Source organism: Aquimarina discodermiae, from assembly GCF_040786235.1.
Taxonomy (GTDB): Bacteria; Bacteroidota; Bacteroidia; order Flavobacteriales; family Flavobacteriaceae; genus Aquimarina.
Genome location: NZ_JBFMKP010000009.1, coordinates 1 through 115,343, shown reverse-complemented (window position 1 = coordinate 115,343; position 115,343 = coordinate 1). Strand labels below are relative to the sequence as shown.

102 protein-coding genes and 1 pseudogene (1 of these 103 running past the window's edge) are annotated in these 115,343 nt (G+C 31.5%); 44 read left to right on the top strand and 59 right to left on the bottom strand.

The window, feature by feature from the left end; all coding sequences use genetic code 11:
- The 5 genes from ABW636_RS07520 to ABW636_RS07500 form a co-directional block, all read right to left on the bottom strand.
- Window positions 1-966: the 5' portion of a PepSY-associated TM helix domain-containing protein gene (locus ABW636_RS07520; RefSeq protein WP_367589349.1), read on the bottom strand. Its footprint begins 276 nt before the window's first position; the window shows 966 of its 1,242 coding nt (coding positions 1-966); its start codon is at window positions 964-966; its stop codon lies off the left edge, out of view.
- Between the two features lie 53 nt (window positions 967-1,019).
- Window positions 1,020-3,356, bottom strand: coding sequence for a TonB-dependent receptor domain-containing protein (locus tag ABW636_RS07515; RefSeq protein ID WP_367589348.1), 2,337 nt, complete (start codon window positions 3,354-3,356; stop codon window positions 1,020-1,022).
- Between the two features lie 311 nt (window positions 3,357-3,667).
- Complete coding sequence (locus ABW636_RS07510; RefSeq protein WP_367589347.1) at window positions 3,668-4,054, bottom strand: hypothetical protein; 387 nt, start codon at window positions 4,052-4,054, stop codon at window positions 3,668-3,670.
- 148 nt (window positions 4,055-4,202) lie between these two features.
- On the bottom strand, window positions 4,203-4,610 hold the full coding sequence (locus tag ABW636_RS07505; RefSeq protein WP_367589346.1) for a hypothetical protein: 408 nt from the start codon (window positions 4,608-4,610) through the stop codon (window positions 4,203-4,205).
- Window positions 4,611-4,700: 90 nt separating this feature from the next.
- Window positions 4,701-5,327, bottom strand: coding sequence for a trimeric intracellular cation channel family protein (locus ABW636_RS07500; protein WP_367589345.1), 627 nt, complete (start codon window positions 5,325-5,327; stop codon window positions 4,701-4,703).
- Between the two features lie 217 nt (window positions 5,328-5,544).
- On the opposite strand from ABW636_RS07500, the gene ABW636_RS07495 reads away from it, so the two are divergent.
- Window positions 5,545-6,531 (top strand): cadherin repeat domain-containing protein, encoded by a 987-nt coding sequence (locus ABW636_RS07495; RefSeq protein WP_367589344.1) that lies wholly within the window; start codon window positions 5,545-5,547, stop codon window positions 6,529-6,531.
- 265 nt (window positions 6,532-6,796) lie between these two features.
- Here the strand turns inward: ABW636_RS07495 and ABW636_RS07490 are convergent, their stop codons facing one another.
- The 6 genes from ABW636_RS07490 to ABW636_RS07465 form a co-directional block, all read right to left on the bottom strand.
- Entirely contained in the window at window positions 6,797-8,020 is a 1,224-nt protein-coding gene (locus ABW636_RS07490; protein WP_367589343.1) for an RNA polymerase sigma factor, read from the bottom strand.
- Window positions 8,021-8,201: 181 nt separating this feature from the next.
- Window positions 8,202-8,552, bottom strand: coding sequence for a YciI family protein (locus ABW636_RS07485; RefSeq protein WP_367589342.1), 351 nt, complete (start codon window positions 8,550-8,552; stop codon window positions 8,202-8,204).
- A gap of 156 nt (window positions 8,553-8,708) precedes the next feature.
- Window positions 8,709-9,227 (bottom strand): hypothetical protein, encoded by a 519-nt coding sequence (locus tag ABW636_RS07480; RefSeq protein ID WP_367589341.1) that lies wholly within the window; start codon window positions 9,225-9,227, stop codon window positions 8,709-8,711.
- Window position 9,228: 1 nt separating this feature from the next.
- Window positions 9,229-9,567, bottom strand: a complete 339-nt coding sequence (locus ABW636_RS07475) for a hypothetical protein (RefSeq protein WP_367589340.1) — start codon at window positions 9,565-9,567, stop codon at window positions 9,229-9,231.
- A gap of 72 nt (window positions 9,568-9,639) precedes the next feature.
- The gene (locus ABW636_RS07470) at window positions 9,640-10,821 is read right to left on the bottom strand and encodes a leucine-rich repeat domain-containing protein (protein ID WP_367589339.1); all 1,182 of its coding nucleotides are present in this window, start codon (window positions 10,819-10,821) and stop codon (window positions 9,640-9,642) included.
- Window positions 10,822-10,925: 104 nt separating this feature from the next.
- A complete protein-coding gene (locus tag ABW636_RS07465; protein WP_367589338.1) occupies window positions 10,926-11,465 on the bottom strand; it encodes a hypothetical protein in 540 nt (179 codons plus the stop codon).
- Window positions 11,466-12,154: 689 nt separating this feature from the next.
- Here ABW636_RS07465 and ABW636_RS07460 point away from each other — a divergent pair.
- Window positions 12,155-12,889 carry a DUF6261 family protein gene (locus ABW636_RS07460; RefSeq protein WP_367589337.1) on the top strand — a complete coding sequence of 245 codons (735 nt, stop codon included), beginning with the start codon at window positions 12,155-12,157 and terminating at the stop codon, window positions 12,887-12,889.
- A 270-nt stretch (window positions 12,890-13,159) separates the two neighbouring features.
- Here ABW636_RS07460 and ABW636_RS07455 read toward each other — a convergent pair whose 3' ends face one another.
- The 8 genes from ABW636_RS07455 to ABW636_RS07420 form a co-directional block, all read right to left on the bottom strand.
- Window positions 13,160-13,516 (bottom strand): hypothetical protein, encoded by a 357-nt coding sequence (locus ABW636_RS07455; RefSeq protein WP_367589336.1) that lies wholly within the window; start codon window positions 13,514-13,516, stop codon window positions 13,160-13,162.
- Between the two features lie 172 nt (window positions 13,517-13,688).
- The gene (locus ABW636_RS07450) at window positions 13,689-13,943 is read right to left on the bottom strand and encodes a hypothetical protein (RefSeq protein ID WP_367589335.1); all 255 of its coding nucleotides are present in this window, start codon (window positions 13,941-13,943) and stop codon (window positions 13,689-13,691) included.
- 13 nt (window positions 13,944-13,956) lie between these two features.
- Window positions 13,957-14,373 (bottom strand): NUDIX hydrolase, encoded by a 417-nt coding sequence (locus ABW636_RS07445; RefSeq protein WP_367589334.1) that lies wholly within the window; start codon window positions 14,371-14,373, stop codon window positions 13,957-13,959.
- A 201-nt stretch (window positions 14,374-14,574) separates the two neighbouring features.
- On the bottom strand, window positions 14,575-14,994 hold the full coding sequence (locus ABW636_RS07440) for a VOC family protein (protein WP_367589333.1): 420 nt from the start codon (window positions 14,992-14,994) through the stop codon (window positions 14,575-14,577).
- A gap of 12 nt (window positions 14,995-15,006) precedes the next feature.
- On the bottom strand, window positions 15,007-15,312 hold the full coding sequence (locus ABW636_RS07435) for a hypothetical protein (protein WP_367589332.1): 306 nt from the start codon (window positions 15,310-15,312) through the stop codon (window positions 15,007-15,009).
- 2 nt (window positions 15,313-15,314) lie between these two features.
- Window positions 15,315-16,289 (bottom strand): deoxyhypusine synthase family protein, encoded by a 975-nt coding sequence (locus ABW636_RS07430; RefSeq protein WP_367589331.1) that lies wholly within the window; start codon window positions 16,287-16,289, stop codon window positions 15,315-15,317.
- Window positions 16,279-17,220 carry an agmatinase gene (gene speB, locus ABW636_RS07425; protein WP_367589330.1) on the bottom strand — a complete coding sequence of 314 codons (942 nt, stop codon included), beginning with the start codon at window positions 17,218-17,220 and terminating at the stop codon, window positions 16,279-16,281. The genes ABW636_RS07430 and speB overlap by 11 nt, the downstream gene beginning before the upstream one ends.
- Window positions 17,221-17,246: 26 nt before the next feature.
- Entirely contained in the window at window positions 17,247-18,704 is a 1,458-nt protein-coding gene (locus ABW636_RS07420) for an arginine decarboxylase (protein WP_367589329.1), read from the bottom strand.
- Window positions 18,705-19,337: 633 nt separating this feature from the next.
- Between ABW636_RS07420 and trxB the strand changes: the two genes are divergently transcribed.
- Window positions 19,338-20,306, top strand: a complete 969-nt coding sequence (gene trxB, locus ABW636_RS07415; protein WP_367589328.1) for a thioredoxin-disulfide reductase — start codon at window positions 19,338-19,340, stop codon at window positions 20,304-20,306.
- Between the two features lie 54 nt (window positions 20,307-20,360).
- Here the strand turns inward: trxB and ABW636_RS07410 are convergent, their stop codons facing one another.
- Complete coding sequence (locus tag ABW636_RS07410) at window positions 20,361-21,215, bottom strand: GIN domain-containing protein (protein ID WP_367589327.1); 855 nt, start codon at window positions 21,213-21,215, stop codon at window positions 20,361-20,363.
- Window positions 21,216-21,447: 232 nt separating this feature from the next.
- Here ABW636_RS07410 and ABW636_RS07405 point away from each other — a divergent pair, with 232 nt between their 5' ends.
- The 5 genes from ABW636_RS07405 to ABW636_RS07385 all read left to right on the top strand — a co-directional run bounded on the left by ABW636_RS07405 (window position 21,448) and on the right by ABW636_RS07385 (window position 25,247).
- Window positions 21,448-22,200, top strand: coding sequence for a DUF5995 family protein (locus tag ABW636_RS07405; protein ID WP_367589326.1), 753 nt, complete (start codon window positions 21,448-21,450; stop codon window positions 22,198-22,200).
- A gap of 586 nt (window positions 22,201-22,786) precedes the next feature.
- On the top strand, window positions 22,787-23,029 hold the full coding sequence (locus ABW636_RS07400) for a hypothetical protein (RefSeq protein WP_367589325.1): 243 nt from the start codon (window positions 22,787-22,789) through the stop codon (window positions 23,027-23,029).
- A 101-nt stretch (window positions 23,030-23,130) separates the two neighbouring features.
- The gene (locus ABW636_RS07395; RefSeq protein ID WP_367589324.1) at window positions 23,131-24,135 is read left to right on the top strand and encodes an ATP-grasp domain-containing protein; all 1,005 of its coding nucleotides are present in this window, start codon (window positions 23,131-23,133) and stop codon (window positions 24,133-24,135) included.
- The gene (locus ABW636_RS07390) at window positions 24,119-24,295 is read left to right on the top strand and encodes a hypothetical protein (protein WP_367589323.1); all 177 of its coding nucleotides are present in this window, start codon (window positions 24,119-24,121) and stop codon (window positions 24,293-24,295) included. Before ABW636_RS07395 ends, ABW636_RS07390 begins: the two co-directional genes overlap by 17 nt.
- Window positions 24,296-24,494: 199 nt before the next feature.
- A complete protein-coding gene (locus ABW636_RS07385) occupies window positions 24,495-25,247 on the top strand; it encodes a hypothetical protein (protein ID WP_367589322.1) in 753 nt (250 codons plus the stop codon).
- A gap of 82 nt (window positions 25,248-25,329) precedes the next feature.
- Here ABW636_RS07385 and ABW636_RS07380 read toward each other — a convergent pair whose 3' ends face one another.
- The 4 genes from ABW636_RS07380 to ABW636_RS07365 form a co-directional block, all read right to left on the bottom strand.
- Window positions 25,330-26,049, bottom strand: a complete 720-nt coding sequence (locus tag ABW636_RS07380; protein ID WP_367589321.1) for a head GIN domain-containing protein — start codon at window positions 26,047-26,049, stop codon at window positions 25,330-25,332.
- A gap of 92 nt (window positions 26,050-26,141) precedes the next feature.
- On the bottom strand, window positions 26,142-27,884 hold the full coding sequence (locus ABW636_RS07375) for a PspC domain-containing protein (RefSeq protein WP_367589320.1): 1,743 nt from the start codon (window positions 27,882-27,884) through the stop codon (window positions 26,142-26,144).
- Window position 27,885: 1 nt separating this feature from the next.
- Window positions 27,886-28,221, bottom strand: a complete 336-nt coding sequence (locus tag ABW636_RS07370) for a PadR family transcriptional regulator (protein WP_367589319.1) — start codon at window positions 28,219-28,221, stop codon at window positions 27,886-27,888.
- 167 nt (window positions 28,222-28,388) lie between these two features.
- Window positions 28,389-28,841, bottom strand: coding sequence for a DUF4870 domain-containing protein (locus ABW636_RS07365; RefSeq protein WP_367589318.1), 453 nt, complete (start codon window positions 28,839-28,841; stop codon window positions 28,389-28,391).
- Between the two features lie 153 nt (window positions 28,842-28,994).
- On the opposite strand from ABW636_RS07365, the gene ABW636_RS07360 reads away from it, so the two are divergent.
- From ABW636_RS07360 to ABW636_RS07350, 3 genes are all read left to right on the top strand, one after another.
- Window positions 28,995-29,450: a DUF4442 domain-containing protein gene (locus ABW636_RS07360; protein ID WP_367589317.1), complete on the top strand. Its 456-nt coding sequence runs from the start codon at window positions 28,995-28,997 to the stop codon at window positions 29,448-29,450.
- A gap of 93 nt (window positions 29,451-29,543) precedes the next feature.
- On the top strand, window positions 29,544-30,344 hold the full coding sequence (locus ABW636_RS07355) for a TIGR00266 family protein (RefSeq protein WP_367589316.1): 801 nt from the start codon (window positions 29,544-29,546) through the stop codon (window positions 30,342-30,344).
- 133 nt (window positions 30,345-30,477) lie between these two features.
- The gene (locus ABW636_RS07350; protein WP_367589315.1) at window positions 30,478-30,675 is read left to right on the top strand and encodes a hypothetical protein; all 198 of its coding nucleotides are present in this window, start codon (window positions 30,478-30,480) and stop codon (window positions 30,673-30,675) included.
- Window positions 30,676-30,690: 15 nt separating this feature from the next.
- Here ABW636_RS07350 and ABW636_RS07345 read toward each other — a convergent pair whose 3' ends face one another.
- The gene (locus ABW636_RS07345; RefSeq protein WP_367589314.1) at window positions 30,691-31,641 is read right to left on the bottom strand and encodes a LysR family transcriptional regulator; all 951 of its coding nucleotides are present in this window, start codon (window positions 31,639-31,641) and stop codon (window positions 30,691-30,693) included.
- 527 nt (window positions 31,642-32,168) lie between these two features.
- On the opposite strand from ABW636_RS07345, the gene ABW636_RS07340 reads away from it, so the two are divergent.
- The 4 genes from ABW636_RS07340 to ABW636_RS07325 all read left to right on the top strand — a co-directional run bounded on the left by ABW636_RS07340 (window position 32,169) and on the right by ABW636_RS07325 (window position 37,678).
- Entirely contained in the window at window positions 32,169-33,788 is a 1,620-nt protein-coding gene (locus ABW636_RS07340; RefSeq protein ID WP_367589313.1) for an NAD(P)-binding domain-containing protein, read from the top strand.
- A complete protein-coding gene (locus ABW636_RS07335; RefSeq protein WP_367589312.1) occupies window positions 33,781-34,884 on the top strand; it encodes an alpha-hydroxy acid oxidase in 1,104 nt (367 codons plus the stop codon). Before ABW636_RS07340 ends, ABW636_RS07335 begins: the two co-directional genes overlap by 8 nt.
- 73 nt (window positions 34,885-34,957) lie before the next feature.
- Entirely contained in the window at window positions 34,958-36,358 is a 1,401-nt protein-coding gene (locus tag ABW636_RS07330) for a cytochrome P450 (RefSeq protein ID WP_367589311.1), read from the top strand.
- A gap of 33 nt (window positions 36,359-36,391) precedes the next feature.
- Window positions 36,392-37,678: a hypothetical protein gene (locus ABW636_RS07325; protein ID WP_367589310.1), complete on the top strand. Its 1,287-nt coding sequence runs from the start codon at window positions 36,392-36,394 to the stop codon at window positions 37,676-37,678.
- A 20-nt stretch (window positions 37,679-37,698) separates the two neighbouring features.
- On the opposite strand, the gene ABW636_RS07320 is transcribed toward ABW636_RS07325, so the two are convergent.
- The 6 genes from ABW636_RS07320 to ABW636_RS07295 are packed head-to-tail and all read right to left on the bottom strand — an operon-like array spanning window position 37,699 to window position 43,898.
- The gene (locus ABW636_RS07320) at window positions 37,699-39,030 is read right to left on the bottom strand and encodes a DUF58 domain-containing protein (protein WP_367589378.1); all 1,332 of its coding nucleotides are present in this window, start codon (window positions 39,028-39,030) and stop codon (window positions 37,699-37,701) included.
- Between the two features lie 5 nt (window positions 39,031-39,035).
- A complete protein-coding gene (locus ABW636_RS07315) occupies window positions 39,036-40,076 on the bottom strand; it encodes an AAA family ATPase (RefSeq protein ID WP_367589309.1) in 1,041 nt (346 codons plus the stop codon).
- A 28-nt stretch (window positions 40,077-40,104) separates the two neighbouring features.
- On the bottom strand, window positions 40,105-41,316 hold the full coding sequence (locus tag ABW636_RS07310) for a DUF4350 domain-containing protein (RefSeq protein WP_367589308.1): 1,212 nt from the start codon (window positions 41,314-41,316) through the stop codon (window positions 40,105-40,107).
- A 3-nt stretch (window positions 41,317-41,319) separates the two neighbouring features.
- Window positions 41,320-42,069 (bottom strand): DUF4129 domain-containing protein, encoded by a 750-nt coding sequence (locus ABW636_RS07305; protein WP_367589307.1) that lies wholly within the window; start codon window positions 42,067-42,069, stop codon window positions 41,320-41,322.
- Window position 42,070: 1 nt separating this feature from the next.
- Complete coding sequence (locus tag ABW636_RS07300) at window positions 42,071-42,943, bottom strand: G protein-coupled receptor family protein (RefSeq protein ID WP_367589306.1); 873 nt, start codon at window positions 42,941-42,943, stop codon at window positions 42,071-42,073.
- Complete coding sequence (locus ABW636_RS07295) at window positions 42,933-43,898, bottom strand: stage II sporulation protein M (protein ID WP_367589305.1); 966 nt, start codon at window positions 43,896-43,898, stop codon at window positions 42,933-42,935. The genes ABW636_RS07300 and ABW636_RS07295 overlap by 11 nt, the downstream gene beginning before the upstream one ends.
- A 36-nt stretch (window positions 43,899-43,934) precedes the next feature.
- Here ABW636_RS07295 and ABW636_RS07290 point away from each other — a divergent pair, with 36 nt between their 5' ends.
- Window positions 43,935-44,651 carry an RDD family protein gene (locus ABW636_RS07290; protein ID WP_367589304.1) on the top strand — a complete coding sequence of 239 codons (717 nt, stop codon included), beginning with the start codon at window positions 43,935-43,937 and terminating at the stop codon, window positions 44,649-44,651.
- A 51-nt stretch (window positions 44,652-44,702) separates the two neighbouring features.
- Here ABW636_RS07290 and ABW636_RS07285 read toward each other — a convergent pair whose 3' ends face one another.
- On the bottom strand, window positions 44,703-45,449 hold the full coding sequence (locus ABW636_RS07285) for a peptidylprolyl isomerase (RefSeq protein WP_367589303.1): 747 nt from the start codon (window positions 45,447-45,449) through the stop codon (window positions 44,703-44,705).
- A 38-nt stretch (window positions 45,450-45,487) separates the two neighbouring features.
- Here ABW636_RS07285 and ABW636_RS07280 point away from each other — a divergent pair, with 38 nt between their 5' ends.
- Both ABW636_RS07280 and ABW636_RS07275 read left to right on the top strand, forming a co-directional pair.
- Window positions 45,488-46,087 (top strand): NUDIX hydrolase, encoded by a 600-nt coding sequence (locus tag ABW636_RS07280; protein ID WP_367589302.1) that lies wholly within the window; start codon window positions 45,488-45,490, stop codon window positions 46,085-46,087.
- A 43-nt stretch (window positions 46,088-46,130) separates the two neighbouring features.
- Window positions 46,131-46,934, top strand: coding sequence for a lysophospholipid acyltransferase family protein (locus ABW636_RS07275; RefSeq protein WP_367589301.1), 804 nt, complete (start codon window positions 46,131-46,133; stop codon window positions 46,932-46,934).
- Between the two features lie 249 nt (window positions 46,935-47,183).
- Here ABW636_RS07275 and ABW636_RS07270 read toward each other — a convergent pair whose 3' ends face one another.
- The 8 genes and pseudogenes from ABW636_RS07270 to ABW636_RS07235 all read right to left on the bottom strand — a co-directional run.
- Window positions 47,184-48,833, bottom strand: coding sequence for an FAD-dependent oxidoreductase (locus ABW636_RS07270; RefSeq protein ID WP_367589300.1), 1,650 nt, complete (start codon window positions 48,831-48,833; stop codon window positions 47,184-47,186).
- A gap of 642 nt (window positions 48,834-49,475) precedes the next feature.
- Window positions 49,476-50,231 (bottom strand): LytR/AlgR family response regulator transcription factor, encoded by a 756-nt coding sequence (locus ABW636_RS07265; RefSeq protein WP_367589299.1) that lies wholly within the window; start codon window positions 50,229-50,231, stop codon window positions 49,476-49,478.
- A 122-nt stretch (window positions 50,232-50,353) separates the two neighbouring features.
- Window positions 50,354-50,659, bottom strand: a complete 306-nt coding sequence (locus ABW636_RS07260) for a 2TM domain-containing protein (RefSeq protein ID WP_367589298.1) — start codon at window positions 50,657-50,659, stop codon at window positions 50,354-50,356.
- Between the two features lie 30 nt (window positions 50,660-50,689).
- Window positions 50,690-51,043 carry a 2TM domain-containing protein gene (locus tag ABW636_RS07255; RefSeq protein WP_367589297.1) on the bottom strand — a complete coding sequence of 118 codons (354 nt, stop codon included), beginning with the start codon at window positions 51,041-51,043 and terminating at the stop codon, window positions 50,690-50,692.
- Window positions 51,036-52,394 (bottom strand): 2TM domain-containing protein, encoded by a 1,359-nt coding sequence (locus ABW636_RS07250; RefSeq protein WP_367589296.1) that lies wholly within the window; start codon window positions 52,392-52,394, stop codon window positions 51,036-51,038. The genes ABW636_RS07255 and ABW636_RS07250 overlap by 8 nt, the downstream gene beginning before the upstream one ends.
- A 73-nt stretch (window positions 52,395-52,467) precedes the next feature.
- On the bottom strand, window positions 52,468-53,100 hold the full coding sequence (locus ABW636_RS07245) for a hypothetical protein (protein WP_367589295.1): 633 nt from the start codon (window positions 53,098-53,100) through the stop codon (window positions 52,468-52,470).
- Between the two features lie 159 nt (window positions 53,101-53,259).
- Window positions 53,260-55,413, bottom strand: a complete 2,154-nt coding sequence (locus ABW636_RS07240) for a TonB-dependent receptor (protein WP_367589294.1) — start codon at window positions 55,411-55,413, stop codon at window positions 53,260-53,262.
- 547 nt (window positions 55,414-55,960) lie between these two features.
- Window positions 55,961-56,528 (bottom strand): annotated as a pseudogene (locus ABW636_RS07235) (NAD(P)/FAD-dependent oxidoreductase); the annotation flags it as partial.
- Window positions 56,529-56,930: 402 nt separating this feature from the next.
- On the opposite strand from ABW636_RS07235, the gene ABW636_RS07230 reads away from it, so the two are divergent.
- The 4 genes from ABW636_RS07230 to ABW636_RS07215 all read left to right on the top strand — a co-directional run bounded on the left by ABW636_RS07230 (window position 56,931) and on the right by ABW636_RS07215 (window position 61,464).
- The gene (locus ABW636_RS07230) at window positions 56,931-58,130 is read left to right on the top strand and encodes a hypothetical protein (RefSeq protein ID WP_367589293.1); all 1,200 of its coding nucleotides are present in this window, start codon (window positions 56,931-56,933) and stop codon (window positions 58,128-58,130) included.
- Between the two features lie 2 nt (window positions 58,131-58,132).
- The gene (locus ABW636_RS07225; RefSeq protein WP_367589292.1) at window positions 58,133-59,071 is read left to right on the top strand and encodes a hypothetical protein; all 939 of its coding nucleotides are present in this window, start codon (window positions 58,133-58,135) and stop codon (window positions 59,069-59,071) included.
- A 50-nt stretch (window positions 59,072-59,121) separates the two neighbouring features.
- Window positions 59,122-61,146: a prenyltransferase/squalene oxidase repeat-containing protein gene (locus ABW636_RS07220; protein ID WP_367589291.1), complete on the top strand. Its 2,025-nt coding sequence runs from the start codon at window positions 59,122-59,124 to the stop codon at window positions 61,144-61,146.
- Between the two features lie 147 nt (window positions 61,147-61,293).
- Window positions 61,294-61,464 (top strand): hypothetical protein, encoded by a 171-nt coding sequence (locus tag ABW636_RS07215; protein ID WP_367589290.1) that lies wholly within the window; start codon window positions 61,294-61,296, stop codon window positions 61,462-61,464.
- Between the two features lie 881 nt (window positions 61,465-62,345).
- Here ABW636_RS07215 and ABW636_RS07210 read toward each other — a convergent pair.
- Entirely contained in the window at window positions 62,346-63,644 is a 1,299-nt protein-coding gene (locus tag ABW636_RS07210) for an NAD(P)/FAD-dependent oxidoreductase (protein ID WP_367589289.1), read from the bottom strand.
- Between the two features lie 480 nt (window positions 63,645-64,124).
- On the opposite strand from ABW636_RS07210, the gene ABW636_RS07205 reads away from it, so the two are divergent.
- Window positions 64,125-64,277 carry a hypothetical protein gene (locus tag ABW636_RS07205; protein WP_367589288.1) on the top strand — a complete coding sequence of 51 codons (153 nt, stop codon included), beginning with the start codon at window positions 64,125-64,127 and terminating at the stop codon, window positions 64,275-64,277.
- Window positions 64,278-65,044: 767 nt separating this feature from the next.
- Here the strand turns inward: ABW636_RS07205 and ABW636_RS07200 are convergent.
- A complete protein-coding gene (locus ABW636_RS07200) occupies window positions 65,045-65,779 on the bottom strand; it encodes a LytR/AlgR family response regulator transcription factor (RefSeq protein WP_367589287.1) in 735 nt (244 codons plus the stop codon).
- A 342-nt stretch (window positions 65,780-66,121) separates the two neighbouring features.
- Here ABW636_RS07200 and ABW636_RS07195 point away from each other — a divergent pair, with 342 nt between their 5' ends.
- Window positions 66,122-66,616, top strand: coding sequence for an RNA polymerase sigma factor (locus ABW636_RS07195; RefSeq protein WP_367589286.1), 495 nt, complete (start codon window positions 66,122-66,124; stop codon window positions 66,614-66,616).
- A 7-nt stretch (window positions 66,617-66,623) separates the two neighbouring features.
- On the top strand, window positions 66,624-67,247 hold the full coding sequence (locus ABW636_RS07190; protein ID WP_367589285.1) for a DUF8845 family protein: 624 nt from the start codon (window positions 66,624-66,626) through the stop codon (window positions 67,245-67,247).
- Between the two features lie 40 nt (window positions 67,248-67,287).
- Here the strand turns inward: ABW636_RS07190 and ABW636_RS07185 are convergent, their stop codons facing one another.
- From ABW636_RS07185 to ABW636_RS07175, 3 genes are all read right to left on the bottom strand, one after another.
- Entirely contained in the window at window positions 67,288-68,472 is a 1,185-nt protein-coding gene (locus ABW636_RS07185) for an LETM1-related biofilm-associated protein (protein WP_367589284.1), read from the bottom strand.
- Between the two features lie 177 nt (window positions 68,473-68,649).
- On the bottom strand, window positions 68,650-69,246 hold the full coding sequence (locus ABW636_RS07180) for a superoxide dismutase family protein (RefSeq protein WP_367589283.1): 597 nt from the start codon (window positions 69,244-69,246) through the stop codon (window positions 68,650-68,652).
- 106 nt (window positions 69,247-69,352) lie between these two features.
- Entirely contained in the window at window positions 69,353-70,564 is a 1,212-nt protein-coding gene (locus tag ABW636_RS07175) for a bifunctional alpha/beta hydrolase/OsmC family protein (RefSeq protein WP_367589282.1), read from the bottom strand.
- Between the two features lie 167 nt (window positions 70,565-70,731).
- On the opposite strand from ABW636_RS07175, the gene ABW636_RS07170 reads away from it, so the two are divergent.
- A complete protein-coding gene (locus tag ABW636_RS07170; protein ID WP_367589281.1) occupies window positions 70,732-70,965 on the top strand; it encodes a hypothetical protein in 234 nt (77 codons plus the stop codon).
- A 210-nt stretch (window positions 70,966-71,175) separates the two neighbouring features.
- Here ABW636_RS07170 and ABW636_RS07165 read toward each other — a convergent pair whose 3' ends face one another.
- The 3 genes from ABW636_RS07165 to ABW636_RS07155 all read right to left on the bottom strand — a co-directional run bounded on the left by ABW636_RS07165 (window position 71,176) and on the right by ABW636_RS07155 (window position 74,020).
- Window positions 71,176-71,772 (bottom strand): hypothetical protein, encoded by a 597-nt coding sequence (locus tag ABW636_RS07165; protein WP_367589280.1) that lies wholly within the window; start codon window positions 71,770-71,772, stop codon window positions 71,176-71,178.
- 153 nt (window positions 71,773-71,925) lie between these two features.
- A complete protein-coding gene (locus ABW636_RS07160) occupies window positions 71,926-73,404 on the bottom strand; it encodes an SLC13 family permease (RefSeq protein WP_367589279.1) in 1,479 nt (492 codons plus the stop codon).
- Window positions 73,405-73,654: 250 nt separating this feature from the next.
- The gene (locus tag ABW636_RS07155; RefSeq protein WP_367589278.1) at window positions 73,655-74,020 is read right to left on the bottom strand and encodes a hypothetical protein; all 366 of its coding nucleotides are present in this window, start codon (window positions 74,018-74,020) and stop codon (window positions 73,655-73,657) included.
- Window positions 74,021-74,325: 305 nt separating this feature from the next.
- Here ABW636_RS07155 and ABW636_RS07150 point away from each other — a divergent pair, with 305 nt between their 5' ends.
- The 9 genes from ABW636_RS07150 to ABW636_RS07110 all read left to right on the top strand — a co-directional run bounded on the left by ABW636_RS07150 (window position 74,326) and on the right by ABW636_RS07110 (window position 83,067).
- Complete coding sequence (locus ABW636_RS07150; protein ID WP_367589377.1) at window positions 74,326-75,450, top strand: vWA domain-containing protein; 1,125 nt, start codon at window positions 74,326-74,328, stop codon at window positions 75,448-75,450.
- Window positions 75,451-75,480: 30 nt separating this feature from the next.
- Window positions 75,481-76,944, top strand: coding sequence for a magnesium chelatase (locus ABW636_RS07145; RefSeq protein WP_367589277.1), 1,464 nt, complete (start codon window positions 75,481-75,483; stop codon window positions 76,942-76,944).
- Window positions 76,945-77,226: 282 nt separating this feature from the next.
- Window positions 77,227-77,817 (top strand): class I SAM-dependent methyltransferase, encoded by a 591-nt coding sequence (locus ABW636_RS07140; RefSeq protein WP_367589276.1) that lies wholly within the window; start codon window positions 77,227-77,229, stop codon window positions 77,815-77,817.
- Between the two features lie 175 nt (window positions 77,818-77,992).
- Complete coding sequence (locus tag ABW636_RS07135; RefSeq protein ID WP_367589275.1) at window positions 77,993-78,703, top strand: class I SAM-dependent methyltransferase; 711 nt, start codon at window positions 77,993-77,995, stop codon at window positions 78,701-78,703.
- 483 nt (window positions 78,704-79,186) lie between these two features.
- A complete protein-coding gene (locus ABW636_RS07130; protein WP_367589274.1) occupies window positions 79,187-79,870 on the top strand; it encodes a hypothetical protein in 684 nt (227 codons plus the stop codon).
- Window positions 79,871-80,114: 244 nt separating this feature from the next.
- Window positions 80,115-80,906 carry an AraC family transcriptional regulator gene (locus tag ABW636_RS07125; RefSeq protein WP_367589273.1) on the top strand — a complete coding sequence of 264 codons (792 nt, stop codon included), beginning with the start codon at window positions 80,115-80,117 and terminating at the stop codon, window positions 80,904-80,906.
- Window positions 80,907-80,950: 44 nt separating this feature from the next.
- Window positions 80,951-81,562 carry a hypothetical protein gene (locus ABW636_RS07120; RefSeq protein ID WP_367589272.1) on the top strand — a complete coding sequence of 204 codons (612 nt, stop codon included), beginning with the start codon at window positions 80,951-80,953 and terminating at the stop codon, window positions 81,560-81,562.
- A gap of 199 nt (window positions 81,563-81,761) precedes the next feature.
- A complete protein-coding gene (locus ABW636_RS07115; protein WP_367589271.1) occupies window positions 81,762-82,439 on the top strand; it encodes a hypothetical protein in 678 nt (225 codons plus the stop codon).
- Window positions 82,440-82,524: 85 nt separating this feature from the next.
- Complete coding sequence (locus ABW636_RS07110; protein WP_367589270.1) at window positions 82,525-83,067, top strand: hypothetical protein; 543 nt, start codon at window positions 82,525-82,527, stop codon at window positions 83,065-83,067.
- A gap of 232 nt (window positions 83,068-83,299) precedes the next feature.
- Here the strand turns inward: ABW636_RS07110 and ABW636_RS07105 are convergent, their stop codons facing one another.
- The gene (locus ABW636_RS07105) at window positions 83,300-85,900 is read right to left on the bottom strand and encodes a T9SS type A sorting domain-containing protein (protein WP_367589269.1); all 2,601 of its coding nucleotides are present in this window, start codon (window positions 85,898-85,900) and stop codon (window positions 83,300-83,302) included.
- A gap of 404 nt (window positions 85,901-86,304) precedes the next feature.
- Here ABW636_RS07105 and ABW636_RS07100 point away from each other — a divergent pair, with 404 nt between their 5' ends.
- The 4 genes from ABW636_RS07100 to ABW636_RS07085 all read left to right on the top strand — a co-directional run bounded on the left by ABW636_RS07100 (window position 86,305) and on the right by ABW636_RS07085 (window position 92,568).
- Window positions 86,305-87,306: a pirin family protein gene (locus ABW636_RS07100; protein WP_367589268.1), complete on the top strand. Its 1,002-nt coding sequence runs from the start codon at window positions 86,305-86,307 to the stop codon at window positions 87,304-87,306.
- A 195-nt stretch (window positions 87,307-87,501) separates the two neighbouring features.
- On the top strand, window positions 87,502-89,481 hold the full coding sequence (locus ABW636_RS07095) for a response regulator (RefSeq protein WP_367589267.1): 1,980 nt from the start codon (window positions 87,502-87,504) through the stop codon (window positions 89,479-89,481).
- Between the two features lie 181 nt (window positions 89,482-89,662).
- A complete protein-coding gene (locus ABW636_RS07090) occupies window positions 89,663-91,732 on the top strand; it encodes a response regulator (RefSeq protein ID WP_367589266.1) in 2,070 nt (689 codons plus the stop codon).
- 11 nt (window positions 91,733-91,743) lie between these two features.
- Complete coding sequence (locus ABW636_RS07085; protein ID WP_367589265.1) at window positions 91,744-92,568, top strand: DUF1853 family protein; 825 nt, start codon at window positions 91,744-91,746, stop codon at window positions 92,566-92,568.
- 4 nt (window positions 92,569-92,572) lie between these two features.
- Here ABW636_RS07085 and ABW636_RS07080 read toward each other — a convergent pair whose 3' ends face one another.
- From ABW636_RS07080 to ABW636_RS07045, 8 genes are all read right to left on the bottom strand, one after another.
- Window positions 92,573-93,115, bottom strand: coding sequence for a DUF2867 domain-containing protein (locus ABW636_RS07080; protein ID WP_367589264.1), 543 nt, complete (start codon window positions 93,113-93,115; stop codon window positions 92,573-92,575).
- 116 nt (window positions 93,116-93,231) lie between these two features.
- Entirely contained in the window at window positions 93,232-94,854 is a 1,623-nt protein-coding gene (locus ABW636_RS07075; RefSeq protein WP_367589263.1) for a M1 family metallopeptidase, read from the bottom strand.
- Window positions 94,855-94,994: 140 nt separating this feature from the next.
- A complete protein-coding gene (locus tag ABW636_RS07070; protein WP_367589262.1) occupies window positions 94,995-96,335 on the bottom strand; it encodes a M28 family peptidase in 1,341 nt (446 codons plus the stop codon).
- Between the two features lie 229 nt (window positions 96,336-96,564).
- Complete coding sequence (locus ABW636_RS07065) at window positions 96,565-97,953, bottom strand: DUF4302 domain-containing protein (RefSeq protein WP_367589261.1); 1,389 nt, start codon at window positions 97,951-97,953, stop codon at window positions 96,565-96,567.
- A 13-nt stretch (window positions 97,954-97,966) separates the two neighbouring features.
- Window positions 97,967-98,872, bottom strand: a complete 906-nt coding sequence (locus ABW636_RS07060; RefSeq protein ID WP_367589260.1) for a substrate import-associated zinc metallohydrolase lipoprotein — start codon at window positions 98,870-98,872, stop codon at window positions 97,967-97,969.
- A 10-nt stretch (window positions 98,873-98,882) separates the two neighbouring features.
- The gene (locus ABW636_RS07055) at window positions 98,883-100,364 is read right to left on the bottom strand and encodes a RagB/SusD family nutrient uptake outer membrane protein (RefSeq protein WP_367589259.1); all 1,482 of its coding nucleotides are present in this window, start codon (window positions 100,362-100,364) and stop codon (window positions 98,883-98,885) included.
- An 11-nt stretch (window positions 100,365-100,375) separates the two neighbouring features.
- Window positions 100,376-104,047: a SusC/RagA family TonB-linked outer membrane protein gene (locus tag ABW636_RS07050; protein WP_367589258.1), complete on the bottom strand. Its 3,672-nt coding sequence runs from the start codon at window positions 104,045-104,047 to the stop codon at window positions 100,376-100,378.
- A gap of 123 nt (window positions 104,048-104,170) precedes the next feature.
- A complete protein-coding gene (locus ABW636_RS07045; RefSeq protein WP_367589257.1) occupies window positions 104,171-105,337 on the bottom strand; it encodes a FecR family protein in 1,167 nt (388 codons plus the stop codon).
- A 106-nt stretch (window positions 105,338-105,443) separates the two neighbouring features.
- On the opposite strand from ABW636_RS07045, the gene ABW636_RS07040 reads away from it, so the two are divergent.
- Complete coding sequence (locus tag ABW636_RS07040; RefSeq protein ID WP_367589256.1) at window positions 105,444-106,004, top strand: RNA polymerase sigma factor; 561 nt, start codon at window positions 105,444-105,446, stop codon at window positions 106,002-106,004.
- A gap of 22 nt (window positions 106,005-106,026) precedes the next feature.
- Here the strand turns inward: ABW636_RS07040 and ABW636_RS07035 are convergent, their stop codons facing one another.
- Together ABW636_RS07035 and ABW636_RS07030 are read right to left on the bottom strand one after the other, a co-directional pair.
- Window positions 106,027-107,181 (bottom strand): MFS transporter, encoded by a 1,155-nt coding sequence (locus tag ABW636_RS07035; RefSeq protein WP_367589255.1) that lies wholly within the window; start codon window positions 107,179-107,181, stop codon window positions 106,027-106,029.
- Window positions 107,182-107,185: 4 nt separating this feature from the next.
- A complete protein-coding gene (locus ABW636_RS07030; protein ID WP_367589254.1) occupies window positions 107,186-107,953 on the bottom strand; it encodes a sugar-binding protein in 768 nt (255 codons plus the stop codon).
- 544 nt (window positions 107,954-108,497) lie between these two features.
- Here ABW636_RS07030 and ABW636_RS07025 point away from each other — a divergent pair.
- The 4 genes from ABW636_RS07025 to ABW636_RS07010 all read left to right on the top strand — a co-directional run bounded on the left by ABW636_RS07025 (window position 108,498) and on the right by ABW636_RS07010 (window position 115,073).
- Window positions 108,498-109,238: a hypothetical protein gene (locus ABW636_RS07025; protein ID WP_367589253.1), complete on the top strand. Its 741-nt coding sequence runs from the start codon at window positions 108,498-108,500 to the stop codon at window positions 109,236-109,238.
- A 94-nt stretch (window positions 109,239-109,332) separates the two neighbouring features.
- The gene (locus tag ABW636_RS07020) at window positions 109,333-111,996 is read left to right on the top strand and encodes a TonB-dependent receptor (RefSeq protein WP_367589252.1); all 2,664 of its coding nucleotides are present in this window, start codon (window positions 109,333-109,335) and stop codon (window positions 111,994-111,996) included.
- A 2-nt stretch (window positions 111,997-111,998) separates the two neighbouring features.
- Window positions 111,999-113,246: a DUF4249 domain-containing protein gene (locus ABW636_RS07015; RefSeq protein WP_367589251.1), complete on the top strand. Its 1,248-nt coding sequence runs from the start codon at window positions 111,999-112,001 to the stop codon at window positions 113,244-113,246.
- Window positions 113,247-113,276: 30 nt separating this feature from the next.
- A complete protein-coding gene (locus ABW636_RS07010; protein WP_367589250.1) occupies window positions 113,277-115,073 on the top strand; it encodes a hypothetical protein in 1,797 nt (598 codons plus the stop codon).
- Window positions 115,074-115,343 lie beyond the last annotated feature (270 nt).

Here is a 115,343-nt window from a genome sequence, read left to right as displayed (position 1 = left end):
CATTACCCACATTCTAGCTCTCATCAATACCCCGACATCTTTCCAGTCATTCGATAAAATTTCTTTACCCGAATATGCATCGATATGAATCTTTTTTTGAGAACTCAAATCAGAAGGGTTTTGATTAGAAATACTATAGATACCTTTTGGTCCTTTGGGAAAATTAATAGAAACAGTACCCGATAAATTATATGTTTTTGCTTTGGTAACAATTTCATCTAAAGTTAACATTTTACCTTTTGATTCTGATTTAAGATGATGTCCACCCCATGAAGCAGGAAACCCTGTATTGGTTATCGTTTGTAATTGTTTAAAATTTGAACCAAAAACATCGGTCCAGGGCAATCCACCTGCAAGAATAAGTAGGAATAAAGCAGAAAACCAAAACCCACTAATAGTGTGCAAATCTCTATAAAATGTTCTTTTTCCTTCTTTTGTTCTGGGTATAAAATATCCTCTTAGATTCCAACCTTTATTGGGCCACCAAACATAGAGTCCTGTTAGAATTAAAATGATCATCCAACTTGCTATTAGTTCCACGATTTTGGTACCAAATTTACCCAATAGCAATTCACCATGTAATTTACGTACCAAATACATATCTGTATGTTTTGGAATAATTTTTCCTGTAACTGCGCCCGAGTATGGATTAATATAAATACTCTTTTTATGGCTAAAACGACCCGAAGTAAATTCTGTTGCCTGATTAAGAGCATTCGGTATAACCATTGCATTAGGCTTTTTTGTAGCATTAGCGGTAGCAATTTGTCGTTGTGCTTCAAAAGATATTGTATTTTCTTTTATGGCAACTTCTTTAATATGTTTTTGTCTAGGTGCTTCATAATCGGCTTTAAACAAATAGATACCACCTGTTATAGCCAGTATTATTATAAAAGGAAGTGAAATAAGGCCCGCTATAAAATGCCATTTCCATAGCCATTGATTAAGAGATTTATTTTTTTTCATGGTTTAGAATTTTTATACCAGCAAGATTGAGTTCATCTTGCTGGTAATATTCTTTAAAAATTATAACGAATCCCAAGATGAAAAGCTCTGGGGTTACCTATAGTATAACTATTCTCTCCTCTAAATCGGTTAAACGAGGCTCTTGCAGCATACAACTCGTCAAAAATATTAAGAGCATGTCCCCATATCTCAACATTTTTGTAATGTAAAGTTGTTCTAAAATTGAAAACAGAATGTCCGTTATAGGTCTCTGTAGCAGTAGTACCATCTTCATTTTCTACTTGTCCTTCAAAACTGGTATTGTATTTACCTACAAGTTCATGTTCTGCAGTTACGCTAAAACCAAAATTATCGTTGAGATCTTTTCTGTAAGTAATCAAAGATGTTCCTAATAACTTTGGAGCAGTTTCTCTATCTGTATCAGAATAATCTACACCACCGTCAAAAAATTCTATATAACGATGTTTGGCGTAACTTCCGTTATGGGTTATCGATAGTCCTTCTAAAGGAATCCAGCTAATACCGTATTCAAGTCCATAAGATCTGGTAATTCCTGCATTGGTATTAAAGAAATTATCATTTTCGTCTCGTAACGTGATCAACGTATTTTTTCCTTCCAGAAGGTATATCGCAGCATCTAGTTTTAATTTAGAAGGAATGGTGTAATATCCTCCTATTTCATAATTATGATAACGACTGGGTTTAATACCTTTTAATTCATTACGATTACGATATAAAGTAGAAACCTGTGGAGGTGTAAAACCTTGAGAATAATTTGCATATACTCCTTTGGTAGCATCAAAATTATAGTTGATTCCCAATTTTGGAGTTAGGTTATTAAAATTATCGACAGCATCATCTACACCCGTTACTCCGTCTGATAAATTGTCATAATCATATTCAAAACCATCATAACGTATGGCAGCTGTAACTTTTAAAGCTTCTAATGGTGATATTTCATATTGAAGATACCCCGCATAATTAAATATATCAGCTTCATAATTAAGTATGAAATCTCCAGAATTAAGTGTGTAATCGATATTTCTACCGGTTTCTGGATCTACAATAACACTGGTTGTTTCTGCTACATAACGCTGTGGGGAATAATCGGTAGTTACCCCAGCTATTAACGAAGAGTTTGCATAGGCAAAGTTTATTTTATGTTGAATAAGACCAACATAACTTTGAAACTTGTTAGAATTTAATTCTCCAGAACCAAAACCAGTCAATTGTCCTTGATCTCTAAATTGTCTTACTCTGTACGAAGGGTTTTGATCCATTCTATTGTTTCTAACTACAAAGTTAAACGAGGTTTTGTTGTTTGAGTTCCAAGATTTATCAAGGGTAGTTCTAGCTCTAAATGCAATTGCCTTTCTTTCAGTAAAAGTTTGGTCGCTTTCGTAATTACCTTCAGTATAATCACTTTCACTTAAAGAACCACTCATATCCGATCTGTAGTCTACCACGTCTAAAACAGAAATCCATTTGGTAGTATCATTAATGTCATATACTGTTTTAAAAGTAATTGCTGTTTTTTCATAATCACTATGTTCTATAGGGCCATCTTCACGTTTAGCATGTTTACCGGCAATATAGAATCCAAAGTTTTCTGAAGTTTTATCTGATACTTCTGCTTCGTATTGAGTAAGTCCTATATCATTGATCTGAAAACCAAGACTACCACTCAATTTTTCTGATGGGTTTTTGGTAATGAAATTAAAACTACCTCCAATAGCTTCGCTTCCATAAATACTGGATGCAGGCCCTTTTAATACTTCGACACGACCAAAAGCAAGATCGTTCATTTCTAATAATGCATTATGATTAAATACAGAAGTAGGGCGTATCTGTAGTCCGTCTTCTAAGTATAGAAATAATGCCTTTGTAGAAATAGGGGAACGAACTGCCATAAAGTGTTGTTCGTTACTAGCGGCTCTCGAAGTAGACATGTATACTCCTGGTACCTGGTTGACTAATTGATCGATACCAAAAGCTTTAGTTTCTGCAATTGCCTGTGCATTTATAGTAACAATAGAACCTGGTACTTCTGATCTTTTTTGAATTTCTCTACTCGCAGAAGTAACTAAAACCTCTTCTAATAGTTCATTTTCCTGAGCTAATACGATAGTATTAAAACCTTTATTTAGAGTTACTACTTTACTAATAAAACCTAAGAAGCGAATTTCTACTTTATTGGTGTCGGTAAGAGTGATAGAGAATTCTCCATCGGTATTACTTACAGTGCTTGTATTTGTTGCATTAACCTCTATAATAGAAGCTCCTGATAAGGGGGTGTTGTAATTATCGGTTATTTTGCCCTGATAAGATTGTTGCGAATAACTAAATATTCCAAGACATAGGAATATAGTCAATACGAATGTGTTTTTCATTTTGTATATACGTTGAGTTAGTTTGTGTTGATATGGATAACGTCCCATTTGTTAAAAACGTAAGTGGATTAAAAAATAATTTTAAGGATATCACAGTTAAATATTAAAATCATGCACACATATAGATAATAAGTAATGATATGAACATATGTTTTATGAATATATCAAGTACCTCTTTACCTAAATAGGTGAGATTTTTTTAAGCTAGCTTCTTATACATCAACTTCTCGATCCTATTACATAGATAGTAGGATTGTATAAAAATTATAAGCTTTAATTAACGGTAGATTATATAATGTATATAAATGTGTTTACGATAATCTATGCCGTGGAGGTGGGTCAATGTCTAAAAGAATAATTTTAGACTTCAGGTGTTTTAATTTCCAATTTTTGGAAGGTTCTTCTATAATCAAATGATTGCTTTTTATAAGAACCGCAGGATCTTGATAAAAAAGAGGAATAAAAGATTCTGAAATTACAATGTTTTGTTTTTCTTCTGATGAAGACTGCGTTTTGGCCTTCATTTGATTCATTAAATAACATTTACCATTACATTGTAATCTTGGTCTTTCTTTGTTTATACAGTATTTTTTGATAATAGTATCCATATTAAGCTGATAATACAGCACGGTGCTAACCTCTATAGCAGGGCGTATGGCAAAAGAAGCAAATAATAATATCGAGAATACTATTCTCATCGAGGGATATAAAAATTTCGTGCAAAAGTATGAATTTGAAACATTTTTTTATTTATAAAATGAAATTAAAATTTGAATATCCGGAATGTATACTAATTCATTATTGTCAACCTGAACTTGTTTCAGATTCTTGTCATAAAATTAGTACTCATGAGAGGAATAAGATTCTGAAATAAATTCGGAATGACATTAAAATATCATAATCTTTTTGGGCTGTTTGGGTAGGACTCAATGGTCTGTTAGAAACAAAAAATAATTTTAATCCATCTGGAGAAAACATAGCTTCTAAATCTTTAAACTTACCCGAGAAAGGAGCAACTTCTGGAGACGACCATGTATCTTTCTTTTTTGTAATCTTTATAATAGTAGAAAGCTCTCCAGAATACCCTTGGGCTGTAAAGTATATTTCGTTCAAAGTAGGGGATATGGTAAAGTCTCTTACCGTAGGAAATTGGGTAATAATTTCGGATAGTACCGATTGGACTTTTTCTTTTTCCTGACTATTAACAAAACCTAAATTAACAAATAACAATACGCCTATAAGATATATTTTCATGTCCGATTTTTATATGATCAGATTGAAATATAAATATTATCAATAAGACTTACTACTAAGGTTTTTATAAAATATATTACATATACTCTGTTAATCACTTGAGTCGTGATTTTTTATTGTAAAAAGAGGAAGAGAAACCTTGTATTTTACAACCAATAATCTGATAATGATAATAAACAGGGCGGTAGAAATATTGGTAATAGTTTGATCAACCTTAAAAGCATATAATATCATAAAGCAGACTCCGCCAGCAATAGAGATGGTGGCATAGATTTCTTTTCTAAAAAGTACCGGAATTTCATTACAAAGGATATCTCTAATAACACCTCCAAAACATCCGGTGGTAGCTCCCAAGCCAACACATATAATTGGTTCTAATCCAGCATTGATACCTGATTCGACGCCAATAATAGTAAAAACACCTAAACCAATTGTATCGAATAAAAAAAGAGAACCCTTAAGATAATCCAGTTTATTTCTAAAGATAATAGAGAAAACGGTAACTCCACTAATTAAATACATGGTGGTCGTATTTTGCATCCAGGATACCGGTGTATTACCAATCAAAATATCTCGAATAGTTCCTCCTCCTATAGATGTAACAAAGGCAATAATAAAAATACCAAACAGATCTAGTTTTCTGTTCATAGCACTTAATGACCCCGATATTACGAAGGCAACAGTTCCCAGAATATCCAAAGTGGTAAAGACGGTCATGTTACTTTTTTTTGGGTGTAAAAATAAGCTATTATTTTTTCTTTGAAAAGTACTTGACTTTTATGATTAGAGGTAGAAAAGAAGAGAACTCTGTTTCTATTGTAAAATCACCAGTTAAAGCGTTTTTTGAAAAAAAAGTAATTTTCTTGGGTAACCTTTTTTATGTTTTAGACTCGTCTCTGTAAATATGTTTAATTAAAAAATAATACCCCTTTACATGATGAAAAATTATAATTTAAAAATTACCGTATTGTTACTCCTTGTATTTTCTATGTTTTCTTGTAAAAGTGATGATAATGATGTTGTTAATACAGCCCCTCAAATTAGCGCACAGACTTTTAGTGTTTTAGAAGATATAAATGAAGCAGGTAATATAGGAGAAGTTAAGGCCACCGATATCGATGGAGATAAAATAACGTATGCTATACAAACAAATAGTGATGGCTTGTTTGAAATTACAGAGGATGGTAACCTTTATCTCGCAAGTGGAAAAACTCTGGATTTCGAAACAAAAAAATCATATACTATTACAGTCACCGTTACAGATGGAAATCTTAATGCATCTACACAAATTATGATCAACGTGATAGATAAAAATGAAACTCCTTTAATAGATGCACAGACGTTTATAGTTGCAGAGAATATTCAGACTTCAGAAGAAGTAGGTGCCGTTGTAGCTATAGACCCTGATAATGATACTCTTTCTTATTTGATAACAACTACAGTACCAGAGAATACTAATCTTTTTGAAATCTCTAATACGGGAGTAATAAGTTTAAGTACAGGTAGTGTGTTAGATTATGAAACTCAAACAAGTTATACTCTTACTATCGAAGTGTCTGATGAAAATTTAACCTCTACAACCGATATCATTATAGAAGTAACCGATGTAAATGAAGCTCCTGTTTTTGTAGATCAACCAGGATTTAGTGTACGAGAAGATATTGGTGATGAAATTATCATAGGAACAGTAAGAATAAGAGATCAGGAAGAGGATACACCAAGTTTTGGATTATCAACAAACCCCAATGGTCTTTTTGAAATTAGTAATGACGGAAAACTAAGTCTTGCTTCAGGAAAGAATCTAGATTATGAAACAGATACCAGTCATTCTATTGGAGTTAGAGTAACCGATGGAACACATACAGTATTTGATACAGTATATGTAAATGTAATCGATGTAATCGAAATAATTGCAAAATAAATAGAAGAGAAAATAAGTTTTAAGTTAACCTATTCGAAATTGGTTTATCATAGGTAAGGATACGGTAGTGTAAATTTTTAATAATATATTAGAAATAAATGCCTACCGTATCTTTTTAAAAAAACTCATCTTGATTTTTATTTTTTAATCGAATATGAATTAAAATAAATGATATTTCCAGAAACATTGAGTGTGTTCGTTAACACGGTGATGGGTAAGCAGTTTCTCTGTGAGGAAAGAATAGATATACTGTCATCACCTATGATTATCGACTGGCTATTTCCAATTTTTTATTAATAAGATGCTGTTCACTTTTTTTGATAGTAAACTTTAAGGCTTTACGTAAATACTTTATTTCCATTTGATTATTACCGTTGATTTTATGTAATTCTGCCAATAAACAGTAATAATGGTTGTTTCCATCTAACTCTAATTTATTTGCTTCCTTAATAGCTTCATTTACAGAGTTCGTCTTAGATAAAACATAAGTTCTATTTAATGCAACAATTGGCGAATATTCAATAGCTAACAATTTATTGTAAAGTTGAAGAATGTTGTCCCATTTTTTTTGATTATCCGTTGTATGCCAAAACGCTATTGCCGCTTCTAAGTGATATTTGGATATAACTCTTCTACGGGATGCTAAGTTCAAATATTTTTTACCTTTCTCAATTAAAGGTATATTCCATTTAGATCGATCTTGGTCATTGAAAAGCAAATCTTCGTTTGAGTTGCTCATTCTTGCATGAATTCTTGAAGAATGAAAGGATATCAATGCCACTAATGCATAGGCAGCAGTTTGTTGTTCGATTTGTATTTTTGACAAAAGCAAGGCCAACCTTAGTGCTTCCCAACAAATTTCTTCACGCACGTTATGTTCTTTTATACTGCTATAATACCCCTCATTAAACAGAAGATAAATGATTCGTAAAACAGTATCGTATCCTTGATTGTAGTTTTCTAATTTGAGAGTTGTATTTAGAATTCCATCTTCGTTAATTTTCTTTTTTGCTCTATATAGAATCTTATTAATTGCTTCATCATTTGATAAAAGTGCTTTTGCAATTTCATTACTATTAAATCCACATAAGATTCTTAATGCCAAACATATTTTTGCTTTGTCACTTATTCTTAGATTACAAACGACGAAAATCATTTTAAGTTGGCTATCTTCAACTATGTCATCAGAAATTTCTTCAGGCTGGAAAGAACCTGTTTTTGATTCTAAATTGAAGAGGATTTTCTCTCTATAGATTTTATTCCTTTTATAGTAATCTTTTAAGTTATTAACAGCCACTTTTCTTAACCAGGCAGCAGGCTTATCAGGAACTCCTTTATGAGCCCACACTTTCATTGCTTTTAAAAATGTTTCTGATACAATGTCTTCAGCTAATTGCACTTCAGTTACTCCATAATAATGACAAAGTACAGCAATTAGTTTGCTGTACTCTGTCTTAAAAATTTCTACTAGCCGAGTATCGTCTATCATTGAACTGGTTTAAACTTTTATGGTTTAAGCGAAAAATAGTGGTTTTGCATCTAGATAAAGTAATTTTATCGTTGCATAGCAGGGCTAAGGAACTAGAAAATTGCGAAATATGGGTGCAAAAAAACATTTTTATAGCAAATTATAAAATTTTAAACCAGTTCATTATACCCTTTTTATAACATTACATGCCATCAAAATTCATAATATCTCTTACTTCTACCTTTCCACCATTTTCTACGGCAGGACAACCTTCTGCAAGTTTAATTGCATCTTGTATAGTTTCAGAACATACGATAATAAAGCCTCCAACAATTTCTTTAACTTCTGCATAAGGTCCATCTGTGATTGACCCATCAGAGTGCATTATCTTTCCTTCGAAGCCTAATGCTTCTCCAGGATTTTTGAGTTTTCCTTGTGCATCAATGGATTCCATCCAATCTTGCCATGCTTTTACTTCAGCTTGAATTTGTTCTGGAGTTGGGTTAAAATCTGGGTTAGGTTCGCTATGAAATAGCATCATAAAATCTTTCATTTTTGATCTTTTTATTGTTAACATAAAGAATTATTACATACCTGACGATTGAAATCTATTCAATTGGACATTTTTTTTATTTTTTTTTGGCTTGCCGATAACGGTTTGTGTAAAATACGTTTTAACTCATTTTTACACTTTGTTAGCGGTTTTATTTTAAACTTCGGTATTCCAGCTAAAATATATAAATTCTTTTTCTGTTTCTAGTAGGTGTTGCCTACAGTTCCAATCATCAATTATACTTTCTACCTGTAAAATGTTACTTTTTTCAATCAAGTTAAATTCTTTAAGAATAGAGCCATTTTTAGTAATTCGAAAGTTTTCATATTCGGGCATTTTATCTATTATTTCTCTATAACTTTTTAAAAAATCAGGCACTGAAGAAGCTTTACTTTTATAAGAGCATAAATATCCTTCAGAATGAAAGAAAGTGTGAAGTTGTAGCCAATTTAAATCAAATTTAAACCCTCCTTCTATTTCGTCACAAAACCTTTGTAAAATATGTGAAAGTGCTTCTAGACGATTGTTTACAAGATTCTTGTCAATTGTTGTGAAAAAAGCACAACCAAAAAGTTCCGATTTACAACATAAATCATAGAAATTGGTTTGCTTCCATTTTACATTGGTTGAAGGATCGATATCAAGAGATTTGAATGCTTCTAAACTTAAATCCATTTTAATCTTGTTCTATGGGCCATTTTATATTTTCCTCATTCACTTTGTCAAGTAAAATAGATATTGTGTCATTTACTTTATAGATGTAAAAAGCTTTTTCGGGAATTCCAATTTCTTTAATTTTAGATTTATTATTTACATTGTATCTAATAGTAAAATAATAATGATTACTCAATGGTTTTCCTGCCAAAATTTTATCTTTTTTTAAAATAACCCCTTTGATTTCAATTCCACTTTTATCAAGATACTTATTGTTTATAATCGTATAAATTGGAATTCCAATAATCATTATAAGTCCTAAGACTAAAGCAAACAATTTTAAATTATCCTGTTTATCCAATTTTTTTAATATTACCGCTAATATTTAATGTAAAATACGTCTTAATGCATTTTTACATGGTGTTAGCAAATGTTAAATTTCTATATTTACATTAGGAAGTTCTCTTTTGATTTGTTTTTTAACCTGCTCATCAAAATCATTATTTTTTATATTTAAAAACCTAAGATTATTTAGGTCTATCATTCCGTTCGGAATTTCTTTTAGTTTGTTAAAAGATAAATCTAATTCTTTCAGAGAACTTAGCTTTTTTATCTGTTCAGGTAGTTTCTCTATTAGATTATGTGAAATATAAAAGTTACCTAGGTTATTTAGATTTCCTATTGTTTCTGGAATTTTTGAAATTTTATTGTTTTCTAATTTAATAGTGTAAACTTTTGAGACATTACCAATAGATTTAGGTAAATATGAAATTTGATTATCAGTTAACTCTAATAACCTTAATTCCTTTAAATCACCTATTGATTGAGGTATACTTTTTAAGTTGTTTTTTGAGAGATGAAGTCTCAAGAGACTTTTTAATTTCCCAATTGATTCTGGAATTTTAATCAATTTATTTCTATCTAAACTAATAGATTCTATCTTATTCAGGTTACCAATTGATTCAGGTATAAATTCAATTTTATTATTTCTTAGATCTAAATCCTCTATTCCCTTTAAATTTCCTATTTCATTGGGTAACATTGTAATTTGGTTAGATGAGACACTTAGTGATTTTAGGTTATAGAGTGTGCATAAAGATTTTGGGAATTCTATAAATTTATTATCATATAAAGTTAAGACTTCCAAGTTTTTTAGGTTACCAATTGTTTTTGGTAAATCATTTAATGAATTACTTCTAAGGTCTAGTTTTTTTAGATTATATAGACTTCCAATAGACACTGGTAATTCTGTCAATTGATTTGAAAATAGATTGATTTCTACAAGATTTTTGAGTTTGTCAATAAAACTTGGCAATGTTTCCAAATCATTTTGGTATAACTCAATTTTTTCGAGATTTACTAGATTTTGGAATGACTTAGGCAGAGCCTTTATTTTATTATTCCCTAAGTTTATTTTTTTTAGATTTTTGAATAAACCTATCTCTTCTGGTAAAATATCAATATTCTGATTTGAAAGATCAAGTTCATAAATCGCCTCGGGATTTTTTAAAGCTTCTTCAAACTTATTATTAATAGGTCTAAAAGTATTTAGAGCGCTTTCATCTGATTCAGTAGCTTCTATTTGTGAATAACAGCTTAACGTTATAATATTCAATATTATAAATGTTTTAATCAATTTCATATCTTCTTATCTCTAATATTTACTAACGTTTAGTGTAAAATGCGTTTTAATGCATTTTTACACCTTGTTAGCAAATGTTAATATCCAATTGTAATTTCTTTACTTTCTATTTTTAATTTAGTCAATCTATCTTTTAACTTACTCTGGTCAGTCCCGATTTTTTTTATGAGCCATTCAGGGAGTTCTTCACTTCTAGAATCATAAGTTACTTTTACTTTTGTAATTTCTGAGCTGTCACAAATGACATCATATAAATTTCCTTTTAACTCTACTATACTACTTGATTTTGCCTGAATTGTAATTAAATCACTATCGGTCTTTTTTACTACTGGTACAGGGTAATAAACCTCTGTTTCAGACATTAAATTGCAATCATATTTGACATAAAAATAATTCATTTGATCTCCATATTCACTTGAAGGTTTCAATATCGTTATATCTGCACTGGAATTATTTTTAATTTCAACAAATAATTTTACCCATCTACCACTTCTATATTCGATACTGTCAACCTTTAAGTCTATTGTAATATCTTTTGGACTTGTTCTTTTTATGTTTTTCTTAATTGAGCAAGAGGTTACAATAAAAAAGAATAGTAAGAGTTTAATCGATTTCATTTATTTCTAATTTTTGCTAACAAAGTTATATAATTACCATAGTACATATATTCTTTGACTATAAAAAATATAGGTAATGGCTTGTGAACACTAAAATACAATTCTTATACAGAAGTTACACCAGGATGGGTTATCATACTATTAAAAAGGGATATAACACTATATCTCTGATGTAGTTATAGAGGTGATTAAGAGCTTTTGGTTTTAAATGTTGATCTCCCGCGCTTGGCAGGAGCATTATTTTTTTTGATGTTGATCTCCCGCGCTTGGCAGGAGCATTATTTTTTTTGATATTGATCTCCCACGCTTGGCGGGAGCATTATATTTTTTGATATTGATCTCCCGCGCTTGGCAGGAGCATTATATTTTTTGATGTTGATCTCCCACGCTTGGCAGGAGCATTATATTTTTTGATGTTGATCTCCCGCGCTTGACAGGAGCATTATATTTTTTGATATTGATCTCCCACGCTTGGCGGGAGCATTATATTTTTTGATGTTGATCTCCCGCGCTTGACAGGAGCATTATATTTTTTGATATTGATCTCCCACGCTTGGCGGGAGCATTATTTTTTTACTAATACCCCTAATTTTTTATATAAACAGAAAGAATAGAAAAAATATATGACATGGTGGTAACATTTTATGTAGTAGTAACAGATACAGTAAATAATGATAAAATTTAACTATATGTTTACACCAAGAAATCTTATGACACTTCGTAAAGAAGAAATGACAGAATTATTAAGAAATACTGTTGATATATGTTATCAGAATGATGCCGATGCACTTAATATTAATATTCAGGTAGAAGCCCTTAAAACTATTGTAGATCAATTAGATGGTGCACTTTTATATGAAAGAGAAAAAGAGTTTACCAAAGAACTGGAAACACTAGACAGCGACAGGGATGACGCAATTAAAGGGCTACGATATGGTTTTATTATGAATACCTATCACCAACATCCCAAAGTAAAAGAGGCAGCACAAACCCTGTTAGATCGTGTCGATAGTTATGGTAGCAGAATTGCCCGTATGAACTATGAATCAGAGAGTGCCGCAATCATTAATCTGATTAATGATTTCGAGACAGAAGAAAATTTAAAAGCTGCTTTGCAACGCTTAGGATTACAAAACTGGGTTGATCGCCTTAAAATAGCCAATCAAAAATTTAGAACACTATATACCGAAAGGATTACAGAAGAAAGCAAGAAAAATAAAACGTCATTTAGTGCTATACGACCTGAAGCGATGACAGTATATACCAATTTGATCAATAGAATAAATGCCTATGTGGTGTTGGATGAAGAAAAGAAATATGAGTCTATAAACAATGAGCTGATTACATTGACAGATCGATATCATCAAATTATTTCAAACCGAAAAAGAAACAGTTCTGAAGAAACTGATCAGGTAGTGAATTAAATAGTAACCTGAGTTTCGATTAATATCAAGTATTCCATAAAAAGCGTCGATTCGAGTGATTTTTCGTAATAAAATGGAGAAAAACTGTATCGAGAATAGCTTTTTGGTACTGAAATGCTTGTTTTCGATAGTTCTGCTGAGCTGTGTCGAAGTACAAATTCTTAACAGAATTTCACTCAAACTGACGCATTTCAGATTAATCTCGGGTTAGTAAAAAAATATTAATCTTAAAAAAGCGAAACCTGTATAAGTCTCGCTTTTTTGCTCTAATTAATCTAACAACTCAAGATTTACAATGGTCCTGGTTGTTAAAATTTCTTCACTACCATCTTCGTCAATTTCGGTTTCAGTTTTAAGCTCATAAGAGATATTAAATGTTCTTCCTATATATTTTTCGTTAGTGAGGTCAATTCTTTCACGTAATTCACAATGGATTTTGGCAAATGAAATGACATCTTTCTTCATATCATCATTAATGTAATTAAACGTGTAAAATACACCATCATAATCATCAAATGTTCCAGTTATGGCATCTCCTTCTGGTTTGTGAGAATTTTGTGCATGAATAGCACTATTGCATATTAATAACGCAATTATTAAAAAAAATATGTGTTTTATGCTTTTCATTAATAAGTAAGATTTAATTTTTATTTCAAAAATCCAGATGGTTATCACCTCAAGTCTGGTGCTTTTAGTAAAATACCTCTTAGATACTTACAAGTGATCGATAGATTACTTTTTTGGTTTGTGGTTTTTTAATTTGTAAGACCACTTATTGATTATAAGCTTTAAATTTCTTTTATGCCAGCTCTAATTTTTCAATTTTGAAAGAAATAAAATCTTCATCATCATCTTCTACATACTCTGTATATGTAATTTCAAACCGCTTGTTAATATGAATATTTGACCTAAGGTCAAACTCCTGGCTAACTACATGAGATACTTCTTCAAAAATGATGGTTTCTTCGTTATTCATAACAAACTGGTAATACCCATCATAGTACTTCTTAAAAACACCATACTCTACATTTTGGTTAATCATAGTTCCTTTCATAATGGTTATTGTTTTAATAAATTAGTTTACAAGGCTTGAATAAGGATGTTACTACTGCGCTATCAGATTTACTTAAAAACGCTATGGCATCTTTCCAGTTAACCCACTCAATTTTTCTAAATTTATGGGGTTCTGCTATTACATAAGGTTTATTATGTTCATAGCAAGTAAAATAATGCTTAGAGAACTTATGTTTATTCTTTGACCTAATCATAATAGAACATTGATAGTTTAAATCTTTTCTAGAAAGTTCGACCAATGTTTCTTCATAGGTTTCTCTTATAAGGGCAATTTCTGGAGATTCTTTTTCTTTTAAGAATCCTCCTACCAATCCGTACTTAAGTTTGTGGGTGCGTTTTTGTAAAACCATAAGCTCATCTCCCTGATAAACGATTAATCTGGATTTTTCTTTATTCTTGTTGGTTTTCATTAACTCCTAAGTTTTTGAGTTTAGTAACATTTATAATTTTGTTTATCTCAATACCTTAATTATTCTTGGTTTTGTTTAGCTCTAAAGAGGTTAGAAGCACCTATAAATTGTTTTTAAATCAATTATTACGCCCTAATTTTCTTAATTGACCATTAAAAAAGGCACTAGTAATTCATGTTTCATATATTTTCACTACTGTTTTTACCATGAGGTAAATATCTCATCATGATTTTTAAAACTTTTAAATTCTACCATATACCCATTGGGATCTTCTATAAAAAAAGAAAGGTGTTCTCCTGCTTTTTTTTCGAAAAATGTAGCTTGAGTACTTACTGTTTGGTTCATAGTAAATAATTTAGAATATAATTTTCCCCAGGTTTCTACATCTGTAATTACTCCAAAGTGAAAAGACGGTATTATTTGTTCTCCCAAGCGATAATTTTGAAAGTCAAAGTTAAAATCGCCAACTTTGGTAAAAGTGATTTGATTACCATATAAATTGACATCAACCCATTGGTCGGTATACCTTCCTGGTTCTGCACCTATTTCGTGGATATAAAAACTTTTTGTTTTTTCAAGATCCCGACAAGGAAGTGCCAGATGAAATTCAGCTTTTTTCATGATGTGATGTATTTATTCTTCTTCGGTATTAAAATCATCAGAACTACCTGTTCCACTTTTGGTATCTAGAGTATCAGATTCGTCAAAATCTTTCATAGCAGTAACCAACCGTTTGCCCACTTTTACCAAATATAATGTCTCTTCAGTCGCTACTTCTACGCATTCTACAATCTCATTATTAGCGTTTTTGAAAGTGATGATATCTTCGTTGTCATAACCATCAGGGTACTTGTTAACTAGAAGGTCAAGAATGTTATTATTCAATTTTTTATAATCTACAATAACCTTTTTCAAATTTGTATTGGTTCGTTTTTTCATAATTACATGTTTAATACATATCCAAATAATAATGGAGCTACAATGGTAGCATCACTTTCTATAACAAACTTTGGGGTGTCAATATCCAATTTTCCCCAGGTAATTTTTTCATTAGGGACGGCTCCAGAATAAGACCCATAACTGGTTGTAGAATCACTAATCTGGCAGAAATAATTCCAGAAAGGAGTATCGGTTCTCTCTAAATCCTGATAGAGCATAGGCACTACACAAATAGGGAAATCACCGGCAATACCGCCTCCAATTTGAAAGAACCCGATACCGTTCTCAGCATTCTCGGTATACCAGCCTGCCAGGAAAGCCATATATTCGATACCCGACTTCATAGTACTGGCCTTTAGTTCACCTTTCATTACATAACTAGCAAAGATGTTTCCCATCGTACTATCTTCCCAACCGGGTACTACCATTGGCAGATTAGCTTTGGCGGCAGCATACATCCATGAATCTTTAATATCGATTTCATAGTATTGTTCAAGTACCCCAGAGAGTAATAGTTTATACATAAATTCATGAGGAAAATATCGTTCTCCATTAGCTTCGGCATCTTTCCAGATGTTAAAAATATGTTTTTGTAACCTTCTAAAAGCTTCTTCTTCTGGGATACAGGTATCGGTAACACGGTTAAGTCCTTTTTCTAACAGTTCCCATTCTTGCTGTGGTGTTAGATCACGATAGTTAGGGACTCTTTTATAGTGACTGTGAGCCACTAGGTTCATAATATCTTCTTCTAAATTGGCTCCTGTACAAGAAATAATATGCACTTTATCTTGTCGGATCATTTCTGCAAAGATTTTTCCCAGCTCTGCTGTACTCATTGCTCCGGCAAGAGAAACAAGCATCTTTCCTTCGTTAGCCAATTGTAATTGGTACGCTTTTGCTGCATCTACCACTGTGGCTGCATTAAAGTGTAAAAAGTATTTTTCTATAAATTTGGTTACTTCGCCTTTACCTTTCATCGTATTCTTCTTGATTTGATTTGAATTTTTTTAAAGCTTCATTTTCTGAGAAGCCATACTTGTCTTCCAGAATTTCTTTATCACTTTCAAACTTATAGCTTAGCATCTTGTAATATAATTTGGCAGCAAGAAAGTCTGATGATTTATCATTTTCATTGGGACATAATTCTACAATATCAAATCCCACTACATTTTTTTCATTAAACACTAATTTTAGAAAATCTAAAGTTTCGTACCAAAACAAACCTCCTGGCTCTGGTGTTCCTGTACTGGGTAATATCGATGGATCAAAAGCATCCAAATCAAAGGTGATAAATACATTGTCTGTCATTTGTTCTATAACAGAGTCCATCCAGGTATTATCTATTGCCATTTCGTGCGCAAAATAGGTTTTGTCATAATCCATTACAGATTTTTCCTGTACATCCATAGAGCGAATACCTACTTGAATTAGATTGGTATTTTGACTAGCTTCATAAACTGCACAAGCATGATTACAGCTGCTACCTTCATAGGATTTTCTTAAATCGGCATGAGCATCTATATGCAATACGGTAAGATTATCAAAGGCTTCATTAAAAGCTCTAATGGTACCAATAGAAATAGAATGCTCACCTCCTAGAATGGTTACGAACTTTTTCTTTTTTATAAATTTTTTGGTTTCCTGATGCACGGCGTCTACCATTGCTTCTGGAGTTGCATTTACAGAAACGGGGTCTGCAAGATATATCCCATTCTTATATACTTCAGAATCGGTTTCTATATCATACAACTCCATATTCTCTGAAGCATCCAGAAATGCTTCGGGTCCTTTATCAGCACCTTTTTGCCATGTACTGGTTCCATCATAGGGGACGGGTATTAAAACAACCTTAGCGGTTTCCAATTTTGCATATTCTTCGGGTATGCCTGCATAGGTTCTGTTTTTCATTTTGAAAAAATTAAGTTAAGTATGATTTAAAAAATGGTTGTCAATTCCTCTTGATTTTCAGTATAAGATTTAGTGGCTTTCTGATTATTTTTTTGATATCCTAAAATAGATAATAGTTGTTCAGAAGTTTGTTGTTCTGAAAAAATGGAGGTAATCACATTACCTTCTATATCCCGGTCAATAATAATGTGTTTTGGCTGTGGGATCAGGCAATGTTGTAGGCCGCCATAGCCACCAATAGTTTCTTGATAGGCTCCTGTATTAAAAAAACCTATGTATAATGGTTTCTCTTTTTTATACTTGGGTAAATAAATAGCATTCATATGTTGCTCAGAATTGTAATAATCATCACTATCACAAGTTAAGCCACCAAGCAAGACCCGTTCATATTCGTCATCCCATCTATTCACCGCTAGCATAACAAACCGTTTGTTAATGGCCCAAGTATCGGGTAGGGTAGTGATGAATGAAGAATTGATCATATTCCATTTTTCACGGTCATTTTGTTGTTTCTGATACAATACTTCATAAATGGCTCCGCCACTTTCTCCTACAGTAAAACTTCCAAATTCTGTAAATATATTAGGAACATCGACCCGGGCTTCTTCACAAGCAATTTGAATCTGATTTACAATCTCATTAACCATATATTGATAGTCATAATTAAATGCCAATGAACTTTTGATAGGGAAACCTCCTCCAATATTTAAGCTATCGAGGGTAGGGCATATTTTCTTAAGACTTATATATACCTTTAAACATTTTAAGAGTTCATTCCAGTAATAAGCGGTATCACGAATTCCTGTATTAATAAAGAAATGTAACATCTTTAGTTCGACCTTAGGGTTTCCTTTAATCTGATCTTTATAGAACGGTACAATATTTCGGTATCCTATCCCCAGACGTGAAGTATAAAACTCGAACTTTGGTTCTTCTTCAGAAGCGATACGGATTCCTACCTGAAATTTACCTTCGATTCCATTACTTAATAAAGATAACTCTTCATAATTATCAATAATCGGGATACAATTTTGATGCCCTCTATTAATTAACCTGATAATGTTTTTGATATATTGATCTCTTTTAAAACCATTGCAAATGACATAGGTACTATCATTGATTTTGCCTTGAGATTTTAGGTTTTCGACAATATCAATATCAAAAGCCGAAGAGGTTTCTATATGAATATCATTTTTTAAAGCTTCATTTAATACATGCTGAAAATGAGAGCTTTTGGTGCAATAACAATAGTGATAATTACCTGCATAATTACTGATTTCTATTGCATTGTTAAACCAACCTTTGGCTCTGTTAATATTTTCTGATATTTTGGGCAGATAGGTAAATTTTAAAGGTGCTCCGTATTGGGCAATCAATGCCATGAGGTTGATACCATGAAATTGCAACTGGTTATTTTCCAGATTAAATTCTTCTTGTGGAAAATAAAAAGTCTGATCGATAAGATCTATATATTTAGTTTTCATCTATTCGGGGTTTGTTTTGTAGATGAAATTCACCACCAGAAATAAAGGCCTATAGAGCCTGAACATCCTATGGATCATTCCATAACGCGAGATTTGAAAAATTATAATTTAGAATGAGAAATGGTCAAGCCATGTACATCAATCTATTCTCATATCCGAATGATAGAAATAGTATAGGGAACGAATTTTACCCGTTCTAAAAACTGAAGTGCAATAGTATATTTTTTAGAAGTCAGCCTGAGAATTCGGTTCCTTATCCCTAAGGCAGCTTTTGGAGTAGACTTCTTTATCCTCCTAAGCCCGAATCTGAAAAAAGATTCCATTTTGTATAGGCAATGCGTCTATCTAGTTAAACGCATTAGTATTGCTCCAAATTTAATAAAAAAATAATATCATATGTTTTTTTGTAATAAATATTTTTGAGTTTTTAATTCTGTATTTAGAATTTTCTGATGGTTAGGTAATTAGATTTTGTTGTTTCTTCCCTTTTTTTTAAAATATTCCTTCGTGAATTTTGAATGTTTAGGATCAGGTAGATATAATATTTCTATAAGTATATAACAATTCTTAATAACTTTACTGTAAGGTTTATATCCAAATTGCTACTTTTACAGCATATAAAAAGTAGCAAATATGTCTGAAAAAATAGAAAGAATAAAATGCCTTATTATAGGTTCGGGGCCAGCGGGATATACTGCAGCAATTTATGCATCAAGAGCAGATTTAAAACCTGTGATGTATACAGGTATGGAGCCTGGAGGACAATTAACAACTACGACAGAAGTAGATAATTTTCCTGGGTATCCAGAAGGAATTGACGGACCTACCATGATGGTGCAATTGCAACAACAAGCAGAACGTTTTGGTACAGAGGTACGTATCGGGATGGTTACTGCGGTTAATTTTAGTAAAGAAGTAGGAGGAATACATAAGGTAACTGTAGATAATACAACAGAAATTGAAGCAGAGACCGTTATTATTTCTACTGGTGCTACTGCAAAATACTTGGGACTACCTAGTGAGCAACGACTACGAGGAGGAGGAGTTTCTGCTTGTGCCGTTTGTGATGGGTTCTTTTACAAAGGGCAGGATGTAGCGATTGTTGGAGCAGGAGATACTGCTGCAGAAGAAGCTACCTATTTGGCTAATATATGTTCTAATGTTACCATGTTAGTTCGTAAAGATTATATGAGAGCTTCTAAAGCAATGCAACATCGTGTAAATAGTACATCAAACCTTAAAGTATTGTATAATACTGAAGTTGATGAGGTATTAGGAGAGCAAGTTGTAGAAGGATTGCGAATGGTTAATAATCAAACTAAAGAAAAGACCGAAATAGAAATTACCGGACTATTTATAGCAATTGGTCATAAACCAAACACAGATATCTTTAAAGGGCAGATTGATATGGATGATACGGGATATTTGATTACAGAAGGAAAGTCTACTAAAACTAATATTCCAGGAGTATTTGCCTCTGGAGATGTGCAAGATAAAGAATATAGACAAGCAGTTACAGCTGCAGGAACAGGATGTATGGCTGCGTTAGATGCAGAAAGATACTTAGCAACTGTAGAATCTGGAGAAGAAGTTTCTGCCTAATTTACAGATATGATAGTGATAAAAAGGCTTCTGAGAACGCAGAAGCCTTTTTTGTTATAGCTTAAACTTATTAGGTGTATAATCGATATTCTTTTTGTATAAAATGACTTCGTTGGTAAAAGTATTGATAGATATCTTAGATTCTCCCAATAGAAAAATCTCAGCTTTATCACGAGCTTCAATAGTCGTTGCTTGATTAGATAAAATATAGCTATCACTAGTGCCTTCAGCAGATATCGATACCATGTCACATTTCAACTTTTCGCCATAAAAATTGGTATTGTTATCTACTCTCACCAATAACATCTTTAGTTCACCCTCTAATGTAACGTTTCCTTTCTGATAGGCATCTACCTTTAGCGTATCTGCGGTAATAATTCCTTCTAATTTAGAATTTTCATTTATTTGATACGATGCTTCCTGTCCTGTAACATGTAAAACTACATTAGATTTATCATTAGTTATACATTCTATCTGACCCACATCTGCCGTTATAAAAGCTTCTGTATTACCATGGGTCTCGATAGTAAGCTTAGGAGTTTCAATAGGTGAAAGCGATTTTATAGTTACTTTGTCATGTAATATGATTTTTTGTACATCAGAAGTATAAAAAATATCTAGATGTAATGCCTTGGTGCGTCTTAAGTCCTTTTCTGATGATATGGTAAGTACGCTATCTACTACTTCTACTTTGATGTATTCATGTACATTACTATCAGTTTCAATTTTGACATAAGGATCATTGCTCTCATCTAGTGTAACCTCAAAATTCTCATAGATCTCTATGGTATGAAATGCTTCAAGCTCTTGGGTTTCTGTGCTTAAAATCTTATTTCCTTTAATTCTTTCTTTTTGCCCAAATACGTTTCCAAGAGTAAAAACCGTAATTAATAATAGAAATGTTCTCATAATCGCATAAAATTTATAAGATTATAAACAGTTTTTTTTGTTTTTAAGTATTTATAAAGTGTAAAAATTAGTTACTCTAGTTTAAAGACAGATATTAGTTGATAAGAGTTGCAGCATATATTACAAAAGGAAATCTATGCAATACTAAAGAGTATGATTGAATGCTTTTTTTTACAATTATTAAATTCAAGAGTGTATATTTATTTTTAAAACTTAAAACCAGACAAATATTTTGAAACCAATACATACCATTGATGATGTTATACAAGTTTTAGATACGATTATAGCACAATCAAAAACTGATAATAGCCCTTTAGGGTATTTTGCAACTTTATATAGAAAGGTAACAGTCAAGGTCAAAGAAGGTATCGAACAGGGCTTTTTTGATGATGGACCTAGAATGGAAAAGTTGGACGTTATTTTTGCAACCAGATATCTCGATGCTTACTACGGGTATAAAGAGAATAAAGTAATAAGTACTTGTTGGGAAAAAGCATTTTTACTATCAAAATCGTATTGGCCTATAGTATTGCAACATCTTCTGATAGGTATTAATGCACATATTAATTTGGATTTGGGTATTGCAGCAGCACAGGTTTCAAAAGGAAAGGACATAGAAGATCTTAAAGGAGATTTTGATAAGATTAATGAAATTTTATCATCTCTGGTGACAGATGTTGAAAACGATTTGGCAGAAATATGGCCTACCCTAAAGAAAATTCTAAAGTTTACTCGAAAAGTAGATAATTTTTTGATAGACTTTAGCATGGAGCTGGCAAGAGATGGGGCCTGGAGATTTGCTCAAAAAGTTGCTATGACTCCAGAGGATAAAATGGAAAATTTAATTAAGGAAAGAGATGGTAAGGTTACAGAAAATGCCAAGATTATAACAAATCCGGGATTAATAGCCAATATAGTGCTGATGATTATTAGATTAGGAGAACGAGGTACCGTTAGTGACAAAATCGAAGACTTAACTAATTAGTGTCTGGTAGGAAATACAGCAATATTGTATTTGTTTCTTTTTGCGTAATTTTTATTTGTTTTTTATAATTTGATGCTAAGTCATCTATTTCAAAAAAGAAAATCAAAATTCCATCAAAAATAATTCAAATCATAAAAATCGTCTATTTCCGGCCAGACACTAATAAAAAAACACTGTCTTATGATAGAAAATGATTAGACAGTGTTTTTTTTGGTATTTGATATATAGGTACTAGTGTCTTCTTACATCACCCCCAGAATTATCGATTTCAGAAACTTTTTTAGGGTTACCAAAGTAAACGATATCGCCTCCACTGGTTGCTTTTCTTTAAGGGAATAAAACTTATTACTTAAAATGTTTTAACTTAGAAAAGTGTCATTATAAACTTAAGATGGTACTAAATTTTTTAGAAAGTTATTTTGATTCCCTTTTCGTAAATATTGAAGGAGAGATACTTAAGTCTAAATGTTTTGAAATTTATAAATGTAATTTTTATGGCCTTAAAAATCATACTATTCATTAGGTAAATAATTTTGCTAAAATTACTTTTTACAATACATTTGGGGAAATATAAAAGCAAATCATAATGAAAAAAATTGAAGAACTTTTTAACGAAGCAAAATTGTTTAAAATAAGAAGAATGTCTGAAATCAATGGAGGTTCTATTCGTAATGATGAAGGTGAATCAGTATCTAATGATTCAGGACCTTCACATGCTTACGATCAGGGAGCATCACAAGTTTATGATGAGGGACCATCGCATCATTATGATGAGGGGACATCAATTACTAACGATGAAGGTGATCGAGGGGTACCAGGAGCTAATTGATCACGAAGCATAATTGAATATACATTTAATTGTATTTATGGAGCTTTAGTGTAATGCCAAAGCTCTTTTTATTTAATTGTTTTATAAGTTTATAAAGAAAATTGAAAGTTCTTATTTTAACATCAGATGATACTTGTGTGTTTACGAATAATATGCAGGCTTATCTAGAAAAAAAAAAACATGAAACCACGAGGTTGAATATTTCAAATTTAGTTGATATTTCTAATTATTTTTTTAGCAAATTTGAAATAACTTCACAGGAGTTTTGCTTTTATTACAGAGGAGAAAAAAGAAAGCTTTCTGAATATGATTTAGTTTGGAAGCGAAGATTTGAAGGTAATTTTTTGAATAATGCATTGAATTTAAGAATTTATAATAAATACCCTCCTTCTATTAAAGTGTATTTGCAAAGAGAGGTTAATCATTTAGCGGAAACTATATTAAATTATATTGAAATATTAGGAATACCAATGATTAATAATTTTTCAGAAAAAATTCATAATAAAATTAATCAATTACATAGAGCAGATTTTTTTGGATTAAAAGTTCCTGATTTCACATTTACAAATGATAAATATTTTGCAAATGAATTTATTAATAAAAACAACCAAACTATTACAAAACCTTTGTCAAATTTTGGGTATATAAATGATGATAAATCTATTTATAGTCATAGGACTAGCTTGTTGAGAAAAAATGAAGCATTGAATATGTCTCAAATATTTTTTCCTTCTTATTTTCAAGAGTCTATAAAAAGTGATTACGAATTAAAATGTATTTATATAGGAGGGGAATTACTAGCTGTAAAGCAAAAAAAGAAGGCAAAAGGTGACCCTGGTATTTTGGATATTAAAATGGAATATATGTTAAATAATGTTGTTTTGGAAAATTATGATGTAAAGTTTAATATAAAAGAAAAAACAAAAAAAATGTGTGAAAGCTATAATATTGATTTTTGTACAATGGATTTTTTAGTTGATAAAGATAATAATTATACATTTTTAGAAATTAATACTGATGGTATAGTATCTTTTTATTCGAATTATATAAAAGAAAATACTTATAAGGTGTTTTATAAAAAATTAGTTAATGGAAAAATTCGTTGAAGGTTCGAAAAATGGTGAGTTACCTGTGATTTTTTTATATACCATGTTAGAAAATCAGGAAAATAATCATGAACTTAAGAAAAGAGATTTTTTTGTGTCTGAAAAATTATGTAGCTCTGGTTTAGTACCAAATTTGGAAGATAGATATGATATAATATAATTTTTTGTAGGGCTACAAGCCATCTATTGTAATTCCTTTTAGATATTTTGATCTTGGTTAATTTTACTAATTAGTTGATATAGGATAAGTTCCAATTTTTTTGATGGTGAGAATTTAAAACATAAGATTGATTCAACACAAAGTAAAGGCTCTGAAAAGAATTTAATAGAGATATTTGATAGATTAATTATTGTTGTTTATGATTTATACAGTATTTGGACCAGTTAATTCAACATTGTTGAATACCAAAACCGGTGAATTGAAGTTAATGAAGACTTCAGATTTAAAACGAAATGGTATAGTTCCTTCTGAATTATACGTTCCAAATTTTTATTCCCACTTTTTTGATTGTTATGAATTTAGAAGTTTGGATGTGATAATTGATAGTGATAAAATAGACATAGAAAACTTTAAACGTTGTGATTTAGGTGCTAATATTGTATATAATTTAAGATTTATTATTACTGTTTCGAATTGCTCATTAAAATTTATCGAAAAAATTAAATGTGTTATTAAACACTATTTTAATACTGTTATTTTTGCTGGGTGTGTAGTAATGTATAATAATGATAATATAATTTCTGAATTACTTAAAAATTTTAATTGGATTTGTTTTTCCAAAATAGGAGAAGATAATACATCAAATGAATTTTATAGCCCTCAATTTATATCTGCACCATCACTCATTTCAATAGCGAAAAACAATAATATTTATTACTATTCAAGATTAATTTATAAAATTAACCAAAATGGGTTGACTCAAATTCCAATTAGAAATATACCTAAGTCTAAAATAAAAACTTGTTCCGTTTGTGAATTTCGTGAGGTTTGTGTTGATAAAAGAGATGTTCAATTTGATGGAAAACAATACTATTACAATAAAGAGTGTGCTTATAATCCATATCTCGGAACTTGGATGGGGTTAGATAATAATAACTCAACCCAAGTGTAATATTTAATACTTAATCTAACAATTTCATAAATTAGTTTAATCAAGTTGAATTTTGATTGATATTTATAGTTGGTTAGATTTGTTAATTTTTACTTACACTTCCTCCATAGTTATCATTTTCGGAAACCTTTTCCGGATTACCATAGTAAATAATACTGGCGCCACTGGTTGCTTTTCCTTTGAATTCATTTTTAGCATAAATTCTAATATTAGCTCCGCTAGTTGCTTTTGCCTCCGAAAGTATACTTAATAGATTATCAGCTCTTATATTTGCCCCATGAATAGCTTTAGCTTTATGGTTGGTTACTTTTCCTTCCAGATTGATCATTGCTCCACTGGTCGCAGAAGAGTTTACAGTTTCTGCTTTGATTTTTAGATCCAAATCAGCACCGCTGGTTGCGGTAATGTCAAGATCTTGTTGTATGATCGCTTCATTAGAGGATATACTGGCACCACTATTTACATGCACTTTTTGTAATTTGTCATAGGATACAATTACATTCTTTTTGTCTGCAAAGTAAATATTCTCGTCTGCAGTGATATATAAAGTATTGTCTTCTACATATACTTTAATATGCTCATGTAAATTTTGATTAGCCTCAATAATAACCTTTTTGTCAGAGTTATTGGTCAGGATCACGTCCAAACCTCTACTTGCTTTTACGGCATTAAAATTCTGATGAATTGTTTTTTCCTTTTTCAAGACTTCTCCCTGGCCTTTTATACCATTAAAAGCCACGTTACAAGAGCAACAAAAAATTGATAAAAGTATACTTACTAAAATTTTAACTAGTGTTGTCATGATTGATTGTTTTATGTGTTTAACTGTTTACTTCGATCTCCTCTCTACTAGTATTGGGTAGAGAGGAGTGAAGCCGCTTTTTGATTGATTAATTAATTCTCGGTTTTAATTTCTATTCCGTTTTCGTCTATTTTTACTTTTACAGGTTCATTGTTTAGTTCGACACCTTCTTCGTCTATTTTTAAATTAAACTCCTTTTTGATCTGAATGTCGTGATCATCTTCATTCTCTTCGTTAGTGTCCCAATCGTCCTCATTGTCCTTACATTCGTCACATTTTAATTCTCCGTTGATTAATGTAACATATTTCTCTTCCATACCTTCAATTGTAATATAATCATCGTATTTCCATGAGTTATTGAAATTGGCTGTATTATCATCTGCAAAAACAGTTATTCCTTCTGGAAGCGTAAGTATAACTCTTACTTCTTGATCCCTATACTTGCTTGCATAATCTGCAATGGCATATCCATCTAGAATAACCGATTTATCTTCAACGGTATATGCATATTTAAGGTTTTCAGCTCTTTTTTCTGCTTCGTCATAAGATCTTCCTTCTGCTTTCTTTTCGATGGTAATTGCTACCGTACTATCTTTTTCTGAAGCTTTTAGATAAACTTCGATATCCTGAATTACAATAACACGGCCTCCATTAGGGGCTCTTTTAATGTTGTAATCATTATGATGGCGAAGACTTTTTGCATACCTGGAATCTCCTTTCATTTTAATCTTTAAAGTATCATTTTGAGTGATAGGAAGCACTGTGTTTTGCTCACTTATAACTTCTGCATCATAGGCTTCTAGAGTAGCTTGTCTTATTCCTAATATGGTGATTCCTATTAATGATAATATCCAAACTCCTAATAATCCAAACTTAGCAACAGAGCCAATTGATTTTAAGTTTTTTATAAGAATTTTTAGCCCAACAATAAATAGAAAAAAGAAAGGAATACCTACTGCAAAGAATACTAAAATAGAGATTAACCACATAGGAACATCAGGATGGCTACCTACTTCCATATATTCTACCCAGGGTGTATCCATAAAACCAAAGGTTCCTATGGTAAACAATCCAACAAACAGACCAATTAGAGTAGCTCCTGCGATGATGATGAAAAGTACTCCTACAAGTTTTACAAAAAACTTTAGAAGGAAAAGTAACACATCGCCTAGTGCGTCAAAAAAAGTGGCAGAACTACTTTTTACTTTACTTCCGTATTTTTGATAATCAACGTTTTTTACAGAACTGGCTACACCGTCAAATCCTTCTTTAATTTTTTTTTCAATATTACTAATATTCACAGCCTCTCCTTTCATGGCCAAAAAATCTGCTGTGGTTTTGGCTTCTTCAACAAAAATCCAAAAGGCGATATAGATTAAGATAAATGCACCACTAGAAAAAATAGTAAACAAGATCCATGCTAATCTAACCCAGATAGATTCTATCCCAAGATAATGTCCTAAACCAGAACTAACACCTCCTACATAAGAGTTGGTTGGATCTCTAAACAATTGTTTTGATGTTTTAGATCGTTGGTGATCCGCTTGTGGTTCATCTTCAAAGATTTCTTCATCTATTCTATAATCTTCGGGTTGCCCCATTACAGTAATTACTTCTTCTACTTCGTTGATACCAATTACCTGTCGTTCATCTTTGATTTTTTCACTAAACAATTCTGCGATACGCGCTTCTATGTCGGCAATGATTTCGTCTCTACCTTGCGAGTCGGTAAATGAACGTTTTATAGCATCAAGATATCGCTGTAATTTCAGATAAGCGTCTTCGTCTATATGAAAAAATATGCCTGCTAAATTTATATTAACTGTCTTGTTCATTTTACTTCTTTTTTTGTTTAGTCACCAGGTTTACGGCATTTTGTAATTCGTTCCAGGTTGTATTTAATTCGTTTAGGAATAACTTTCCTGTTTCAGTAAGTCCATAATATTTGCGTGGTGGTCCCGATGTAGACTCTTCCCAGCGATAACTTAATAATCCGGCGTTTTTAAGTCTGGTCAGCAATGGATATATTGTACCTTCTACTACCAGCATCTTTGCATCTTTTAGAGTTTCTAAAATTTCTGCAACATAAGCGTCATCATCTTTAAGGATAGAAAGTATGCAATATTCCAGAACACCTTTGCGCATTTGCGCTTTTGTGTTTTCGATCTTCATAAAACTAATTTTTAATTATTAAACTGTTCATTTTTTGATTGATTTTGATGGTTATTTTAAAAATTTATGAAAGTTGATCTTTCGAAAAAACTAAGACTAAAAATAGTAATTGATGAGGTTAAATTTTTAATCATAACATATAGTTTTTTAAATTTTTAATGATATAGTTATTTTATAAATCTTATTGATAAAGGGTATTTATATGTTTCCCCATTATTAGATTTTAATGCGGCTGTAATTACAAAAATGATTTCTAAAAAAAAGCCAATTAAAGCGATAACTCCTACAAATGAAGCTCCTATAAGAGTTCTAAAACCAGAGGCTTGAGAAAAATTAAAAGAGAAGTCGTCAAAATGAAGCAAATCAAAAATAGATGCATCTCCAAATATGTTGAAAATAAAAAACGGAAAAGAAAACATAGCTAATATTACGGTGTATAATAGAATGCTTAATTGAAAATTGATAGCTTCTTTCCCATGATTATCTATAAAATCTGACTTGTCCTTATTGGTCGACCATAATAGAATAGGAATAATGTAATTCCCGAAGGGGATAAAGTACTTAGAAAATGCACCTAAGTGCATAAACATTGCGATATTTTTGTGATTTTTGATTGACATTGATGAATGATATAATAGTTTCTTATGCAAATATATGGTTAAAAAAAGGTATTATGCAAAACATAGTACCTTTTTTTAACATATTTTTAGGATTTCACATCATTTTATTACAATATTCTTTTACCTATATTGTGATAATTAAAAAAATGGCTTATGAAATTGACTACAAGAAAGCTTAACACATTTACATTATTTAAATTACCTTCTGCATGGTTTTGTGGAGTAAGAGTAAAAACAATTAATGATAGTGTTTGTAGCGTGAGTGTAAAACATCGTTGGATCAATCAGAACCCTTTTAAGTCCATGTTTTGGGCAGTACAGGGTATGGCTGCAGAATTAGCCACTGGAGCCTTGGTTATTGGGCACATACAAGATAGTGGAAAAAAGATTTCTATGTTGGTCGCTAATAATAATGCGACTTTTACCAAGAAGGCTACTGGTAGAATTACTTTTGTATGCAATGATGGAGCATTGGTCAAAGAAGCTATTAATAAAGCAATAGAAACAAAAGAAGGACAAACAGTATGGATGAAATCTATAGGAACCAATGCAGAAGGAATCGAAGTATCTACTTTTAATTTTGAATGGACTATAAAAGTGAAATCTTAATATAGAGTTGTTTAGAAAAACTGTAACACTTTATGGTATTATTCTACTTATAGAACGAGTTATTCATTAGTCAAAACGTATTAAAATTAAATTATGACAGCACACGAAATAGATTATGAGATTGTAGGAGAAGAAATGCAATATGTAGAAATAGAATTAGATCCCCAGGAGGGAGTAATTGCTGAAGCAGGTAGTTTTATGATGATGGATGATGGTATTAAAATGGATACCATTTTTGGGGACGGTTCGGGAAAAGACAGTGGGGTATTAGGAAAGATATTTGGAGCTGGTAAGCGATTATTAACAGGAGAAAGCCTATTTATGACGGCTTTTTACAATCAGGTAGGAGGTAAAAAAAGAGTAAGTTTTGCTTCTCCCTACCCAGGAAAAATTATTCCAATTGATTTAAATAAGTATGGCGGAAAGTTTATTTGTCAAAAAGATGCTTTTTTATGTGCAGCAAAAGGCGTTTCTGTTGGAATAGAATTTTCAAGAAAATTAGGTAGAGGATTGTTTGGAGGCGAAGGTTTTATTATGCAAAAGCTAGAAGGTGATGGTATGGCATTTGTACATGCAGGAGGAACTACTAGTAGAAAAGAATTACAAGCAGGTGAGAAGCTAAAGGTAGATACTGGATGTATCATTGGATTTTCTAAGAATATTAACTACGATATAGAGTTTGTTGGAGGTATTAAAAATACCATTTTTGGAGGCGAAGGATTGTTTTTTGCGACATTAACTGGACCCGGAGTAGTTTATATACAATCGCTACCATTTAGTAGATTAGCGAATAGGGTATTAGCATTGGCTCCAAGAGGAGGCGGTAAAAGTAAAGGAGAGGGGAGTATTTTAGGAGGTTTAGGAGATCTTCTAGATGGCGATAATAATTTTTAACAATGTTAAATAAACGTTATAGAGCTATTTTTTTATTTAATTTACATATATTAGCTATAGTAACATATTAAATCATAAGATTTTTCCTACAACTATTTGTTTTAAACCTAACATTTTAACCCCCTATTAATTTATGGCTAGAGCAATGTTTGATTACACTAAAACTGTTTTAAAAAAAGTAAGTTTTGATGTTAATCTTTTTACAAAGGAAGTCCTAAAAGCACTAAACAGGTTACTTCCGCATGAGATCGAAGAATTAAAAATTTGGATTCAATCGTTGACCGTGAAACAACCAGAATTAGAATCTTGTCTAATCTATTTAAAAACATAATAAAAAGAGCGACTTTTAGTCGCTCTTTATTTTTGCTAACGGGCTAATGATTTCTACATTTTGAAAGGTAATAGCACCTCTCACAACTCCTGCAATTGTTTCATGTAAAGCTTCTATTATTTGCATTTTTAACTCACTTTTATTGTAAATTAAACTGACTTCTCTGGCAGGAGATGGTTCATTAAAATAATGTAGGTTAACCTTTTCACTTTCTTTAATATCTAAAGTATGTAAATAGGGGAGCAGTGTCATGCCCAAGCCCTCATTAGCTAATTTTATAAGTGTTTCGAAACTACCACTTGCCAATTGAAAATGATCTTCATCATAGCTTTTTGTAGTTTTACAAAGATTGATAACTCCATCTCTAAAACAATGACCATCCTCTAATAAAAGCATATCATCTATATCTAGATCTGTAGTTTCTATGTTTTTCTTTTGGTTTAATCGATGTGAAGAAGGTATATAACCTACAAATGGTTCATAATATAAAACACGTTCTTTTATATTTTCATTTTGTAAAGGAGTAGCAGCAATAGCTGCATCCAAATGTCCATCTTGTAGACGTTCTATAATGGCTTCTGTATGTAATTCTTCTATTTTAAGTTTAACTTTAGGGCATTTCTTAATAAAATTATTTAGAAACATGGGGAGTAAAGTTGGCATTACCGTAGGAATAACTCCCAATTTAAATTCACCTCCAATATATCCTTTTTGCTGATCTACAATATCTTGTATACGCTCACTTTCATTTACTATATTTTTAGCTTGTTGTACCAATTTAGTTCCAACCTCGGTCAACTCAATAGGCTTTTTGCTACGATCAAAAATTAAAATATCCAATTCCTCTTCAAGCTTTTGAATTTGCATACTTAAAGTCGGTTGAGTAACAAAAGTTTTCTCTGCTGCTTTTGTGAAATTTTTATGCTCAGCTACGGCTAAAACATATTTTAATTGTGTTATAGTCATCGTTCGTGGTTTGAGCAACAAAAATAGGAAAGGTATTGGTAATATTTATTAATTAATGCTAAAAAATTTGTTTTATCTATTGTTGTCAAAGTAAAAAGGTGATACTTCCCCTTTTTGTAAGTTCTATAAATGCATTTTATGTAGTGAAATAGTTAGTTTATACATTCATATCTACCATTTATACATTTATGTAAAGTTCCTGATTTTTACAGTAGTATATTTATAGTAGGCTTAACTTTTGATTGTTTTACTTAATAATTTCTTTGATTTTGAAGAACTTATGAGGTAAGAAATGTACACCTATATTTACCTCTATTCTGGTAGATCACGAAATTATTTTGATAGTAAAATAGTACTTCTTATAGAGAATACAGTATCACCAACATTCTGTATGTAAGAAATATTTTTTAAGAATCTAAATCAGATTTTTTGCCTTAATAGCATGTTTCAAAAGAGTAGCGTCAGTCAAATTTAATTGCTATAAAATTTAATTCAATTGTTTAACTCTTAAAACCCATTACTTAATTATGTCTACTAATTTCGTTGAAAAGATTAGTTCAAATAAATTTATTGAATATATAATTTTAGGAGCGGGTCCCGCTGGTTTGCAAATGGGACATCACCTAGAGCAATCTAAGAGAGATTATCTTATTCTTGAATCTGGTGAACACGCGGGGACATTTTTTAAAAGCTTCCCCCGTCACAGGCAATTAATATCTATTAATAAATATAACACAGGAAGTGAAGATCCAGAGTTTAATATGCGATTTGATTGGAACTCATTGCTTTCTGATAATGAAGATTTGTTACTTAAGAATTATAGTAAGCGTTTTTTTCCTGATGCCGATGATTTTGTTACGTATTTAAAAGATTATGCAGAACACCTTAAACTCAAAATAACCTATAATACCACCATAATAAAAGTTAAAAAGGATAATGGTTTTACACTTACTAGTGATAAAGGAGAGACATATTCGTGTAAGTACCTTATTATAGCAACGGGAGTATCTAAACCTTATTTACCCAAAATTGAGGGGATAGAGCTTACCGAAAATTACGCTAACGTCTCTGTAGATCCCAATGATTTTTTTAATCAAAAAGTGTTGATTATTGGTAAAGGTAACTCTGGATTCGAAGTTGCAGATGGCCTTATGGATACTACTTCTATAATTCATGTTGCAGGGCCAAAATCTATAAAAATGGCCTGGAAAACACATTATGTGGGGCACTTACGAGCGGTGAACAACAATTTATTGGATACCTACCAGCTTAAATCATTAAATGCGGTATTAGATGTACATATAGATAAGATCGAAAAGAAGGATGATAAGTTTCATGTATCCTATCGATTTGTTAGAGCAGATGAAGCCAAAAAAGATGTAATGTATGATAGGGTGATTACTTGTACGGGTTTTAGGTTTGAAGACCAAATGTTTGACGAAACGTGTAAACCTGTGCTAACCATTAATAATAGATTTCCAGAGCAAAGTAATGAATGGGAATCTACAAATATAAGTAACATGTATTTTGCTGGTGTTTTGATGCATATGCGAGATTTTAAGAAATCTACAAGTGGTTTTATACATGGATTTAGATACAATGTCAAAGCACTGCATCGCATTTTAGAGTTTAAAAACCATCAGACACCTTGGCCTTGTGATGTTTTAAAAATGGTACCAGAACATTTAATGCAGATGGTTATTCAGAGGGTCAATATTACATCGGCGTTATGGCAGCAGTTTGGTTTTTTGGCAGATCTAATAACCATTTGCGATGAAGATCAGGAGGCTAGATATTATAAAGAGGTCCCCGTTGATTATATATCATCAAGTGATCTTGTAAAAAAATGTGATAGCTTTTTTGTACTTACCCTAGAGTATGGACCTAATCATGATCAAATGGATCCTTTTGATGTTGATGTGGTACGAATAAAACAATCTGCTACAAAAAACACAAATGATAGTCATTATTTGCATCCTGTTGTACGTTATTATAAAAATAAAGAGTTTGTAAAAGAACATCATATAGTAGAAAATCTGGAAAATGAATGGTTTCACAAAGTTCATAAGGAACCTTTAAAAGAATTTTTTAGCGAAATGATCGGGGTAGAGCAGGTAACGCAAATTAACTCTATGATTAATGGATGAGCCTTCCAAAAAAAAACTGGTAAACCTTAAGGAGTTTGAAAATATAGCAAGAAGAGAGTTACCCAAAGATATCTATGATTATTTATCTGGTGGTGCAAATGATGAAATTACGGTACATGAAAATCATGAAGCTTACAGTAAAATAAAATTATACCCTAGAGTTCTTAAGAGTGTAGAAAAAAGAGATGTTTCTATTCAAATGATGGGTAAAAAAATAGCAATGCCTATATTCATTGCTCCAACAGCTTTTCATTGTTTAGCGAATGAAGAAGGAGAATTAGCCACCGTCAAAGCCGCGGCAATGGCAAATACTATTATGATCGTTAGTATGGCATCAACTGTTTCTTTAGAAAGAATAGCAAATGCAGCGAAAAACCCTAAGATCAATAAGGCACCAGAACTTTGGTTTCAACTTTATATACAGCCAGATATAGAAATCACGAAATTGTTTGTGAAAAGAGCAGAAGATGCCGGGTATAGTGCCTTGGTCGTGACGGTAGATTCGCCAGTATTCGGAAAAAGAGAACGAGACATTAGAAATGGGTTTCATATGTTGCCAGAAGGACTTTCTTTAAAAAACTTTGACGACCCTAAGCTCCTCAAATTTGCTAAGGATAAACCAACACTAATACTGAATGCGGCACTTACATGGAGTGATATAGACAAACTAAAGGAAATAACAACATTACCCGTATTTATAAAAGGAGTTGTACGTCCAGAAGATGCCGAACTTGCTATTCAACATGGTGTTGATGGAATTATAGTATCTAATCACGGAGGAAGGCAATTGGATACCATTCCGGCAACAATAGAGTTGTTACCAGATATAGTGGCCATGGTAAAAGGAAGAATTCCGGTTATTATTGATGGAGGAATTCGAAGAGGAACCGATGTTCTTAAAGCATTGGCATTAGGAGCAAATGCCGTTGCAATAGGTAGGCCTATTTTATGGGGACTTGCCTATGACGGAGAATCGGGAGTATTACAGGTGTTACATAATCTAAAAGATGAATTAGACCTATCTATGGCACTATGTGGATGCTCATCGATAAAAGAGATTAATAAAAGTTTGATATATACTAAAACCACTTTTTGATAATCAAGTTCAGACTTTTTAGATCCTTGTCAAGAATTTAAAATAATCAATCATTAATCAAATTACTTAAGAAATGACAACAATAACTGTATTATTTGTGGTAACTACGCTGTTGTTTTTAGCAAGCTTACCATACTGGTTACCCATACTGGTAATTAGGTTACGTACATTTATTTTTACCAAAATGAATGGAGATGAAGGAATTCAGATTCCTGGAAAACATATCAAAGCCTCAGAGTTCAAAAAAATATATGCTAACAAATCTGTAGACGGAAGAAGTAAAGGCGCTAATTTGTCTAATTTGTTTTGGTACTGGCTTGCACCAGGGCCAGAAATGCATCAGGAACATATCGAAAATTGGGATCATTATAAAGAAGTAGCCGCTGTAACCAAAAACATACTTTCTGTCTCTAATCAAGAGGTAGCATCATTGTTATATAAGTATGCTGGCAAAGCGTTCTCTACTGATATAATTTCTTCATGGAAAATAGTAAGGCTTAGAGATTTTGTTATGCCAATATGTATTGGTTTTTTTTATGAACTGGTTTTTGAAGAAACTTGTTCTAATCATGATAAAAAAACGATTTTAAAACATTCGAATAATGTCGTAAGCGCTTTAAAATGCTGTGCACTTAGAAATATGCCTAAAAGAAACCAGGTAACAGAATTATTAATCGAAAAACTGAAAGCAGGAACTTTTAAGCATTATTTCCCAGAGGGATATTCTATAGAAGATAAAGCACTATACCTACAAGGCGTGTTTTTTACCACTGCAGTTGTACAAATGTCTGATGCATTGACACATTGTTTTCTTACAGTAGCTCGGCATAATGAGGTTCAAAAAAAGTTATACAACAATAAAAATGATAAGCATTATTATGATCACGTAATTTCAGAAACACTAAGACTGTACCCATTATTTGGAATTGCTCACCGAATAACCACAGATACTATACAAACGGAAGCTAACAAAACGATACCAAAAGGAACAGTATTATGTTTTAATTATCCCGAATATCACAAAACGGGATATGATAAACCTACTATGTTTATTCCAGAAAGATGGGAAACCATATCCAAGGGAACCTCAAATTATGTGCCTTTTGGAGTTGGCGCTAACAGACCTTGTCCGGCTAGTCATATGTCTGTAATAATGATGAAAAAAATGTTGCGTTTTGGAATCGATAAATTCGAATTTTTCTCTTCTGTAGAGCATACAAGGTCACTTCCTAATCGAGGTGCATGCATTATAACATCTAGAGATTATAAATTATCAAAAACGAAGAAAACAATTCTTATGACCTTTTTAAAGGTACGAGATCAATGGGAAAAGATATATACAAGTATAATACAATTGCTATATGGATATATTATGATTATGCATGCCAAGGAGTTAAAATTAACAACACGGTATTATAAAAACCCAAGAAGCAGTAAAAATACTCAAAAAACAATGGTAACTAACGAATTATAAAAACAGAAACAAGATCTTTCTTTGTATATAGCTATGAATACTAATGTAATAGAATGGAGTAAAACCTATTTTGAAGGTAACCTATCAGAAAAAGTAGTAGAACATTTAAAAGAACTGGATTTGGATAAAATAGACAAAAAGGCTCATTTTTTTCTAGAGAGAATGTTCAGGTATATGAAAAAAGCCGGTATAAAAGCAACTGATTTTACAGATGAGCAAGCCCAGCAGATAAAACTAATCACAAAATTGGTAGAAGATGTTTGGGAAGGAGTTATTTTACCATTTACATTAGAAGGTCGTCATAAAAAAATTGACGAGTATATTTTAAAAGTACCGTATTTTAAGGTAGGAAACGAAGAGAAATTTTTGGACATAGGTTGTGGTTTTCCACCGCATACGACCGTAGAAACAGCTTCATTTTTAAACTGGAAGGTGATAGGGATAGACCCTAGTTTACCAATGTATCTGGTTAGAGATAGCGTAGGGAACTATGCTACTTTCGATGAACAGAAGAAGATACAATATTTTCAGGGTGCTCCGGGGAAATCGTTGGATGTTTGGAGTACACCAAAAGAAACCAAACTATATTTTAGGCAATTATTTGACACATTAGTTCAAATGATTGAGCCGTCTCATACAGGGTGCGTCATTGTAAAAAAAGAAGAAGGTACTTTGATTAAAAACCCAATTCTTCAATACGAAAACACGAATCTTTCTTTTTTCAAAAGTAGTATAGGTAATTTTGAAATAGAACAAGTAAGTGTAGCACGTTGTTTTAATGTATTGTTTTATTTTGATAATGAGTTTAGAAAAAAAACATTGCATTGGATGTCAAGGATTTTAAAAGAAAAAGGACTTTTTATTTGTGGTATAAATGGAGATCATACGACACGTTGTAGATATACGATATATCAAAAAGAAAATGAAAAGATCAAACCCAAAGAGTTTGCGTTTAGTGTTGATAATATAAGACCACTAGGTAGTGTTGCATGGGCTGCATTCTATGATGACGATTTTGAAACCAATACCCTTGTAGATTTAATAAGTATTTTACGATCTAACAAAAAATTTATTAAAAAATATGATGATAGATTGGATCAATTATTAAAAGAAAAAGAGTTGTTTATTAGAGATAACGAAGAATATCTGGTAAGTAAAGATACGGTGCTTACGCCTCAGGAAAAAGAAAAAAGAAAAGTGACAATATATACTCAGTTAGATCAAGAAGGATATACTCAAGCAGCAGCAAATGTGCTTATAAAATCAGGTTATAAAGCATATCGTAACGAAATAGGTTTTGTGGCAATCTCATTGGATTAAAACAGTAATAGTTTTAGTTTTTATAGTAAACCTCTTGCCTTTATCTCAAGGTATTTGTTAATGGTATTTACCGTTAAACTTTCTGGAGGAGTTAGCACCGTCTGAATTCCATGTTTTTGTAACTCTTTAACCATTACTTTTTTGTCATAAATAAATTGCTGTGCAATCGTTTGATCATATACAGTTTGTAGGTTTTCGGCTGTTTTTTTTACTAGTGAGGTAAGTTCTGTGTTTTCAAAAAAGATGACTACCAATAAATGTTTTTTTGCCAATGCTTGTAAATAGGGTAGTTGTCGTTTTAAAGATGAAATGTGCTCAAAATTTGTATAAAGTAATAATAAGCTTCTATGGTTTATTTGTCGTTTGATATGGGTGTAAAGCATTCCGAAATCTGCATCCAAAAATTGAGTCTTACTATTGTACAATGTTTCAGAAATAGTATTAAGGTAGGTTTTCTTTCCGCTTGCCGGTAAAAAATCGCTAATCCCATTAGAAAAACTTAACATACCTACTTTGTCATGTTTTTTTAAAGCAATATTAGAAAAAGCGAGGGTACTATTTATAGCGTAATCCAGCAAGCTTAGTTCTTTAAAAGGCATTTTCATGACTCTGCTAGCATCAATAATAGAATAAATAGGTTGGGATTTCTCATCCTGAAACTGATTAATCATCAGGTTACCATGTTTTGCTGTGGCTTTCCAGTTAATAGTGCGAACATCATCACCTGCAACATACTCTTTTATTTGTTCAAACTCCATAGTATGTCCTATACGACGTATTTTTTTGAGCCCTATTTGGGTTAATTTGTTATCGATTGCTAAGAAATCATATTTTTTCATTTGTATAAACGAAGGATACACTTTGACCATAGCCGATGCATCAAAACTATAACGCCTTTTTACCAGTCCTATCCTTGTCATTGTATAGATAAGTAATCTACCAAAAACATATTCACCTCTTTTTACAGGTCGCAACGAATATTCAAAATCATGATATGACTTTGATGATATATGTATAGATTTAATAAAATCACGTTTTTGAAACTGTACAGGTATTTCATCAATAACCTCTATATAAGTAGTGAACCTATATTTGTTTTGAATTCGAATGGGTACTGCGTTAACATCACTATTAGAAAATTTTTCTGGTAAAATTCTGTTGGCTTCAATTCCGTTTTTTGTATTGTATAATGTTACAATATCAAATAGAAAAGTAATAAGTACTCCCCATACTAGTATCCACGTTATAGGGTACAAAGCATGAAACCAATAGGATATTAGAAAAAATACCGATAGTAGTGAAAGGATATAGAATACCCTTGAGTTAATATAGAGAGATTTTATAAATTGGATCAAAACTAACGAGGTATTTCTACAGATTGTAGGATTATTTCTATTACGTTTTCTGTTGTCATACCTTCCATTTCACGTTCTGGGGATAAAATAATACGATGTCTTAAAACGGGAAACAAAGATTTTTTAATATCCTCTGGAGTTACAAAATCTCTACCACTAATTGCTGCAAAAGCTTTAGAAGCATTCATAATTGCAAGAGATGCTCTTGGTGATCCTCCTAAATATAAATGAGGGTGTGTTCTGGTTTTGGTAACTATTTCTGCAATATAACTCAAAATCTTATCTTCTATAATAACCTCTTGTGTTTTTGATTTAAAATCTAACAGTTGCTCTGGAGTTAATACCGGAGTTACCACTTCCATTGGTTTTGCCATTTTGCGGTCGTGGTGAGTCTTAAGAATTGTAACCTCTTCTTCGAATGTAGGGTAATCAACTTTAATTTTAAATAAAAAACGGTCTAATTGTGCTTCAGGTAAGGCGTAGGTTCCTTCTTGTTCAACCGGATTTTGGGTTGCCAGTACCATAAAGGGAGGTGCCATGGGGTACATAATTCCATCGATTGTAACCTGTTTTTCTTCCATAACTTCGAACAATGCGGCTTGTGTTTTTGCCGGAGCTCGGTTAATCTCATCGATAAGAACCATGTTTGAAAAAATGGGCCCTTTTTTAAATTCGAATTCGCTGGTTTTCATATTTAGAACAGAGGTGCCTAAAACATCACTTGGCATTAAATCTGGAGTGAATTGGATTCTGCTAAAATCGGTTTTAAATGCTTTTGCAAATAGTTTTGCAGTAATTGTCTTAGCAATTCCGGGTACTCCTTCTATGAGTACATGGCCATTGGATAAAAGAGAAACAATGAGTAACTCTATAAAATCATGTTGCCCAATAATTACTTTTGCTAACTCTTGTTTTAACTTTTCGACAGCTTGTTGCAACTCGGCAAGATTGATTCTATCCTGAAATCCTAAACTAGATGCTGATGCTTCTTGTTGTATCTCTTGTTCTGAGTTTGCAGCGTTGGTAGTTTCTTCGTTTTCCATGAATCCTTTGTTTATATATGACTACTTTTTATGATCTGTTTTTGAAAGCATTAATTAATTCATACATTCTCATTAACTCTGCTTTTTCGATGGTTTGTTTTTTACTGATTTCATCAAAATACCTAAATAGTGCTTTGGTGTCTTCTATAGTATTGTTACTTCTGGTCGCAATATCTTGTATTGTTTTTTCAGTAAGCTTATTGGTTGGTATTCTTAGAACATTACGTACATATTCCAAAAATAATAAGTTTTGCTTTGTAGCAATTTCTTTATGCTTTTGTTTTTCGAAGTACATACCACTTATAGTTCTTGTAAAAGCGATGCTTTGATTTTTTAATGGATTGATAATAGGGATACTTCGTTGTTTTCGTTTCCCTTCAAAAATAACAAAGAGTACTACGCCAATAAGTATAAAATAATAGGCCCATTTTAGGTAGCGATTGCTTAAAAGAAGAAAAAGGGGAGAACTGTAAAAGGTTTTTCCAGATTTATAATAATTGTCCCAAAGAATACGTTGTGCAGGATTTATATATGCCAATACGTTTTGGGTATATGTATAATTGGTATCGGTTAGTAAAAAATAGTTTCCAAAAGCCTCGGGGAAGGTATGTAACAAAATTTTACCTTTTCCAAAAGAATTTTGAATATAGTTTACTTTTGGGTTATTTATTTGTAGCGTATCTCTATATAGCTGGGTGATTCCTAAAACTTGTGTTTTTAACGTATCAATCGTATCAAAATAGGGATTATAAATATCCCTATCATATAAAAAAGGAACTTCTTGTTTCAAATTAGCATTGGTTAAATTTACCAATGGTTTTGTAGAGGTTTCTTGAATTAACACCAAGTTATCAACCGTTACTTTAAGAGTGTCTAATAATTTATTTTCGATATTTTTTGCCGAAATAAAAAGAGTATTGCCTTTTTCTACCCAACTAAGTAATTTGTCGAGTTCTTCATTTCCAAAGTTTACCGACCCATTAACAAAGATATAGGTTCCTTGAATAGAATCATTTTCAGAGATATATTCGTAAGGAGGTTGGTTAATATCTTTAAAATCAGAAAGGCTAGAAGATGATTTTATAAGATCATGCAATACATAGGTGCCTAAAGGAATTTTGTCGGTTTTGGCATAACTCGGAAACCAATTTATAGGTGTTGGTTCATTAGCCTCGAGGTAAACAAATAAACCGATAATACCGATTAAAAAAATGATAAGTATTTTTGTTTTTCCAGTCATCTTTTAATCTTGAATACTATGGGTTAATGCAGAAAACTCTTTTGCAGCTTCCAAATAGGCTTTTTCATTAATTTCAAAACTTCCATACCATATAAAGTTATAAAGCCTTGTAATAGATGTAAACTGTTTTTGAACTGTTGTATCGGTAAGTTCACTAATATAATCGGTGTTTGTTTTTTGTGATTCCCATTGGATCAATTCAGAATCAGATAATTTTTTGAGCACTAATAGATAATAATATCGAATTGCTAATCGATAATTTTTTTGTGCCAATGCCTGTTCGATTAATTGATTAATATTTTCATTTTGAATAATGTCTTCATCTTCTGTAAGTGCGACTTGAGGTGGAGCTTGTTTTTCGAATAGCATATCACTTGGATTTACTTTCATAAATAACCAACCTAATAAAAACAACACTGCAATAACCAAAAGGTAGGGTAGTAGTTTAAAAAACACTAACCAAAAACCACTTACTTCATCTATTCCAAAAACCCATGATATAAATTTGGACCATAATTGACTAATCCAATTCTTAAAATGTGTCCACCAGTTATCAGGTGTTACATATTCTGTATAATTAAAATCATCTTGTGAGCGAAAGTCTTCTATTTTCGCATCGTCAAATTGAAATGGTTTTTGTTCAGAAACCAAATCAAACAATACCTCTTTATTATGTGTATTGCAAAGGGTGTCCTGTATCATAGAAGACACAGAAAAAGGTACAATAAATAATAAGCAATAAATTACCTTCAACTTATTCTGATTTACCTAATGAATCAATTTGCTCAAAAGCTCCAGTAGCATGTTTTTTCTCATTTAGATTGTAATAAACAAAAGCGGTAGAAATGGCAGAAATGATATAGAGTATATATTGCGCTGCTTTTGCTATAGTATTTAAAGCAATAAAAACCCAATCGAACATTGCAGAAGGGTCACTCATCGTATTTTCTGTTGCGGCCGTAAAAGTTTTTGTAAACATATATATGTAAGCAGGTATGGCAAACACGCTACTTATTAACCATATAATGATCCCAATAACAAAAAATGTAGCAAAAGTGATCCACCATTCATTTTTGATGAGAGCAAAACTTTCATTGATCGTATCAGAAATACTCATATTTCTAAATACTAGTATCGAAAAAACCAAACTCATGGGTACATATAAATAGATACCTGGAATAATACAAAACAAAATGCCAAAAATAATAATCATCCCAGAAAGTATCCCTAAACCTATGATATTGCCAAAATCTTTTTTTACTCCTTGTATAATGGTTTCGTTATTAATAATTCCTTTATTATCAATATATACTTTTATATAGTGTAAAACGGTACCAAAAAGTAAACCATAAAAAATAAGTAATGTGATAAGCATAGCCAAAGCAGAAATAATAATACCTCCCGAATTAAAAGTATTACCACTTTGAATTGATACCGGGTCAAACATATTACCTGTAGAATAGGTATAATATGCAGTTGCAAGTAATAACAGAACAAAAGGAATTCCTGATGTTTTTAGTAAAACAGATAATAATGATTTACCATTTTGTCTTAGAAAAGCAAAAGTGTCTGATAAGATCTCACCAAGTTCTCTTTTTTTCTTAAACTCTATATAATTATTGTTCATGGTTTAGTTTATTGTATAGTTGTCTAGGGTAAATTACATAATAAAAAAGGATTAACCCTAATGAAATAGATATGATTGTAATGGCCAATATATCGGGCATTTCGGTATGTCTGGTAACAAATCCCTCTAAAAAGCCTGCCAGAATAAAAAAAGGTATGGTGCTAATCACAATTTTTAATCCTGATTTTACTCCTTTTACAAAAGAAGTGAGTCGGGTATAGGTTTCGGGAAACAAAATTGATTTGCCAACCACCAAACCTGCGCATCCTGCAATTATAATTACAGAAATTTCGATGGTTCCATGAATCCAAATTGTCCTTGCACTCTCCCACAAAAGTCCTTTGTCATAAAAGAAATACTGAAATGAGCCCAACATTATAAAGTTTTGCATAAGCATATAAACAGTACCCAGACCAAATAGAACTCCTAAAATAAAGCAATTTAGTGCTACTCTAATATTGTTGATAGTGATCCCCAAAAACATATTGGTTTCTTCCATTTGTTTGTAAACTGCCATAGGATCTTTCTTTTCTATATTTTCTAAGGTCATATTTACGTATGCATCTCCTAATATAGATCTTACAAAAGCACCGTCTGTGGCAGCAGAGTATGCTCCAATAGCTGTAAAAAGCACAGCTATTAGAAAAGCGATTAATAGTTCTTTTTGATAATAGTAGAATTCTAATGGAAATTCTTTTACCCAGAAAGAATATATTTTATTTTTTTTCTCTTTTTTTGTTTTATAAATTTTTTGGTGGGCGTTAGAGGCCAGACCATTTAGGTAGTTTAAAGTTTGGCTATTTGGATAAAATGTTTGTGCATAACTTAGATGATCTGTGATTTCTATATATAAATCAGAAAGCTCATCAGGAGTGATTTGTGTATTATTGATCAGAACACTTTCGAATTTTAACCATTTATCTTTATTTTGCCTAACAAAAGCCGCTTCACGCATGTACCAAAAATTAAGAAGATCAAAGAAACATAATTAATGGATAATTTTCAAATAGAAACCGCTCAAAATGTTAGTATTCAACAAAACGCTGCAGGAATAGGAGAGCGCATTTTGGCGTATCTAATAGATATTGTGATCATTATTGCCTATTTCATAATGATGATATTTATACTTGAAGCTATTGCCGTAGAGTTAAAAGATCAATGGGCTATTATGCTTATATTGGGGTTGCCCCCGTTTATGTATTTTTTATTGTGGGAAACTTTTTGGGATGGTAAGACGCCGGGAAAGGCAACCATGAAGATCAAAGTGGTTAGATTAGATGGTTCTAGACCAGCGTTTTCAAATTATTTGATAAGATGGTTGCTTAGGCTATTGGATATATCTTTGGCTTTTGGAGGGGTGGCTGTTGTGACTATTTTGATGAACGGAAGAGGGCAGCGTTTAGGAGATATGGCAGCCGGAACAACAGTTATTAGTGAGAAACAACATGTTAAACTAAGCCAAACCATTTTGGTAGATATTCCCGAAGATTATGTACCTGTATATTCTCAGGTTACTGTTTTTAGTGATGAGGAAATACGTAAAATAAAAACCATTTATACAGATGCAAAGCGAGAAGGAAATCATAGTGTTATCTTAGAACTCTCTAAGAAAGTAAGTTCTTTGATGGATGTCACACCAAACGAAAAACCACTGCATTTTGTAGATAGGGTACTGGCCGACTATAATTATTATACACAAAAATTATAGTTCAAAGTATGTGAGTTATTATTGGTCGAAGTATAACAAGGTTATTGGGGGTTATCGTATTACTTCTGCTGTAATAAATATATTTTCTTTAGGCCATTCACTACTATCAACAGGTACATTCGAAATTTTATCGACTACGTTCATCCCTTTTATGACTTTACCAAAAATAGTATGTTCTCCATCAAGATGAAATGCTCCTTTTTTGGCAACTACAATAAAAAACTCAAATGGTGTAGAACGGTTAGAAGGGTTGTGTTCCCATTGTTTTGATAAAGCGACAGAACCTCTGGTGTGTCTCAGGCCTTTTACTTGTTCTTGAGGAACTGTATATTCTCCTATTTGAAAACGTTTTGCCGCCATTTCCTGGCGATCACTATTGCCTCCTTGTATAACAAACCCTTTTGCTACCCGATAGAAAAAAGTTTCATCAAAATATTTTTGTTTAACCAGATAGATGAAATTTGCCCTATGAAGAGGGGTTTGTTTATAAAGACGTATATGTATAGTACCATAAGTTGTTTTCAGTCTAACCAGTGTTTCAGGATTTTCCTTTCCATAAGCTTCCATAAATTCTCTAAGATTCTTATTGGTAAGTTTAAAAGGTTCCTGATTTAGATGCTCTTCTTTTTTATCCCCTTCCTTATTTAAAGTGTCAAGAGTATTATCTTTTATTTTTAGACTATCTGTAATATTAACCCTTTCAATATTCTGCTTATTTTTTTTAGATTGTGTATCTTCACAATTAGAGAATAAGGTAATAATAGTACAGAAACATAAAATTGACCGGGTAAATGACATTTGATACGTTTAAAAATTTAATTCCAAAAATAGAAAAAATGTCAGTACCTGGAGAATCTTCGCACTACATTATGGCTCCAGAAGTCAGAAAAATGCAACTGGATCGACTTAATCTGGAGGAAAAAAAACCTAGAAATGCTGCGGTAATGATGCTTTTTTACCCAGTAAAAAGCAGTACCCATTTTGTACTTATTTTGCGACCGATATATAAAGGAGTACATTCTGGACAAGTAGCATTACCCGGAGGGAAAGTCGAAAAATATGATGAAGATTATACCATGACGGCACTGCGAGAAACAGAAGAAGAAGTTGGGGTAGAAATAAGTAAGGTTAAAGTATTAAAACCACTAACAAAAGTATATATACCACCTTCTAATTTTTGGGTGCACCCGTTTTTGGGATATACCGAAGATCGACCCGATTTTGTTATTCAGGAAGAAGAAGTGGCCAAAGTGATCGAAGTACCGATACAAGAATTACTTGATGAAAACAATGTTGCTTCTAAAATATTATCAACTTCCTATGCAAAAAATATTGAGGTACCATCCTTTGATTTAAAAGGTTATACGGTTTGGGGAGCAACAGCTATGATGCTTAGCGAGCTTAAAACACTTTTTAAGACCTCTTTGGAATTATGATTTTGTATATTTGCGGTTTTAAAGGACAACCGATTATATACTTATGGGATTATTTAAAAGAAATCCATTTGGTCACATATTATTCTTAAAAAAATGGCTTATCCGTATTATGGGGGGCTTAACACATAGACGTTATCGCGGTTTTAATGAACTACAGATAGAAGGAAGTGAAGTTTTTAAAGATTTACCAGATAATAATGTGTTATTTGTATCGAATCATCAGACCTATTTTGCTGATGTAGTGGCAATGTTTCATGTATTTAATGCCAGTTTAAGCGGTCGTACAGATTCTATAAAAAATGTTGGCTACTTATGGCAACCTAAAATGAATCTATATTATGTAGCTGCAAAAGAAACGATGAAGGCCGGTTTATTGGCTAGAGTTTTGGCATATGCTGGGGCTATTACTGTAGAGCGAACTTGGAGAGAGAAAGGAAAAGAGGTAAATCGCCAGGTAAAAATGAGTGATATTACCAATATCTCAAGAGCACTCGAAGATGGATGGGTAATTACGTTTCCGCAAGGAACCACCAAACCCTTTAAACCTATTCGAAAGGGAACAGCTCATATCATAAGAAAATACAAACCGGTTGTAATCCCTATTGTTATCGATGGTTTTCGAAGATCTTTTGATAAGAAAGGAGTTCGTATCAAAAAGAAAGGGATTTTGCAATCGATGGTAATTAAGAAACCTCTCGAAATCGATTATGATAATGATACTATAGAGGATATTGTAAGTAAATTAGAATATGCAATCGAACAGCATCCTTCTTTTCTTAAAGTAATCCCACAAGCAGAACTCGAAGAGGAAGAAGCACTAAATAAAAAAAGACAGTGGGAGTATTGATATTTTAGAGGATGATGCATTACATAGTCCATAAGGCTTTAATTGATATCCTAGAGTTTAACTTTCATAATCTTACTTCGAATTATAAAAATGTTTTTTCTTTGAATACCTTGTAAGCTTGCTACTCAGCAGTAGTTGATTGATTATTAGAAAACTGAAATGCCTTAATAAATTACAAAATGAAGTTTTTTGTGAATTTATTATAGGTGCAATGATGATTTATCAAAGCACCTATTTGATCGTATAATGTTATGATTGTTTTTTTACAATTTGGGCGCTTAGCATTTTTCTACCATTGAACATATGTACAGAGTATATACCATTTGGTTGATTATCTATTTTTATGTTAACGGTTCTCTGATTGATTATCGTTTTTTCTTTTACAAGTAAGCCTTGCATATTGATAATTTTTAATTCCCAATTTCCTTTAGGAACTTGGATCGTAAAGTTCTCTATAAATGGATTAGGGTGTATTTTTATCTCTATTTTACTAGTTTGAAATTCATTAGTGAAAAAAGAAATTATCTCTTGTGAAACTCTTTCTCCAGATCTAATAGCTCCATCCATATACCCGGTCCAAATTTCACTGGTTTCTGTACCTGCCCAATGTATATTTCCTTCAGGAAGTCTTATCGTGTTTCCATACTTTGTTAATACTCCAACTGGCAAGGAGGAAACACACCCTCCGATTGTTAATTCATCACTCCAATTTGTTTCAATATAGTCGATATTTGACTGTGCAGACTTTCCGAAAAATGACTCAATTTCGTCTTTGGCAATTTGTTCTCTGTTAGTTGCTGGTTGTGACATAAATAAATCACTTGGGAAACCAACTAAGATCCCCGAAGAGGCATCCATAGGGGAGTTATCTCTCATAAATGTAAAATAATCACCATAAGCTGTTCCACTGAAACCTGCTGATCGCCAAAAAGGAGAATTGTATATAATGCTAATTTTAACACCGCTATTAGCAACCCAATTTTTTTGAAGATTTTGTCTGATAGTACTTAAACCTGATAAAAATGAAATATTTGCGACGTCTTTGGGCATCATAGCAACGACTACTTTTTTTGTAGTGATCGTTACATTGTTATAAGTTACTTTTACTTCATTACCTAGGTCATTTATAGAATTAACAGGAGAGTTTAATTTAATTGGAGATTTAATTTGAGTGGCAAGGGTTAAAGCTATGGATTGTGCACCTCCTTCAATACGTTCTTTTTGGGCATCATTTAGTAAGGCTTCTATGTTTCCTGAAGAATTGACGTAAAATAAAAAATAAAGTAATGAAATTGAAGAAGGTTCTGCTGATAGAAAACCTGCGATATCGGCAGATAATTGTAAACTCCCTAATAATGTTTCCATATTGGTATCCATCCAATCCTCCAGGGTCATATTATCCCAGATATTAGCATTTGTTGCATCCCAAGGATTGGCTATGGGTATTGTGGCAGCCATATTGTTTAGTTGTAATATAGCATTATTATAATCTGTAAGTTCTACGTTATTTAGTTCTGTTGGATTAACAATATTACCTGTGATGTAACTGGGAAATGAATTGATTTTTAGCTCTTTAATTAATTTGTAAATAGCTGTCTGACCAGGTCCAATCCATTGACCACCACCTTCTGCTACATATCCTCCTGATACTGGAATATTCAAGGTTCTTCCTCCAACCCTGTCTTTAGCTTCAAGGATTAGGATATTTGACACTCCTTCCTGTTCTAGACGAAGGGCTGTAGTAAGTCCTGCTAATCCCGCTCCAATGATAACAATGTTATAATTGTTTTTTTGATTACTTTCTTGTATTTTGGCAAGAATACTACTTGGCAATACGACTGCTCCCGCAGCAACGATTGATGAAAGTTTAATAAATTCTCTTCTTTTAGAGTTTTTCATTTTTATAAGTTTTACTAGTATTGTTCGATCTTTAATGCTTTGATATGATGAATGACCACAATTAATATTTCTTGTACTTATAACAGAAGTTTTTTTTTGTAATAGTTGATTTATGATTTATATAATTCAATACCATATTGCAGTGTATTTAAATTCTTACCTGTTTGGATTAATTAGAATAGTTGTAACAAGGCTTTGGTTCATATAAACAATGAACTTCTTTTAAGTAAAAATATGTCGGTAAACAGGAATATTGGTCTTTCCCTATAAATCAACACAAAACTCATAAGCAAAATATATCCTAATTTATAGGAGAAAATTGAAAATATTACTTAGTAGAGAGGCATAAAGTTTTTGACTTAAATTTTTTATAGTAAAAAATTATAACCAAACTATTTACTGCAGTTTATAGTATTAAAGAAGAAGAGAGGGGTAAATTTTGGCTTAACTAAAAGTTTATTGAGACAATATTCTTTTGAAATTAAATGTCCATTCACAAACCTGTAGATAATGATTAAAACCTTTTTTGGTTTTACTTGATCTTAAAAAATATAGGATACTGATCTATAATAATCGACTCTGGTATTGATTGTTCAATTAAAAAAGTTTTAACAGAACTAAAAAAACAGAAATTAAGTAAAATTACTCCAACCACTCTTTAAAATCCTTTACACGTTCACGGGCAACGATAATATCCTGTTCATCAAAATGATGTAACTTTACTTGCAACCTTGAATTGGTGTAGTATATAATATCTTTTATTGCGTTTATATTGATATAAAACTTTCTTCCGGTTCTGAAAAATTGTAGTGGGTTAAGCTCTTTTTCTAAAGCTTCTAAGGTAGTATCAATTAAATAATTCCTATTGTCTGTAGTATGAAGATACGTTCCTTTGTTTTCAGAATAAAAACATTCAATTTCTTCTACAGAAAATATTTTAAGATGCTGACCAACTTTTGCCGTGAATCGCTTTTTATATACACGATCCATAGGGTTAACCAGTAACTTTTTGATGTCTTCAAAATCTACTTGTAATTGCTGTTGTTTAGGAATTCTTTCCTGATATTTATCGACTGCCGTTTTAAGCTCATCATCATCTATTGGTTTTAGAAGATAATCAATACTATTTAATTTAAAAGCTTTCAACGCGTATTCGTCATAAGCAGTTGTAAATATGATAGAGCTTTTTATTTCTATGACATCAAATATCTCGAATGATAATCCATCACTAAGCTGAATATCTAAAAAAATAAGGTCAGGATGCTCATTGGTTGTAAACCATGCAATAGATTCTTGTACAGAATGCAACATGGTATCAACTTTTATGTCGAGATCACCTAGCATTCTACTTAACCTTCGGGCAGCAGGTTTTTCATCTTCGATAATAATGGTGGTCATTGTTTTGTTTATTTTATGTATATGATTTCAGTTATTAGAATTTTTTATAGTATAGTACTCTTATTATTAAAAGGAGTAAAAATGGTAGGATGATTATTAATACAATGAATGAATAAAAACTCTTATTCCCATAGTTGTTTTTCTTTGTCTTGCTCTTCTTCCATAAATTTTCTGATTTTACGCTCTTCCCAGTTTTTAAACATAGGGTTAATTCTAAAAGCTTTTATGGCATGAAACATCAAGCCTATTCCCCAAAAAAAAGCAGGCCATAAAAACCAGGCATATCGCCATTCGTTTTGATAATAATTTAAACCTGCCAAAAGGGCTATAACGATAACATATGACGAAAGTTTGTTATAGAATTTTTTTAACTCCTCGACGCGTTCTCTTGCACGTTGATATTTTTTTTCCTGATCAAAATCTTTCATAACAGTTGGATTTACATTACTATATACTCATTAAAATTTATCATTATTCATGAACTCTTTGATTTTACGCTCTTCCCAATCTTTACTATAAATAGAGTTTTTAAAATATTTTTTAAAAATAGTTCTGTCGCCAAAAACACATAAACCATGGATGAGTAATCCTATACCCCATAGTGCAGGAGTTAAAAACCGTTGCCATTGCATCCAATATTGTACACCAGAGTTTTTGGGACCAACTCCTGCATACTCAAAAATCTGTGTTACAAAAAAGTAGATAGCAATATTAATGAGGACATAAACAACGGCATGAGAATAGAATCCTTTTTCTGCTTCTAATTTCTTTTTGGCTCTTTCATAGGCCTTTTTTTCGTCGTATTTATTCATGATCCTTTCTTCTTGATTCGTTCATATACTGTCTTATTTTTTTCTCCTCCCAGTTTTTTCCTAAAATCGGGTGGTACCCAAAAGCTTCACTGGCATGAAAAGCAACTCCGATACCCCAACCAATGACAGGAAAAATAATCCAAGGGATACCAAAACCGGTTGTTCGATAATTGATAAAAGCTAAAAATGGAATAATAATAATATAAGCTGTTAGGTTGCCATAAAATTCCTTGATCTTCTTGACCCGTTCTTGAGCCATTTGATATTTAAAGTCATCTCTTTCGTGAAAATTTATCTTTGATGAAATAGTCATGTCTACTGCTTTAATTTGTTTTGTTAAGATGGGTAATTCTGCGATAAAAGCTTTTTCTGTTTTGAATACAGAGAACTTTCTTTTCGTTAAAAGGGCATATCGTTGTTGTATGTTTCCTAGCCCAACACCGCTACTTTGTTTAATCACCTCTTTAGGTTGAAGGTTGTTTTCTACAATGAGAAAACCATCTTTTTCATAAATTTTGATATGCAATGGCCTTTGTGGCATTATTACATTGTGTTTTACCGTGTTTTCTAACAATATTTGTAATGATAGTGGTACAACCCTAGCTTCTGGGTTAGAAGATTGAAGAGGTATTTCTGTTGTAATACTATCTTCAAAACGAAGTTGTACCAGGGTCATATAAGTTTTAGCAAATTTTAACTCTTCATCTACGGTAACCAAATCTTTATCTTTTTGCTCTAAAACATATCGATATACTTTGGATAGAGAAGTCGTAAACTTTTGAGCCATTTTTGGGTTCTCTTCAATCAAAGAAGTCAATACATTTAAGCTGTTAAACAAAAAATGCGGATCTAACTGGTTTTTTAAGGCAGCAAATTTTGCAGAGACTGTTCCTGCTATAATTTTTTGTTCTGTAACTTTTTTTTCCTGTAAGGCCTTGTAAAAATATACCGTATGAAAAAACAGAGAAATGATAATGGTTAGCAATAAAGGAAACAGATAATTCTTAAAAGTTTGATCGGCCCAAAATTCTTCTACGGTTTGTTTCTCGAAAATGATGACACTTACTACAAATTCGCAAAGCGCATATCCCAGAATAGTAACTATGACAGAACCACCGGCTCCTATAAGCACTCTAAGCAATCCTTTATCTTTCCATTCAAATTTATGATTAATGAATTTGAAATATACCGTATTGATATAGGTAAGAAAAAAGGCATATGAGAAATTAATCAACCACCATTGTATAGTAATAATTCTTTCAAAACTAAAAACATTGGTAAGCAACATAACTATTGCAACTATTATAGATACTAGTAAAGAAATAATGCTTATTTTTTTTAGGTCTTTCATACAATGCGATCAGTTTGTTTTAACTAAAATATTAATTTTTGATGATTGATTTATTTACTAACAATGTTATTGTTTAGCTTTTACAGTTTTGCTGTACACGACCTATTTGATTTTTCCCCCACTTAGGGTAGAAAGGAATATTGTTAGTTTCTTTTTCAAAGTACAAGATAGCCTTTTCTACCTCGGGACAAAAAGCTTTCACATCTTGCCCAAAGAATTTTGCGCTACCCATTTTCCATTCTGCATGGTATAAGATTGCTCGTGGGTTTTCTGGTTCAAGTACTTTAGCCTTTTGATATAATTCTTCTACTTTGGTAGAAAGTGTCATGCCATACACAGATGGGTTATAAGCTACATAAGCTGTGTTAAGTAACGCTTCCATAATAAGTATTTCTGCATTTTCCTTTGATAATGTTTTGGCTTCATTAAGATACTCTTGTGCTTTTTTCAATCTAGATTCAATCTCTTCGGCATTTTTAATACCAAAAGTAGTTATAATATGTATCTGTGCAGCATAATAATATGGTAGCCAGTTTTCTTCTTCAGCTTTGGCTATACGTTCAAAAAGATGAATAGCCTCATCTGGAGTTTTGGTTTTCCATAATTCGAATGCCTTGGTCATTCCTTTTTCATAAGAAGATTGTGCAGAAATAGTATTAGCTATAGTAATTATAAAAAAAGCTAAGGCAGTAATAATTGTTTTCATAATGTTGATTGTTTTAGTATTGTGATATAAATATCCTTCGATTTTTATCCTATAAGAATTAAAAAATACTGAAGTGTAGTTTTTTAAAGATGAAATGTAAAGCAGATACTGTAAGACAAGTTATAAAGGATATATACCTAATATCTTATTATGTTAAGTCTATAAATTATCTAATTGATTGTCTGTTTTGCTATCACTTATCGTCCAGAAAAAACCAATAATAAAAAACCTATCTGCATTGGGGCGTATTGCACGTCTTGCAAAATCACCATTGCTATTAGGTGTATTTGCATATTGATAGTTAAAAATATTGTCAAACCCCAATACATTAGAAACAGAGAAATACAGTATTTTTTGTTGGCTAAGCAAGTAAGCCCAACTAAGATTAATGCTATTGTAGGTTTTGGTTTTTCTATTTTGAAATGTGGATTGATTAGGATTATTATAAGGTCTGCCCGAAGCGAAATTATAGGTGGTACTCACCAGTGATTTCCAGTCCTTAATCCAGTATTTTGTAACTAACGATAAATTGTGCTTTGCTGCAAAATTAGGAGTTGCTCTATTGGGATAGTTGTTATAATCTCTTTGAGTATCCAGATAGGAGTAGCTTGCCCAGTATTCCAGATTTTTTATGGAGTTGTTATCTCTCCAGAAAATATCTAGACCTGTGGCATATCCACTTCCACTATTGCTATATACGCTAGAAAACTCTGGACGTTCGGTATCATATTTAATAAGATTATTGTATGTTTTATAGTACCCTTCTATACGTAGCGTTTTTCTATTGTGTTGGTATAAATAGTTTAAAATATAGTGAGAGGATTTTTTTGGTTCCAGTTGGGTTGCATATTTAAGGACGTTCTGTCCTGGGTTTTGATAAAAATCACCATAAGCCAATGAAATTTGAGATTTTGACGTAGTTTTGTATGCAAAAGATGCTCTTGGTGATAGTTTGGTGTATTTTAATAATGTATTATTGGTGGCTCTAACACCTACTTGCATGGCAAGTTTTTTGTTAAAAAATATATTAACTTCTGTAAAAGCGGCCGTGCTATTATTATCAAATTTAGTTCTAAATAGGGCAAAAGTATCAGCTTGAGCTTTTTCAGAAAAAGTACTTATAAACTGCTCAATACCCATATAGAGTTTAAAATGATTACTGAATCTCTTTTTTAGTTTTACTTTAAGATGAAGGCTGTTTTCTTCATTATTAACATCGGTATTGTCAATTTTGATGTCATTATCATCATTTGCAAAACTAGTACCAGTAGTAATGCTCCAATCATTTCTCAATGTACCTTTGTAAGAGGTGTTTAAATAAGTATTTCGGTTTTTTAGTTTGAAATTGATTCCTTCTGGAGTATTAATGTCTTCTTGTATTAAGTTAAAATGAGTTTGATTTACTCCTGCGTAAACTTTTAGAAGCCCTTTTTTCGTTGTATGCCGATAAACAGCTTCTCCAGACAATGATTCGTAGGGTTTTATCCAATCAACCCGTTGAGAAATAATTTCTTGATAAGGCTTTAAGTTGAGATAAAAAGCGTTGATACTTAAGGAATTTTTTTTCCAGATTTGCGTATTGCCCACTCCCATACCTACATTTATAAATGAGAGATCGGTTTTTTCCTGATCAGGTTCATTAATGGTGTTTAATAATAAGACACTGGATAGTGCATCTCCATATTCTGCAGAATATCCACCAGTAGAAAAATTGGTGCCTTTAAATAGGAAAGGAGAGAAACGCCCTCTAGTAGGTATATTATTTGTAGTTGCCGTATAAGGCTGAAACACTTTTAACCCATCGATATAGATGTTTGCTTCATCGGCATCACCCCCTCTTACAAAAAGACGACCATCTTCTTCTACGGTAGAAGTACCTGGTAATGTATGAAATGCTCCTATATAATCTCCTGCAGCTCCAGCCGTAGTCACAATATCCATAGGCGAAAGTACGGCTGTTTTACTATTGTCCCCTGCAGAAAAAGTTCCTGCGTTTAATACCACACTACCCAAAGAGTTAACATCTTCTTTTAATTGTATCGTTAGGTTTTTCATTTGCGATACATCTTTTTGTAGCAAAAAATTTTCGTAGGAAAGAAAAGACACCACCAGTGTATGTACTCCGTTTTCAGAAGACGTAAAAGAGAAATTTCCTTTCTCATCAGAGGAACTACCGTCGTATGTACCATCTAGATAAATATTGGCACCAGGGATTGCAATTCCTTTGGTGTCGTTAACAGTACCTGTAATGGTAGTTTGACCTGATATTGTATTGAATAATAGAAATAATACTAAAGTGGTTGATAATTTCATCTAAATAGCTTTTGTTAATTGATCAAAAATCATATTTATGTACCATTTGCAAAATTGAATGTTTCTGAACTGTAGTAAATCTTGGCTCAATTGACAAAATGAATGAATATTAAAAACAATGTTATACCCGTGGTACTTTGAATTTATTGTTCAAGAAAATCAGTTGTTTTTTGTTTATGAGAAGAAGAAAAAATAAGCATAGTGGTAATGACGGTTCTTTTTTATTCCGAAGCAGAAACGAAAAAGAGTATTTTATTATGGTAAATTCAAAGTGTAAGTAGTATTATACAAAACCAGAGGCTATAACATTCTATATATTATTTAGGAAGGCTTCTCTTAGCAAGTAATAATAAGATTTTGAGATAATTGGACATGAATTAGAAAGTATTAGGATATACTAGTCCTATTTAAGTGTAAAAAAAGTTTACTAGAATAGAAGGTATTTCTGTAATCAAAGATGTCATTTCTATGCGATGAGATACTATTTCTTAAGATAGAGAGAAGGTATTTCTAGTACTACAACCAGAATTTATGTCATACTCTTTCTTCAATCTTTTTCTCCTTTATTTTTAAAAGGCCGTATAATTAATCGAGCTGCTTTGTTATAATTTATATAATTATAAGACCAGTTAAATAGAGTGACAAAACGATTTCTAAACCCAATTTAAATCATAAATGGATAAACATCCAAATAAACCAAGCAAAGAAATCTCTAAACCTAAATTTTCCTAGATCTACCACAGCTTTGTTACGTCCTATGGTAGCCATAGATCCTTTGTCAAAACATTTGAAAGTAGTCATAGTTTTTTTGCTCAAGTGGCGTTTTAGATTTTTGGCAAGGTGTTCTCCTTGTTGCATTGCAGGTTGTACAACCATAGGGTGCTCTTGGGAATATGCTTTGGTTTCCATAACGGCAATATCTTCTATGGCATATATATTAGAGTATTCTTCTATAAGATGAATTTCCATTTCATCAAAATCCATATCAGGATAACCCTAGAGAGTACATTTCGCTTTAACTCTAAGATACCTCCGGCTAATTCTACACCTGTTGGACCTGCACCGGCAAGTACAAAACGTAATAACTCTTTTCGTTGTTCTGGGGCTGATGTGATCAAAAGTATTTTATTCTTGCGGATTTAAAGTGTAAATAACATAAGAATTAACAAAAGCGGAGTACAAGTTTGGTAATTGATAAAGTGATTTATACACTAAAACATATCGTTTATACATTGAAATACACTGTTCATACATTTGCCTGTTTAAGTTAAAGTTTTTAGTAATAATATTGTATAAATGACAAGAAGTGGATTGTAGAAAAAACAAAAATGTTATTGAATTTTAGTGTATGACTCTACCGTTGATTATATATGTTATGTTTTGATGTAGATCATTTTTGTACTTATTATACTTTCTATGTGAAATTGATAGAAATCACTATAAGATATGGTTAGAATGTATTGTACATTAATTATCATAAGGTAAGCATGTTTAATTTCTCTTTTTAAAGATATAGAATGACCGATTTATCAATAAATAAAGATATAAAAATTGAAAAATACATATCTAAGGCATGTCATTATATAATAGAGGTCCCTGTGTTGGGGCATCAAGTAGTTGTTGATGAAGCTACGTACGAACTAATTGATCTAATCAAACAAAAAAAAACTATTTCTGTTGATAACCTGCATATAGAATATACTCGAGAATATGATCCAGCCACGACCCTAGAAGAAATTAAGGAAGCCTTGACGCCTTTATACAGAACCGGTATTGTAGTAAGCGAGCAATATACTAGTAAAAAAAGGAAAAATAAATATCTCAAGGTAAAAATAATATTGTTACCTAGGGTACTCGTGAATTTTTTGTCGGGTCTTTTAACATTTTTATATCATCAATGGGTAATCCGTTTCCTTGTATTCAGTATACCATTTGTAGTATTCGGTATTATTTATAAAGTTACACAAGTTGAATTATCTACTTTAAAAGCAGCAAATTTTTTTCCGCTACTTTTGATTAGTATTTTATTTCATGAATTGGGACATGCTACAGCTTTAAAGTATTGCAATGAAAATCCCTATGAAATCGGATTTGGGTTATATTTATTTATAATCCCAGTGTTTTACACTAATCTTTCTGCAGCTTGGAAATTACCTGCCAAAAAAAGGATATTGGTTGATTTAGGAGGGCTCTATTTTCACTATATATTCGTAATCTTCATATTTTTTATTTCTCTTTTTGCGTTCCCAGAGTTAATCATGTTATTACTCATGCTACTTACATTGATGCTCTATCAACTTAACCCATTTATACGAATGGATGGGTATTGGCTAATTTCCGACCTTATAAAGGAGGATCAATTGATGAAAACCTCTACAGAATTACTGGAGGAATACTCTATAGGGTTGATTAAAAACCAATCTCGTAAGTTCATTGTGAAAGAGAAATTATTGCTAGCGTATGCCATTATTAGTAAAACCTATATATTTTTTATTTATCTAATTGTTATACTTAGTCAACCTGATCTTTTTATTAATTTCATTCCTAACATAACCGATCTTTTTAGCTCCAAAATTCAATTTACATTCGATTATGTATTAAGCACTATCATAACAATAGGGCTACCTATAGGATTTCTTTTTGGAATATTATTTTTTATAATCATCAATAGCTTATTCATTAAAAAAGTTTATCAACTAGCTTCAAAAATAGACTAATCATGCACTTTTTAACATTCTTTTTACGTATCGTTTTGCCTATAGTAATTCTGCAATCTGTTTATTATAAGTCGTTTAATAGAGAGTTTGTTTATAGTTTTTTTGAGTTTTCAAATCCCAATATTTTAGGTTTATATGTAGTGTTAATGGCTGTAAAATCTATTAATGCATTATTAATAATTGCAAATCATAAACTTAAACGATCTTATCTACAATTGGTGATAATTTCTGGTATTGAATTGGTTATTCTTATAGGAACTTATTATTCAATAGATTCTTGGAGCGTTTTTTCTGATATAGGGCATATATCGAGAATATTACCCTCAAATATTTTTATAAGGGTGGGTTTTCAGTCAGTTATAGTTATATGTGCGCTGCTATTATGGAAAAAAGAACAAAAAAATGAACATATGAATTTCATTGTTAAAACTTCTTTCTATTTTATAATTCCCTTTGTTTTTTTATTCTTAACTTCTATTAATACCAGTCTGTTTAGTAAAAATCAATGCCATGCAATACTTGCCAAAAGTGAGGCAAATGATTATAAAGAGTTCGTAAAAAATAGTGGTATCATAGGTCGTGATATCACAACCATAAATTCATTAAAGAATCACACTTATTTACCTTCTGGAAAATATATTGCATATCTAATGGATTCACAATGTGAAAGCTGTTGGAGAGGGATAGAAAATGTAAAAAAGTTTAAAAACCTCTCTAGCATTGAAGATGTAATTTTATATGATATTGGGAATCCTAAGAATAGAACCAAAATCTTTGATGCCTTTGGTTTATCAGGTAGATTTAAGGTATATGGCCTAGATCGCAGTGTACTAAAATATATTATGGGAGTTCCTGCCATGGTTACAATAGAGGACAAGGAAATTAAAAATATATATGTTAAAAGTATTCCGTGCACCTATGAAATAGGTACTTTGTTTTAATCAAAGTAATAGCATTGACTTGTGTTAATTAATTAAAATTTCGTAAGCGTATGAAAACAACAACGATTAGTACTAATCCTTTTCCAGAAACTTCAAGAGATATTATAGAAACCATAGTAGACGATTATAAAAAGTATATAGCAAATCAACATTGGAAACCTGAAGCTAAAGACCATTTAACAAGCAATGAATCTATTTATACGGCTGATTTTATGTACCTTTATTATCCTTTGCTTTTTAATAAAGCTTTTGGGGTTTTTGATCAGGAGCAATTAAGTACAATATGCCTTGCAGGTTATTTTTGTTTTGCCTCAATTAATACTTTTGATGATGTTATAGATGCTGCAAATCCCTCAGAAATTTTTGAAAAATATGTGTTTTCTTCACAAATGCTAGAGGAGAGTATGAAATTACTTTCTAAATCCTTTTTCATAGATTCTGAATTTTGGAAATATTGGATGTTACGAAAAAAAGAATTTTCAGACGCTTATAAAAAAAGTAAACAATTGGATGCTATAAAGGTGCTTACAGATTATGAGGTATTTGCAGATAATAAATCAGCTTTTGCCAAATTAGCCATAGATAGTTTATACTTAGTTTCTAGTACAGATACAAAAAATGAAATTCATACTACCTTATTACAATCTCATAAACACTTTTCTACTTCTATGCAAATATTGGACGATATTTTAGATCTTCCCCAAGATTTAGAAGATAGACAATTCAATATCTTACGTTTTGCATTGGAAGAAGCTAATTATGGTATCACCGAAGACGTAGATGAGATGAAGTCTTTCTTATATCAAAGCAGATCAGTAAGTCAATATCTAGAGTATGCCATTGAACAAACAAATAAAGCAATTAAGGTAAGTCGAGAAGTTACTGATCTTCCATTATGGGAATTTACGATTAATAACTTAAAGAATAGAGCGATTAATAAATTGCTAAATATAGATGGGTACCTAAAGGTATATGAATCAAAAAGTAAGGTGTCCAGTAAGTCACTTAAAAAAAAGTTAGACACTACATCTACTACAATAGAATCTATTTTAGAAAAAGGGATAGATTTTATTTTTAACCAACAAGAAACGTTAGGTAATTGGTTTGATTATTACAATAGTGCAGGCTTAAGTGATACCTGGGCCACTTCATTTATACTCGCTACACTACCGAAGAATTATCTTCTATCACGTAAAAAAGAAACACAACTCGCTTATGAATTTATAAAAAAAGAATGTGATAGAGAAAAGGGATGGGGGTATAACAGTAGATGGATTCCCGATGCAGATTCTACAAGTTTTGCTATGCTGGCATTGCTAAATACAGAACAAAAAATTGATGCTACGATAATAGAGAACTGGTACTCTTACCAGAAACAAAACGGAGGTTTTGCCACTTATAAAGACCAAACCGCAGTACAATTATCTATCAATTCTCCAGGGGCAAATGTTGATGGATGGATACAGACTCACTTTTGTGTAAGTGCTACAGCGTATTATGTTATGGCTAAAACTCAAGTGAGTACTAAGGATATTAAACTTATGAATATAAGAGAATACCTTCTACAGACTTTGCAAACGGATCAAGAGCAAACGTATTGGTGGACAGACACTATTTACACTTATAATTTTTTAATCAAAGGAGCGGTTTTACTGGGTGATACAGAAGTATTGAATACTTGTTCGAACTATATAAAGAAGAAGTATTTAATCGGAGAACTACCAAAAGACATCAGAGATAATAATTTTTATCAGGGACTATTATTAGATGCCATTTGTAGCCATTCAGATTTGTTTGAGGAATACAACAGTATTGCAATGCAATTGATGAAAAAATTACTTCAAAATCAAAAAGAAGATGGTTCTTGGCAGGGTACATATTCTTTAAGAATTCCTTCTCCAACAGTAATAGATCCTGATAAAGAAGTATTACAATGGAAAGAAGGGACCATAGGTACAAATACCTTATTTATGGATTTTCAACATCTTTTCACCACTGCAGTGTGCAGTAATGCACTACATTGTTATCAAAATAGGAGCGAGCCCGAGATATTTGAACTAAAAAGAAGACAATAACCTTATGCTGTCTAAATAATTAGAATACCGTTTATACAATTAAATATACCATTTGTATAAGAAGGTTAACCGGTTATACAATTCCTGATATTAATTTGAGTTTAATTTATAAATTGGTTAAATAATAATTTTTAAAAACTTTATATTATGCACAAGAAAAAATTTAACGTAACCGAATTAGAAGAGCGTTTAGAGTTTTGTAACTGCCCGGCAGGATACACGGTAGTTACTAAACACGTGGCAGGTAGATTTGAGCCTATACAATACTGTAAAGCTCCAGCCAATTGGAATGGGGCGGATATAGTAGATTGTTTATAATTTATTTTTTATAGTTAACTCTAACTACAAGAAAAATAAATTAATGAACTGGTTTAAATTTTTTTCAATTCGCTATAAAGAAGTTCTTTTTTACTCAATTTTCATCTTTTTATTACTTCATCGCGTCACTATGAAATAAGAAAAACATTTCAATTGACCAAAAAGTCATCATTTTTCGCATGAATCAAAAAAGTTTAAACCAGTTCAATGTATTAGGTTTGATTTTGTATAGGATCAAACCTTTTTTTATAGAGTTTTGTTAGATGATTTCATATAGAAATTGAAGTAGTTTCAACTTTTTATTTTGAATTTTTTGAATGATATGTATGACTTGTAAATGATTAGTCTCCTTCCTGCTTTCTGGTATTTGTAGGATACCTATTAAACTGGGTTTATGCATTAAAAAAATACCAGTATTTATTACACTTGAAACCTTCATAACGAAGTTCTAATGCAGAATCCGAGTTTAGATATACCATTCATATGTGAGAGCACCCATTGTGCAATTCATCATAACCAGTTTGAATTCTTAATATTTAGATTTGTCTAGAAGTGTTAACTATTAAAATATTACAATAATACACAAGAGAAAAAATAGTGTAACAGAAATTAGAAGAGTGTTTAGAGTTTTGTAACTTTCAAGAAGGATAAACATTACCTACTGACTTCCTTGGATTCTAATTTTTAGGACTTAATTGGCAAGATATTATTGAAGACTATAATCTAGGTTTATAGTCTTATGTAAGTCTATAGTATAAGGGGTGTTCTTTTTTCTTCATTTTCAAAATTAAATAACCATAGTTTTATGTCTAATTAACTTTGTAAAGTCGCTTATGCTTTATTTTTTGCTGAATTTAAAATACAATTGATATTAGATACTATTATACTCTTTCCTCAATCTTTTCTTCCTTATTTTTAAAAGGTCGTATAATTAATCGGGCAGCCTTGTCATAATTTATATAATTATAGGACCAGTTAAATAGAGTAACAAAACGATTTCTGAAGCCAATTAAAAACCATAAGTGTATAAACATCCAAATAAACCAGGCAAAGAAGCCTCCAAATCTGAATTTCCCTAGATCTACCACAGCTTTGTTACGTCCTATTGTAGCCATAGACCCTTTGTCAAAATATTTGAAAGGAGTCATAGTTTTTTGACGCAAGTGGCGCTTTAAGTTTTTGGCAAGGTGTTCTCCTTGTTGTATTGCAGGTTGCGCCACCATAGGGTGTCCTTGAGGATATACTTTGGTTTCCATAACGGCAATATCTCCTAAGGCATATACATTAGAGTATCCTTCTATTTGATTGTATTGATTTACTTTATAACGATTTGCTCTTTGAACCAGAGAGTCTGCTTTTATTCCAGACACAGGAGCTCCTGTAACACCAGCAGACCAAATAAATGTGGCAGTTTTTAGAGAAAGATCGGTGTTGGTAGTAACTAGGTTATCTTCGTATTGACTTACTTGCGTATTAACATGAATATGCACTCCTAGTTGTTTTAAGAATTTAGTAGCCTTTTTCGATGCATGTTCGCTCATAGGAGGGAGGATACGAGGTGCTCCTTCTATAAGATGAATCTCCATTTCTTCAAAATTCATATCTGGATAATCTCTTGGTAGTACGTTTTGTTTTAATTCTGCAATACCACCGGCTAATTCTACACCTGTTGGGCCTGCACCCGCCAGTACAAAACGCAACAGTTCTTTTCTTTGTTCTGGATCAGAGGTGATAACGGCTTGTTCAAGATTTTCGAGCATTAAGCTACGTAAATTTAATGCTTGCGGAAGATTTTTCATGCGCATAGCATTATTTTCGATAGTTTTATTTCCAAAAAAATTGGTTCTTGCCCCTGTTGCTATAATTAGATAATCGTATGTGATACTTCCAATATTGGTATTTACACTTTGAGATTCGGTATCTATAGAAGATACTTCGGCCATTCTAAAAAATGTGTTTTTTCCTCTTTTTACAATTTTCCTAAGTGGATAAGCAATAGAATCTGGCTCTAGAGAAGAAGTAGATACTTGATATAAAAGAGGTTGAAATGTATGGTAATTTTGCCTATCTAACAATACGAGTTGTACGTCTTCTTTAACCATTTTTCTTGCTAGTGCAACTCCAGCAAAACCACCGCCAATAATTACAACTCTTGGCAAGTTAGTATAAGGAACATTCATAAGATATATGCTAATTATACCACAAATGTACCACCTTTTATGAGAATTATGAATAGGTTTTTTGAGTAATTATTAGGGTTTTTTTAAAAAAAAATAACAAAACTTTAAGTTTTATTAGTAGCAAAAAGTAAGTGAATTTTATATGGGAGTACTGCAAAAATCTCTAGAGGTACAATATAACCGTTAATGTATTTACGGCTTAACCATAAATCATGTAAGTTTAAATTGTTGATTGCTAATGTTTTATGTGGGTTGTGTTTGCCGAAAATTAACTTTATAATCAATGCAAGCTCCCAAATAATAAGTAAAAAGAGCATAATAATAATTAACTTTTTGTTAAGATGATATAAATGATCAATTTAGCATCAAACAAAAACATAACGTAAATTTCATAAACCCACCCCATACTAAGTAAGTAGTATAAACGTCAAAATGTAGGATACCAAGTCTGAAAAGTTTATTAACCCAAAATAGTATGTTATGAAAAAAAGTTACATTTTAATCCTTGTATTTATTATCTTCTCTGCTTTAGTAGCAAATTCTGTATTAGCTAACGAAGCCACATCTCAAAATGATACAGCCCCTATAGAACAACAAGATATTCAAGAGAATTCTGATCTCAAAACTTCTTAAATAGTCAAAATTTTTAAATCTAGAGTTTTTAAAAAATACATGGATTCATGCTTAAAAGTATTATTCTATGAATAATTAAAAAGTAAAAATCATTGTATCATTCTAAAATTTAAAAAAGAAAAAGACGGTTAGGTAGATTTTTTACCCTTTAAGGCTGGGGTATGCAGTATACACCAGCCTTATTTTAAAAAACTAATTATAAATTAATAGTTATGAAAAAAATGGATGTATATGTTATGTTACTCGTTTTTGTGTCACTATTAGTAGTTTGTTCTGTCTCCTATTAGATGTTATCTAAAAGCATTTTATATAGATTGTATAAAAATGCCAATAGAATCACATAGGTAAACAGCATTACTTCGAAATGTGCCACTACATGATTTTTGCATAAAAAGTGAGGAAGATTGCAAAATAAAAACATTAGACGGATCAATTAACAGGGTATGGTTAATGTGATCTATGATCTCAAAGAAAAAGTGATTTCTAGTTTCAAGTTCGGTTAGGTTGAAAAACCACTGTCTATTCATGACAGTGGTTTCTCTTTTTATGAATAAAGTTTTGTTTTGAAAGTTAAATGATACTGTTTTCAAAAAGCATAATTGCACTAACCTTATTCAATATCGATTTATTTTAGGATACTTCAAGAGGGATGTTAGATCTAATATTCCCAAGTTTGCTTTGAGATATTTTTGACAGAGTAAATAGCCGATGAGCTTAGCTTTCCTATAGAATTGATTACGTTTAGTTGGATTTTGATTGGTTGGACCTTATACCAGAATTGACTTTAAAAAATCGGTTTTTTTGGATCTGGATATGGTAAGGATATCTCCATTTTCCATGACTACCTGAGGTAGCTTTGCTTTAAGTATTTTGGTTATGTAATTAATATTAATCAAATACGATTGATGGATTCTATAAAACTCAACGTTGTTAATTAGCTGTTGTTCAAAAGTTTTTAAAGTTTTTGATACGCAAATGGATTTTTGATCCTGTATGTATATTTGACAATAATTGATATCTGCTTCTATATACATAATATCCTGTACAGAGATCATTTGTATTTGTTTTTCTTGTGGTATGGCTATTCTTTTTTTGGGAGTAGTGGATTTAATTCTTGTTAAAATTTGTTCAAGCTCTTTTTCCTTAGAAATACCTATGTAAGATTTGTTAATACTAATTCTCAACTCTGTAAAGTCTACAGGTTTTGTGATATACTCTATATTATGTTTTTCTAGTAAATTAATAATATTAGACTCATTAGGAATGATAGCCAAAACATCAATAGTAGCTTTTCTTACTTTTCTTAAAAAACTAGTAGGAATTTCTATATCAATATTTACATCGATTAGGATTAAATCGGGTGTTGTTTTATGAAGCATTTTTTCAGACTGTACATATGAATTTAATTTTTCACAAACTCGTATATAAAAGAAGTTAGCTTGTAAATATGCTTCTATTCCTTCTAGTAAATCATTGTTATCCCCTATAAGAAAACACTTCATTCTTTGTTAGATTTTAATATTATTTAAAATACATTTCCTATTAATCAAGGAATAAGACAAGAATGTGTTTAGGTTTATGGAACACTAAAAAAGGAGTAATTACTATCGCAGATTATAAAGGTCTATTGATTAATGTTAGGGGTAATCCTGTTTGATAGTATTTTTTAGTCTTGTTAAATTTATCTAAAAATAAGAAAAAAAGCGATATAAATACTTTTAACTGTCATTTAAAATAGACACTATTTTGTTATTTATGGTTTTTGAACAAGGTTTTATAATTTTTTTAAAGTTTAGTGTAACATAAAAGTATATTGCACTACTTATAGGATGTAACTAGCCACAGTGAATAAAGAATTAGAACATAGTTTTGTATCCAATCTTGAACAAAATCAAAATATTGTTCACAAGATTTGTAGGATTTATACAAGTGATCCAGATTCGCATAATGATTTGTTTCAGGAAATTACTATACAGCTTTGGAAAGCTTATCCAAAATTTAGAGGAGATTCGAAGTTTAGTACCTGGATGTATCGTGTTGCGCTAAACACTGCAATTACTTTGTACAGAAAATCTAAAAGAAGTATTAATACTACAAATATTGAAACGTTTGATTACAGAATTAAGGTAGAGGAGTATGATGATGAGATAGAACAACAGTTACGATTAATGTATGAAGCTGTAAAGAAACTTAATGATATTGAAAAAGCACTTGTTTTTTTATATCTCGAAGATAGACCATACCATGAAATTGCCCAAACAATGGGTATAAGCGAAGTAAATGCCAGGGTAAAAATGAACCGGGTAAAAACAAAATTAAGAAAAATATTAAATCCGTAACCCCATCATGGATGAATTAGAATTATTAAAAAAAGACTGGCAGAAACAGAAGAATGTGTTTCCCAAGTTATCATATAACGAAATATATCAAATGATATTAAAAAAATCTTCTTCTATTGTAAGATGGATTTTTATCATTAGTATTTTAGAATTTGTTTTATGGACATCTCTAGATATTGTATTTAGGTTAAATGGAATGCATACCAAGATAGAAAATGTGGATATGGGATTGTTTTCTATATTTTCCTCTATTCTATCCTATAGCGTTTTAGTGTATTTTATGGTTAGATTTTATCAAAACTATAGAAAAATTAAAACTACAGATTCTACCAAAGTGCTAATGGAGAATATTTTAAAAACGCGAAGAACGGTTCGACAATATATTTTTGTGAGTATAAGCCTGTTTGCAATCGTACTTATCTCGACAATAATTTATATTTTTTCCTTTACAGACCAATTTCAAAACAGCACAATCCAAGGAGAACCGCCACTATGGGTTGTATTGGTAAGTACACTCATGGTTGTTCTAATTTTTGTTGGGTTAATTGCGTTGTTTTATAGACTTATATATGGTATACTAACGCGTAAGTTAAAAAAGAACTATAAGGAACTTGAAAAACTTGAAGTATAGGTATTTTATGTGCCTTTTGTAAAAATATATAGCACTTTAATTATTTGTTTTCATTGAAAGCAGATGGTAATAATTGAGGGATAAATTTTACCAAAAGAGGTAATAACAGACTCCCTCCGGGAAGTATAAAAATAGCTAAAGAAGGAATTGTTTTACAAATATCAAGTAACTGTTTTTTTACTTGTTGCTTTTCTTCGGTAGACAAATCTCTTAGTGTCGATTGACCTAGTAAAATCATTAACTCTTTACTTTCTGATATTTCTTTAATTAACCGTTTTTTATTTCTTAATATCAGGATACTTACCGTACGAGAGGTTTGTTGGTAAAAGTGTAAGGCAGGATTAGAATAGTTGAAAAAAGTAATGTTTCTTCTATGTGTATTTATAAAAGTTCTCACAAGGTTAAGAGACTCTTTTGTGTAGTCGTCTGCAAGCCCTAATTCGGCTCCCAATGCCGTCATAAAATTGTGTTCGTGTTGATCTAATTTCTCATCGTTCCAAACAGCTAACGAGGTAAGATCCAAAATGTATTTTTTTTCAATTTCGTCGGTATACGAATCTAACTCTAAATGATCAAAACTGGCTTCCTCTTCTGTAGATATATGTGTATACCTAACTGATGAAGAAAAAAGTTTAACCAAAAGTTGATCATATTGATCTTTTTCTGTCTTAGAATTTAGCGCTAGAAAAACAGTATTTATTAAAGACTCTTCTAGCTTTGTCGCATAATCTAAAGGGTTTTTATCATGGATTAAAAAATAATCAAAAGCCAATACATCAATAAATAAGAGTGCATTTGTTAGCAGATGACTAAAGTTCTTTTTGAAAATAGACTCATTTGTTTGTATGCGGGTATGTAGAACTTTTTCTAATTTTTCATAAATGTTTGATGTCAGTATGTTGGTTAATGAAAAAAAAGATTTTTTAGTGTCTAAAAAACTATAAAACTGAAGCAACGCATTAATACAATCTTCTTTATCTGCATTTTCTATAGTTTCATAATACGTAACAACCAGTGCAGAGAAAAGGTTGATTTTTGTTTTTTCTTCTTCAGAATATACAATATCAGAAATGTTATTTACAATTATATCTATAGAGTTACCATAGATAAATCCTACATTTCTTAAATCGAGATATAGTTTATCAAGTGACCATTGCAGTAAGTGTAGATCATTGTCTTGATCTCGTAGAAACTTTTCTATCCAACCAGAAGTTGAAGGATTCATTGAATTAGGTTTGTTACAAAGTTAGTTTTATTTTGATAAAACGAAATTTTAAAAAGTTATAAAAATGTAATCAATTTATGGGCTATATGTTTTATATATACTATAAATATCAATCAATAAAAAAGAGGTTACACAAGTAACCTCTTTTGAAACGTATATTTTATCGTTCTATTATCTTTACTGTATAATACCGCCACAGCTTATTCTGCTACCAGCAGCTCCAGATGGTTGTGAGGTAAAATCATCAACTCCTTGATGTACTATAATGGCTTTACCCAAGATATTTTTTCTTTTATCCTCACATCCTATACACCATTCGTTAGTAGCAAATGTCAAAGCACCATTACCATTCTCATCGGCCTTAAAGTTTCCTATATCACCTTTATGGTACCCTTCTTTTGCACCCCATTTTCCGTGTGGTTCCATAGTTGGATTCCAATGTCCACCTGTAGATTTACCATCTGCAGAACTACAATCTGCTTTTTCATGAATATGAATAGCGTGTTCACCTTCTTCCAGACCCGTTAGCTCTGCAATCATATTTACCATTCCTTCTGATTCTGTAAAGATAATTTTACCAGCAACATTACTGTCGTTTTTAGGCTCTAGATTAAACTCTATTGTTTTAGTTTCGTTTTTTTCTACTTTTTCAGTAGTAACAGTTTCTTGTTTGTCAGGAGTATTATTTTGGTCTGTGGTGTCCTTTTTTTCTCCTTTACAACCAAATATGGTTATAGATACTACAGTAAGTACTACCAATTTTAAATTTTTCATGATCTTTTGGCTTGTATTTTGTTTGTAGTGGTAATATAATGCAGTTTTAGTTTATGGCAAAAAAAATGCTACAAATATTACTATTGTAATACTTGTTAGATCACTATTAAAGCAGTGTGGTGATTATTTGAGCTTTACTATGCAATGTTTTATGAACAGGGCACTTATCTGCAATTTGTAATATTCTGGTAATCTGTTTTTCATCTAACGCTCCTTCTAGTTTTATTTCTCTTTTAAAGGTATCGATCTTAGCATCCGGGTTTTCAGCATTTTCGAAATCAACATTATAGGATTTACTATAGTCGGTATGCACTTCTATATGTTTTAAATCCCATCCTTTTCTGGCAACATACATTTTTATGGTCATAGCTGTACATGCAGACAAGCCAGCAGATACATATTCATAGGGAGTAGGGCCAAAATTATTGCCTCCCACGTTCTCAGGTTCATCTGCAAGCATGTAATGACTGCCTACTTTCATTTGGGTTGTAAAACCACCTGTGTCTCTTAAGCTAGCAACAACTTGATACGTGCTTTTTAATGCTGGGGTTTCGGGTTTTTTAATATATCTGGACGACCATTCTGAAATAACTTTTCCTGCATATAGAGAGTCTTCTTTTCTCATCAATAAATGATCCGCACCATCCAAAGTCACAAAACTTTTTGGGTGTTTTGCTGCTAAATAAATTTCTTCAGCATTATGAATATGAACGGTTGTATCTTGAGGAGAATGCATTATTAATAGTGCTTTGCCTAGATTTTTGGCAACATCTGGTAACGATTTGTTTTTTAGATCATCCAAAAATTGCTTTTTAATTGTAAAATCTCTGCCGCTTAGATTGATAGTAGCTTTGCCTTGAGTTTCTATTTCTTCAATTCCGCTTTTTAGTAAGTGTTGTACATGAACTGGGTTAGAAGGTGCTCCAATAGTGGCAACTGCTTTGATAGAATCAATTTTTGAAGCTGCAAAAATGGAGGCAGCACCGCCCAAAGAATGACCGATTAACAACGATGGAGCCATATATTCATTTGCAAGAAAATCAGAGGCCGCAATAAGGTCATTTACATTACCAGAAAAATTGGTGTTTTCGAAGTCTCCCTCACTTTCTCCAAGGCCTGTAAAATCAAATCGTAATACTCCAAATCCACGGGTTGTAAGACTTTTACTAATATTTCTTACTGCACCCAGATTTTTATTACAAGTAAAACAATGTGCAAACAATACAAAGTTATGAGGATGTTGATCAACAGGAAGTTCTATACGACCAGACAATGTTTGTCCTTCAGAATTGATAAAAGTTACTTTAGATAGATTCATCTTTAGAATGGTTTATAGCAAGAGTCGTTTTTTGATGAGAGAGCTTGCAAGAGTTATGTGATAAAATTTAAAGAATTCTAAAATAACCAAAAACCATCAACCAAAATATTAATGATTGGTTAAGGTAACAATGCTTACATTTGTTTTTCAAAATATAGAAAGCCAAAATGAAATATATTGAACTAACACTTAAAGATCATATCATTGTACATGGTTTTGATGCAAGAAACCAAGAAATAACAGAAGAAGTAAAATTAGAAAAAGCATCAAAAAAAATGGTGGCGATCGATAGAATATTATCTGTAAGTAATCAATTTATCTTGATTAAATATGCTTTTGATAGAATTGTATATTGGGAGTATGAAGAGAGTTATGATACCGTAAAAAATATGCTAAAGTAATGTTGAGGAAAATTGCTTTTATTCTTGAAGAAACTTGTATACAAGATTTTTTGTAGGTAGAACTTGTAAGCTTGTTATGTGCCAAAAAAGAGGTTTTTTTAGTAATTATAAAAAAACCTCTTTTATACATCTCTAGCGTTTTATTGTTTTAAAGTTTTATTGACTTCTACTAATACTAAATGAATTGTTTGATTTAGTTTCTGAGGCCTATTATTTTACCCAACCAACAACACCTTCATATCTATAACCGGCTCTGGTGCCTTCAGAGTAATTGGTGGTGAATAAATGATCAGAATTGTTATGACCATAAAAACGATATAATCTTTTTAAACCGGTTTTCTGATTTTTGTGAATTAATACATAATTATGTGTTAGGTTATTCCACCCGCTTCTTCTTAAACTCCAATATTCACGAGCACTTGTAGTCATCATAAAATCTTCATTTCTTGGGTGTAATAAAAAATACAAAAAATTATATTCATTTCTGTCAACTCCATTAGAAGAGGCAACAATAGGGGTTCTAAACGCAATCCCTTCATATGTTCCAATCGCTGCTCCAGAATTTGCAACTTTATATGTATGAACAGTATTTCTTCCTCCAGAATAATATCGAAGTGCATTCGTGTATGATAAGGTTGACTTTACCGATATATCATTATTTACTTTGATTTCCTCCAAAGCTTTAATTTCATCAAGATCTTCTCCAGTAGTATCCGTTTCCTGTATTTCTTCTTTTTCACAAGAAGTAAATACCAATCCCATAATAGCTATGGTAAAAAACGAAAATAAAAATTTGTGTGTTTTCATTGTTTTAAAAGTTTTATGATTTATAATTGATTAAAATTTATAAGTCAAAATTAGTGTGATAACGGTTTGTAAAACAAGGAGTTGTAGTCGTTTTTCATGAATTCCAACTGGCTATTCATGAATATCGATAGTTTTAAGATTGAAGGGTGTTTTTTATAAATCCCTATTAAAATCTTGCGGAAAGGTAGATGGATCAAAATTCCATAAAGAAGGTAGCAGGTAGTACGTTATTACGATAATTAGAAAAATAGATATTAAATTTAACCAAAACCCTTTTTTCATCATATCGGGGATACTTAGATATCCAGAACCAAAAACCACAGCGTTAGGAGGAGTAGCTACCGGAAGCATAAATGCGCATGAAGCAGCAATAGTTGCACCAATCATAAGAATAAAGGGATGTACTTCTAACGATAATGCCATCGAAGCAAGCACAGGTAATAACATCGAGGTAGTAGCGACATTTGATGTTATTTCTGTTAAAAAGTTTACAGCGGTAACAATAAAAGCCAAAAGAACGATCAAAGAAACTCCTTGTAATAATGTCATTTGAGTACCTATCCATAAAGCTAATCCAGACTCTTTAAATCCAGAAGCAAGGGCCAAACCACCTCCAAAAAGCAATAATATTCCCCAAGGAAGCTTTACTGCCGAGGACCAATCCATTATTGGTTTCCCTTTTTCTTTACTAGGTAATATAAATAAAGAAATTGCAGCGATCATAGCAATGATAGTATCATTAATAGGAGGGATAATATGCTTTAGTAGAAAGGATCTTGTTATCCAGGAAAAGGCTGTACATACAAAAACCACGAGCACCATTTTTTCTTCAAAAGATAATTTACCAAGTGCATCAAGCTGTTTTTTTATTTCGTCCTTACCTCCAGGAAATGTCTTTTGTTTAAAAGGAAAAGCAATATGTGTTAAATAATACCAGCTAATAAACAGCATAAGTATGGCTATTGGTAATCCTATGATAACCCAATTGGTAAAAGTAATTTCAAAATTGTAAACTTCTTTAACAATACCAGCAAGAATAAGGTTAGTAGGAGTACCTATAAGAGTTGCAATCCCACCAATGGAAGCACTATATGCAATACTAAGCATTAATGCTTTTCCAAAAATCTTGTTCTCATTTTCGATAGTATTTGGATTGTCTGTAAGTTGTGATATAATAGCAATACCTATGGGTAACATCATAACAGAAGTCGCAGTATTAGAAATCCACATGGATAAAAAAGCAGTGGCAATCATGAAACCAAGAATCATGGTTTTTACGTTTGTACCTATAATGTGAATAATGGTAAGAGCAATACGTTTATGCAAATTCCATTTTTGTATGGCGATGGCTAGTATAAATCCTCCTGTGTATAAGAAAATTGTATGATTTCCGAAAGCAGCTGTGGTAGTCTTTATATCCATTCCTCCTGATAATGGAAACAATATAATCGGTAATAATGAGGTTACAGCTATTGGTACAGGTTCTGTGATCCACCAAATAGCAACCCATAAAGTGCTTGCAAGTATTGCATTAGCTTCTTTGGTAAGACCTTCTGGATGAAAAAAAAATAAAACAAGAAAGAAAACGAGAGGGCCGCAAATAGCTCCTGTCTTTTTAAGATTTAGATTCATAAAGTTAATCCATATTGGGTCAAGACCACATGTAAATAAATAATTGTAGTAAAAGTATTGAAAAGAATTTATATGTAACCTTAAATCAGGATATAGATTAGAATACGGGGGCTATTTAACGATCCATGATATGCTCAAAAAAGAACATACTAATGTAGTGCGAGCTAATTGTAAGAAATCAACTCATTTAACTTTGATAAGAAAATAGAAAGTAATTACGTTGTTTTTGATACGTTAAGAGATTCTGAAGTTATGGAGTCATAATTTTCGAATTATCACTACTCCTTGCAGAAATAAGGTTAAAATCTTTATCAACCTTGATAATTATTTTTTGCCCATTATGTAAATTAACCATTTTCCATCTAAAGCCATAAGAGGTTTCAAAAATTGCTGATCTGGCCATTTTTCGTAAATCTATATCATCAAGGTTTGCAACAATTTGATTTGCCAAAAGATCCAGACCTCTTTGTTTTACCTCTTCTGTAGAAAGTTTACGATCACTTGGGTTTTGAACGCTACTTTCAATAAATGATACTGGTGAAATTTTAAGAGAATAATTGGCATTTACTGCAAACGCAGGTAGCATAAAAAGGAATAATAGTAAATAATTTTTCATAATCTAATAATTTAAAAATTACATACTATACACAAGTATGCAATTACATTGACTTAATACGTTTCATCATATGTATTTGATATAGTGCTTTAACAATTATCTAAAAAATAGGGGTATTGTAAAATTACTACATAAACCCTCTATATGACGGTGATGTATGTTAAAAAAATGATAATTTTTGTAAATAAGTAATGAATTTGCTCTTGCTTTAATGTTTTAATTACATTAAAACTTATGTTAATTCTTATTAGATACTTTATAGATAGATACTCAATATTCATTAAATGTTTTAATTTTATCTTATGATGAGAGAAAATAAAGTTTTTAAAAAAGGATTTACTTTTCAGGCATTCGAAGCTCCAGAGCAATCTATATTCGATAAACTATTCGATATTTTTCAGGAAATCATAATACATACTTCAGGAGATTTAGAAGAAGCTTTGGAATGGATGAAGGAGTTGGATAGAGAATATCAGTTAACAGATGAAGAGTATACGCTTGATGATTTTGTACAAGACTTAATAAAGAAAGGATATTTACGAGAAGATATAGAGCCTGATGGAAAAGGAGGGATGTCGATTACTACCAAAACAGAACAGGCCATTCGAAAAAGAGCTTTGGATCAGATTTTTGGCAAGTTAAAAAGAAGTAAAAAAGGAAATCATAGAACAAATTATTTGGGAAAAGGAGATGAGCCTTCTGGTGAGTTTCGTAATTATCAATACGGAGACTCTTTAGAACGAATATCAATGACAGAAAGTCTCAAAAATGCTCAGATAAATAATGGGATTGATGATTTGCATTTTACAGAGGACGATCTAGTAGTAGAAGAAGCTCAGTTCAAAGCTCAAATGAGTACGGTATTAATGATTGATATTAGTCATAGTATGATTCTTTATGGAGAAGATCGCATTACGCCGGCAAAAAAAGTAGCCATGGCGTTGGCAGAATTGATTACTACAAAATATCCTAAAGATACTCTGGATATACTTGTTTTTGGTAATGATGCCTGGCCAATAAACATAAAAGATTTACCATATCTACAAGTAGGGCCCTATCACACTAATACAGTGGCCGGCCTTCAATTAGCGATGGATATGCTTCGTAGAAAGCGAAATACCAATAAACAGATTTTTATGATTACCGACGGTAAACCAAGTTGTTTACGAATGTCAGATGGTAATTATTATAAAAACAGTAATGGCCTAGATCCACATATTGTAAATAAATGCTATATGATGGCACAACAAGCTAGAAAATTACATATTCCAATCACAACCTTTATGATAGCACAAGACCCTTATCTGATGCAGTTCGTTAGAGAATTTACCTATGCAAATCAAGGCAAAGCTTTTTATACAGGACTTAAAGGGCTTGGAGAAATGATATTCGAAGATTACGAAACTAATAGAAAAAAGAAAATTAAATAATACTTATTAAGGTGTTCTGTTATAAAAGATATGAAAGTTGAAACCATAAAGACTTTAGGTCAGTTAAAAAGTGCTGGATATCAAAGTATATCCATAAAAGAAGAGCTAAGAAAAAACCTAAGAATTAAAATTAGCAATAGAGAAAATACATTTACAGGAATTCATGGATATGAACATACTGTGATCCCAGAGTTAGAAAGAGCCATTCTTTCACAGCACAATATTAACTTATTAGGATTACGGGGCCAGGCAAAAACACGTTTGGCACGTCAAATGATTCATTTGTTAGATGAGTGGATACCGGTGGTAGCTGGCTCAGAGATAAATGATGATCCGTTTAACCCAATTTCGAGATTTGCAACCGAAACTATAAAAAGTAAAGGCGATGATACTCCCATTTCATGGTTACATCGATCAGAGCGTTTTGTAGAAAAATTAGCAACTCCAGATGTTACAGTAGCAGATATTATAGGAGATGTAGATCCTATAAAAGCCGCCAATCTAAAGCTCAGTTATGCCGATGATAGAGTTATTCATTTTGGGATGATCCCCAGGGCAAATCGTAGTATTTTTGTTATTAATGAACTTCCGGATTTACAAGCACGCATACAAGTAGCACTATTTAATATCTTACAAGAAGGTGACATACAAATCAGAGGATTTAAGCTTAGGTTACCATTAGATATTCAGTTTGTGTTTACCGCAAATCCAGAAGATTATACAAATAGAGGAAGTATTGTTACTCCTTTAAAAGATAGAATAGGGTCTCAAATACTTACGCATTACCCAGAAACCATCGAGATTGCCAGAACAATTACCCAACAAGAAGCTCAATTAGATAAAAGGCAGACTGATTTGGTGTATGTACCTGCCATAGCAAAGGACTTGTTAGAACAGATTAGCTTTGAAGCTAGAGAAAGCGAATTTATAGATCATAAAAGTGGTATTAGTGCCAGAATGAGTATTACAGCCTATGAAAATTTGTTGAGCACAGCAGAATATAGAGCATTACAATTAGGAGTTGATCGTACTTCTTTACGTTTAAGTGATTTTATAGGCATTATACCAGCAATAACTGGTAAAGTAGAATTGGTCTATGAAGGCGAACAAGAGGGAGCATCTTCTGTAGCAAACTCTTTAATAGGAGAAGCCATTAAAACCCTTTTTGTTGAATATTTCCCTAAAATAGAAAAATTAGAAAAAGAAGATTATGAAAGTCCATACCAGGAACTGGTAGCATGGTTTTTTGAACAAAGCGGTTTTGAGTTACTTGACGAGATATCTGACAAAGAATATAAAGACAAGCTTGATAGTATTAAGCCTTTAAAAGATTTAATTAAAAAATTTCACCCAGATATTTCTAAAGAAGATAGATACTTCATGATGGAGTTTACCTTGTGGGGATTGGTAGAATTTAAAAAATTGAGTAAGTATAGGCTTTCAGAAGGCTTTAGTTTTAAAGATTTGTACGGAAGTTATATAAGTGGTTTGTAACTGATTTAAAAACAAATAAATAACGAGTCACTATGGTATTGTTGAAATAATATTTACGATACTATTATTAACAATAATTAGATAAAAATAACTAAGTAATAAAAAAGTTTTATATGTTTACCATGTAAACAAATTGAGTATGCTTACCGATTAATTACTTTTTAATGGCCGAAGATAAAAGCTAAAAATATAGACGTAGTTTACAACAGTCTTATCCATAAATTATCAAAAATATATAAACCTTCTTTTTAAACACTATATAAATAAGTTAGCCCTATGAGCATGAGTATCATTGAAAAATTTCATCATTGGCGTAGAAAAATACGTTGGAATAAGCAGTACAAAAGTGGTCGTTGGGATAGTTTAGAAAGTGAAAAAGAACTTAAACGTTATAAAAAAATAATCGAGTTTATTGATAACTATGGGGTATCGAACCCAAGTATACTTGATATTGGATGCGGTTATGGCGTACTAACAATGTATATGCAGAATACTCCATATTCTTATTTCTGCGGAATAGATTTTTCTAAGGTATCTATAGACAAAGCAAAGAAACTAAACTATAAAAATAGTGATTTCGAGGTAGCTGATGCTATACATTATCTTCCGAAACAAAAATTTGATATTATTGTATTTAATGAAGCTTTTTATTACATACATGAAAAAGAAAAGAATACCGTGATGGCTCGTATGCTTGATGCATTAAACCCCAATGGTTTATTGATAAGTTCTATCTATAGAGAAGGTATTGGTTGTTGGGAGTACTTTAAGGAAAATGAATCTTTACAAGAACTTGACTTTTCTACAGTAAGAACAAACGAAGAATTACGTTACTGGAAAGTAGGGGTGTATAAGAAGAAAGAAGATTTGTAAAAATTAGGTCGTATAAAGTAAAAAAAACTTCTTAAAGCCTAATCTTTAAATGATTTTTGATCAATTCTAAATTCGTTTTAGCAGACTATCTATATATATTAGATTTATAATTTTTATATTCAATTTTGAATTATAGAATTTATTGGGTTTACATTATAATAGCTAAAAGTGTAGTATGGTAAAAGAAAAAATAATTGCCGCTTATGAAGAAATGGCAGAAAAGTATAATGAATTAATTGATCATAAACCTCACAACGCATATTATGATAGACCAAATACCTTGAGTTTGGTTTCAGAAATTAAAAACAAATCAATATTGGATGCGGCATGTGGCCCTGGAAAATATGCCGAAATTTTAGTTTCTAAAGGCGCTAAGGTTATAGGAGTTGATATCAGTGAGAAAATGATACAATTAGCTAAGGAAAGAAATAATTTATCTTCAAATTTTTTTGTTCATGATTTATCGACACCTTTACATATGTTTGAAAAAGATTCTTTTGATGTCGTGATATGTGCTTTAGCACTTCATTACATAGAAGATTGGACCTTAACGATTAAAGAGTTTTGTAGAGTACTTAAATCTAATGGAGCTCTTGTGATATCAGTAGAACATCCTTTTTTTGAATTCAATTTTTTTGAATCAACCAAATACTTCGAAATAGAAAATGTAAAATGTACCTGGAATGGATTTGGTAAACCTATAGAAGTTAACAGTTATAGAAGGCCATTAAGTGAATGTATACTACCCTTAACAAATAATGGTTTTTATATTGATAAATTAATAGAACCAAAGCCTACAAAAGAGTTTGAAAAGGCGGATCCTAAACATTTTAAAGAATTAAATGATTTTCCTGCTTTTATGTGTATCAGAGCTGTTAAAAAATAAATGGTTGTTTATTTAACTATAGTCTAGGGTATTAGTGAATTGTAGGTGTAAATTATTAAAATTAGATGCACAAGCATCAGAAAGTTTTTCAAAACAGTGAAAAAATCTTTGTTATGCTTTACAAATAAGCTTTTACTGTGTGTTTATTGGGAAAATAAGTCTTCTTGAAACTCGATTTTACATAGATTTGGATACTTTGCTCTTTTAGCTTTATATCGATTTGATTGCATACGTAGCCTAGACTGATATAAAAACATAAGCAAATCCTTATTTTTTCCACAAAATTTGAAAATACATGTTTTTTCTTAGCTATAGTTCTCATAATTAGTTGTAACAGCATTAATATGTCTAGGCATCTTAGCCATCAAAATTCCGGAATTTCGACTACTTTTTATGAAAATTTTATGTTAAAAATATTTTATCAGAGAAAAAGGAAATATGTTTGTACCACAATTAATAAAACTTTAACAAACATATTGGAATATGAAAACAAAAATTATTTGGGTAGCCTTACTTTTAATAGTTTCAACGTTATCAGCACAGGATACTCATCAAGAAAAAAACACAAATAATTTTTTTAGAATAGGAGGACAAATTGGTTATGGCTTGGGGTTTAATCATATTGATTTACTAGACTATGATGAAGTGAATGGTGATAATGAAGTGGTTTCATCGGGCGATTCTTCTATTAGTGGCGGTGGTGGATGGCATGTCTCTGCTACAGGAGAATATGTAATTAACCATAAAATTGGCCTAGGTATAAATATGGGATATCAGTCGAGTCATTTGCGACCAATACTGGACGATGCAACTGTTAGGTTTAATAGGTTTACTTTTCTTCCTACTATCAAATATTTGATAGCACTTAATCCCCGTAAAACTAATAAAATTAATGTTGGGGTTGGTTACGGTTTTTATTTCGGAAACAAAATGAAATTTGATGTAGGTGAGTTAGGGGGAGAATTTAACCTTGATTATAATAATGCTCAAGGATTCAATTTAATAACAGAATACGAAGAAACCCTTCGAAATGGAGGTGTTTTAACTATAGGGTTGCGATATTACGGGGTTTCTTATGATATAAAAGAACTTACAGGAGATAATACTTTTGATGAGTTAAAAGGAAGTGGAATGGATCTTTATTTAGGATTTTCATTTCCCTTATAAATTTAGGATAGCGATTTTTTCATAGGGATTCCTATTTAAAGTTTCAAAACACTCTATTTGACAAGAAATCATCCTGCTTTTATAATGGATATATGCTATGTGTACCGGTACACATATCCAATTGTTACCAAACATATTAACAAAAGGAAGGAATATAAAACTACTAAATTATTAATACTGACTATTGTTATATCGCTAAATACTGTCTTTGTTCAAGAAAACAAGTACTTAATTGAAAATTTAAATGATCAAAATAAACAATGTAAAGACAACAAAACTATCAATATTAGACGGTATTGAGCTTAAGTCTGCTGTGTTTATCGATAAAAATTTCCCTTCTCATTTTCACCAATCTTGGAGTCTGGCATATGTAGAATACGGAAGCGAAAATATGGCATATAACAATTCAGGTTTTTTGGTCAATAAGAATGCAATGCAATTAATTCCCCCTTATTCAATTCATAAAAACTGGGGCAATAAAAACAATGCCTGGGCCTATAAGGCACTTTATATAAGCGATGACGTAATCAAAAATGTTGCAAAAAAAATAAATGCTGATTATTCTTATCTGACAAGCCTTCCTTATTTTATCTCATATCGTAACAATGAGTTTAATATAAACGAAGCATCAATTTTTAAAATCATTGAAAATCTTTTTCTGGATACTTTGCATGATATTCATCAACCTTATTTTAAAAAATATGCTAACGAACCTTTTGACGATATTTTAAACTATTTGTCTCTAAATTATAACCAATCAATAACTTTAGAAATGCTACAGCAAAAGTTTAAATTAAATAAATTTAAACTACAAAAAAGCTTTAAAAAGAGCATTGGTTTAACACCTCTGGAATATCTAACTACTATACGAATAGAAAACTCAAAAAAGCTTTTTTATATGGATGTTCCTTTGGTAGAAATTGCACTTGAATCAGGCTTTTATGACCAAAGTCATTTTACGCATAGTTTCAAAAAATACGTTGGAGTAACCCCTGGAAATTATAAAAAGAATTGCAAGATTTTACAAGACTTGTAATTCTTTAAAGAAGCATATTTGTTTTCTTAATAAAACAATAACAAATGACAACTTTTAAAAAAATAAAATTTCCAACACTTATCTTATTTATTCTTTTTTTAAACTTAGGTGCTAATCCACTTTATTCTCAGGGCTCTCAAGGAACTCTTATTTTAGAACTAAAGCCTTTTAAGTCTGAGATTAAACTAAGAAAAAAAATATTAAAACAACTTGAAAGTGGAGCTTTAGAATGGGGAATTTCAGAAAATCAATTTGTAACAACTTTAGCAAATAAACGTTTTCTGAATTTTGATTTTCCCTATATGACTAGATATGGAACTTCAAAAGAAATTAAATTAAAACCTGGTAAGTATAATATCACATGTGTTGGCTTTATTTATGATGGAGGGTTAAGTGTAAATAAGGTTTTAGAAAAAGGGGCCTTTTTTAACTTGGATATTCTAAGTTTCGAAATTTTCGAAGATAAAACTACAGTCCTAGAAATTTCACCAAATATAGAAAAATCAAGATCTATGTTATTAAAGATGTACATGCCTGATTTATTAGTGAAAATAATTGAAGATAATCAGGTGAAAGTTGAAACTTCAATAAGTCAAAAGTATGAAACTTCAATTAATTGGAATGATTATGATGGGCCTTTAAAATTTAAAAAATAAAATTTCTAGCATAAACTCTTTACAACAGCAACTTTGTGAAAAAAACATAACATTATATAAAAACAATAGCTGTGATATCTATCTATAAAGAAAAATATATTGTGGCTTGTATAAAATTTAGTAGTAAATAGAAAGTATTTACTATTACAGTAGGCTACTATTTTTATACTTAACGTTAGCAAAAATTAAAAACAACAATATGAATAGAATATTAAAAACATTTGGATTACTGATTATTTTGACAACAATAACTAGTTGTGCAGTTAAAATGCCTCTTTCGAGTAACTACTACTCAAACCAGAAAAAAGTTGGAGTGATTTATTTAATTGACTCAATAGGAGTATATAAAGTAGGTGCTCAAGGATTGTTAGATATGGCTTTGACAGAAGGAAAACGATTTGAAGAACCCCTTTCAATAGTTGATAAAAAAATTAACCCAAATAATGATATAAAAGATTTATATAGACAACTATTCAAAACCAAAGGCAAACCTTTAAATGAAATTGATTTCAAATATGACATTGAGAAACTCACAAAGTTTGAAAAACCATCTTCATCAAAAAAGAAGTATCATAAATATGACCTACGCTTTTTAAAAGATAAAGGAATAGACGAACTTTTAATTGTAGATGTTCAATATGGGCTTTTAGTGAGTTACTATGGAATGATTGAAACTGGAAAAATGGGAAATTGTAGAATTGATTCTGAAATAATTGACCTCTCAGACAATTCAATTGTTTTTAAAGATTTCTCTAACTCAGTTGAGAAAATAAAAGGAAAATGGAAAACCCCACCTGAATATAAAAATTTAGCAAATTCAATATCAAGTGCAATCACAAAAACTATTGGATTAGAAAAAACGAAACTAAACAAATAACTTTTGCTAATCGAGAGACGACTCTCCCCATAGATGAGGAGAGTGCGCCTCTCAACTTTAAATACAAACTGGACATTTTAGAACTATGAAAACATTAAAAGTAATTTTTTTAGTAATTTCTCTGTTGGCTGTATCTAATTATAATCACGCTCAGGAAATTCATAAAAGCTCAGAGAAAGGGAAAAGTACGTTAGGAGTTGGTGTAGGTTTTCCGTATGGGGCTATAGGAGCTCGTTTTGGAGTGAATGTAATAGATCATTTAACCATTTTTGGTGGAGTAGGGTATCAACTTTCTGGTGTTGGTTATAACTTTGGTTTACTAAAAGATTTCAAAAGCAAGACTGCAACGCAATTTTATTTGACAGGTATGTACGGAACCAATGCAGCTATTAAAATAGATGGGTTAAGCGAATATGACAAAGTATATACAGGAGCAACGTTTGGATTAGGAATTAAGATAAATTCTAAACGAAAAGAAGGGAACTTTTGGGATGTTGGATTATTACTTCCTATACGTTCATCATCTTATAAAAATGACGAGAGACAAGTCGAAAACGATCCTAGAATATCAGAATTTACAAAAGCATGGCCCATCGGTATTACAATAGGGTATAATTTTGGCTTATAAGATAAATCAAAATTAATTTGGGCTTTAAATCAGAAAAGGTCTCCTTATAGAAACCCTTTTTTCAAACAAAAGACCATCTATGTTTCTAGATGGTCTTTGTGATTATGATAGTTTTCTTCTTAACAATCAAAGGTTTTTTTATGTCTGCATCCAATCCAAAGGCAATAGTCTTTTTTGCAGCGTTGTTTCTACTATTTATAAATCAAAATTTATCGTTTAGTATTAAACGGTTCTAATTTTTATAGAACATTTTTGTAACAATTTTTCTAGTGTCATTTTTTGGGTGCACTCGAATAATATATGCTCCTTTGGCTAAAGAAGATACATTAATTGTATTTCCTTTTAAAGTTTTTGATTGTTTTACTTTTTTGCCATACATATCATAAATTGACACATAAAAATCAGAACCTAAAGCTTTGCTTTTTATAGATAAATAACGATTTGCAGGAATAGGAAACATTTTAAAGTCAAATGGATCTTCACCATTTTTGGTAGTAGAAGTAGCTCCGTTCTGGCAAAATGCAGCATCTTGATAAGGAGGTACAGCAATAGTTTTGTAAACCAATGGGCCGTTATAGTAATCTGTGATTTTTTGAGCTAGCCACCCATCATCATCACCATTGGTTCCTATAGGACCAACACCTGTTGTAGAACCACCTCCCCATAGGATAGAGAAAACGTTCATATTGGCCAATCGTTGTAAATTAGATGTACCCCAATCATAACCATTATCGTCGGCTAAAAGCTCTCCAACATTATTTGCTTGGTAGTGAGGTAATAGAGATATGTTTTTTATATCCTGTCTAATTGTATTTAGATTGGTTCCTATTCTGCTATCTCCTAAAAAGAATGGAGCAGAGGCAGAAGAATGTAAGCTAACACTATAATTTGTAAGTACTTCGTCTGTTGTAGCCATATGACCTCCAGGAATTTGCCATAACATAATTGGTGCATTACCAATGCGTTCTGCAATTTCTTTACAAAATACTAAGTATTTATCCCAATGTTTTGCAGTCCAGGCATAGTTTTGAACAGCAGCAGGACCAAAACAATCTCTTTCATAACGGTCAAATGCAATAAAATCAGGTTTCCAGTCCCCAGTATATAGTTCAAGATCGTTCATGAAGTCAGCCACTTCAATAGCCTCACTTACAGGGTCATTAAATTCACCAGCACCTTCAAACACCCAACGAGCAGAACCTGCTGCCCAAACATTCTGCTGGTATCCAAACGGAATTTTACATTCTCCCACATGGTGAATCAAGAAGTTTACAGATTGAAAATATCCTTTTAAGTTACTTGCAAAAGTAGGAAGCCCACTAGTACTAAGATTTTCATCTTGAAAAGCTCTTTGTATTTCTTCATTAACTTTGATATTCATGGTTCTGATATTGTGATCATTACCAAAAACAACATCTTGTTGAATAGCACCTATAAGATCAGGACTAATTACAAATGCTCCAGGATTTGGATGCGCTGCATCTTCATAAGATAGCATTACTTTAATTTCCTGAATAAGGTTTCTGTAGTGATAATAAAGGTTTTGATTTTCATCCAAATCTTTTATTGCTTCTAGAGAACCACCACCACTGGCATTGGCCGTATAATGAACCATTACCGGAAGAATTACTTGTCCATTTTGATTAGCTTCTAATCTTCTGGCTTGTTCTATCGTATTTTTGGTAGGAGTCATATTAGGAATTTTTCCTCTGTCTCCGGCACCGTCTAAACCAGAATATTTAAAAATTGAACTTAAAGGAGAGTTTTTAAAACTATCATCAAAAGCAGCCGCCGCATTGGTAATAGTACCATGAGAAAGGTATTTAGGAAACCCTTTAACAGCAAACTCATGAATAGAAGCAGATGTATAAGAAACAGTAATAGTGTTGGTACCTCCTGTAGTAACATTAATACTGTTATTAAATTGTGGCGTGTATACCAAATTGTTAGCATTGTCGGTATAAGAACCCACAGAGATAGAGTAGGTACCTACTAATACTTGTGAAATTGTAGTAGTACCATTACTGATTTGTGCATTTTTATCAGAACCGCTAATGTCATTATGCTGTAGCGTAATAGAAGTAGAAGCTCCACCTGGCAAACCGGTTACATTTACGGTTACATTTTCTGTAGAAATAACAGACTTTATAAATGGTATTGCAATAGTATTATTGGTACTCGAAGGAGTAAAAGATAGTGGAGAAGATTCTGGGTACTTACTTGCATATCTGGTTGTTCCAATCACAAAATCATTTACCCATACCTGGTGTTGTTGATCTACTCTAAGAGAAGCTGTAACCGAAGATGAAGTAGTTTTGGTAACAGTAGTATTAGAAACAGTATTTTTATAATTTATAGTAACCGCAGTTGCGTCATTACCCGAAATCGTTGTAGTAACATCTGTAAATAAAGAAGGCTCTTCGTTTTCAAGATAAAATCTAACCGTATCGGCAATGTCGCTAACTGATGAAGTTACCGTTTTGAGGTCTGCTCTAAACTTAAAACTTTCATCGGGACCTAACATATCATCTACCCATGATCCATCGGGTAACCCTATAGTAAGTGTATTTAAAATTTGATTACCATCTGGTGCCTGAGTAAAGCTAACAGTTGGATACGAAATCTTACCATTTGGAAAAAAGTTCACCAAACTTGGAGTTGCATCTGATGAAAATATAACCTTGGCATTTCGTACGTTAATACTACTTGTTCCTTTGTTAATTACCTCGACGTCAAGATAAACATCTCCCCAGGACTGTTCCTGAAAATTCATTTTTAGTTGATAAGTAGTTGAAGCATTACTGTAGTCACGAGTAAATGTTTGTGCGGACATTAAAAGGTTAAAGAGTAAGCACACTAGTAATAGTTTGTGTTTCATTTTTGTGTTGGTTTTTATTAAAAAAATTGAGTTTTATAATAGTGTAAGAATTAATAAAAAGTAAAAGATAGATATAAGTAGGAGGGTATAAAAACAAATTAGCTGAATGGTTAAAAACTGTAGATTAACAGGGTATTTATCGATTTAAAATACATCAATTTATAACGTTGTAGTACTAATGGTAAGGTTCAAACAGGACATATCTACTAAGCAAAAAGAAGAAGTTAAAAATGGTATTTAACAAGAATAGGTCAATAAAATGAACTTAACTCTTCCTTTAGAAATGCTTGTAAAATTATAACAAATAAATCATTTAAATTTGTAATGTAAATAAGGTCATTATTATTAATACATAAATTATGTCTGCTATTCTTAAAATTAAACCATTAGGTTTCCCATGGGAAACACAAGATCCCTTTTTATTTTGTGCGTATCATGAAGATAACTACCCAAAGGGTAATGGTAAACTAGGACCAGATGCCTCTTTAGAAGGGCGTAATATTGGTCAGGATTTTGTTTTAAAAGATGGGTGGCGAATGTACCATGGCAGTAGTGTGCCTGGTTTTCCTGCACACCCACATCGCGGTTTTGAAACCGTTACTATTGTTCAGAAGGGATTGGTAGATCATTCAGATTCTCTAGGAGCAGCTGGGCGTTTTGGTAATGGTGATGTGCAATGGATGACTGCAGGTAAAGGTGTTCAACATTCAGAAATGTTTCCGTTATTAGAGACTCAAAAGGAAAATCCATTTTTGCTTTTTCAGATTTGGCTTAACCTACCCAGAGATAAAAAAATGGTTCCGCCACATTTTAAAATGCTGTGGAACGAAGATGTGCCAATAATTAATAATGGAGATGGAGCTGAGATTACATTGGTAGCCGGTAAAATAGATGAAGATACAATTGCACCAGAACCGGCCCCAGATTCTTGGGCCGCAGATCCTGATAATGAAATTGCGATTTGGACAATTAAGATAGATGCAAATGCAACTTTTACTTTTCCTAAGGCCTCTAAAGGAATTAATAGATCGATTTATTTCTTTAAAGGAGGAGAAATAACTGCAGAAGGATACACAATTCCTGTTTCTCATGAAATAATATTGCAAGCAGATCAAGAGTTTGTTCTCGAAAATGGTAATATAGAATCTCATTTTTTAATGTTACAAGGAAAACCTATTAATGAACCGGTGGTAAAGCATGGTCCTTTTGTTATGAATAGTCAAATAGAAATTAGAGAAGCAATTCAGGAGTATCAACAAACAGAATTTGGAGGTTGGCCATGGAGTAGCCATGACCATGTACATGCTCCCGAAAAAGGTAGATTTGCCCTGTTTCCAGATGGTACAGAAATAAATAAATAACACTTTTGGTTTTTAATAAATTGTAAATTATTTTCTTTTTTTGCTTAAAAATTTTAACATTATATTATCTTTAACTAGATCATTGTCATCTTTTTAGAATATTCTGTTTAAATGATTAAAATCAAATCTCTACTTATACCCCTAGTATATATACCTTGTATATTACTATCTTTTTCTTGTAATAATGAAAAAATTTTGTCAGAGACAGAGATAAAATGGCTTAAAGAAAACGATTCTATTAGTATTGCTTTATTCCCTTATTATCCTCCTTATCAATTCATAAATAAAAATGATGAGATTGAAGGAATTTTTATAGACTATCTGGATCTCATAGAAGAAAAAATAGATCATAGATTTGCAAGAAAACACTACTCGGACTGGTCTAAAGTATTGAGCGATCTCAAAACAAAAAAAACAGATATGATTCTGGAAGCTCAGTATACTCTAACTCGTAGTAAATATCTAAGTTTTCACGATCCTTTATTCGATACACCTTATGTAATAGTCTCTTCTGACAAAACTCCTTTTGGGTTAAAGTTAGAAGATTTAACTAATAAAACCGTTGCGATTCCTTTGGGGTATCCACCAGATGATTTTTTACGTGAAAAATATCCGAAAATAAAAATTCAGACGTATGTTAATGAAATTGAATCGATAGAACAAGTCCAGAAAGGGGAGGAGTATGCTTATATCGGTCCCAGAACCGTTGCTAATTATTTAATTAATTCTAAAAACTTGCCCAATTTGAATGTTGTGGGAGAATCTCGCTATTCGTATGCTCCCGGTATTGCAGTAAATAAGGAAGCCAAAATTTTAAATAAAATTATAACAAAAGCTTTAAAAAATATTTCTAATGCAGAAAAACAAGATGTTGTAGAGAATTGGCTATATGTAAAAACAGTACCATTGTACAGAAAAGTTAATTTTTTTATACCGATTGTTATATTCTTTCTGTTATTACTAATAATTATAGTCGATGTAAATTTTTATTTGGGACATATTGTTATGCAAAAAACTAATGCATTGAAGCAAGCAATAGATTTGGCAGAAAATGATAATCGTTTAAAAACGGCATTTATAAACAATATATCAAACGAAATCAAAACTCCTATAAATAATATCCTTCTTTTTTCTAAACATCTTAAAAAAGAAAAGATTACAACTAATGAAAAAATAACTTATACAGAGATTATTATTAACAGTTGTAAAAGGCTTATTGATAATATGGATAATACTCTTGAAATTTCAAAACTACAAACCAAACAAGTAAAACTATACCTAGCCGCAGTAGATATTTTAAAATTACTAGATACTATATTTTCTACATATAGAATTATCGCAAAGAAAAAGGGTATCGAATTAATTGTTCATAACACAATTGAAGAGGATCAGGGAGTTATGATGATAGATGAGGCTAAGTTTACCAAAACCATTAATGCATTGATAGAAAATGCCATTACATTTACTAATCAGGGAGCTGTTATGATTACCGTTATGATAAAAAATAATTCAGCAATGATTAGTGTTCGAGATTCGGGTATTGGTATAGATCCAAAAGAACATAAAAATATATTTAAGAGTTTTTCTAAAGCCGAAGATCAAATATCAAAAGTATATCAGGGCTTAGGTTTAGGGCTAACCATTGCTTTAGAAAATACGAAAATGATGGGAGGTAATTTGTCGTTTTCATCTATTTTGGATAAAGGCTCTACTTTTAGGCTAGAACTACCCTATCAACCAGTCAAAAGAAAGATTACAGATAATTCAAAACCTGATAGCAAAAATATCATCGACAAACATTATATGATTTTAATAGCAGAAGATGGTGATGTCAATTTTTTAGTTCTTAAAACAATTTTGGTAAAAATGGAGGAGTATAATTTTATTATTCAAAGAGCAAAGAACGGAAAAGAAGCGGTATCATTTTGTGAAGAAAATAATGTAGACTTGATTTTGATGGATATAAAAATGCCTATCATGAATGGGTATGATGCAACTAAAAAAATAAAAGAGATGTACCCTAATCTTCCTGTAATTGCACAAACAGCCTACACTAGTAAAACAGATGTTAAAAATGCCTATAAAGCGGGTTGTGATGATTTTATCTCAAAACCAGTAAACCTAAAATCACTTAAAAGAATAATTAACAAATATTTACTCCTAAAAGTATCTTAGAAAAGTATTTTGTCGAAAATAAAGAAGATAAATTACTTATTAAGACTTGTAATAAGTTAACAATAGATAATATAGATACATAATACTTGTAAATAAGCCCATCGTTTTTTTGAAAGTGTTAGTATTAAATAGTATCTTTATTAAAAAAGGGAAGAAAGGTAAAGAACCAATTAGTAAAATTATGTTCAAAAAATTACTATATACTTTCTTTTCAACAATCGTGTTGGCTCTGGTTTTTTCTTGTTCTAACTCTACGAATATACTTACCAAAGAAGAGAAGGATTGGTTAAAAAATAATGATAGTATTTCTATTGCATTATTCCCGTATTATGCTCCATATCAATTTATTAATGAAAAAAAGCAAATAGATGGTATTTTGGTGGATTACCTATTGCTTATCGAAGATAAAATCAATTATAAGTTTAAACGCGAATTATATAAAGATTGGAAATCTGTAATAGATGATGCAAAAAACAATAAAGTTGATATTGTTTTAGAAATACAACAAACACCTTTACGAGAAAAATACCTGAATTTTTATGGACAATTTTTTGAATCCAATTATGTAATTGTAACTAGAAAAAATGAAGATCATGGTACCGAAATCAATGATTTTAGTGATAAGTTAATTACTATCCCGAAAGGATATGCAATTATAGAAACCTTGAAAGAGGATGAAAAGGACTTGAGTATTGTTAATGAAATCGATGATCTAGCCAGTTTAAAAAAAGTTAGTTCGGGAGAGTACGATGCTTTTATAGGAATAAAAGCAATCACCAATTATTTAATTAAAACAGAAAACCTTGATAACCTTAAAGTAGTTGCAGAAACCAGATACAAGTATTCTGCTAGTATTGGTGTTCAAAAAGATAATGTAATTCTTAATCAAATATTTGCAAAAGTTATAGCAGGAATAACCAATAATGAGAAAGAAGTTATTTTTGATAACTGGCTATATCAAGCAGTAGTTCCTTTTTATAAGAAAACAAGATTTTGGATAACACTTACAGCTGCGATTCTTCTAATTTTAATGGCAATTCTTTTACTTAACAGATACCTTAAATACTTAATTCTTCAGAAAACAAAGGAATTAAATATTGCAAAAGTACGTGCAGAAGAAAGTAACAAGCTTAAGACTGCATTTATTCATAATATATCACATGAGATAAGAACACCTATGAATGGGATTATTGGTTTTTCAGAATTACTAAATGATCCAGAGATCACACCCAATGTTCAAAAAGAATATTCTAAAATTATTATGGATAGCAGTAATCAGTTAATAAACATTATTGATGATATTATAGAAATTTCGAAATTAGAAACAAATCAAGTAATAGTAAAACAGGAAGAAACCGATATTAATAAAGTGTTACAGACGCTATTTCTGGATTTTCAAAATAAAGCAATAAGTAAAAATATTGCTATCCGTTTTAATAGTAATTTGTCAGAAGATCAAAGTATTGTTTTAATTGATAGATTGAAAATTAATAAAATCCTATTTAACCTTATCGATAATGCTATAAAGTTCACCAGTAATGGCGTTGTTGAGATTTTGTGCGAAGTAAAAGATAAATTGCTGGTAATTAGTGTTAAAGATACTGGTATAGGTATTAAAAATGAGGATCAGGATTTAATATTTAGAAATTTTTCACAATCAGAAAAAGAGGTTACTAAAAGTTATGATGGTTTAGGGCTTGGTTTATCCATAGCACAGAAAAATGCAAAATTGATAGGAGGAACCATTGATTTTACTTCGAGGTTTAATGAAGGTTCTACATTTGTTTTATCGTTACCATATTTACCAATTATAAACCCCTCAAAACACAATAAAAATACCCCCTCAGAAAATATGTCAGATGCACCCTTAAAACAAGTTATCTTAATTGTCGAAGATGGTGATGTTAATTTTTTGTTTCTAAAGACAATATTGTTAAAAATGAATAATTATAAATTTGTTATACATCGTGCAGAAAATGGAAAGGATGCAGTAGAACTTTGTAGTAACAATGAACATATAGACTTAATCTTAATGGATATACGAATGCCAATAATGGATGGGTATACTGCTACAAGAAAAATAAAAAAAATAAGACCTAACATACCTATTATAGCGCAAACCGCGTATTCTACAGAAGAAGATATCAAAAAGGCATTAAATGCCGGTTGTGATGATTTCGTGTCAAAACCAGTAGATAGAAAAATATTAAAGCCGATGCTTAATAAATACTTTCAGTTTTTTCAGAGTTAGTTGTTCCCGAAATGTCAATCAGAAATGAATATTTGGGATTTTTAAGTAGTTTTCCATTATGGGAAGAAGAATCCTTATTTGAGATACCATTATTTGATTTTGAAGGTATATCTACGATACCTCCACAATTAGATGAAGAAAAATTTGGGCTACATGAAAATGAAGTACTGGGTAAACGTATAGAAAGTTTTTTTGACTTCTATATAAAAAAGTCAGAAAGATACCGCACTCTAGTAAAAAACAAACAGGTATTTGACAATAGAGTTACCATTGGTGAGCTCGATTTTATTCAATTTGATCAAAAAGAGAATAGCGTATTACATGTAGAATTTGTATATAAGTTTTATTTATATAACTGTTTGGTGAAAAATGAGTTGAATAGGTGGGTAGGGCCAAATATGAATGATACACTTATTAATAAAATAGAAAAACTTAAAAATAAACAGTTTCCTTTGTTATATAAAGATGAAACACGAGAAATTCTTGATAACTTAGGAATACGAAGGGATAGTATACAACAAAAAATAGCGTTTATGGGATGTCTATTTGTCCCTTTATCAATGCATAATCAAAAAGTACCATATCTTAATAATAACTGTATTGTTGGTTTTTGGTTAAAGAGTGAATCTTTTGTCAAAGAAGTATATGGAGCTTTCCAGTTTTTTATACCGATAAAGAAAGATTGGATTGTGAATCCAAAAAACTGTAATGATTGGTTAACTTATAAAAATGCAAGACAACAAATAGAAATATTACTTTTTAAAAAAAGATCTCCGTTGGTATGGATGAAAATATCAAAAACTAAATATCAACGCTTTTTTATTGTGTGGTGGTAGCTTTTTAGGCTAGTGTCGAGCTGTTTTCTATTTGTTGAATGGTTTTTTTGAGCATGCTTTTTACAATTATTTTATGAAAAGGTTTTACCGGAAAAAAATATAGTTTTCCCCAAAAATTATGATATTTCACAATAGTAGAGATCGTCAACTTCTTTTTAGATTGTGATTCTGCACCTGCTAAAAGAGATACTTTAAAATCTAGATGTTTGTCATTTTCTCCAAGGATTAACTCATGATCATTATGATTATAAATTTTAAAAATCCCGATACGTTTTCCTTTTTCAAAATCAAAAGTGTTGACTAAAAAGTCTTTTTTTTGAACAACGCCTGTGGTTCCTGTTTTTAAACCAAATAGTCCCACAATTTTATTTCTTACCTTAAATAGATGATCAACCCACTGTGGCGATGATAGAAAAAAAGCATTTCCAATATCTTTTATTTCAGGAGCTGTTGTATTGATTAGAGCTCCGGAAAAACTATCAGAGTAATCATATTTAGAGTTTGATAGCATAGAGTTTTTTGGAAAATTAACTTCTTTTATTCTCATTTGTTTAGATTATTATTTTTAATGTCATACTTCGGCCGTACTCTATACAAATGTAAAACACACTAAACTATCATTATTTGATAAATATCAAAAAAACTTTGTTACGACCTGTTTTATTATAATGATTTAGAGTCAACATAGAAATTAGGATCCACTTTTAGAACGTTACCGTCTACTTTTTGTTCTTGCCAGTTAGATGTTGGGTGTATCCAATGAGGTTTGTTGTCAATAAGAATTCTTAAAGGTATAGCAAAACCTTTCACGATATTAGTATATCTATATTTTAAATTATTGTTTTTATAAGTATACTCCAGAGTAGGAACTTTTATACTTCTAAGATATTGATCAAAAAAATAAGTAAGATCCATATCTGTAGCTTTAGAAATGTAATTTTCTATTTGTTGGGTGGTTACTGTTTGATGATAAAAAGTAGTATTAAGTCCTCTTAATATCGACCTCCATTTTTTGTCATTATCCACAAGTTGACGCAATGTATGTAACATATTTGAGCCTTTAAAGTACATGTCACTGGACCCTTCTTTATTAACTCCATATATACCTATAACCGGTCTGTCATTAGCAATTCTTTGTCTAGTTCCAATTACATATTCTGAAGCAGCTTTTTTACCATAATAATAGTCCAGAAATAAACTTTCTGAATAAGCTGTAAACCCTTCGTGAATCCACATATCAGCTATGTCTTTATTGGTGATGTTATTTGCGAACCATTCATGACCCGATTCGTGAATGATAATAAAATCAAATTTTAAACCCCATCCAGAACCAGAGAGATCTTTACCGAGGTACCCATTCAAGAACTTATTACCATATGTTACAGAACTTTGATGCTCCATACCCAAATAAGGTACTTCGACCAATTTATAGCCGTCTTTATAAAATGGGTACGGCCCAAACCAATGTTCAAATGCTTTCATCATTTTTGGAGCATCTTTAAATTGTTTTTTGGCCTTTTGTAAATTGTCTTTCAAAACATAATAATTCATGGGTAAGTTTCCTTTTTCACCCTTGTAATTTTCTCTAAACTCGATATAATCCCCTATATTGATGTTAACGCCATAGTTATTAATAGGGTTGTTTACAAACCAATGATATGTTTTGGTTGCGTTATCATGTTCTTCTATATTTCGTAATTGTCCATTAGAAACGTTCATTAGATCTTTAGGCACATTTACACTAATTTGAAGACTATCCACTTCATCATACATATGATCTTTATTGGGCCACCATATGCTTGCTCCTATTCCTTGACAAGAAGAAGCAATAAAATGTTGCCCATTTTCATCTTTTTTCCATGAAATTCCACCATCCCAGGGTGCATTAACAGCTTCTCTTGGTTTACCACTATAATAAACCTCTATAGAGTTAAGCTGATTTTCTTTTTGTGGTGTAACTAAAGAAACAAAATGTGCATTGCCTTCAGAAGTTACTTTAAGTTGCAAAGAGTTCTGAACTACTTTTTCTATTTTTAAAGGCGGTTGCAAATCAATTTGCATTGTATTGTGTTCCTTTATTACTTTATAAAAAATGGTGTTCTTTCCTGAAATAGATTTTTTTTCTGGATTAACAGCAATATCAAGATGGTAATAGGTAACATCCCACCATGCACGTTCTTTGGTTATTGAACCTCTTAAAGTGTCTTGTCTGGTAAACCTTTGCTCTTGCGCATTGTTATTTTGAATTGTCAAGAGATATAAAAATAAAATAAGTAATTTCTTCATTATTGTATTGGAAAGGCACAATTTTATTAGAACTGATAAACAATACAAATATACGACCGTTTCATTGTAATACTATGCGGGTAGATGTAAGATGTCTTTTTGTTCTTTAAATAGATGCCTTTAAGTAAGTATTTTTTGTTTTATTCTCGTAAGATTTCAGAAGGAAAAACTACGGGACTTTCGAAACCATTTTTACTTATTGCTGTAACACCAAAAAAGAAATTATCTATGACAATACCATTAAGGATAAAATTGTTGACATTTCCAACAAAACGATGATGATCCCAAGTAGGGGAAGTAGTATCTCTCCAATAGATATTATATCCTAGTATATTAGGATCGTTTGTTTTGGTCCATTTTAATTTTACAGAAGGTTCTACGATTCCACCAATTTGAACTTTGGTAGGAGCAGGGGGTGCCCATGCTATACTTGCCAGGTTAATGGCATTGACAGCTGTTAACTTTGTGGCATACTCAAAATTAACATGCTCTACAATATCTCCATATTTTATGTTGTTTTCTTCTCTAATATCTTGATGTTGCTGTGTATAGTTTTCATGTGCTTCCATAATACGAACACCTGCATAACCTGCATCATTAAAAGGTCTATGATGACCACCGCGTCCAAATCGATCCAGTCGATAGATCATCATAGGGTTCATTTCTGGCATATATGTTTTTACAGTTTTATGTATATAGCGAGCAAGTTGTCTGGAGATACCATCTATTTCTCCCCCATAAAAGCGTCTTGATTTTCTTTGTTTTTCAGTTTCGGTAGGAGATGTAGGTTCAGAAAATATTCTAAATGTTCTGTTGTCAATTACACCATCTACACCTTTGATATTGCCAATCATATCATTATTGATGATCCCGATGATATCCCATTTTTTTTCTTTGACATAGGCTGCCAAACCCTTTCCTCCAAAAAGTCCCTGCTCTTCTCCAGACAGACCAGTATAAATAATACTGTTTTCAAAAGAATAGTTAGATAATACTCTGGCCGCTTCGAGAGTACCGGCCATACCACTTGCATTATCATTTGCACCTGGAGAATCAGAGGAGAAATCATTTGGATCACTTACACGAGAATCAATATCTCCACTCATGATTATAAAACGGTTTGGATATTTTGTTCCTTTTTGGATGGCCACCACATTTACAACCCAAACATCACTGGTAATTCGCTTATTAGCACCTTTTTTTACCAAATCCTTTTGATAGAACACCTCGAGACAGTTGTTACAGTTTTTCGAAATATTTTCGAATTGAGATTTGATCCATCGTCTTGCAGCTCCAATACCCCTGGTGTTAGATGTAGTATCACTTAACGTATGGCGCGTACCAAAATTTGCTAGCGTGGTAATATCATTTTTAATACGTTCTTTGGAAACGGCATTAATAATATCATAGATTTTTGTATCGGTCTGCGAAATTAAAAATGTTGAAAAGAACATAAATAAGAAGGTAGTATAGATTTTCATTGAGTTATGTTTACATATTCAATATAAATAAAACCAATTTTGTAGCATTAAGAATTAACAAACTTATATGATTCGCATTGTGATAAATCTAACTATAACATCTTTTAAATAAAAGACCCAGAACAATTATATTCTGGGTCTTAGAGTTGAGTTTGGAGGCTATTGAAAAAAGGAACAATAGGTCATTGTTTCTAAATAAACATTGGGGAGTATTTATTTAGAAATATTTTTAATCTGTGAACGTCCACCATACGCCATAGAAATCATCATTAGGATTTGCAACACTAATAAATCTACCTGCTAATCTCCATTCGTCACTGTTATTATCATTTTCAAAATTACCCGTTTCTTCATAGATAAATCCATTAGGGACTGACCAAAAGTCAAGTAATGGTTGTATTCTGGTTTTCCAATAATTTGCAAGACTTGTACCACTACCTGTATCATGCAATCCGACATAGGTAAACTTTATGATGTTATCACAGGTGACAGTCATATCGTATTCGTAATCCGCAAAAAACGGCCCGAAACTTCCATCGATTCTACCACCCACAAAAGTCAAATAAGCTTTGTTGTTTTCAGGCTCAAGAGTCCACAACCAATAAAGCATTTTATCAGAATCTGGTTGAAGGTTTGTATTTATTGTTGCGACAATATCCCAGAAGCTATTATCTAATAATGGCGAATTTCCATATTTATCAATATCATAACCATAAACAGAGCGTTTACCAATTTCTATCAATAGAGCAAATTCATTTATCATTCCAGAAACTTCACTGCTGCGCAGAGTTGCTGTTAAGTTATCTACGGTAGATGTAAAAGAATTTGAATTCTCATCAAAAGTAAAAGATGTGAACTCTTTATTATTAATAATCACAGGTTCAATAAAATCGAAGCCGTTATCTGTAATTTTTAAAGAGAAGGTTTCATATAAAACATCACATGTGGTTGCATGTTTCCCTAGAATATTGATTTGTCTTAAAACGGGATTAAAAGAAAAAATTGATTTGAACACTTCGGTGTTAGTATTATCGGTAACAGTAAATGTTCTTCTGTATTCATTATTATCAAAATCATCTTTTAAACGTTCTTCCTGCACTCTATTAGCCAGAATTTGATCTTTATCTGAAGAAGTTGCAGGGATCAAGGTAACTAAAGATTGATCACCGCTATCAGATTCACTTTTAAGAACAATCTTTTCTTCGGATATTTCGTCAATAATAAATTCATATTCAGCTCCCAAAGTAAAGTTCTCAACTTCAAACAATTTATGAAGTAAAGAATAGTTTTCGAATATAAGTTCTGGTAACTGGCCTATATTAACGCGATATGTGCTTGGCAAATCATCTTCTCCATTATTATAATCAGAAGAAATAGCTACCGTATTATCTTCATTAAAAGTAAAGTGAATACCAAAAACAGCTTTATTTTCATCGGGTTGGTACGCTGCTGTCCAACCATTCTGTGCACTTTTTAATATATTTCGATACTTTTCTAGCTCGGTAGTTACGCGAGTATTAGATTCTTCTTCAAATAACGGAATAACTTCATTATCATCATTACAAGCTACAAAGCTCATTGCGATTACAAGTATGTATATTTTTAGTTGTTTTAACATTACAAATAGTGTTTTAATTCTTATTCTTTAAAAACTCATCTCTTACTTTTAAGAGATCTATTCCTACATCTTCATCAAGGTACTTTACAACTGCATCATATTTTTGTTGAATAATTTTTCTACCTTCATTTTTATCAAGACAATTTTGACCTTGCCCTGTACAATCTTCCTGAGCTAAAAATTTGGTATTAAATTCATCTGGATCTGTCACGATGATCATAGAAACCAACTCAGCAAAATCTTCTGTCACTGCAGAAGTCCCATAATTGGTAACCATTCCTCTGGCAATGGCTTCATCCTGTGTTAATTCTATCCATGAGTTAGGGGATGTATATCCTTCTTTAGAGATGTTGAAAAAGGCTTCAACATCAAAATTGAAGTTCTGATCAATCATGTGAGCAAATTCGTGATGAGCAAATCTTAGTGTTTTAATAATCCATTCTTCATCATTTGGATCATAGTTATTGATATTGGTTAAGGTTACTCGTACTCCTCCTTCTGCAATACCTAATGTTTGAGAACCATCTGCATTAACAATTGGTGCTCCTAACAAAACAATTTCTGCAGGAAAATAAGTCTGTAAAAAATCTTCTCCCTTATCAGAAGCCACATTATAAGGGGCAATCCAAAGTTTTTTAACCAATTCTAAAGTAGGTTTTACAACCTCTAATTTTGGCGGAGTCACCTTAAATCTAGAATCTACAAAATTATCAACAAATTTATAGATGATATTGGTACCATATGGATCTCTAAAACTACTTTTTAGATATTCGTCCAATTCGTTTGTAGATTCTTCTTCAGTTTCAAATATTGGTTTTACTTCAATGGTTTCTTCTCGATCACATCCAGTTACAGAAATGATAATTAAACCTACGAAGAGAAACAATAATGCGGAGTTTAAAAAAATCTTTGTTTTCATAATAAGTAGTTTATCTTGGGTTAGGGGTTAGTCCAAATGCGATCGCATCATTAGGAAGTTGAATCGCTTTTCTGAGATCATTTTCTGACAAGGTAATTGTACTACCTCCTAGACTAACCGGGAAAGTATGAGTAACAGATAAATTATGTCTTTTAATATCAAACCATCGTAAACCATGACCTTTAAATTCCTTTTTGCGTTCATGCATTAGCAATTCAAATAGCGTACTTTTTTCGTCGGTGGTATTATAAAAATTCATCAACGAGGTCATATTATCAAATTCTCGATCATAATAACGCTCTTTGGCTAAAATATTAATATCTGCAAGTGCAGCGGTGTTATTATTTAGTTCCAGCTGGGCTTCAGCTCTATTAAGTAATACCTCTTCTCCTTTTAATTCTATGGCTATATGATAAGGAAATACAACAGTAGATGTTGGATTTTCTCTTTCTACATATTCTCTTGGCCTTACAAGTTTTGCAGCATCTGTTCCAAAAGTCCAGAAATTACCCAGATTTCTCCTTTCATCACTGATATCGAAAGGGTTTTTTAATAATTCTTCGATCTGAGGAACATTTGATTGAAACCCTAGCGTTACCCTTTGGAATGTACTAGCCTTTCTCATCAACAGTAAATTACTTTCGTCATTAGGGTCTCCATAGATGTCTGCTCTTGCTGTATATCCTGCAATGTTAAATTCATCATAGCTTTTTACATATTGACTAGCATTTCCTCCTAGGAATAAATCACTGTATTTTATGCAGTTAGCGTAATCTCTTTTCCATAAATAATACCTTGATGCAAATGCTTGTGCAGCTTTTTTTGTAAAATGATATTTTTTGGTTCCAGAGAAAATTTCATCATTTATTAATGATAACCCTTCTAATAAATCTTTTTCAACCAAATCATATACTTCTGCTACTGTATTTCTTGTATAGTCAGGTAAAAATTCTGTTTCGGGTTCTGTAACATAGGGTACTCCTAAATTAGAAGATGCGTTATCATCATAATGTAAGCCAAACATGTTTACAAGCATAAAATGGCTATATGCTCTTGATAATAAAGCTTCACCTCTAACGGCGTTCTTTAATTTTTGATCACCTTCTAACTGATCAAGAACTTTTAGTACCTGATTTGCATGTGCAATACCGGCATAAGATCGATCCCAGAAAAACGTGGGAGAATCGGTACCTACCTCCGTAATATCTTCCCATCCGTAAATTTGTAAATCTATTTGACGAATTGTATTACCTCCAGCGTTTTGTGAAATACCATTTGCATCAGGGTTTCCCGTTGGACCAACTAGGTCTGTAAATCCATCTGTAAATGCGTATGAACCAGAAGAATATGAATTAGCAACTATTTTGGCTGCTTTTTCTATAGAATTAAGCTCTAATCTGTCATCTGGTGATTCTTCTAAATATTCGTCACAGCTAAAAGCAAAAGTAACCAGAAGAAGAAGTATGTATTTATTTATTTTGTAGCTCTTCATAATTTATCTTTTTAAAATCCAACATTAAGTGAAAAAGAAACTGTTTTTGCAACAGGTAAGGCAGCACCTCCAGAATTAAAAAACTCAGGATCTTGTCCATTTAAACCTTTGTCAGAATATAAAAGGAATAAATTTTCACCTTGTAAACGAAGTCTTGCAGAAGTCAAACCTAGTCTCTTGGTATAAGAAGAAGGTATTGTATAACCAAGTGCAATAGATCTCATTCGTGCATAGGTTCCGTCTACCACACGTAAATTACTTCTGTTGTATAGTTGATACGCATTGTCACCTCCTAATTCATTGATAGCAGCATCTCTTTCTAAGATGGCAGGAATATTGGTAACATTTTCATCTCCCGGAAGTCTCCAACGATTAATTAACTCTCCTGGTAGCGAGTTAAAATCGGTATAGCGATTAGAGAAGTTACTGTTAAGTCGTATTTTGTAGTCAAACTTAAAAGAAACGTTTGCTGATAGTGTGAAATTGTTAATTTTAAAAGTATTACTAAAACCACCTGCACCTCTTGGTTGCGTTGGGCCTTCGTACTTTAAAATCTTATCAATATCTTCTCTACTCTGAAGGTTAATGTTGGTTACAATATTATTATCTGCATCAAAAAAGGTTGGAATTCCAAATTCATTTAACCCTGCAAATCGAACAGAATACAGAGCAGAAATTTCTCTACCAGAATTAGGAGCTCCAGAAGGAGTTAGTAAGTCTAATAAACGAGGGTTAAATTGAAGTTCCTGAACTTCTTCTGTGTTATATCCTACGTTTAGATTAGTAGACCATTCAAAGTTTCTGGTTTTTATGTTCACTGTAGACAATGAAAATTCGTAACCTTCAACATCTAAGTCTGCATAGTTACCTGTTTTAAAAGCTTCACCGCCAACACCACTGTTTTTTACAGTTCCTATAAGATCGAAAGAATTACGTTTGTAATATCCTAATTCTCCTGAAACTCGATTGGTAAATAATGAGTATTCTAAGCCAACACTAAATTCTTTTAATTTTTCGAAAGTTAAATCCTGATTTTCTAAAGAATTTATAAAGATGATATTTTCTACATCATCTGGGCGTATAGTAACACCTCCTCTTAAATCTAATGTTGCACTGGTTAATGGTCCTCGACCTCCGGATAAACCATACGTTGCTTTTAATTTTAATATGTTTACCCAATCTACATTAAAGAAGTTTTCTTTATCAATATTCCAAGCACCACTTATGTTATAGTTGGTAAGGTATCTGGATCGCGGACTGGATCCTTGTAAATTAGATCCATCATACCTCAAAGTACCATTAATAGTATATTTACGATCAAATGTATACCCAGCGTTCAAGAAAACCCCAACAAAACGATCTTTAAAATTACTGATGTTAAAATATTGATCATTTTGGTCACTTAATTGATCAATAGCATCTGGGTTTGTGTTTATTAAGAATCCGTTTTCATAGCTAATTCCTATCCCATTATATTCTCTTTGTTGTCTGTTGGTTGATTTAATTTCCTGACCTAAAAGGAAAGTAAAATCATGGTTATCTCCAACGCTTGGGTTCCAGGAGACAGAATTTCTCCAATACAAATAATCTAAAATGTCTTCGTTATAAATGTTAAAACCTCCTTCTGGCAGAATAGAATATCTAGGCCTCAATGGGTTTTCTGGGTCCTGATATAAAAATGGATTTATATTGGCCAAAATCCCTTCATCTGCTCTAAAAGCCTCTGCCTGATTAGAATTGTCGCTTATTATGTGCTCACGTTGTGTAATGGCCTTACGATAATTGAAGGTAGAGGTCGCTTTGAAGTTCTCAGTTATTTTATAATCTATATCTGTTTGAAAAGTGATGTCTGTAACATCTATATTTATAAAATTATTCTTTAGTTCATGAATGATATTAAAAGGAGCATAGTTTTTTCTAAAAAATTCTAAATTCCCATTTTCATCATAAGTAGTAACACTTCTACTATTGGTTAATGAAAAATTAAATGGGTTAATTTCAAATTCACGTTCAAACTCTCCGGTAATTAAGTTCAAACTTCTGTCATTTGTACCAGGTGTAACCTGATCTCTAAAACTTCCTGTCAAACCAGTACTAATAGAAAATTGATCACTAAGATTAAACTTGGTGTTTAATTTGGTAGTATAACGTTGTGCGTTATCACCAATGGTTTGCCCTTCATCATTTAAATAACTTGCAGAAAAATAATAAGTAGCATCATCATTACCTCCAGAAACACTTAGTGAATGACTTTGTTGTAATGATAAATCAGTAAATAGTGTTTTAAACCAATCGGTATTGGCTGCTTGATAACGGTTAAAAAAACTATCAGCCAATTGTCCATTAGCTCCGATTTCTACATCATTCGTTCTTCTCAAATCATAATACTGTCCTAAAACACCATAAGATTCTGCGACTTGAGCTGTGGTTAAATCAATTAAACCTTTGTTTACTAACTCTGCATAAATGGTTAATTCTTGTTGGGAGTTTAAAACATTAAAATTAGTATACCTTGGTCTTAATCGAAAAGAAAAATTATTACTATAGTTAACACTTAAACCACCCTTTTTTCCTTTTTTGGTAGTAATTACAATAACTCCATTTTTGGCACGAGCACCATAAAGAGCGGTTGCCGAAGCATCTTTAAGAATCGAAAAACTTTTAATATCATCTGGGTTTAATCCCGCGATAGAAGATCCGATAAGCGAGTTTATATCTCCAGAAGCTAAATCTCCTTGACTTAGTTCGACATTATCTTCTAGAATTACACCATCAACTACCCAAATTGGGTTATTATTACCATTAAGTGAAGTATTTCCTCGAATTCTTATCCTTGGAGAAGCTCCAAAAGTACCCGATAGGTTATCTACAACTACTCCTGCATCTCTTCCCTCTAATAATCGAGAAGCATCAGATACTCCATCAATTTTAATATCATCTAGGTTAAGTTTTGTAGCAACACCAGCAAATAAGCGACGATCCACTGTTTTATAACCATCGGTTATAATAACCTCGTCTAGTGCCTCTACAGATTCGATCATTTCTACATTGTAGGTAATCTTATTTTTGTTAGAAATAGTAATAGTTTGTGTTTGAAATCCCAAACTTTCAATTTTTATAACATCTCCTACAGAAACACGTATTTTAAAGTTTCCATCAAAATCTGTAACCACTCCTGTAGTAGTTCCTGCAATAGAAACTGTTGTTCCGGGAATGGGGAGTCCGTTTTTATCAACAATTTGTCCACTAATTTCATGACCTTGTTGAAGAGTAGGAGTGGTTACAACCGATTTAGGTTTTTGAGGCTTTGTTTTAGAAACATTACGTTTCTTAACTAAAACAATTTGTTTGTCAACAATTTTGTAAGTGATAGAAGTACCTTTAAAGATTCTATCTAAGATATATTCGATTTTTTTGTTAGAAACCTTGAGTGATATTTTTCGTTTAGTATTGACTTCAGAGTCCTTAAAAAACACTTTAAATTCTGTTTTTTGCTGTATAATCCCAAAAACTTTTTCGATAGTGTAGTTTTTAATATCTAACGAAATTTTTGTGTTTTGAGAGTATGTACTTGCATTAATTCTAAACAGAGATAAAACAATAAGTAGTGTTGTTAGCCTCATTTTTAAATTAAAATTTGTTTTTATCGCACCATCTATAAGGTCCGTTTTAATTTTTTTCATATTTTGAATATGATTTAATGATTGAACTGTTGTTAAATTATATGTATTTTAAATCGAGAAATGTTGCAGCGTTTCTCGATTTTTTGTTTGGGGATGGTTCTTAGAGCATAGGTTTTGTAGGTTTTAGGGGTTTATAATTATTTCGTTTCCTTTTATATTTACGTTAAAAAAAGTATTGCTTTTAAAAGTGTTTAGGACATCTTCAATGTTTTCTATATCAAACTGACCTGTAAATTTTTCGTCTTTAATCTTATGATAATTAATAGTTATTTTTTTGTCATAAAAACGTTCCAATTTTTTCATAATACTTTCAAACTTTTCGTTTTTGAAAAGTAATACACCATCAACCCAGGCAATATAGTTTTTGGAATCTACATTCGAAACCTGTACTTCTTTTTTAGATTTTGAATGACTAGCTTTTTGTTGTGGTTTAAGTTTTTGATCTGTGGCGGGGTCAAATCTTGATTTTTCTTTAAAAACTCCGACACTACCCTCTACCAAAACAACTTCAGAGAAGCTATCATTTGCATAAGAAGAAACATTGAATTTTGTTCCGAAAACTTCGGTCTTGATACCATTGGTTGATACAATAAAAGCATCTTTTTCATTACGCATAACTTCAAAATATGCTTCCCCAGATAATTCTACTTCACGAAGCTGGCCAGGTACAAAATGTGAAGGAAATTTGAGGGTGGTTCCAGAATTAACATTAACAATTGTTCCATCTGCTAATACTAGTTTAAACTTCTTTCCGTAAGGAACTGTCAAAGTATTAATTTTTGGAGGTGTCTTAGAAGAATCATTCACATCATAGACCAACTTGTTATTTTCTTGTATGCCTAAGATGATACCTTCTTTGCTTTTTATTTCTTTAAAAACCTCACTTTCTTTAAGAATTTCTGGGCTTTCATCATCTAGTTGTAGAGTAATTTGATTGTTGTTTTGATTGGGATCTTTACTATTTAGGTAAACATATGTTGATGTTCCCGCTACCAATAATCCAACAAAAATTGCAGCATACTTTAAAAAACTAGAGGTTTTGTTTTTTCTAACTCTGGTAGACCGAGTATTTTTTTTGATCTGAACTTGAAATTTGGAAAAAGCTTGTTCATTATCAAAATCATTATTACCCATTTGGATATAATGATTGGTAATTATATATTCTTTAAATTTTTCTAAATAATTTTTATCTTTAAGTAATGTTTCAAATTCTGATACTTCCTGATCAGACATCTCATTATTTAGGTACTTATGTATTCGATTTATTTCTAAATCTTCGTGTTTTTTCATGAAGCTTGTAAAAATGTATATATTAATGACTTTTTAAAAATATAAAACCCCTATTTTTTTGATTTTTTTTTTTTTTAATATAATGTAATGCTTTTGTTAATTATTTTTGCAGGAAATAAATACGATAGATATTAATAGAGATACTCAAATAGAAGAGCTAAAAAGAGGAAATGAATTTGTTTATAGGCGTTTGTATGAAATGCATTATAACGAACTTTGCTCTTATATCTATAGCATGTCAAATAATAAACAACAGTCAGAGGACATTGTTCAAAATGTAATGCTTAAAATTTGGAAAAACAAAGAAAACCTGAAAATCAATTCTTCTATTAGAAACTATCTTTATAAGTCGTGCTATAATGAATTAATCGATAGTTATAAAAAAAATAAAAAAGAGCTTAATTATATAGAGTTGACTAGAAAAAACGCCTTAGATTTTATTGTTGAGGAGGACACAGATATCATTAATAGTCGTTTGATTAGGGTAAAGTCAGAAATCGAAAAGCTACCTAAAAAATGTAAAGAAGCTTTTATTTTGAACAAATTACGAGGACTTAAATATAAAGAAGTAGCCGAGTATTTGGATATTTCTGTGAAAACGGTAGAAATCCATATCTCAAAGGCAATGTCACGAATTAGAGAGGCAATTTTTGAAGATAAAGCTTAATTGTTTGTTGTTATTTTCTTTATTATTTACGTATAGCATATAGACCTAGGAAAGGACCAATACCTAAAAAGATATATAATAAACTATTGTCTATTTCTTCTGCTAGATAGGAGAGTAGTTGTATACTAACAATCGTTACAGCAAAGCCTAAGCAATTTGCGATAGTTAATGCAGTTCCTTTAAGGTCTGGTGGAGCAGCTAATGCAATCATTGTTGAAAATTGAGGAGAATCAGAAATAACGACCATCCCCCATACACAGAGTGCCGCTAAAAACAATTTTGGCGGAAGTAAAAATAAAAGTGGAGAAATAAGACAAAATATCCCTGAGATCAGTAAGGAAAAAGAAGCTACTTTTTTACTTCCAGATTTTAAAGATATAAAACCACCTAGAATACAAGAAAAAACACCAATAGCAATTATCAAAAACGACCAAAAAGAAACCTCAATATGTATAGATTGCGAGCGTATGTATGTTTTTAGGATGACAGGAATGAACCCCCAAAAAGCATATAGTTCCCACATATGGCCAAAATATCCTAAGGCGGCTTTTCTAAAATTGGGAATAGAAAAAAGTTGAATGGCTATTCCTAGTTGAAATTTAGAAACCAATTTTCGATAAGGCCCATCAGGAACAAATTTCCACATGGCTAATCCACCTATAAAGGATAAGATAGAGGTGCTAATAATAACAGCATTATAGTCATTACTCCATGAAAATTGATTGATTAAATGAGGAATTGCAGTCCCTAGTACTAAAGCTCCTACGAGATAACCTAGCGCTTTTCCGAGGTTTCCCTTATAATAATCAGAAGCTATTTTCATACCTATAGGATAAATTCCTGCCAGAAAAAAACCAGTAGCAAATCTAGCCGTAAGTAAGTTGAAGACTGTAATATTTGGTATCAAAATAGATAGGTTACATAGACCTCCAAGTATTGCACTAATTAGAAAAATTTTTGAAGGAGAAAAACGATCTGCCAGTGTAATTAATGCAAAGGTTAGTGTACCTACAATAAAACCAAATTGAACAAAGGAAATTAAGTATCCAAGAATGTTAAAACCGGCATTAAAATGAATAGCTAATTCATCAATTACTGCATTGCCAGCAAACCATAACGAAGTGCAAAAGAATTGAGAAATAATAATAACCGGAAGTATGTAGAATTTTGTTTTCAATAAATTATTCTTTTAAAATAATAGTGCCAAAATTATCAGCGTTTTGGAGTTTTGTGTTTTTTTCTTGACCAGGTATAAAAACCGAGCCTATCAAGTTTTCTCTTTGTAGACTATTATCGTTATCATTATAAGCAATTGCAAACCCTGCTTTTTGACCTGCGGTTAGAGTTATTGGATCGTTTACATTCCCTTCTCTATAGGTGTCATCATAAAGTAAAATTTCAAACTCCCATACTGTAACATCTTTTTGAGTTGTACGTCTTGTTGTAATGTGGTTATTAAAAAATATTGGTTTTTTGTTGAGATCTTTAGAAACAACGTTTCCATAAAAATCAATGTTATATGTAAAGGCCGAGTTAGAATCTAGATGATTACCTCCAGAATTATCAGCATCTATAAATATTTCAATACTATCATCATTCCACCAGAACTTTAATGGATCTTTGTTGGCGTCATAAAAAATATCATCTTTAATCTCTACCAGTACATATAAAGCCTCTGGAGTCCAGGCAAGCTTATATCTTCCAAAAAAATCATTAAACGTGTACCGAGAGCCCTGCCATTTTTGATCAAACCCATGCCAAATCACCTTTTTCCATATTGGGTCGTTCATTTTTCCATCTATTTTAGGTACAATAACAGCTCTTTTTATTTCAATAATATGATGATCTGTTTTGATCGGTTTAGTGTTTATTAAAAAGAGACGTCCCCAAATACTATGTATAGAGCCTAAAGTAGAGAATAATAAACAAAGGAAAAGTATTTTTTTCATGTACAACCGAGTCATGTAGTTACAATAAAAGTAGTAAACAAAACTTAAAAGTAACTAGTAAATTTAAATAATAACTGTTTTTTATTGATTTAAATAATTTTCCTATTGTATTCGTATTCATTGACATAATTGAATATTTGAAAGACTGAAGTTTTTATAAAACACTTGGAGAAGATACCTATAGTATCTTTTATATGTTTGTGGTACTATTTTATAAGATATATTATTTAGATTTTATCAGTTACTCTAATTTTTAGAGATATAAATTTCTATAATTTATTGTATACTGTTAAATAAAAGTTATATTTATGTGGCTAAAACCTTGTGAAATACGGTTTTTGCGTAAATCCCCCCCCTCTCATAATTGAAGATGTTGTAATTGAAGTATTAAAAGGATGTAATTTTAATATTTCATAAATATAATGAAGGGTTGTGAACAAAGTTTTATGACTTTGTATCTTTAGTATTATTAACGATAAAGTTTAATGATATAGTAACAATCGATGTAAAGCAAAATGAATTCAATACTTAATTTATTTTAATTATGAAGGGATTTTTTAAAAGCATACTAGTTGTTTTTTTTCTACTTCCATTTGTTTTTTTCGGGCAGGAAGAGAAAGGCTATTATAAATGGTTTGATCAAGTAATTGGCCATGATCATTTAGCATTACATTGTGGGACTCAATATATAGATAGAGAGACAGGTAGAGTTTATAAAGGAGAGCATGCTTTTTTTAAATCTGATAAATCTCTATTAGGAACTATTTATTACGATGGCCAGGTATACTATGATTTTCATATGAAATACAATTTAGAGACGGATAAATTACTGATCGAAGTAAAAGGCACTTCTCTTTCTGTTTTGCAATTAGTTAGTTCTAAAATTGAAAAATTTACAATTGAAGGCAATAATTTTATCAAGATAGATCGACAAATTGATGATAGAAGAATAAATGGTTTTTATGAATTATTATTAGAAAAAGAATCTTTTCAATTATTAAAAAAGCATACAGCTACGCGTATAGGGCGAATCGATAATGTTGCTGGCAAAAATAAATTATTAGTTAAGTTTAGGAAAAAAAGCTGGCATATACTAAATACTAAAGAAGGTTTTCTGGATATAAAGTCTAAAGTAGATATTGGTAGAGTTTACCCTCATCTAAGGAAAGAAATTAAATCATTTTATCGAGAATATCAGGTATTGCGAAACGAAGAACCAGATGCTTTTATGAAAAAACTTTTCTACATAATTATTCAACCTTCAGTTTTAGAAAATGAATTATAAGGATTACCTTTTTTTAATTGTTCTATGGTTTACATTAGGTGTATACTCACAACAAAAAACGCCATTAGTATCAGTTTCATTTGAAAACTCTAATTTGAAATCAGTACTTCATCAAATAGAATCTCAGACACAATATCGTTTTTATTATGTTGATTATTGGTTAGATGATTATAATGATTTATCGGGGAATTATAAGGATACACCAATATCACAGGTTTTAAAAGAGATTTTTAAAGAGACTGTTTTTAATTTTTATTTTGTTGATAATAAGAGGGTTATTTTAACCCGAAATGCTATTGTCTATGATGTTCTTCCAGAGAGTCTTTTTGGAAAACATAAAGATAGTATGGATATAAAGGAGGAGAATAAGGAGATTGATCCAATTTTCACCAATGGAAAAAAGATTTCTAGAAAAATTACTATCGAGAGTATCAGAATTGGAAAAGCAACAAAGAGTAGATCTAATCAAAAATATAGATTGTTAGGAAAAATAATCAATGCAGTCTCTGGAAAAGCGATATCAGGAGTAATTGTAGTTGTGAATGGTTATGATGTGGGCATTCGGTCTGATAAAAATGGTTTTTATGAATTAGAATTATCCAGAGGAGAAAATACTATTGGCTATAATGCGATCGGGATGAAACACGAAACTAAAAGAATACTTTTGTATAATGATGGGAAATATGATGTTTCTTTATTCGAAAAGGTGGAGCAACTTGGTGAAGTTATGTTGCAAACAGAAGTTAACAAGAACGTTGAAGAGACCACGACAAGAACCAAAATAGATGTTGAAGAATCAAAAAATATCCCGTTAGCTCTTGGAGAGCGTGATGTATTAAAGGTAGCAACTACATTACCTGGTATTACTACTGCAGGAGAAGGTTCTTCTGGATATAATGTTAGAGGTGGTAAATCAGATCAAAACCTAATTTTGTTAGATGATGCAGTTATTTACAATCCACAGCATTTTTTTGGGATATTTTCTGCGCTTAACCCTTTTGTTCTGGGAGATGTAAACATTTATAAAAATGGAATACCTGCAGAATATGGAGGAAGACTTTCTTCGGTTTTTGATTTAACTACCAAAGATGCAGATACAGATAAGTTTAAAGGAGAAGTTTCTATTGGTCCAGTTACAGGAAATGTTCTTGTTGAAACTCCCGTGCTAAAAGAAAAGGCAGGCGTTTTGGTAGGAGGTAGAGGAGCATATGCAAATTGGGTTTTAAACAATTTGGATGAAGAGTCACTTAAAGATAGCGGAGCTTCATTTTATGATATTGTAGCAAAATATAATCATCAAATTACAGAAAACTCTAAAATAGAAGCAACCGCATATATGAGTAGAGATGATTTTAGTATCACATCTGATTCTTTGTACATTTATAAAAATAGAGCATTGTCTTTACGGTGGAATTACAGGTTTAACGAAAAAAATACAGGAAAACTTGCTTTGTCAAATAGTCAATATAAATTCAATATTGAATATGAAGGAGAAACAAATAATAGCTTTGAACAAGGATATAGTATAGATGAAACAGAATTAAAGTTTCATTTTAAATATTTGTATAGTGACCAACTAAAATTCGATTATGGAGTTGCAAGCAAGTATTATGTTGTAAAGCCAGGAAGTATTAAACCGATAGGTACTCAATCAATTGTTTCTCCTTTTTCTATTGATCAGGAACAAGCTTTAGAATCTGCCGCTTTCTTAATAACAAAGGTTGATATCACTAAAAAATTTACTATGGAGGCTGGTTTACGTTATTCTGTGTTTAACGCATTGGGCGAAAGTAAACAAAGTGTTTTTAGAGAAGGAGTTCCTAAAAGCGAAAATACAGTAGTAAACACTGTATCTTTTAATAAAAATGAAGTTATTAAAACCTATGGAGGGCCCGAGTTAAGAGTTGCAGGAAGATATCTTTTGGGAGAAGATTTTTCTATCAAAGCAGCCTATAATAAAACATACCAGTTTATCCATACTTTATCTAATAATACAACTGTATCTCCAATAGATACATGGAAATTATCAGACCTTAATATAAAACCACAAAGTTCTCAACAATACTCTCTAGGACTTTATAAGAATTTTAATGAAGCGATTTATGAAGTGAGTTTAGAAAGTTTTTATAAACGCTCAAAAAATATTTTAGATTTTAAAACAGGAGCAAAAACCCTGTTAAATGAAAATATCGAGAACGAAGTTTTACAAGGTAAAGGTAAATCTTATGGAATAGAGTTGCTACTTAAAAAACAGAAAGGAAAACTTTATGGATGGTTGGGGTATACTTATTCACGATCATTGATTCAATTAGATAGTCAGTTCTCTGAAGATCGAGTAAACGGAGGAGAATTTTTTCCATCAAACTTTGATAAGCCTCATGATATCAGTGCTGTATTAAATTATAAATTTACAAAACGATTTAGTCTGTCTAGTAACATAGTTTATCAAACAGGGAGGCCTGTCACATTTCCTGTAGGTAATTTTACATTTAATGGAGCAGATTTTACCGTTTATAGCGAACGAAATAAATTTAGAATACCAGATTACTATCGATTGGATGTTGGGTTTAATATAGAAGGTAACCATAAACGTAAAAAAGTAGGACATAGCTTTTGGACCATTTCTATTTATAATGTTTTAGGAAGAAATAACCCTTTGTCAGTGTTTTTTGTGACCGAGGACGGAGAAGTAAAAGGACTACAAAGTTCTGTGTTTTCTGTACCAGTACCATCAATTACGTATAATTTTAAGTTTTAATAATGATTGTAAATTGTAATAAAATCGTTGCCTACAGAAATTTTCATTTAATAACCAAAGTGCTGGTTGTATCTGTGATCTGCATCCTATTCTCAAGGTGTGTAGAACCGTTTGAAGCAGAACTAGAGGATTTTGAAAATTTTTTGGTGGTAAATAGTACGGTAACCAATGAAGTTAAGCATCATCAGGTATTTTTATCAAGAACATTTAAGTTTGAAGATGATGGACCGATAAAAGAAGAAAATGCTACGGTAAAAGTTATAGAAAATGGAACTGTCGAATACCTTTTCGAGGAAACATCTGCCGGAGTCTATCAATCGGTACAAGAGTTTGCTATTGTTACCGGTAGAGAATACCAATTATCCATCAAAACATCAAATGGTAAATCGTACATTTCTGAAAAGGAAACCTTACCAGATGAGACGCCTATTCAAGAAGTGAGTACAAGGAGAATTTTAAATGATAATAATGAAATGGGTATTGGAATTATAGTAAACACTTTTGATGTTAATGGTAATTCAAAGTATTATCGATATGAGTTTGAAGAAACCTACAGATATAACGCTCCTTTTTGGCGTCAATATGATATTGAGATTAATGGAGAAATTGTTCTTGACCCTTTTATTAATTATGGATTTGACTTAGTGCAAAGATCAGAAGAGTTAAAGACATGTTATGTTACAAATTCCTCAAATTCGATTCTTATTAATAGCACTAATAATCTTGAAGAGGGAATGGGAGCTTCTTTTTTGTTAAACTTTATAAAGACAGATGATATAAGGTTAGAAGATAGGTATAGTATTTTGGTTAGGCAATTTGTTCAGACCAGAGAAACATATAACTTCTATGAACAGCTTAAAACTTTTTCAGAATCCGAAAGTTTGTTTTCTCAGGTACAGCCAGGGTTTATTAAAGGTAATATAGTTTCAGAAAGTAATGAAAATGAACCAGTTGTAGGTATTTTTGAGGCGTCCTCTATTACCAAAAACCGAATTTTTTTCAATAGAGAAGATGTTGTGGAAGTAGGAGATCCTATATACGTAGAGCCGTGTAAAGTTATTAGCCTTAAACAAGGCAGACGTGAAAATTTAATAGATTTTTTAAGAAGAGTTAAGATAGTTGTTGTAGGAAAGAATCTTTTATATCATAGTTGGTTATTGGATATACCAGAATTTAATTTTGTTCCTAAAAGTTGTGGAGATTGCACAGAATATGGAAAAAATGCACCACCTGATTTTTGGGAAGATTGAATATAAATTAAACAATAAAAAATAATTTCAGTGAAAATTAGGGTAATTATATATACTTTGTTGTTTTTGGCTTTAAGCTTAAATGCACAACGACAATCTGTATTAAAAACGCAACAAGATGTTTTGGGATATGCTAATGTTCCTCAAGAAAGGACCTTTATTCACGCTAATACTTCTTTACTGTTTGCAGGAGAGTATTTGTATTATACTTTTTATTGCATCAATCAAAAGAGTAAGAAGTTAAGTAGTATTAGTAAAATTGCTTATGTCGCTTTGGTTGGAGAAAATGGAGAATACATTTTCGAGCACAAAATTTCTTTAAAAAATGGAATAGGCTATGGCGACTTTTTTGTGCCGGTATCAGTATCATCAGGAAATTATAAATTAGTAGGATATACGCAGTGGATGTTGAATGTGAAAGAGCATTTTTTTCAGGAAGACATTAGTGTTTTAAATCCATACCAAGGCAATCAAGATGGAGTTGTTTTTGAAGATTCGGTAAAGGATTCAGTAGTATCTTCTACAGCAATTGAGATATCAAAAAACCCAAGAATAAAAGAGAGTAACTCGAATACTTCAGATAATAGGTTCAAAATTTTTACCGATACCAAAATCTATAAAACGAGGACTAAGGTAACTTGTACAATAAAGAGTTTGTTACCTAAAAAAAATAATGGGAATTATTCTATATCAGTAAGAAAAAAGGATGGTTTTACTAAGTCGTCATTACTTTCTGCCAAAGCTTTTTATGAAAAGAATAATAGAAATCTTCCTCGTAAAAAGGCTTATGTAGGGGCTTCGATTTTTTTGCCAGAAATAAGAGGAGAATTAATTTACGGAAAAATAATTCCAAAGGATGGTTTGATGTCAGTTTCAAATCAAGATGTGGTACTATCAACCTCAGAAGATACGAGCGATATAAAAGTATCTAAAACAGATGAGAGTGGACATTTTATATTTAGTGTAAATAATAGGAACAAGGATGATACATTGTTAATTCAGGTTTTAGGAGATGATAAAGAGAATTTTACGATAATGCTCGAAGAAAGCCCCAGACTAGTATATGCTGATATGGAATTTTATAAATTTAAGGTTTCTCCAATGCTAAAGGAAACCGTCATAAAAAGAAGCATTTATAATCAGATTAGCAATAATTATTACGAAGTAAAACCTGATACTATTAAAGAACCTGTAAACAAGGTTCCTTTCTATGATAATAATCTTAAAACATACATTCTTGATGATTATACCAGGTTCGAGACGATTAAGGAAACATTAATAGAGGTGGTTGATGGGGTTTGGACAGAAAAGACTAAAGATGGAAAACTAATGTTTGAAGTGAACAGATATTACGGAATTGTTAAAGAAAATAGATTTTCACCATTACTTATTGTAGATGGCGCTATAGTACAGGATCATGATGAAATTATTTATTCGAACGCTAATATTTTTAAATCAATAAGTTATACCAAAGATCGTTATTATATAGGTTCATCTACTTTTGATGGTTTGGTTATTATAGAATCTAAGGAAAGGGATTATATGAAAACAGCCCAAAAAGACTACGTTTCTTCTGTTAATTTATCTAATTTTAAATTAAGCAAAAACTACTACAGGCAAACCTATTCCAATTCAGATAATAATTACGACCGTATTCCTGACTACAGGTGCCAACTTTTTTGGGAACCTAATTTAAGTTTGCAAGAAGATGATTTTGATTTGGAGTTTTTTACTTCTGACGTTCCAGGTGAATACGAAATTTCGATAGAAGGTTTTACCGAAAAAGGTATTCCGGTTTCTTTAGTTAAGAATATTATAGTAGAATAATACAAGAGGTTTTTTAGTCAATAATGATCTTTATACTGACATTTCTTGCAAATAACACTTTGCTTGCTTCTTTAAAATACGATCCATAAGCTTCCTAGCTGCCAAATTTCTCAGGAAAACTGTAAATATTTATGAAATTAAATTTTCGTTCACTAGTGTCCACTATAAATAATTAAATGTTCTTTGAAATTACTGATAATCTATAAGTTAAATAGCTTTTTATTGTGTGTCGATTTGAATTGACTAGGTTTGGTCGATTTAATCAGATGT

Excerpts from the sequence above, each read along its gene's own strand:
- ABW636_RS07085 (WP_367589265.1), top strand. The coding sequence starts at position 91,744 with ATGTCAATCAGAAATGAATATTTGGGATTTTTAAGTAGTTTTCCATTA.
- ABW636_RS07030 (WP_367589254.1), bottom strand. The coding sequence starts at position 107,953 with ATGAAAAAAATACTTTTCCTTTGTTTATTATTCTCTACTTTAGGCTCT.
- ABW636_RS07190 (WP_367589285.1), top strand. The coding sequence starts at position 66,624 with ATGGATGAATTAGAATTATTAAAAAAAGACTGGCAGAAACAGAAGAAT.
- ABW636_RS07120 (WP_367589272.1), top strand. The coding sequence starts at position 80,951 with ATGACAACTTTTAAAAAAATAAAATTTCCAACACTTATCTTATTTATT.
- ABW636_RS07440 (WP_367589333.1), bottom strand. The coding sequence starts at position 14,994 with ATGAAAAAAGCTGAATTTCATCTGGCACTTCCTTGTCGGGATCTTGAA.
- ABW636_RS07500 (WP_367589345.1), bottom strand. The coding sequence starts at position 5,327 with ATGACCGTCTTTACCACTTTGGATATTCTGGGAACTGTTGCCTTCGTA.
- ABW636_RS07515 (WP_367589348.1), bottom strand. The coding sequence starts at position 3,356 with ATGAAAAACACATTCGTATTGACTATATTCCTATGTCTTGGAATATTT.
- ABW636_RS07350 (WP_367589315.1), top strand. The coding sequence starts at position 30,478 with ATGGCTAGAGCAATGTTTGATTACACTAAAACTGTTTTAAAAAAAGTA.
- ABW636_RS07455 (WP_367589336.1), bottom strand. The coding sequence starts at position 13,516 with ATGAAAAGCATAAAACACATATTTTTTTTAATAATTGCGTTATTAATA.
- ABW636_RS07230 (WP_367589293.1), top strand. The coding sequence starts at position 56,931 with ATGACCGATTTATCAATAAATAAAGATATAAAAATTGAAAAATACATA.
- ABW636_RS07340 (WP_367589313.1), top strand. The coding sequence starts at position 32,169 with ATGTCTACTAATTTCGTTGAAAAGATTAGTTCAAATAAATTTATTGAA.
- ABW636_RS07140 (WP_367589276.1), top strand. The coding sequence starts at position 77,227 with ATGAGTATCATTGAAAAATTTCATCATTGGCGTAGAAAAATACGTTGG.
- ABW636_RS07055 (WP_367589259.1), bottom strand. The coding sequence starts at position 100,364 with ATGAAGAGCTACAAAATAAATAAATACATACTTCTTCTTCTGGTTACT.
- ABW636_RS07505 (WP_367589346.1), bottom strand. The coding sequence starts at position 4,610 with ATGAAAATATATCTTATAGGCGTATTGTTATTTGTTAATTTAGGTTTT.
- ABW636_RS07400 (WP_367589325.1), top strand. The coding sequence starts at position 22,787 with ATGAAAAAAATTGAAGAACTTTTTAACGAAGCAAAATTGTTTAAAATA.
- ABW636_RS07450 (WP_367589335.1), bottom strand. The coding sequence starts at position 13,943 with ATGAAAGGAACTATGATTAACCAAAATGTAGAGTATGGTGTTTTTAAG.
- ABW636_RS07480 (WP_367589341.1), bottom strand. The coding sequence starts at position 9,227 with ATGGATTTAAGTTTAGAAGCATTCAAATCTCTTGATATCGATCCTTCA.
- ABW636_RS07510 (WP_367589347.1), bottom strand. The coding sequence starts at position 4,054 with ATGAGAATAGTATTCTCGATATTATTATTTGCTTCTTTTGCCATACGC.
- ABW636_RS07335 (WP_367589312.1), top strand. The coding sequence starts at position 33,781 with ATGGATGAGCCTTCCAAAAAAAAACTGGTAAACCTTAAGGAGTTTGAA.
- ABW636_RS07225 (WP_367589292.1), top strand. The coding sequence starts at position 58,133 with ATGCACTTTTTAACATTCTTTTTACGTATCGTTTTGCCTATAGTAATT.
- ABW636_RS07270 (WP_367589300.1), bottom strand. The coding sequence starts at position 48,833 with ATGAAAAACTCTAAAAGAAGAGAATTTATTAAACTTTCATCAATCGTT.
- ABW636_RS07435 (WP_367589332.1), bottom strand. The coding sequence starts at position 15,312 with ATGAAAAAACGAACCAATACAAATTTGAAAAAGGTTATTGTAGATTAT.
- ABW636_RS07045 (WP_367589257.1), bottom strand. The coding sequence starts at position 105,337 with ATGAAAAAACACGAAGATTTAGAAATAAATCGAATACATAAGTACCTA.
- ABW636_RS07430 (WP_367589331.1), bottom strand. The coding sequence starts at position 16,289 with ATGAAAGGTAAAGGCGAAGTAACCAAATTTATAGAAAAATACTTTTTA.
- ABW636_RS07175 (WP_367589282.1), bottom strand. The coding sequence starts at position 70,564 with ATGAATCTATCTAAAGTAACTTTTATCAATTCTGAAGGACAAACATTG.
- ABW636_RS07025 (WP_367589253.1), top strand. The coding sequence starts at position 108,498 with ATGAAGGGATTTTTTAAAAGCATACTAGTTGTTTTTTTTCTACTTCCA.
- ABW636_RS07355 (WP_367589316.1), top strand. The coding sequence starts at position 29,544 with ATGACAGCACACGAAATAGATTATGAGATTGTAGGAGAAGAAATGCAA.
- ABW636_RS07160 (WP_367589279.1), bottom strand. The coding sequence starts at position 73,404 with ATGAATCTAAATCTTAAAAAGACAGGAGCTATTTGCGGCCCTCTCGTT.
- ABW636_RS07185 (WP_367589284.1), bottom strand. The coding sequence starts at position 68,472 with ATGAATCCTTCAACTTCTGGTTGGATAGAAAAGTTTCTACGAGATCAA.
- ABW636_RS07220 (WP_367589291.1), top strand. The coding sequence starts at position 59,122 with ATGAAAACAACAACGATTAGTACTAATCCTTTTCCAGAAACTTCAAGA.
- ABW636_RS07155 (WP_367589278.1), bottom strand. The coding sequence starts at position 74,020 with ATGAAAAATTATTTACTATTATTCCTTTTTATGCTACCTGCGTTTGCA.
- ABW636_RS07495 (WP_367589344.1), top strand. The coding sequence starts at position 5,545 with ATGATGAAAAATTATAATTTAAAAATTACCGTATTGTTACTCCTTGTA.
- ABW636_RS07110 (WP_367589270.1), top strand. The coding sequence starts at position 82,525 with ATGAAAACATTAAAAGTAATTTTTTTAGTAATTTCTCTGTTGGCTGTA.
- ABW636_RS07300 (WP_367589306.1), bottom strand. The coding sequence starts at position 42,943 with ATGAACAATAATTATATAGAGTTTAAGAAAAAAAGAGAACTTGGTGAG.
- ABW636_RS07075 (WP_367589263.1), bottom strand. The coding sequence starts at position 94,854 with ATGAAGAAATTACTTATTTTATTTTTATATCTCTTGACAATTCAAAAT.
- trxB (WP_367589328.1), top strand. The coding sequence starts at position 19,338 with ATGTCTGAAAAAATAGAAAGAATAAAATGCCTTATTATAGGTTCGGGG.
- ABW636_RS07170 (WP_367589281.1), top strand. The coding sequence starts at position 70,732 with ATGAAATATATTGAACTAACACTTAAAGATCATATCATTGTACATGGT.
- ABW636_RS07165 (WP_367589280.1), bottom strand. The coding sequence starts at position 71,772 with ATGAAAACACACAAATTTTTATTTTCGTTTTTTACCATAGCTATTATG.
- ABW636_RS07445 (WP_367589334.1), bottom strand. The coding sequence starts at position 14,373 with ATGAAAACCAACAAGAATAAAGAAAAATCCAGATTAATCGTTTATCAG.
- ABW636_RS07145 (WP_367589277.1), top strand. The coding sequence starts at position 75,481 with ATGAAAGTTGAAACCATAAAGACTTTAGGTCAGTTAAAAAGTGCTGGA.
- ABW636_RS07245 (WP_367589295.1), bottom strand. The coding sequence starts at position 53,100 with ATGAAAACAATTATTACTGCCTTAGCTTTTTTTATAATTACTATAGCT.
- ABW636_RS07390 (WP_367589323.1), top strand. The coding sequence starts at position 24,119 with ATGGAAAAATTCGTTGAAGGTTCGAAAAATGGTGAGTTACCTGTGATT.
- ABW636_RS07180 (WP_367589283.1), bottom strand. The coding sequence starts at position 69,246 with ATGAAAAATTTAAAATTGGTAGTACTTACTGTAGTATCTATAACCATA.
- ABW636_RS07100 (WP_367589268.1), top strand. The coding sequence starts at position 86,305 with ATGTCTGCTATTCTTAAAATTAAACCATTAGGTTTCCCATGGGAAACA.
- ABW636_RS07310 (WP_367589308.1), bottom strand. The coding sequence starts at position 41,316 with ATGACTGGAAAAACAAAAATACTTATCATTTTTTTAATCGGTATTATC.
- ABW636_RS07240 (WP_367589294.1), bottom strand. The coding sequence starts at position 55,413 with ATGAAATTATCAACCACTTTAGTATTATTTCTATTATTCAATACAATA.
- ABW636_RS07060 (WP_367589260.1), bottom strand. The coding sequence starts at position 98,872 with ATGAAAACAAAGATTTTTTTAAACTCCGCATTATTGTTTCTCTTCGTA.
- ABW636_RS07130 (WP_367589274.1), top strand. The coding sequence starts at position 79,187 with ATGAAAACAAAAATTATTTGGGTAGCCTTACTTTTAATAGTTTCAACG.
- ABW636_RS07280 (WP_367589302.1), top strand. The coding sequence starts at position 45,488 with ATGTCAGTACCTGGAGAATCTTCGCACTACATTATGGCTCCAGAAGTC.
- ABW636_RS07210 (WP_367589289.1), bottom strand. The coding sequence starts at position 63,644 with ATGAATGTTCCTTATACTAACTTGCCAAGAGTTGTAATTATTGGCGGT.
- ABW636_RS07080 (WP_367589264.1), bottom strand. The coding sequence starts at position 93,115 with ATGAGAATAAAAGAAGTTAATTTTCCAAAAAACTCTATGCTATCAAAC.
- ABW636_RS07090 (WP_367589266.1), top strand. The coding sequence starts at position 89,663 with ATGTTCAAAAAATTACTATATACTTTCTTTTCAACAATCGTGTTGGCT.
- ABW636_RS07255 (WP_367589297.1), bottom strand. The coding sequence starts at position 51,043 with ATGAATAAATACGACGAAAAAAAGGCCTATGAAAGAGCCAAAAAGAAA.
- ABW636_RS07290 (WP_367589304.1), top strand. The coding sequence starts at position 43,935 with ATGGATAATTTTCAAATAGAAACCGCTCAAAATGTTAGTATTCAACAA.
- ABW636_RS07315 (WP_367589309.1), bottom strand. The coding sequence starts at position 40,076 with ATGGAAAACGAAGAAACTACCAACGCTGCAAACTCAGAACAAGAGATA.
- speB (WP_367589330.1), bottom strand. The coding sequence starts at position 17,220 with ATGAAAAACAGAACCTATGCAGGCATACCCGAAGAATATGCAAAATTG.
- ABW636_RS07250 (WP_367589296.1), bottom strand. The coding sequence starts at position 52,394 with ATGAAAGACCTAAAAAAAATAAGCATTATTTCTTTACTAGTATCTATA.
- ABW636_RS07375 (WP_367589320.1), bottom strand. The coding sequence starts at position 27,884 with ATGAACAAGACAGTTAATATAAATTTAGCAGGCATATTTTTTCATATA.
- ABW636_RS07265 (WP_367589299.1), bottom strand. The coding sequence starts at position 50,231 with ATGACCACCATTATTATCGAAGATGAAAAACCTGCTGCCCGAAGGTTA.
- ABW636_RS07065 (WP_367589261.1), bottom strand. The coding sequence starts at position 97,953 with ATGTTAAAACAACTAAAAATATACATACTTGTAATCGCAATGAGCTTT.
- ABW636_RS07295 (WP_367589305.1), bottom strand. The coding sequence starts at position 43,898 with ATGCGTGAAGCGGCTTTTGTTAGGCAAAATAAAGATAAATGGTTAAAA.
- ABW636_RS07410 (WP_367589327.1), bottom strand. The coding sequence starts at position 21,215 with ATGAGAACATTTCTATTATTAATTACGGTTTTTACTCTTGGAAACGTA.
- ABW636_RS07385 (WP_367589322.1), top strand. The coding sequence starts at position 24,495 with ATGATTTATACAGTATTTGGACCAGTTAATTCAACATTGTTGAATACC.
- ABW636_RS07135 (WP_367589275.1), top strand. The coding sequence starts at position 77,993 with ATGGTAAAAGAAAAAATAATTGCCGCTTATGAAGAAATGGCAGAAAAG.
- ABW636_RS07260 (WP_367589298.1), bottom strand. The coding sequence starts at position 50,659 with ATGAAAGATTTTGATCAGGAAAAAAAATATCAACGTGCAAGAGAACGC.
- ABW636_RS07050 (WP_367589258.1), bottom strand. The coding sequence starts at position 104,047 with ATGAAAAAAATTAAAACGGACCTTATAGATGGTGCGATAAAAACAAAT.
- ABW636_RS07150 (WP_367589377.1), top strand. The coding sequence starts at position 74,326 with ATGAGAGAAAATAAAGTTTTTAAAAAAGGATTTACTTTTCAGGCATTC.
- ABW636_RS07330 (WP_367589311.1), top strand. The coding sequence starts at position 34,958 with ATGACAACAATAACTGTATTATTTGTGGTAACTACGCTGTTGTTTTTA.
- ABW636_RS07115 (WP_367589271.1), top strand. The coding sequence starts at position 81,762 with ATGAATAGAATATTAAAAACATTTGGATTACTGATTATTTTGACAACA.
- ABW636_RS07380 (WP_367589321.1), bottom strand. The coding sequence starts at position 26,049 with ATGACAACACTAGTTAAAATTTTAGTAAGTATACTTTTATCAATTTTT.
- ABW636_RS07275 (WP_367589301.1), top strand. The coding sequence starts at position 46,131 with ATGGGATTATTTAAAAGAAATCCATTTGGTCACATATTATTCTTAAAA.
- ABW636_RS07460 (WP_367589337.1), top strand. The coding sequence starts at position 12,155 with ATGTTTACACCAAGAAATCTTATGACACTTCGTAAAGAAGAAATGACA.
- ABW636_RS07015 (WP_367589251.1), top strand. The coding sequence starts at position 111,999 with ATGATTGTAAATTGTAATAAAATCGTTGCCTACAGAAATTTTCATTTA.
- ABW636_RS07485 (WP_367589342.1), bottom strand. The coding sequence starts at position 8,552 with ATGAAAGATTTTATGATGCTATTTCATAGCGAACCTAACCCAGATTTT.
- ABW636_RS07360 (WP_367589317.1), top strand. The coding sequence starts at position 28,995 with ATGAAATTGACTACAAGAAAGCTTAACACATTTACATTATTTAAATTA.
- ABW636_RS07490 (WP_367589343.1), bottom strand. The coding sequence starts at position 8,020 with ATGATAGACGATACTCGGCTAGTAGAAATTTTTAAGACAGAGTACAGC.
- ABW636_RS07285 (WP_367589303.1), bottom strand. The coding sequence starts at position 45,449 with ATGTCATTTACCCGGTCAATTTTATGTTTCTGTACTATTATTACCTTA.
- ABW636_RS07215 (WP_367589290.1), top strand. The coding sequence starts at position 61,294 with ATGCACAAGAAAAAATTTAACGTAACCGAATTAGAAGAGCGTTTAGAG.
- ABW636_RS07370 (WP_367589319.1), bottom strand. The coding sequence starts at position 28,221 with ATGAAGATCGAAAACACAAAAGCGCAAATGCGCAAAGGTGTTCTGGAA.
- ABW636_RS07465 (WP_367589338.1), bottom strand. The coding sequence starts at position 11,465 with ATGAAATCGATTAAACTCTTACTATTCTTTTTTATTGTAACCTCTTGC.
- ABW636_RS07365 (WP_367589318.1), bottom strand. The coding sequence starts at position 28,841 with ATGTCAATCAAAAATCACAAAAATATCGCAATGTTTATGCACTTAGGT.
- ABW636_RS07205 (WP_367589288.1), top strand. The coding sequence starts at position 64,125 with ATGAAAAAAAGTTACATTTTAATCCTTGTATTTATTATCTTCTCTGCT.
- ABW636_RS07105 (WP_367589269.1), bottom strand. The coding sequence starts at position 85,900 with ATGTCCGCACAAACATTTACTCGTGACTACAGTAATGCTTCAACTACT.
- ABW636_RS07125 (WP_367589273.1), top strand. The coding sequence starts at position 80,115 with ATGATCAAAATAAACAATGTAAAGACAACAAAACTATCAATATTAGAC.
- ABW636_RS07200 (WP_367589287.1), bottom strand. The coding sequence starts at position 65,779 with ATGAAGTGTTTTCTTATAGGGGATAACAATGATTTACTAGAAGGAATA.
- ABW636_RS07325 (WP_367589310.1), top strand. The coding sequence starts at position 36,392 with ATGAATACTAATGTAATAGAATGGAGTAAAACCTATTTTGAAGGTAAC.
- ABW636_RS07070 (WP_367589262.1), bottom strand. The coding sequence starts at position 96,335 with ATGAAAATCTATACTACCTTCTTATTTATGTTCTTTTCAACATTTTTA.
- ABW636_RS07420 (WP_367589329.1), bottom strand. The coding sequence starts at position 18,704 with ATGAAAACTAAATATATAGATCTTATCGATCAGACTTTTTATTTTCCA.
- ABW636_RS07345 (WP_367589314.1), bottom strand. The coding sequence starts at position 31,641 with ATGACTATAACACAATTAAAATATGTTTTAGCCGTAGCTGAGCATAAA.